This is a genomic window from Myxococcus sp. AS-1-15, from assembly GCF_020037055.1.
In the GTDB taxonomy this organism is placed as follows: domain Bacteria; phylum Myxococcota; class Myxococcia; order Myxococcales; family Myxococcaceae; genus Myxococcus; species Myxococcus fulvus.
The window spans coordinates 227392-342734 of sequence record NZ_JAIQDF010000006.1 but is presented as its reverse complement, the minus strand read 5'-3'; the positions used below and the strand labels follow the sequence as shown (position 1 = coordinate 342734).

At 70.6% G+C, this 115343-nt stretch carries 80 protein-coding genes and 1 riboswitch (1 of these 81 running past the window's edge); of the genes, 43 read left to right on the top strand and 37 right to left on the bottom strand.

Annotation, left to right across the window (positions count from 1 at the left end):
* Nucleotides 1-522: 522 nt before the first annotated feature.
* Nucleotides 523-738: a hypothetical protein gene (locus K8625_RS19275; RefSeq protein ID WP_223746054.1), complete on the bottom strand. Its 216-nt coding sequence runs from the start codon at nucleotides 736-738 to the stop codon at nucleotides 523-525.
* A 210-nt stretch (nucleotides 739-948) separates the two neighbouring features.
* On the opposite strand from K8625_RS19275, the gene K8625_RS19270 reads away from it, so the two are divergent.
* Both K8625_RS19270 and K8625_RS19265 read left to right on the top strand, forming a co-directional pair.
* A complete protein-coding gene (locus tag K8625_RS19270; protein ID WP_223783525.1) occupies nucleotides 949-2409 on the top strand; it encodes an ATP-binding protein in 1461 nt (486 codons plus the stop codon).
* Complete coding sequence (locus K8625_RS19265; RefSeq protein WP_223783524.1) at nucleotides 2406-3824, top strand: sigma-54 dependent transcriptional regulator; 1419 nt, start codon at nucleotides 2406-2408, stop codon at nucleotides 3822-3824. Before K8625_RS19270 ends, K8625_RS19265 begins: the two co-directional genes overlap by 4 nt.
* Before the next feature lie 13 nt (nucleotides 3825-3837).
* Here K8625_RS19265 and K8625_RS19260 read toward each other — a convergent pair whose 3' ends face one another.
* The 7 genes from K8625_RS19260 to thrA all read right to left on the bottom strand — a co-directional run bounded on the left by K8625_RS19260 (nucleotide 3838) and on the right by thrA (nucleotide 12382).
* Nucleotides 3838-4686, bottom strand: a complete 849-nt coding sequence (locus K8625_RS19260) for a MetQ/NlpA family ABC transporter substrate-binding protein (protein WP_223783523.1) — start codon at nucleotides 4684-4686, stop codon at nucleotides 3838-3840.
* Nucleotides 4687-4753: 67 nt separating this feature from the next.
* Nucleotides 4754-5437 (bottom strand): methionine ABC transporter permease, encoded by a 684-nt coding sequence (locus K8625_RS19255; RefSeq protein WP_223783522.1) that lies wholly within the window; start codon nucleotides 5435-5437, stop codon nucleotides 4754-4756.
* Nucleotides 5427-6428, bottom strand: coding sequence for a methionine ABC transporter ATP-binding protein (locus tag K8625_RS19250; RefSeq protein ID WP_223783521.1), 1002 nt, complete (start codon nucleotides 6426-6428; stop codon nucleotides 5427-5429). The genes K8625_RS19255 and K8625_RS19250 overlap by 11 nt, the downstream gene beginning before the upstream one ends.
* Nucleotides 6425-7393 (bottom strand): cysteine synthase A, encoded by a 969-nt coding sequence (gene cysK / locus K8625_RS19245; protein WP_223783520.1) that lies wholly within the window; start codon nucleotides 7391-7393, stop codon nucleotides 6425-6427. The genes K8625_RS19250 and cysK overlap by 4 nt, the downstream gene beginning before the upstream one ends.
* A gap of 259 nt (nucleotides 7394-7652) precedes the next feature.
* Complete coding sequence (locus K8625_RS19240; RefSeq protein ID WP_223783519.1) at nucleotides 7653-8810, bottom strand: PLP-dependent aspartate aminotransferase family protein; 1158 nt, start codon at nucleotides 8808-8810, stop codon at nucleotides 7653-7655.
* Nucleotides 8722-9849 carry an aminotransferase class I/II-fold pyridoxal phosphate-dependent enzyme gene (locus tag K8625_RS19235; RefSeq protein WP_223783518.1) on the bottom strand — a complete coding sequence of 376 codons (1128 nt, stop codon included), beginning with the start codon at nucleotides 9847-9849 and terminating at the stop codon, nucleotides 8722-8724. The genes K8625_RS19240 and K8625_RS19235 overlap by 89 nt, the downstream gene beginning before the upstream one ends.
* A gap of 31 nt (nucleotides 9850-9880) precedes the next feature.
* Nucleotides 9881-12382: a bifunctional aspartate kinase/homoserine dehydrogenase I gene (gene thrA, locus K8625_RS19230; RefSeq protein WP_223783517.1), complete on the bottom strand. Its 2502-nt coding sequence runs from the start codon at nucleotides 12380-12382 to the stop codon at nucleotides 9881-9883.
* A gap of 307 nt (nucleotides 12383-12689) precedes the next feature.
* A riboswitch (SAM-I-IV-variant riboswitch) is annotated at nucleotides 12690-12810 on the bottom strand.
* 209 nt (nucleotides 12811-13019) lie between these two features.
* Here thrA and K8625_RS19225 point away from each other — a divergent pair.
* The 11 genes from K8625_RS19225 (at nucleotide 13020) to K8625_RS19175 (ending at nucleotide 28196) form a co-directional block, all read left to right on the top strand.
* On the top strand, nucleotides 13020-14312 hold the full coding sequence (locus tag K8625_RS19225; protein WP_223783516.1) for an AHH domain-containing protein: 1293 nt from the start codon (nucleotides 13020-13022) through the stop codon (nucleotides 14310-14312).
* A gap of 8 nt (nucleotides 14313-14320) precedes the next feature.
* Nucleotides 14321-14908, top strand: a complete 588-nt coding sequence (locus tag K8625_RS19220; RefSeq protein WP_223783515.1) for an imm11 family protein — start codon at nucleotides 14321-14323, stop codon at nucleotides 14906-14908.
* 301 nt (nucleotides 14909-15209) lie between these two features.
* Nucleotides 15210-16454, top strand: a complete 1245-nt coding sequence (locus K8625_RS19215) for a TolC family protein (protein WP_223783514.1) — start codon at nucleotides 15210-15212, stop codon at nucleotides 16452-16454.
* On the top strand, nucleotides 16451-17005 hold the full coding sequence (locus K8625_RS19210) for a hypothetical protein (RefSeq protein ID WP_223783513.1): 555 nt from the start codon (nucleotides 16451-16453) through the stop codon (nucleotides 17003-17005). Before K8625_RS19215 ends, K8625_RS19210 begins: the two co-directional genes overlap by 4 nt.
* An 8-nt stretch (nucleotides 17006-17013) precedes the next feature.
* Complete coding sequence (locus K8625_RS19205; RefSeq protein ID WP_223783512.1) at nucleotides 17014-18168, top strand: efflux RND transporter periplasmic adaptor subunit; 1155 nt, start codon at nucleotides 17014-17016, stop codon at nucleotides 18166-18168.
* Nucleotides 18168-21341, top strand: coding sequence for an efflux RND transporter permease subunit (locus K8625_RS19200; protein ID WP_223783511.1), 3174 nt, complete (start codon nucleotides 18168-18170; stop codon nucleotides 21339-21341). The genes K8625_RS19205 and K8625_RS19200 overlap by 1 nt, the downstream gene beginning before the upstream one ends.
* Before the next feature lie 36 nt (nucleotides 21342-21377).
* Complete coding sequence (locus K8625_RS19195; RefSeq protein WP_223783510.1) at nucleotides 21378-22688, top strand: cupredoxin domain-containing protein; 1311 nt, start codon at nucleotides 21378-21380, stop codon at nucleotides 22686-22688.
* Between the two features lie 23 nt (nucleotides 22689-22711).
* The gene (locus K8625_RS19190; protein WP_223783617.1) at nucleotides 22712-23260 is read left to right on the top strand and encodes an RNA polymerase sigma factor; all 549 of its coding nucleotides are present in this window, start codon (nucleotides 22712-22714) and stop codon (nucleotides 23258-23260) included.
* A 203-nt stretch (nucleotides 23261-23463) separates the two neighbouring features.
* Nucleotides 23464-24438: a GIY-YIG nuclease family protein gene (locus K8625_RS19185; protein ID WP_223783509.1), complete on the top strand. Its 975-nt coding sequence runs from the start codon at nucleotides 23464-23466 to the stop codon at nucleotides 24436-24438.
* A 96-nt stretch (nucleotides 24439-24534) separates the two neighbouring features.
* Nucleotides 24535-27027, top strand: coding sequence for a heavy metal translocating P-type ATPase (locus tag K8625_RS19180; protein ID WP_223783508.1), 2493 nt, complete (start codon nucleotides 24535-24537; stop codon nucleotides 27025-27027).
* Between the two features lie 104 nt (nucleotides 27028-27131).
* Nucleotides 27132-28196: an aromatic ring-hydroxylating dioxygenase subunit alpha gene (locus K8625_RS19175; RefSeq protein ID WP_223783507.1), complete on the top strand. Its 1065-nt coding sequence runs from the start codon at nucleotides 27132-27134 to the stop codon at nucleotides 28194-28196.
* Nucleotides 28197-29875: 1679 nt separating this feature from the next.
* Here the strand turns inward: K8625_RS19175 and K8625_RS19170 are convergent.
* The 4 genes from K8625_RS19170 to K8625_RS19155 form a co-directional block, all read right to left on the bottom strand.
* Nucleotides 29876-31033 carry an IS4 family transposase gene (locus tag K8625_RS19170; RefSeq protein WP_223783506.1) on the bottom strand — a complete coding sequence of 386 codons (1158 nt, stop codon included), beginning with the start codon at nucleotides 31031-31033 and terminating at the stop codon, nucleotides 29876-29878.
* Nucleotides 31034-31447: 414 nt separating this feature from the next.
* Nucleotides 31448-32137, bottom strand: a complete 690-nt coding sequence (locus tag K8625_RS19165; protein ID WP_223783505.1) for a YafY family protein — start codon at nucleotides 32135-32137, stop codon at nucleotides 31448-31450.
* A 12-nt stretch (nucleotides 32138-32149) separates the two neighbouring features.
* Complete coding sequence (locus tag K8625_RS19160; RefSeq protein ID WP_223783504.1) at nucleotides 32150-32560, bottom strand: DUF1761 domain-containing protein; 411 nt, start codon at nucleotides 32558-32560, stop codon at nucleotides 32150-32152.
* Nucleotides 32561-32644: 84 nt separating this feature from the next.
* The gene (locus K8625_RS19155) at nucleotides 32645-33502 is read right to left on the bottom strand and encodes a class I SAM-dependent methyltransferase (protein WP_223783503.1); all 858 of its coding nucleotides are present in this window, start codon (nucleotides 33500-33502) and stop codon (nucleotides 32645-32647) included.
* 74 nt (nucleotides 33503-33576) lie between these two features.
* Here K8625_RS19155 and K8625_RS19150 point away from each other — a divergent pair, with 74 nt between their 5' ends.
* The 4 genes from K8625_RS19150 to K8625_RS19135 all read left to right on the top strand — a co-directional run bounded on the left by K8625_RS19150 (nucleotide 33577) and on the right by K8625_RS19135 (nucleotide 40069).
* A complete protein-coding gene (locus K8625_RS19150) occupies nucleotides 33577-34047 on the top strand; it encodes a helix-turn-helix domain-containing protein (RefSeq protein ID WP_223783502.1) in 471 nt (156 codons plus the stop codon).
* A gap of 260 nt (nucleotides 34048-34307) precedes the next feature.
* Nucleotides 34308-35630, top strand: a complete 1323-nt coding sequence (locus tag K8625_RS19145) for a hypothetical protein (RefSeq protein ID WP_223783501.1) — start codon at nucleotides 34308-34310, stop codon at nucleotides 35628-35630.
* Nucleotides 35627-39682 (top strand): RHS repeat-associated core domain-containing protein, encoded by a 4056-nt coding sequence (locus tag K8625_RS44185; protein ID WP_223783500.1) that lies wholly within the window; start codon nucleotides 35627-35629, stop codon nucleotides 39680-39682. Before K8625_RS19145 ends, K8625_RS44185 begins: the two co-directional genes overlap by 4 nt.
* A gap of 33 nt (nucleotides 39683-39715) precedes the next feature.
* Nucleotides 39716-40069, top strand: coding sequence for a hypothetical protein (locus K8625_RS19135; protein ID WP_223746078.1), 354 nt, complete (start codon nucleotides 39716-39718; stop codon nucleotides 40067-40069).
* 13 nt (nucleotides 40070-40082) lie between these two features.
* On the opposite strand, the gene K8625_RS19130 is transcribed toward K8625_RS19135, so the two are convergent.
* The 9 genes from K8625_RS19130 to K8625_RS19090 form a co-directional block, all read right to left on the bottom strand.
* Entirely contained in the window at nucleotides 40083-41432 is a 1350-nt protein-coding gene (locus K8625_RS19130) for a multicopper oxidase family protein (RefSeq protein WP_223783616.1), read from the bottom strand.
* A 155-nt stretch (nucleotides 41433-41587) separates the two neighbouring features.
* Nucleotides 41588-43051, bottom strand: coding sequence for a TolC family protein (locus K8625_RS19125; RefSeq protein ID WP_223783499.1), 1464 nt, complete (start codon nucleotides 43049-43051; stop codon nucleotides 41588-41590).
* Nucleotides 43048-43392: a heavy metal-binding domain-containing protein gene (locus tag K8625_RS19120; protein ID WP_223783498.1), complete on the bottom strand. Its 345-nt coding sequence runs from the start codon at nucleotides 43390-43392 to the stop codon at nucleotides 43048-43050. The genes K8625_RS19125 and K8625_RS19120 overlap by 4 nt, the downstream gene beginning before the upstream one ends.
* 289 nt (nucleotides 43393-43681) lie before the next feature.
* Nucleotides 43682-44506: an N-acetylmuramoyl-L-alanine amidase gene (locus K8625_RS19115; protein ID WP_046711153.1), complete on the bottom strand. Its 825-nt coding sequence runs from the start codon at nucleotides 44504-44506 to the stop codon at nucleotides 43682-43684.
* Nucleotides 44507-44602: 96 nt separating this feature from the next.
* Entirely contained in the window at nucleotides 44603-47734 is a 3132-nt protein-coding gene (locus tag K8625_RS19110; RefSeq protein WP_223783497.1) for an efflux RND transporter permease subunit, read from the bottom strand.
* The gene (locus K8625_RS19105) at nucleotides 47724-48911 is read right to left on the bottom strand and encodes an efflux RND transporter periplasmic adaptor subunit (protein WP_223783496.1); all 1188 of its coding nucleotides are present in this window, start codon (nucleotides 48909-48911) and stop codon (nucleotides 47724-47726) included. The genes K8625_RS19110 and K8625_RS19105 overlap by 11 nt, the downstream gene beginning before the upstream one ends.
* Entirely contained in the window at nucleotides 48908-50134 is a 1227-nt protein-coding gene (locus K8625_RS19100) for a TolC family protein (protein WP_223746083.1), read from the bottom strand. The genes K8625_RS19105 and K8625_RS19100 overlap by 4 nt, the downstream gene beginning before the upstream one ends.
* Before the next feature lie 113 nt (nucleotides 50135-50247).
* The gene (locus K8625_RS19095; protein WP_223746084.1) at nucleotides 50248-50568 is read right to left on the bottom strand and encodes a hypothetical protein; all 321 of its coding nucleotides are present in this window, start codon (nucleotides 50566-50568) and stop codon (nucleotides 50248-50250) included.
* A gap of 330 nt (nucleotides 50569-50898) precedes the next feature.
* Nucleotides 50899-51864 carry a PLP-dependent cysteine synthase family protein gene (locus tag K8625_RS19090; RefSeq protein ID WP_223746085.1) on the bottom strand — a complete coding sequence of 322 codons (966 nt, stop codon included), beginning with the start codon at nucleotides 51862-51864 and terminating at the stop codon, nucleotides 50899-50901.
* Between the two features lie 169 nt (nucleotides 51865-52033).
* Here K8625_RS19090 and K8625_RS19085 point away from each other — a divergent pair, with 169 nt between their 5' ends.
* The 3 genes from K8625_RS19085 (at nucleotide 52034) to K8625_RS19075 (ending at nucleotide 55991) form a co-directional block, all read left to right on the top strand.
* The gene (locus K8625_RS19085) at nucleotides 52034-53500 is read left to right on the top strand and encodes an ATP-binding protein (protein ID WP_223746086.1); all 1467 of its coding nucleotides are present in this window, start codon (nucleotides 52034-52036) and stop codon (nucleotides 53498-53500) included.
* A 66-nt stretch (nucleotides 53501-53566) separates the two neighbouring features.
* Nucleotides 53567-54163: a DUF2378 family protein gene (locus tag K8625_RS19080; protein WP_223746087.1), complete on the top strand. Its 597-nt coding sequence runs from the start codon at nucleotides 53567-53569 to the stop codon at nucleotides 54161-54163.
* Nucleotides 54164-54755: 592 nt separating this feature from the next.
* A complete protein-coding gene (locus K8625_RS19075; protein ID WP_223746088.1) occupies nucleotides 54756-55991 on the top strand; it encodes a hypothetical protein in 1236 nt (411 codons plus the stop codon).
* Nucleotides 55992-55994: 3 nt separating this feature from the next.
* Here K8625_RS19075 and K8625_RS19070 read toward each other — a convergent pair whose 3' ends face one another.
* Nucleotides 55995-57875 carry a serine protease gene (locus K8625_RS19070; RefSeq protein WP_223783495.1) on the bottom strand — a complete coding sequence of 627 codons (1881 nt, stop codon included), beginning with the start codon at nucleotides 57873-57875 and terminating at the stop codon, nucleotides 55995-55997.
* 349 nt (nucleotides 57876-58224) lie between these two features.
* Here K8625_RS19070 and K8625_RS19065 point away from each other — a divergent pair, with 349 nt between their 5' ends.
* Nucleotides 58225-62568, top strand: a complete 4344-nt coding sequence (locus K8625_RS19065) for a DEAD/DEAH box helicase (RefSeq protein WP_223783494.1) — start codon at nucleotides 58225-58227, stop codon at nucleotides 62566-62568.
* A gap of 69 nt (nucleotides 62569-62637) precedes the next feature.
* A complete protein-coding gene (locus K8625_RS19060; RefSeq protein WP_223746091.1) occupies nucleotides 62638-65220 on the top strand; it encodes a S8 family peptidase in 2583 nt (860 codons plus the stop codon).
* A 27-nt stretch (nucleotides 65221-65247) separates the two neighbouring features.
* On the opposite strand, the gene K8625_RS19055 is transcribed toward K8625_RS19060, so the two are convergent.
* Nucleotides 65248-65988, bottom strand: coding sequence for a metallophosphoesterase (locus K8625_RS19055; RefSeq protein ID WP_223783493.1), 741 nt, complete (start codon nucleotides 65986-65988; stop codon nucleotides 65248-65250).
* 205 nt (nucleotides 65989-66193) lie between these two features.
* On the opposite strand from K8625_RS19055, the gene K8625_RS19050 reads away from it, so the two are divergent.
* On the top strand, nucleotides 66194-66784 hold the full coding sequence (locus K8625_RS19050) for a biliverdin-producing heme oxygenase (protein WP_223746093.1): 591 nt from the start codon (nucleotides 66194-66196) through the stop codon (nucleotides 66782-66784).
* Nucleotides 66785-66791: 7 nt separating this feature from the next.
* Here K8625_RS19050 and K8625_RS19045 read toward each other — a convergent pair whose 3' ends face one another.
* On the bottom strand, nucleotides 66792-67355 hold the full coding sequence (locus K8625_RS19045) for a DUF420 domain-containing protein (RefSeq protein WP_074949357.1): 564 nt from the start codon (nucleotides 67353-67355) through the stop codon (nucleotides 66792-66794).
* Between the two features lie 171 nt (nucleotides 67356-67526).
* Between K8625_RS19045 and K8625_RS19040 the strand changes: the two genes are divergently transcribed.
* The 6 genes from K8625_RS19040 to K8625_RS19015 all read left to right on the top strand — a co-directional run bounded on the left by K8625_RS19040 (nucleotide 67527) and on the right by K8625_RS19015 (nucleotide 77460).
* Complete coding sequence (locus tag K8625_RS19040; RefSeq protein ID WP_223746094.1) at nucleotides 67527-69566, top strand: DUF1585 domain-containing protein; 2040 nt, start codon at nucleotides 67527-67529, stop codon at nucleotides 69564-69566.
* Nucleotides 69566-70243: a hypothetical protein gene (locus K8625_RS19035; RefSeq protein WP_141323349.1), complete on the top strand. Its 678-nt coding sequence runs from the start codon at nucleotides 69566-69568 to the stop codon at nucleotides 70241-70243. The genes K8625_RS19040 and K8625_RS19035 overlap by 1 nt, the downstream gene beginning before the upstream one ends.
* A 17-nt stretch (nucleotides 70244-70260) precedes the next feature.
* Nucleotides 70261-71658 carry a DUF1501 domain-containing protein gene (locus K8625_RS19030; protein WP_141323350.1) on the top strand — a complete coding sequence of 466 codons (1398 nt, stop codon included), beginning with the start codon at nucleotides 70261-70263 and terminating at the stop codon, nucleotides 71656-71658.
* Nucleotides 71659-71665: 7 nt separating this feature from the next.
* Nucleotides 71666-73231, top strand: a complete 1566-nt coding sequence (locus K8625_RS19025; protein WP_223746096.1) for a hypothetical protein — start codon at nucleotides 71666-71668, stop codon at nucleotides 73229-73231.
* A gap of 29 nt (nucleotides 73232-73260) precedes the next feature.
* The gene (locus K8625_RS19020) at nucleotides 73261-76980 is read left to right on the top strand and encodes a VCBS repeat-containing protein (protein ID WP_223783492.1); all 3720 of its coding nucleotides are present in this window, start codon (nucleotides 73261-73263) and stop codon (nucleotides 76978-76980) included.
* Between the two features lie 66 nt (nucleotides 76981-77046).
* Nucleotides 77047-77460: a hypothetical protein gene (locus tag K8625_RS19015; protein WP_046711169.1), complete on the top strand. Its 414-nt coding sequence runs from the start codon at nucleotides 77047-77049 to the stop codon at nucleotides 77458-77460.
* A 10-nt stretch (nucleotides 77461-77470) separates the two neighbouring features.
* On the opposite strand, the gene K8625_RS19010 is transcribed toward K8625_RS19015, so the two are convergent.
* Nucleotides 77471-78415, bottom strand: coding sequence for a DMT family transporter (locus K8625_RS19010; RefSeq protein WP_223746098.1), 945 nt, complete (start codon nucleotides 78413-78415; stop codon nucleotides 77471-77473).
* A gap of 78 nt (nucleotides 78416-78493) precedes the next feature.
* Entirely contained in the window at nucleotides 78494-81157 is a 2664-nt protein-coding gene (gene ligD / locus K8625_RS19005) for a DNA ligase D (RefSeq protein WP_223783491.1), read from the bottom strand.
* Nucleotides 81158-81359: 202 nt separating this feature from the next.
* Here ligD and K8625_RS19000 point away from each other — a divergent pair, with 202 nt between their 5' ends.
* The 8 genes from K8625_RS19000 to K8625_RS18965 all read left to right on the top strand — a co-directional run bounded on the left by K8625_RS19000 (nucleotide 81360) and on the right by K8625_RS18965 (nucleotide 89818).
* A complete protein-coding gene (locus K8625_RS19000) occupies nucleotides 81360-81677 on the top strand; it encodes a PQ-loop domain-containing transporter (protein ID WP_141323359.1) in 318 nt (105 codons plus the stop codon).
* 122 nt (nucleotides 81678-81799) lie between these two features.
* The gene (locus K8625_RS18995; RefSeq protein ID WP_223783490.1) at nucleotides 81800-82285 is read left to right on the top strand and encodes a ferritin-like domain-containing protein; all 486 of its coding nucleotides are present in this window, start codon (nucleotides 81800-81802) and stop codon (nucleotides 82283-82285) included.
* Between the two features lie 98 nt (nucleotides 82286-82383).
* Complete coding sequence (locus K8625_RS18990) at nucleotides 82384-83853, top strand: hypothetical protein (protein WP_223746471.1); 1470 nt, start codon at nucleotides 82384-82386, stop codon at nucleotides 83851-83853.
* A 66-nt stretch (nucleotides 83854-83919) separates the two neighbouring features.
* The gene (locus K8625_RS18985; RefSeq protein ID WP_223783489.1) at nucleotides 83920-85428 is read left to right on the top strand and encodes a hypothetical protein; all 1509 of its coding nucleotides are present in this window, start codon (nucleotides 83920-83922) and stop codon (nucleotides 85426-85428) included.
* Between the two features lie 66 nt (nucleotides 85429-85494).
* Nucleotides 85495-86877, top strand: a complete 1383-nt coding sequence (hutF, locus tag K8625_RS18980) for a formimidoylglutamate deiminase (RefSeq protein WP_223783488.1) — start codon at nucleotides 85495-85497, stop codon at nucleotides 86875-86877.
* A gap of 57 nt (nucleotides 86878-86934) precedes the next feature.
* A complete protein-coding gene (argE, locus tag K8625_RS18975; protein WP_223746102.1) occupies nucleotides 86935-88068 on the top strand; it encodes an acetylornithine deacetylase in 1134 nt (377 codons plus the stop codon).
* A 72-nt stretch (nucleotides 88069-88140) separates the two neighbouring features.
* Nucleotides 88141-88728 (top strand): flavodoxin family protein, encoded by a 588-nt coding sequence (locus K8625_RS18970; protein ID WP_223783487.1) that lies wholly within the window; start codon nucleotides 88141-88143, stop codon nucleotides 88726-88728.
* 181 nt (nucleotides 88729-88909) lie between these two features.
* Complete coding sequence (locus K8625_RS18965; RefSeq protein ID WP_223783486.1) at nucleotides 88910-89818, top strand: DUF2167 domain-containing protein; 909 nt, start codon at nucleotides 88910-88912, stop codon at nucleotides 89816-89818.
* A gap of 58 nt (nucleotides 89819-89876) precedes the next feature.
* On the opposite strand, the gene mfd is transcribed toward K8625_RS18965, so the two are convergent.
* Nucleotides 89877-93470 (bottom strand): transcription-repair coupling factor, encoded by a 3594-nt coding sequence (gene mfd, locus K8625_RS18960; RefSeq protein WP_223783485.1) that lies wholly within the window; start codon nucleotides 93468-93470, stop codon nucleotides 89877-89879.
* A 235-nt stretch (nucleotides 93471-93705) separates the two neighbouring features.
* On the opposite strand from mfd, the gene K8625_RS18955 reads away from it, so the two are divergent.
* Complete coding sequence (locus K8625_RS18955; RefSeq protein WP_223746106.1) at nucleotides 93706-95178, top strand: PAS domain-containing sensor histidine kinase; 1473 nt, start codon at nucleotides 93706-93708, stop codon at nucleotides 95176-95178.
* Between the two features lie 31 nt (nucleotides 95179-95209).
* Here K8625_RS18955 and K8625_RS18950 read toward each other — a convergent pair whose 3' ends face one another.
* The 9 genes from K8625_RS18950 to K8625_RS18910 all read right to left on the bottom strand — a co-directional run bounded on the left by K8625_RS18950 (nucleotide 95210) and on the right by K8625_RS18910 (nucleotide 106867).
* Nucleotides 95210-95521 carry a hypothetical protein gene (locus K8625_RS18950; protein ID WP_141323377.1) on the bottom strand — a complete coding sequence of 104 codons (312 nt, stop codon included), beginning with the start codon at nucleotides 95519-95521 and terminating at the stop codon, nucleotides 95210-95212.
* Between the two features lie 68 nt (nucleotides 95522-95589).
* Nucleotides 95590-95913 (bottom strand): c-type cytochrome, encoded by a 324-nt coding sequence (locus tag K8625_RS18945; RefSeq protein ID WP_046711179.1) that lies wholly within the window; start codon nucleotides 95911-95913, stop codon nucleotides 95590-95592.
* A 48-nt stretch (nucleotides 95914-95961) separates the two neighbouring features.
* Nucleotides 95962-96600, bottom strand: a complete 639-nt coding sequence (locus K8625_RS18940; RefSeq protein ID WP_255665754.1) for a prepilin-type N-terminal cleavage/methylation domain-containing protein — start codon at nucleotides 96598-96600, stop codon at nucleotides 95962-95964.
* A gap of 7 nt (nucleotides 96601-96607) precedes the next feature.
* Entirely contained in the window at nucleotides 96608-97825 is a 1218-nt protein-coding gene (locus tag K8625_RS18935) for a PilW family protein (protein WP_223783483.1), read from the bottom strand.
* Nucleotides 97822-98337 (bottom strand): hypothetical protein, encoded by a 516-nt coding sequence (locus K8625_RS18930; protein WP_223783482.1) that lies wholly within the window; start codon nucleotides 98335-98337, stop codon nucleotides 97822-97824. Before K8625_RS18930 ends, K8625_RS18935 begins: the two co-directional genes overlap by 4 nt.
* Complete coding sequence (locus K8625_RS18925) at nucleotides 98334-102731, bottom strand: pilus assembly protein PilY (protein WP_223783481.1); 4398 nt, start codon at nucleotides 102729-102731, stop codon at nucleotides 98334-98336. The genes K8625_RS18930 and K8625_RS18925 overlap by 4 nt, the downstream gene beginning before the upstream one ends.
* A gap of 42 nt (nucleotides 102732-102773) precedes the next feature.
* A complete protein-coding gene (locus tag K8625_RS18920; protein WP_223783480.1) occupies nucleotides 102774-103451 on the bottom strand; it encodes a hypothetical protein in 678 nt (225 codons plus the stop codon).
* 298 nt (nucleotides 103452-103749) lie between these two features.
* Nucleotides 103750-105396 carry a hypothetical protein gene (locus K8625_RS18915; RefSeq protein ID WP_223783615.1) on the bottom strand — a complete coding sequence of 549 codons (1647 nt, stop codon included), beginning with the start codon at nucleotides 105394-105396 and terminating at the stop codon, nucleotides 103750-103752.
* A 121-nt stretch (nucleotides 105397-105517) separates the two neighbouring features.
* Nucleotides 105518-106867 carry a bifunctional glycosyltransferase/class I SAM-dependent methyltransferase gene (locus tag K8625_RS18910; protein ID WP_223783479.1) on the bottom strand — a complete coding sequence of 450 codons (1350 nt, stop codon included), beginning with the start codon at nucleotides 106865-106867 and terminating at the stop codon, nucleotides 105518-105520.
* Nucleotides 106868-107084: 217 nt separating this feature from the next.
* On the opposite strand from K8625_RS18910, the gene K8625_RS18905 reads away from it, so the two are divergent.
* Genes K8625_RS18905 through K8625_RS18885 form a run of 5 tightly spaced genes read left to right on the top strand, consistent with a single transcriptional unit; the run spans nucleotide 107085 to nucleotide 114256 of the window.
* On the top strand, nucleotides 107085-109277 hold the full coding sequence (locus K8625_RS18905) for a polysaccharide biosynthesis tyrosine autokinase (RefSeq protein ID WP_223783478.1): 2193 nt from the start codon (nucleotides 107085-107087) through the stop codon (nucleotides 109275-109277).
* Nucleotides 109274-110533 (top strand): glycosyltransferase, encoded by a 1260-nt coding sequence (locus K8625_RS18900; protein WP_223783477.1) that lies wholly within the window; start codon nucleotides 109274-109276, stop codon nucleotides 110531-110533. The genes K8625_RS18905 and K8625_RS18900 overlap by 4 nt, the downstream gene beginning before the upstream one ends.
* Nucleotides 110534-110542: 9 nt before the next feature.
* Complete coding sequence (locus tag K8625_RS18895; RefSeq protein ID WP_223783476.1) at nucleotides 110543-111667, top strand: glycosyltransferase; 1125 nt, start codon at nucleotides 110543-110545, stop codon at nucleotides 111665-111667.
* Complete coding sequence (locus K8625_RS18890) at nucleotides 111664-113145, top strand: O-antigen ligase (RefSeq protein ID WP_223746116.1); 1482 nt, start codon at nucleotides 111664-111666, stop codon at nucleotides 113143-113145. The genes K8625_RS18895 and K8625_RS18890 overlap by 4 nt, the downstream gene beginning before the upstream one ends.
* Nucleotides 113114-114256 (top strand): glycosyltransferase family 4 protein, encoded by a 1143-nt coding sequence (locus tag K8625_RS18885; RefSeq protein WP_223783475.1) that lies wholly within the window; start codon nucleotides 113114-113116, stop codon nucleotides 114254-114256. Before K8625_RS18890 ends, K8625_RS18885 begins: the two co-directional genes overlap by 32 nt.
* Before the next feature lie 5 nt (nucleotides 114257-114261).
* Here K8625_RS18885 and K8625_RS18880 read toward each other — a convergent pair whose 3' ends face one another.
* A protein-coding gene (locus K8625_RS18880) for a glycosyltransferase family 4 protein (protein WP_223783474.1) crosses the window boundary here: on the bottom strand, nucleotides 114262-115343 show its 3' portion. 67 nt of this gene lie beyond the right edge of the window; 1082 of the gene's 1149 nt are visible here — the last part of the coding sequence; its start codon lies off the right edge, out of view — the gene reads right to left on this strand; its stop codon occupies nucleotides 114262-114264.

Below are 115343 nucleotides of genomic sequence, written 5' to 3'. Positions count from 1 at the left end.
CGGGGACAGGGGGCGTGTCCGCGCAGAAGAAGCCCGAGCCGCAGTCGTTGGGAGAGGTGGGCGCGCAGGGACGTCCGCAGAAGCCGGTTCGGCCGCCGCAGGTCAGGCCACGGGCACAGGCCTCTTCGAGCGTGGCTGGGACTTTGACGCAGGGTTCGCCTTCGCCGCGGAGGCCGATAGGGAGACAGTGCCGGACGAAGGGCCCATCGCCCTCCGTTGCGAGGAGCTGGCAGATCTGTCCGTCTGGACATTGCGAATCCGCGAGGCACTGGCTGTCGGCGCAGTACTGGGCATGCGCGCGCGCATCCATGAGGCAGCCGAGGGGGGGCACGCAGCCGGAGCTGTCCCGGCAGTTGCGGTGGTAGGTCCTGAGCTGACCGCGAACCTCCTCGGAGAGGATTGGGCTGACCTGACGACCGTGAATCGATTCCGTGCGCTCGGTGCGCAGTGCGCTCGCGAAGAGAAGGACGAGCGGCAGGGGAAGCAGCAGCGCGGCTATCAGGCCTGCGAAAGAGCGCCAGTTCATTCGGGCTCACCACAGTGCTGGATGCACTCGGGGTCGTCCGGTGCCTTGCCGCCGCAATACAGCTCACGTTCCTTGCTGGTGCACCGCGTGGGGATGTTCTCCAGCGAGTCCCTGTGCGCGGCCCGGTCCACGAGCCCGTCACGCCGATGCACCTCGGGACAGCCCAGCAGGGCGCAGGACAGCGCACAGACCCGGATGGTCGGCCACGTCATCGCTGTGCCCCCCCGGCGCAGGAAACGACCACGTGGATTCTACCCCAGGTGGTCCGTCCGGGAGCTGACCTCAAGGGTGGGATGCTTCAGACTGTGCACGCGCCGACAGGGAGAATCTCTCCGCGAGAGCGCCCGCATGCTCGACGCCCCTCCTCGAGCCGCGACATCCATCCCGCCCACACGACCCCGCTCTCCCTTATATAGAGCGCGATGCTTCCGACCTCCGGCTCCACGACTCGCAAGCTGCTGCTCGCCTTCGGTGCGTTGGTGGCGCTGTTCACCGCGGCCTCGGGCTTCGCGCTCGCCCGGCTGGCGGACATCCACGATGGCTCCCACGAGCTGCGCGAGGCCGGAGGCCGTGTCCGCGAAGCCCTCGAACTCGCCACCGCCGTCCGTGACCAGTACGCCCACCTGGCCCACACCATCATCCTCGGCAACGCCAGCCACGTTCACTTCCACGAGGAGTCGCGCGCCCGCGTCGAGGAGCTCACCCGCAAGCTCCGCGAGCAGGCTCAGGACGCCGAGGAGCGCGCCTGGGTGGCGGACATCCAGGAGAACGGTGACGCGCTGGACCGCCTCTATCGGGAAACCCTCCTCCCCGCTGTCCTCGCTAAGGACCACGCCACCGTCACCTCTGCCCACGGCCGTGCGCTCGAGCGCGTCTCCCTCATCCAGGCCCGCGCCGAGGCCCTCGCGCGCCGCTTCGACACCTCCATCGGCTCGTTCGAGGAGCACGTCGCCGCCGTCGAGCACACCAGCTTCCGCTGGGCCCTGCTCCTGCTCGGCGGCGCCACCCTCTTCGCCGTCGGCGTCGGCATCTACATCGGCAACTCCGTCGCCCGCCCCGTCGCCCGCCTCTCCGAGGGCGCAGCTCGGCTCGCCGAAGGCAACCTCGACACCCGCATCCCCGAGGACGACCCCGGAGAGCTCGGCCGACTCGCCGCGCAGTTCAACCGCATGACCGAAGCCCTCCGCACCCATCAGGCCCAGCTCGTCCAACACGAGAAGCTCGCCAGCGTGGGCCGGCTCGCCGCGGGCGTCGCCCACGAAATCAACAACCCGCTCGGCGTCATCCTCGGCTATGTGCGCATCCTCCAACGCAAGGCGGAGGGCGCCCTCGCGGAGGACCTGAAAGTGGTGGAGGAGGAGGCGGTGCGCTGTCAGCAGATTGTCGAGGGACTCCTCGACCTGTCCCGTCCGGGCCAGGGCCCCGTGGAGCAGCTCCCCCTGCGGGAGACGTGTGAGGACGTCGTGGCCCGCCTCCGTGAAGCCGAGCGACTCGGCCAGGTCCAGGTGCGCGTGGAGGGCGCGGCGAATGTCTGGGCGCAGCCCTCGCGACTGCGTCAGGTGCTCCTCAACCTCGTGAAGAACGCCGCCGAGGCCGCTGGAAACGGCGGCACCGTCGAGGTCCAAATCGCGCCCTCCCAGGATGGCGGCGCCACCGTGGCCGTCTCCGACTCCGGCCCGGGCGTGAAGCCCGAGGACCGACGTCGCCTCTTCGAACCCTTCTTCACCACCAAGTCCACGGGCACCGGACTGGGCCTCGCCGTGAGCCAGGCCATCGCCGAGGCCCACGGCGGCCGCATCGAGGCCGACACCGGTCCCCTCGGCGGCGCACGTTTCACCCTCCGCCTGCCCCCCGTGTCCGCGGAGCGGGAGGCCATGTCATGAGCTCCTCCAACAAGCCCGCCGTCCTCGTCGTCGACGACAAGGAGAACATGCGCAAGCTGTTCTCGCGCATGCTCGGAGACGCCTACGCCGTGACGGAGGCCGCGGATGGAGAGCAGGCCCTCGCCTGTCTCGCCTCGCGCGACTTCGACGTGGTGGTCACCGACATCCAGATGCCGGGCGCGGATGGCTTCGCCGTGCTGCGCGAGGTGAAGCGCCGCGCTCCCGAGACAGAGGTCCTTCTCGTCACCGCCTTCGCGAGCATCCCGAAGGCCGTGGAGGCCATCAAGGAGGGCGCCTACGACTACCTCTCCAAGCCCTTCGACCCGGACGAGGTCGCGCTCGTCGTGGCCCGCGCGCTGGAGAAGCGTCGCCAGGGCCGTGAGGTCTCGTCCCTGAAGGCACGCCTCGCGGTGGCCCCCGGCCTCCACGGCATGCTCGGTGAGAGCCCCGCGATGCGCGCGCTGCACGGCCTCTTGTCCCAGGTGGCCGCCAGGGACCTCACCGTGCTCCTCACCGGAGAGACCGGCACGGGCAAGGAACTCGCCGCGCGCGCCGTGCATCGCGAGAGCCCCCGCGCCTCGAAGCCCTTCGTCGCGGTGAACTGCGGCGCGCTGCCTGCGGAGCTCGTGGAGAGCGAACTCTTCGGCCACGCCAAGGGCGCCTTCACCGGCGCCACCGTGGCCAAGCCCGGTCTCTTCGAGGAGGCCCACGGCGGCACGCTCTTCCTCGACGAGATTGGAGACCTGCCGCTGCCGGTGCAGGTGAAGCTCAACCGCGCGCTCCAGGAGCGGGAGGTCCGCCGCGTGGGCACCACCACGCCGGTGAAGGTGGACGTGCGCGTCGTCGCCGCCACGCATCGAGACCTGTCCGCCGAGGTGTCCGCGGGCCGCTTCCGCGAGGACCTCTACTACCGCCTCAACGTGGTGACGGTGCGCCTGCCCTCGCTGCGAGAGCGACGCGAGGACATCCCGCTGCTCGCGATGCACTTCCTCGCCCGCGCCGGGCGTCCCGAGGTGGACAGCTTCACGCCCGAGGCGCTGCGCGCGCTCTCCACCTACGAGTGGCCCGGGAACGTGCGTCAGCTCGAGAATGCCGTGGCGCGCGCGGTGGCCGTGGCGCAAGGCACGCGAATCACTCCCGAGGAGCTTCCACCGGAAGTGCTGACCACGCCCCGCGCGGCCAACACCGCCCCGGGTGTCCGCGCGACGACCGAGTCCCTCGCGAAGCTGCCCTACCGCGAGGCCGTGGACGGCGCGCGCGACACCGTGTCACGCGAGTACCTCACCGCGCTGATGCAGGAGTTCGGAGGCAACGTCACCCACGCCGCCGAACGCGCCGGCATGGAGCGCGAAAGTCTCCACCGGTTGCTCAAGCGCTACGGCGTACGCTCCGACGACTTCAAGCGCACGGAGTAGCTCGCTCGTCCCATCAGAACGCCGGCACCACCGCGCCGCCGTAGTTCGACTCGATGAACCGCCGCACCTCCTGGGACTGCAAGGCCTTGAGCAGCGTGCGGACCTCGGGGCGGCCCTCGTCACCCTTCCGCACGACGAGCACGTTGGCGTACGGGTTGCGCGTGGCGGACTCGCGGGCCAGCACCTTCGCGTCCAGGTTCAGGTGCTTCTGCGCCTCCAGGAAGTAGTTGCCGTTGATGACGGCGGCGGCCACGTCCTGCAGCGTGCGCGGCTGCTGCTCCGCGTCGATCTCCCTCAGCTCCAGCTTGCGAGGATTGCCCACCACGTCCTGCAACGTCGCGCCGGCGCCCGCTCCCTCGCGCAGCCGCAACAGCCCCTGGTCCGCGAGCAGGTGCAGCGCGCGGGACGCGTTGCTCGGGTCGGCGGGAATCGTCACCTGCGCGCCCTCGGGCAGCTCCGCGAGCTGACGGAACTTCGTCGAGTACAGCGCCAGCGGCTCCAGGTGCACCGAGCCCGCGCTGCGCAAGGACAGCTTCCGGTCCTCGGCGAAGCGCTCCAGGTAGGGCACGTGCTGGAAGTAGTTCGCGTCGAGCTGCTGGTCCGCCAGCGCGATGTTGGGCTGCACGTAGTCGGTGAACTCCACCACCTCCACGCGCACGCCGTCGCGCAGGGCCACGGGCACCGCCGCGCGGAGAATCTCCCCATGGGGCACCGGGTTGACGCCGACCTTCAAGGTGGGAATGCCAGGCGCCTCGCCGGTGGCGGGGGCTTCCGACTTCTTGCAGCCCGTCCCCACCAGCAACGCGGCGGAGACGGCCGCGAAGGCCAGGGGGATGAGCAGGAATGACGCGGGTGGCTTCATGGGCTGGGGGTTCCGCATGTCCGAAGGGGAGAGGGGCGCGGGCCAACAGCAGACCCGCGCGGAAATTTCACTCGAGTGCGCGGCTGGGACGCTGCGTGGTGTGGTCGAAGCGGGACGCCAGGCCGTCACCGAGCCACTGGACGAGCTGCACCAGCGCCAGCAACACGGCGAGGCAGCCCAACATGACGTCGGTGCGGAAGCGCATGTAGCCGTACTTCACCGCCAGGTCTCCCAGCCCACCTCCGCCCACGGCGCCCGCCATGGCGCTGTAGCCGAGCAGGCTGATAACCACGAGCGCGATGCCGCGCACGAGAGACGGCAGGGCCTCCGGCAACAGCACCCGGAAGATGACCCGCCGGTGCGTGGAGCCCATCGCGATGGCGGCCTCCACCAGCCCTCCGTCCACCTCGCGCAGCCCCTGCTCCACCACCCGACCCATGAAGGGAATCGCCGCGACCACCAGCGGGACGATGGCCGCCGTGGTGCCGATGGTCGTCCCCACCAGCAACCGCGTCAGCGGGACGATGGCCACCATCAAGATGATGAACGGCACCGAGCGCCCCACGTTGACCAACGTGCCCAGCACGCGGTTCAGCGCCGGCCGTTCCCACAGTCCGCCCCGGTCCGTGAGCACCAGCAGCACACCCAGCGGCAGCCCCAGCACCACTACCAGCACCGTGGCCACCGACGTCATGTAGAGCGTCTCGAGGGTCGCCACCCACAGCGCCCGCGCCAGCTGCTCACCAGGCATGGGCCGCCTCCTCGGACGTCAGGCCCTGCTCACGCAGGAACGCCAGCGCCTGGCTCACCGCGTCCGGCGCGCCGGTGAGCTCGAACAACAGCCGGCCCACGCGCGCTTCCCCCACGCGCTCCAGCGAGCCCTCCAACAGGTGCGCGTCCACGTCGAACCGCCGCGCCAGCGTGGACAGGATGGGCCGCGTCGAGTGCTCACCCGACAAGGACAGCGACACCCGCTGTCCCCCTCGCAGCACCGAGCCCTCGCCCGTGGCGAACGGCGGATAGCACAGCTCATGCAGATGCGTGCCCGGCCGCGACAGGAGCTCCACCACCTTGCCCTGCTCCACCAGCCGGCCCTGCTCCAGCACCGCCACCGAGTCGCAGATGGCCTTCACCACCTCCATCTGGTGCGTGATGAGCAGGATGGTGAGCCCCAGCTGGCGATTCAGGTCCTTCAGCAGCGACAGCACCGAGCGCGTCGTCTCCGGGTCCAGCGACGACGTCGCCTCGTCCGACAGCAGGATGCGCGGCCGCGGCGCCAGCGCCCGCGCGATTCCCACCCGCTGCTTCTGCCCGCCCGACAGCCGCGAGGGATACACGTCCGTCTTGTCCGACAACCCCACCAGCGAGAGCAGCTCCGCGACCCGCTCGCGAATCTGCTCGCGCGGCAGGCCCGCCACCTCCAGCGGGTAGGCGACGTTCTGCGCCACCGTCTGCGAGGAGAACAGGTTGAAGTGCTGAAAAATCATGCCGATGCCCTGCCGCGCCTGGCGCAGCTCATCGGGACTCAACGACAGCATCTCCTTCCCGTTCACCCGCACGCGCCCCTGGGTGGGGCGCTCCAGCAGGTTGACGCAGCGGATGAGCGTGGACTTGCCGGCGCCGCTCTGTCCGAGCACGCCGAACACCTCGCCCGGGTCCACCCGCAGCGTCACGTCCTGGAGCGCCGACACCTCGCGCCCGCCCTGCCTGTACACCTTGCTGATACCGCGCAACTCAATCATCCAGCGACTCCCTGCGGTGTCTTCGCCAGCTCCTCGGCGAAGGCCGCGAACAAGCTCCAGTAACGCTCACCGGTGTCCGGCAGCACCGTGAGCACCGTCTTGCCGGGCCCCAGACGGCGCGCCACCTGACGGGCCGCGTGCAGCGCCGCGCCACTGGAGATGCCGACGAGCAGTCCCTCCTTGCGCGCCAGGTCCTTCGCGGCCACGTACGCATCCACGTCGGACACGTCGATGACCTCGTCGTACACGGCGCGGTCCAGCACCTCCGGGACGAAGTTGGCGCCGATGCCCTGGATGCGGTGCGGCCCCGCCTTGCCCTCGGTGAGCAGCGGCGAGCGCAACGGCTCCACCGCGATGACCTGGAGCCGCGGGTTGGCCTTCTTCAACACGCCGCCCGCGCCGGTGATGGTGCCGCCCGTGCCGATGCCCGCCACGAAGGCGTCCAGCTTCGTCACGTCCAAATCGCCCAGAATCTCCTTCGCCGTGGTGCGGCGGTGGATCTCCGGGTTGGACGGGTTGCGGAACTGCTGCGGCATGAAGCCCTTGTCGCCCAACTGCTTGAGCAGCTCGTCAGCCGCCTCGACGGCGCCGTTCATGCCCTTGGCCGCGGGCGTGAGCACCAGCTCCGCGCCATACGCCTCCAGGATGCGCCGGCGCTCCACGCTCATGCTCTCCGGCATGGTGAGGATGATGCGGTAGCCCTTCACCGCGGCGACCATCGCGAGCGCCACGCCGGTGTTGCCGCTGGTGGGCTCGACTATCGTCATGCCCGGACGCAGCCGGCCGTGGTTCTCCGCGTCCTCGAGCATGGCCAGGCCGATGCGGTCCTTCACGCTGCCGCCCGGGTTGAAGAACTCGACCTTCGCCAGCAGCGTGGCCTCCTCCGGCGTGCCGATGCGCGACAGGCGGACGATGGGCGTGCGGCCGATGAGCTGCGTCACGTCGGGGTAGATGTTGTGGGGCATCCGGTCTCTCGGTGGGAAGGGCCGGGACCTCGATGCAGCGCCCCGGCGTGTGGGGAAAAAAGAGAACGGCCCGTCTCCAGGTGCTGGGGACGGGCCGGACACGCCTGTGCGCGAAGGACGCTCAGTACGCTCGAACGGACGGACCCGTCGTGACGCGACAACACATGCCGCGACAACAGGTTCCGGACGTGGCGACGAAGACGAGCATCGGCCTCCAGACGTAATCAATCCGTCCCGCACTGTCAATCCGACCGCCTCTTCAAGCGGCCTCCCGGAAGGCTCGACCCAGCGCGTTCGCCAGGTCCGCCTGGAGGTCTTCCACGTCCTCCAGACCCACGGAGAAGCGGATGAGCGCGTCGGTGATTCCCCGACGCTCGCGCTCGGCGGCGGGCACGGAGGCATGCGAGTGCCTCGCCGGCACCGTGAGGATGCTCTCCACCGCGCCCAGAGACACGCCGAGCAGCGGCAGCTTGAGCGCCTCCACGAAGCTCGACGTCATCGCGTCGCTCGCCAGCCGGAACGACACCACCGCGCCGATGCCCGGGTAGTAGACCTTCTCGATTTCATGACGGCCGGCGAGCCAGCGAGCCAGCGCCGCGGCCGTCCGCACCTGTCGCTCCATGCGGACCTGGAGCGTCTTGATGCCGCGCTGGAGCAGGAAGCAGTCCTGGGGGCCGAGCACCGCGCCCACCGCGTTCTGGAGGAAGTAGACCTCCTTCGCCAGCTCCGGCGTGCGCACCGCCACCGTGCCCGCGATGACGTCGCTGTGTCCGCTCAGGAACTTGGTGGCCGAGTGCACGACGATGTCCGCGCCCTCGGTGAGCGGCCGCGACAGGTAGGGCGACAGGAACGTGTTGTCCACGATGAGCAGCGCGCCGTACGTGCGCGCGAGCGCGGACATGGCCTTGACGTCGGTGCGCTTGAGGAACGGGTTGCTCACCGTCTCCACCAAGAGGCCCTTCGTCTCGGGCCGGAACGCGGCGCGCACGGCCTCCGGGTCGCTCGTGTCCACGAACGTGGCCTTCAGCCCGAAGCGACTGAACACCCGGGTGAGCACCCGATAGGTGCCGCCGTAACAGTCATCGGTGACGACCAGGTGGTCGCCCGCGCTGAAGAGCATCAGCACGGTGGACAGCGCGGCCATGCCGGAGCCGAAGGCGAACGCCCCCGCGCCCTCGTCGAGCGTCGCGAGCACGCCCTCCAGCGCCTTGCGCGTCGGGTTTCCCGAGCGCGCGTAGTCGAACTCGCCGGGCGTCTCCAGGCCCGGCTGGTCGAACATGGACACCTGGTAGATGGGCACCGCCGCGGCGCCCGTCACCGGGTCCACTTCATGGCCGGTGTGCAGCAGGCGCGTGGCGAACGTCTTCGGAGCGGGAGTGCCCGTCGAGCGCCTGGGCCAGGTCGGAGATGATGTCATGGCAGTCCTCGATACCCACGGAGAGGCGAAGCAGTCGGTCAGTGATGCCAAGCTGTTCCCGGCGCGCGACGGGGATGTCCGCGTGGGTCTGCGTGGCGGGGAAGGTGATGAGCGTCTCGACGCCGCCGAGCGACTCGGCGAAGAGGCACAGGCGCACGCCGGCGAGCACCTGGGGAACGAGGGCCGCGTCCTTCACGCTGAAGGACAACATGCCGCCCTGGCCCGCGTAGTGGACGCGCTCCACCTTGGGCTGGCTGGAGAGGAACGCAGCCACCTCGCGCGCGTTGGACTGGTGGCGCTCCATGCGCAGCGCGAGCGTCTTGAGGCCGCGGATGACCAGGTACGAGTCCTGTGGCCCCAGGATGGCGCCGATGCCGTTCTGGATGTACGCGAGCTTCTCGCCCAGCGCCGCGTCGCGGACCACGAGCGCTCCGGCCACGACGTCGTTGTGACCGGCCAGGTACTTGGTGGCCGAGTGCACGACGAGGTCCGCGCCCAGCTCCAGCGGACGCTGGAGGTACGGCGTGAGGAAGGTGTTGTCGACGATGAGCAGCACGCCCGCCTCGCGCGTGAGCGCCACCAGCGCGGGCAGGTCCGCGGACTTCATCAGCGGGTTGGTGGGCGTCTCCACCACCACGGCCCGGGTGTTGGGGCGCAGCGCCGCGCGCACGGCCTCTGGCTTCGTCGTGTCCACGAAGGTGTGGGGCAGGTGGAGCAGCCGGTCCACGAGGCGGAACGTGCCGCCGTAGAGGTCCTCGGTGAGGACCACGTGGTCCTCGGGGCCGAAGAGGCTGAGCGCGGCGTGCAGCGCGGCCATGCCGGACGCGAAGGCGAGTCCTCGGGCGCCACCTTCGAGCTGCGCGAGCGCGTCCTCCAGCGCGGCGCGGGTGGGGTTCTTCGTGCGCGAGTAGTCGTAGCCGGTGGACTGGCCGAGCGCGGGGTGCTGGTAGGTGGCGGAGTGATAGACGGGGACGGCGATGGCGCCGGTGGCCGGGTCGCGGCGGGTGCCGGCGTGGACGAGGGCGGTGGCGAGCTTCATGGTCGTGATTCCTTTCGGAGCCGAGGGTGCTTCATCGACCGCGCAGCGTCTGGGAGACGCGGAGGATGTCGGCCAGGACACCGGAGGCCGTCACGGCGCCCCCCGCGCCCGCGCCGCGCACGGTGAGCGGGAACTCGCTGTGCCGCGTGGTGGTGAAGGACACGAAGGACTCGGAGCCGCGCAGGTCCGCGGCGGGCTGGCCCGCCTCCACGGGCGCGAGCCCCACGCGGATGACAGAGGTGTCGGTGCCCAGCCGCGTCGGGTCGATGCGGGCCAGGTAGCGCAGCACGGTGCCGCCCTGGCGGGCGTGCTCCACCTTTCGGGTGTACTCGGCGTCGAGCGCGCGGAGGCTTCGCAGGTAGGACTCGGCGGTGTCGCCCGCGTCGGCGGGCTCGGGGACGAAGGGCTCCAGCGCGACGTCGGAGAGGGACAGGGGCAGGCCCAGCTCGCGGGCGAGGATGAGCGCCTTGCGCGCGACGTCGGCGCCGGAGAGGTCCTCGCGCGGGTCGGGCTCGGTGAAGCCGCGCTCCTTGGCCGTGCGCACGGCGGTGGACAGCGGCACGCCCGCCATCAGCTCGTTGCAGATGAAGCCCAGCGTGCCGGAGAGGGACGCGGTGATGAGGCGCACGGTGTCGCCGGTGCGCACCAGGTTGGCGAGCGTGTCGATGACGGGGAGGCTGGAGGCCACCGTCGTCTCGTAGTGGTAGGCCACGTGGTGACGGCGGGCCTCGGCGAGCAGCGCCTCGCGCTCGTTCCACGGCAGGGCGAGCGGCTTCTTGTTCGCGGCGACCACGTGGATGCCCCGACGGAACGCCTCGATGTAGAGCGAGGCGACGTCACCGTTGGCGGTGCAGTCGACGAGGATGGGCACGGGCAGCCGGCGCAGCTCGTCGAGCAGCGGCGGCAGGGCGCGCGTGCCGGACTCACCGCGGACGACGCGCGCGAGCTGCTCCTCGAGTCCCTCCAACGGCAGGCCGGCCGGGTTGAACAGGCTGCGCCGGCTGTCGGCGATGCCCACCACGCGCAGGGCGATTCCATGTCGCTCGCGCAGCAGCGACTCCTGGCTGCGCAGCTGGGTGAGGAGCTGTCCTCCCACGGTGCCCTTGCCGAGGAGGAAGAGGCTGACCTGCTGGTGGGCGAGGTTGAAGGCCGCGTGCGTGGTGCGCACGGCGATGGCGGTGTCCGCCGCGTCGACCACGCAGGAGATGGAGCGGGAGCTGGCGCCCTGGGCGCTGGCGCGCACGCCGACGCCCACCGCGCCCAGCGCGCTGAAGAAGCGGCCGGCCACGTTGACGCCGTGGCCCATCGCCTCGGCGACGAGCGTGACGAGCGTCACCGGCTGACGGATGCCGAGCGGCTCGACCTCGCGGCGGGCGAGCTCCTGGGCCAGCTCCCTCTCCAGCGCGGTCCTGGCGCGCTCGGTGTCGGGGCGGGGGATGACCACGGCGATGGACTGGCCGTTGGCGGATTGGGCCGTCATCCACACGGTGACGCGGGCCGAGCGCAGCGCCGCGAGGACGCGCTCGCCCAGCTGGAACTGGTCGGAGAGCTTGCGCACCTCGATGCCGAGCAGGGCCAGGTCCTCGCGGGTGGCGATGCAGGTGGGGCGCTGGACGTCGCTCGAGCCGACGGCGTCGATGAGCGTGCCCGGGTGCTCCGGGTGCATGGTGTTGCGGATGCGCAGGGAGATGCCGGACTCGATGAGCGGAATCATCGTGCGCGGGTGCAGCATGCGCACGCCGACGGCGGCCAGCTCCAGGCCCTCGCCGTGGGAGAGGTGCGGGACGGGGTAGGCGTCGCTCACCAGGTCCGGGTCCGCGGTGTGCAGTCCGAGCACGTCGGTCCACACGGTGACCTCTGTGGCGCCCAGGCCCTGGGCGACGAGGGCGGCGGTGTAGTCGGAGCCGTTGCGGCCGAGCGTGGTGGTGCGGCCGTCGGGCGTCGACGCGATGAAGCCGGGGATGACGGGCACGGTGGTGCCCCACTCGGCGCTGCTCGACTGGAGCCGCTCGCGAGTGCGAGGCACGTCCACGCGCGCGGTGCCGAAGGCGTCGTCGGTGACGAGCAGGTGACGTGCGTCGCGGAAGCGGGCCTGGGTGCCGGAGGCCTCGAGCAGCTCGGCGAGGAGCGTGGCGGAGACCAGCTCACCGAAGGAGAGCACCTTGTCCTTGGACGCGAGGGAACACTCGCGGGTGAGCGAGAGTCCATGGAGGAGCCGTTGCAGGGGCGCGAGGAGTTGGTCGACGCGCGCGGCGAGGGTGGCGGACTGCGCGGGGTGGAGCGCGGCGGCGTTCGTCTTGGCGAGGTGGGCGATGCGGCCCACCACGGTGAGCGCGCCCTCCAGCTCGCCCCGGGTGGCGAGGTCCGCGGCCTCGAGCAGCCAGTCGGTGGTGTCGCCCATGGCGGACACGACGACGGCGAGCGGGCCCGTGCGAGCGTGTTGTCCAATCAACTCGATGACCTGACGCAGTCGGCGCGGGGAGCCCACGGAGGAGCCGCCGAACTTCATCACCCGATAGGAATTGCTGCTCATCTGCGAACCTCGAACGAGGGCCTGCGGCCCTGAAGACATGGAGGCGCACGTCCGCGACGCCGACGCACACGTCGAGCGAGCGCGGCGCTGGAGCGCCGACGGAAGAAATGAAAGGAAGGAGAGGTGGAAGCCCTAGCCGGCGTGCACCGGCCCGCGCATTCGCGCGAGCGTGCGTGGCAGGGCGTGGCGCATTCGGACGCTCTCGGGCGAGCGGAACGCGCGACGGACCTTCGCGGGGTACAGGGGGGCGATGCGAGCGGTGGGAACCACGAGGTCCTCTCTCACCGAAGCGGAGGGACTGCCTCGCCTCGGACACTTGGTTTGCCCGGGGAGCACCTGCTCTCCGGACCGCATCGTTTGGACACCTTGGAGGTCCGTCTCCAGGTTGTCGGGCCACCGCCGAAGCGGGACCGCTCTTGATGCTGCATGCGAAATAAACGGGATGCGGGGCCTTGTCAATCCCACGCAAGCCCGCATGGTTGGTCGTGTGAGAGCCGGAAGCGACGCCGCTGGCTGTGCTTGCGGGACTTCCTGGAAGGCGCCGCCGGGTGTGGCCCTCATGACCCCGTAGGATTGTCAGCCCCCGGAGTCACGATACCCCGCCTCCTTCCGCCAGGAGGCAGCTTCGGGGAGTTCCATGAGATCGATTGCGGTAGTGGCTTTACTGCTTCTGTCGATGGGCTGTACGAGCACTCGTGTTGTCCATATCGACGTCGGGCGTGGACAGCGGGTCGTCCATGAGTCGGTGGATGTCGAACCGGTCGAGGTGAGTGACGACGAGTTCAGGTCTGCGGTCGTGCGCCTCATCCTGGACACGCGGATGGCCGTTGCGTTCCGGGAGACTGAAGAGGTGGACGAGCGCGGGTGGTCTCGGTCCCAATCACTTCTGGCATCGTCCCATGGCCTCGTCGATTCGGGCTTGGGGAGCTCGCTGGAGACGCTGTACTCGCGCATCTGTCCCGATGCGGACGACTGCTTGACCCTGGTGGGCGGAACGGGGCTGACGTTCTCCCGAAAGGACCGGACGCTGATGGCCTTGTCCTTCGCGCTAGACACCGTATGGGACAGCGTCGAATCCGAGGTCGGCAAGATGCTGAACCCGGTCGTACTCAAGGCCATGGTGACGTCAGCGGCGTTGACGATGCTTCTCACGATGGCGCTACCCGAACCTGTCACCAAGGTCATCGCGGTGGCGTTGACGGCGGCGATGGTGGCCTACCTCGGGGTCGTACCGGTCTGGGAGATCGGGCGCGGATTCGTCCGCTTGTGGGATGATGCGGGCAAGGCGATGAGCGTCATCGAGCTACAGGACATCGGGCATCGGTTCGGGAACGTGCTGGGGGCGAACGGCACGCGCGTCCTGGTGCTCGTCGTCATGGCGGCGCTGGGTGGGAAGAGCGCGATGGCGGCTCAAGGGCCAAGGCTCCCGGGCTTCTCCCAGGCCGCGCTCAAGGCCCAGGCCGAGTCGGGATTCCAGCTCGGGGCCGCCATGCAGGGGGGCGTGACTTCCATTGCGATGCCCGCTGCTGGAGTGCTGAACGTCACGCTTGCACCTGGAGCAGCCGCTGCCCTGGTGATGTATGGAGAAGGGCGGTTCCCTGGAGACGAGACCGGGCCGGTTCACCACATCTGCACGAACAAGAACCCCAGCTCCAGTGCGGCGGGCGGCCCTTGGACGCCAGAGTGCGAGAGGATCTTCAAGAGAGCCGGGATGACGCTCGAGGATGCGGCGAACAAGGTCCGGCTCAACGGGCACGAAGGGCCTCACCCTGAGTTCTATCACAATCAAGTGCTGACCCGCCTCGAGCGCTCCGTCGCGCGGTGTAGAACGACGGAGAGCTGCAGGGCCAGTCTGCAGAAGGAACTCGCGAGGATTGCGGACGAGTTGCTGACTCCCGGCTCGGAGTTGCGCAGCTTCATCGTGAGATAGGAGGCCGGATGGAGCAGAACTTTTATTGGGTGGGGTTGGCGGACGTGCCTCGATGGCTCGTGGAGACGCCCACGCGGACATCCGGCGAGGCGTTCGAAGAGCCTTGGCTGTTCACGGATGGGCGTGTGCTTGAGGACCCTGGCTCCATCAGGTCCCAGGTGTCACACCCAGGGACGAAGCGCGCTTTCGTGTTTGGAGGAGTTGAGCGCACGCCGATCGTCAGTGAGGCGCTCGCGAACGTCTTCCGAAAGCTGGCTCCCGGTGACGTCCAACTGTTTCCGGTGACGGTGGAGGGAGCGCCGGAGCGATTCTTCGTCGTGAATGCAACCAAGGTGGTCGATGCCATCGACGAGGCACGATGCCGGGAGGTGCACCATGATGACGGGGATGCGCCAGCCCCTGGCTATGAAGGGGAGTACAGCTGGATCTATGGCCTGCGAATCGACCCCGCGAAGACTGAAGGCGCCCAGGTCTTCCGGCTGAAGCGGTTCAAGGTCGCGTTCGTTGTTTCGGAGGACATCAAGACTGCGCTCGAAGGAGTGGGGAACCTTGGAGTGTCGTTCGAGCGTGTGACCGGGCCGCACGAGCCTCGATGATGAATGATTGGCGTCACATTGCTTCCTTGGAGGGATGAGGGCGTCGGCCGGAGGCGGCCAGCGTTCTCTTGAATGCAGTACGGGCCGTGGCTCGCCGGCTGGCTGCTCATCCGGGTGACTTCCATCGCGGCCCATGAGCCCGGCAGGCGGTGATGTGCGCCGTGAGGCCACAAGGCCGTGCTCCGCTCGGGGCCATCACAGTGTGATGGTTTCGGTCACACCTGTGGCCTTGGTGCTGGCTCGCAACCTGTTGGAATCGCTGTGGGTCGGCGTGGGTACGGGGCTTGCGATGGAGCGGAGCATGTCGCTCGTGTCCGTCGCCTTGTCGCTCGTGCTGGCCGCCTCGCCCTCGGAGGCGTGGTCGCTGGAGCGCGTGGTGTCGGAGGCGCTGGCGCGCAGTCCGGAGGTCGCGGCCGCGCAAGCCGAGGAGCAGGGCGCCGAGGGCGTGCGCGCGACGGATGGACGCTGGCCCCGCGCGAACCCCTCCATCGAGCTGGCCCTGGTCACGGATGCGCTCACGGGGAACTCGGGTGAGCAGCGCACGGAGCTCGTGTTGAGTCAGTCCCTGGAGGTCGCCGGACAGTCGGGGCTGCGCGTGGAGCGCGCGAGCGCGGCCCTGGCCGCTGCCCGTGCACGACGTCACGCGGTGATGCTGAGTGCCTCTGTGGGCGCCGTGGAGTCGGCCGTGGAGCTGGAGCGTCGTGAGGCGCGCGCGACGCTGGCGCGTGAGTCGCTCGAGCTGACGCGTCAGATGGAGGCGGCCACGGTGCGTCGCTTCGCCGCGGGCGATGTGTCGGAGCTGGACCGCAACGCCGCTGCCTTGGAGCGCGCGCGTGCGGAGGCCCGCGCGGCGCAGGCGGTGGCGGAGGTGGTGGCGGCTCGGGCCGAGCTGAATCGTCGCCTGGGTCGCTCGATGGACGCGGCCTTGCGTGTCTCGCTCGTGGACACCGCGACCCAGCCGCTGCCCTCGTCGCTGGAGGGTGAGCCCCCGAGCCTGGTCGCGGCGCGCGCCGAGGTGGCCGCGGCGGGCTCGGAGGTGGACCTGCTGCGTCGGGAGCGCATCCCGAGTCCGACGGTGTCCCTCGGCTACGAGCGTGAGCGACGGCCGGAGTCCCACGGCGCCTTCTCGGATGTGCACACCGAGCACCTGCTCATCGCGCGGCTCTCGGTGCCGCTGCCGCTGTGGGACCGGAATCAGCCCGAGCTCACGCAGGCGCGGGCCCGACGCAAGGTGCGTGAATCGGAGCAGGTGGCGAGGGAGCGAGATGTGTCCGCGGAACAAGCCGTGGCGCGAGCGACGTTCGATGCGGCGCGCTCGGCGCATGAGTCACTGATGTCGGTGCGCCCCTCGGTGGACCGCAACCTGGAGCTGGTGCGTCGCGCGTACGAGGCCGGAGAGCTGGGGCTCGATGCCTTGTTCCTCGCGCGAGACAGGGCGTTCGCGGCGGCGGCGGAAGGTGTGGACGCGGCGGCCGCGCTCGTCCGGGCCCGTGTGGCCCTGCTGCGCTCGGTGGGGCGGCTCCCGACGGGACAGGTGCCGGAATGAGCACGTCGTCGAAGCATGCGGTGTGGATGTGCGCGCTCCTGGCGCTCCCCGCCCTGGCGCACGAGGGCGAGTCGCACGGTGGACCGGTCGTGTCCTCCGGGGTCCGTGATGCGCAGCACGTGCTCGCGGCGACAGGTGACGTGTTCGAGGTCGTGCTCAAGCATCCCGAGCACTCCGAGACGCCGAAGACCCAGGTCCGCATCTGGGTCGCCGAGACAGAGACGAACGCCCCGGTGAGCGGCGCGCAGGTGGAGCTCACGCTCACGGGCAGCACCGTGCAGAAGCTGCCCGCGCGAATGCTGTCGGCAGGCGCCTACGAGACAGAGGCCCTGCTCGAACCCGAGACGGAGTGGGCCGCCGTGGTCACGGTGACGCGCGGCAACGACGTCGACGTGCTGGCGCTCGGCACGGTGCATCTCGAGGACGACCACGACACGTCGGGCGCCACCGGAGCCACGGAAGGCTGGCGTTGGGGCGCGGTGGGCGGCGCATCGCTGCTGGCGGTCGTCGGGGCGTGGTGGACGTCCCGCCGCAAGAAGGTGCGGACATGAGGTCGGTGATGCGGTCCACGTTCTCGCTGTTCCTCTGTCTCTCCCTGAGCGGCTCCGTCGCCCTGGCGCACACGGGCGAGTCCCACGCCGCCGCCCAGCCCGTCGTCACCGGCCCGTCCTTCTCCGCCCCCAAGGAGACGCAGTTCCTCCTGGAGGTCCGCACGCGCCGCGCGGCGGTGCGCTCGGTGGAGTCCCGACTGGTGACGCCCGGGAAGGTGGTTCCTCGCACCGACCGCATCGCCCAGGTGTCCGCGCCCGTCGCGGGGCGGGTGCTCGCGGCGAACGGCGCCGTGCCGCTCGTCGGCCAGCGCGTGAAGCGCGGCGAGGTGCTGGCGCTGGTGCAGCAGAGCCTCTCCACCTCCGAGTCCACCGGCCTGTCGACGAGCCACTTCCAGGCGGAGGCCGAGGTCTCCCGCGCCCAGGCCGCGCTGGAGCAGGCTCGACGGGACCTCACGCGCCTCGAGTCCCTCCAGGGCGTGGTGGCGGAGAAGGAGGTCCAACAGGCACGGCTCGCGGTGAGCACCGCCGAGCAGGAGTGGAGCCGGGCGAAGTCCGCGCGCGAGGTCCTCGCGGGCGCACGCCAGGGGCAGGGCACCGCGCGCGTCTCACTGGTCGCGCCCATCGACGGCGTGCTCGTGGAGGCCCGAGCCTCCGTGGGTGAGCAGGTGGACCCGTCGCGTCCACTCTTCACCGTGCTGGACGCCTCCATCGTCTGGGTGGAGGCGCACGTCTACGAGGCCGAGGTCGCCCGGGCCGAGGGCACCACGGGTGCGCTCATCTCCACCGCGGCCTATCCCGGCCAGCACTTCCCCGCGAAGCCCTATCACGTGGGCCAGATGGTGGGCGAGGCGACGCGCAGCGTGCGCGTGCTCTTCGAGGTCGACAATCGCGAGGGCCGACTGCGCCCCGGCATGTTCGTGGACGTGGCGCTCGGAGAAGGTGGACGCAAGGACGAGCTCGCCGTGCCGACGGATGCAGTCGTGGAGGACGAGGGCCGCGCCTTCGTCTTCATCCACACCGGGCCGGAGACGTTCGAGCTGCGCCCCGTGGTGCTCGGCGGCACGGATGGCGCGTGGAGGGCGGTGCGCCAGGGCTTGAAGACAGGAGAGCGGGTGGTGGTCTCCGGCGTGGCGGCGCTGAGGCTGGCGCGAGGAGGCCGCTAGTGTTGGACCACGTCATCCTCTTCTCGCTGCGCCATCGCCTGTTCGTCGTGCTCGCGGCGGTGGCGGTGCTGCTCTATGGCGGCTGGGCCGTCACGCGGCTCCCCGTGGACGTGTTCCCCGACCTCAACCGTCCCACCGTCACGGTGATGACCGAGGCGGGCGGCCTGTCCCCCGAGGAGGTGGAGACCCTCGTCACCACGCCCATCGAGACGTCGATGAACGGCGCGCCCGGCGTGCAGCGGGTGCGCTCGTCCTCGGGCGTGGGCCTGTCCATCGTCCACGTGGAGTTCGACTGGGGCACGGACATCTACCTGGACCGGCAGCTCGTCTCCGAGCGGCTCCAGGTGGCGCGTGAGCGCCTGCCGCGCGACGTGGCGCCCCATCTGACGCCCGTGTCCTCCATCATGGGGGAGATCCTCCTGCTCGGCGTGCAGAGCGAGGAGGGGCGCACGTCGCCGCTGGAGCTGCGCTCGCTGGCGGACTGGGTGCTGCGCCAGCGCCTGCTCACGATTCCCGGCATCGCCCAGGTGACGGTGCTCGGCGGCGGCGTGAAGCAGTTCCAGGTCCGCGTGGCGCCCGAGAAGCTCCTGGCCTTCGGGCTCACCTTCGAGGACGTGGAGCGCGCGGCGGGGCTGTCCCAGGGCAACACCACGGGCGGCTTCGTGGACAAGGGCGGGCGCGAGTACCTGGTCCGCAACCTCGCGCGCAGCGCCTCCGTGGAGGACCTTCGCTCCACGGTGGTCGCGATGCGGGACGGTGTCCCGGTGCGCCTCTCCCAGGTCGCCGAGGTGGACGTGGGCCCGGCGGTGAAGCGCGGTGATGGCGGCATGAACGGTCGCCCCGCGGTCATCCTCGCGGTGCAGAAGCAGCCCGGCGCGAGCACCCTCGCGCTGACGGAGCAGGTGGACGTCGCGGTGAAGGAGCTGCGCTCCACGCTGCCCTCGGACGTGCGCGTGGAGACGCTCTTCCGTCAGGCGGACTTCATCCAGGCCGCCATCGGCAACGTGGTGGAGGCGCTGCGGGACGGCGCGCTGCTCGTGGTGGTGGTGCTGTTCCTCTTCCTCGTCAACCTGCGCACCACCGCCATCACCCTCACCGCGATTCCGCTCTCCTTCGTCATCACCGCGCTGGTGATGAAGGCGTTCGGTCTGTCCATCAACACCCTCACGCTCGGGGGCCTCGCGGTGGCCGTGGGCGAGCTGGTGGACGACGCCATCGTCGACGTGGAGAACGTCTACCGGCGCCTCCGGGAGAATCGGGCGAAGGAGCAGCCCGAGCCCGTGCTCCGCGTCATCTACCTCGCCTCCTCGGAGGTGCGTGGGTCCATCGTCTTCGCCACGCTCATCGTGGTGCTGGTGTTCCTGCCCCTGTTCGCGCTCGGTGGAATCGAGGGCCGCCTGTTCGCGCCGCTCGGCGTGGCCTACGTGGTGTCCATCCTCGCCTCCCTGCTCGTGTCCCTCACCGTGACGCCCGCGCTGTGTGCGTTCCTGCTCCCCAAGGGGCGCTTGCTGGAGCACGGCGATGGCGCCGTGGTGCGCTGGCTGAAGGCTCGGGCGCGGCATGTGCTCGACTTCTCGTTGGCCCACTCGAGCGCGGTGATGGTGGGGGCGACGGTGCTGGTGCTCGGCGCGGTGGCGGTGGTGCCGTTCCTCGGGCGCTCCTTCCTGCCGCCGTTCAACGAGGGCACCGCCACCGTCAACGTGCTGGCACCTCCGGGCACGTCGCTGGAGGAGTCCAATCGCTTCGGGCTGCTGGCCGAGCGGCTCATCGCCTCCGTCCCCGAGGTGAAGACCGTGGGGCGCCGCACCGGCCGCGCCGAGCAGGACGAGCACGCGGAGGGCGTGCACTACTCGGAGCTGGACGTGGACTTCAAGGAGGGCGGGCGTCCTCGGGACGTGGTGCTCGCGGACCTGCGCGAGCGGCTGTCCGTGCTGCCCGGCCTGTCCGTGTCCGTGGGACAGCCCATCTCGCATCGACTGGACCACCTGCTGTCCGGCATCCGCGCGCAGGTGGCGGTGAAGCTCTTCGGGCAGGACCTGGAGGCGCTGCGAGGCAAGGCGGAGGAGGTGCGCGCCGTCATGGCGCAGGTGCCCGGAGTGGTGGACCTCCAGGTGGAGCAGCAGACGCTGATTCCCCAGCTCCAGGTGCGCCTGAAGCGCGAGGAGGCGGCGCGGCTGGGCGTCCAGCCGGGCGCGATGGCGGAGCAGCTCGAGAAGGCCTTCAACGGCGTGGTGGTGGGGCAGGTGCTGGAAGGTCAGCGGACCTTCGACGTGCTGGTGCGCTACGAGGAGCGCGCGCGGGTGGACGCGGAGGCCTTCCGTCGGGCGCTGGTGGACACGCCGTCGGGCGCGCGGGTGCCCGTGGCCGCGGTGGCCGAGGTGGTGGAGTCGCGCGGCCCCAACGTCATCCACCACGACCACCTCCAGCGGCGCGTGGTGGTGATGGCCAACGTGGCGGGCAGGGACCTTGGCAGCGCGGTGGAGGAGGTCCGCGAGCGCGTGGCCGCGAGCGTGGTGCTGCCGACGGGGACGTTCCTCTCGTACGAGGGGCAGTTCGAGAGCCAAGAGGCCGCGACGCGGCTCATCGCGCTGCTGTCCCTGGTGTCGCTCGTGGGCATGTTCCTGGTGTTGTACGCGCACTTCCGCTCGGCGCGCCTCGTGGCGCAGGTGATGCTCAACATCCCGCTCGCGCTGGTGGGCAGCGTGACGGCGGTGGTGCTCACCGGGCAGCCGTTGTCGGTGGCGACGCTCGTGGGCTTCGTCACGCTGTGCGGCATCGCCAGCCGGAACACCATCATGCTCATCTCGCACTACCTCCACCTGGTGGAGCACGAGGGCGCGGTGTTCGGCCGGGAGATGGTGGTGCGCGGCTCGCTGGAGCGACTGGTGCCCGTGCTGATGACGGCGCTCACGGCGGGGCTGGCGCTGGTGCCGCTGGCACTCGCCTCGGGCGCTCCCGGCAAGGAGATATTGCACCCGGTGGCCACCGTGATTCTGGGCGGGCTCATCAGCTCCACGCTGCTGGACCTGCTCGTCACGCCGGCCGTGTTCCACCGCTTCGGGCGTCCCGCGCTGGAGCGCTACCTGGCGCGCAAGGCGGCGGCGCGGACCGAGGATGACCTGACGCTCCCGGGGCCCCGGCCCGAGGGAGAGCGACTCGCGGGCTCGTATTGAGGCCCTCGCGGGCCCGCATTGGGATTGAGGAGAGAGATGAGACACGGATTCATCGCGGTGGTGGTGGCGGCGGGGATGGTGGCCGCATGCAGCAAGAAGGAGTCACCGGCGCCCGCGCCCGTCGCCGCCGCCGCGCGCTCGCATGTCGAGGAAGCGCCGCATGTGCACGCCGCGCCCCACGGTGGGCTGGTGGAGTCGACGCCTCGGGGGCATCTGGAGTTGGTGACGACGCGGGCCGGCGGTTATCGCGTGTACCTGCTCGATGCGTCGCTCGCGCCGCGTCCGGTGGACGGGGCCACGGGCTCGGTGAAGGTGGCCAAGGGCGGCTATCCGGACGTCACGCTGACGCCCGCGGGAGACCACCTGGCGGGACAGGGACCCGAGCACGGCGATGACCACCTGGCCATGGTGGTGACGGTGGTGAAGGACGGGAAGCCGGAGGTCGCTCGCTTCGCCGCGCACCTGGAGGCGAACGGACACGGCAACGGGCTCGTGGGGACGCTGCGCGTGGCGCCCTGTCCCGCGACCCCTCCGGAGGGCCTGAGCGCCGCGGACTGCGCGAAGCAGGGCGGCGTGTACTCGCTGGTCCGGGACGGTGGCGCCACCACGCTGGTGCTCGCGGCGCCGGGACAGGACGCGAAGGGCCTGCTGAGCACCCGCGTGGGGCAGCGCGTGCATGTGAAGGGCACGGAGGCCGAGGGGCGCGTGGTGGCCGAGGCGGTGGCGTTGGAGCACGACCACACGCCCTTCCATGGTGGCGTCGTGGCGATGAGCGGCGACACGCATCTGGAGGTGCTGTCCCTGCGCTCCGGCGAGGTGCGGGTCTGGGTGACGGATGCCTTCCGGCAGCCGCTGCCGCTCGCGGGGCGCAAGGGCGTGGTGGAGGTGACGGGCGCCTCCGCGCCGCTGGTGCCCGAGGCGGGCGGCGCGTACCTGAGCGGCACGTTGCCTGCCTCGGACGTGGAGCGGGAGGTGACGGTGCGCCTGCCGATGCCCGAGGACGCGGAGTACTTCATCGGCTTCCTGCTGACGCCCACGGACGCGCCGAAGTCCGCCGCGAAGCCCGAGGCGACGGGCGGCGAGGCGGTGCAGGAGGTGACGATTACAGTTCAGGGCGGCTATCAGCCGAGCGAGGTGACGCTGAAGCAGGGGGTGCCCGCGCGGCTGCGCTTCGTGCGCAAGGACTCGGGGGGCTGTGGCGACGAGTTGCTCATCCCCGACTTCGGCATCCAGCGCCCGCTGCCTGGCCTGACGGAGACCGTGGTGTCCTTCGTGCCGGACAAGGTCGGCACGTTCGAGTTCACCTGCGGCATGCAGATGATGAAGGGCCAGCTGGTGGTCAAGTGAGCGCGTCCGAGAACACCGAGGCGATGCGCGAGGAGGGCGACGCGGTGACGCGGGCGCTGGTGGAGAACCATCGCCAGTTCCTCGCCTTCGTGGAGCGGCGCGTGGGCAACCGCGCGACGGCGGAGGAGATCCTCCAGTCCGCCTTCGTGAAGTCGCTGGAGAGCCAGAGTGTCCTCGACGACGAGGAGGGCGCGGTGACGTGGTTCTACCGGCTGCTGCGCAACGCGCTGGTGGACCACTACCGCCGTCAGCAGGTGGAGGGCCGTGCGCTGGCGCGCGAGGCGCTCGGAGCCGAGGAGCCCTCCGAGGACCCCGAGCTCAGGCAGGCCGTCTGCGCGTGCGTGGGCGAGCTGTTGCCCACCCTCAAGCCCGAGTACGCCCAGATGGTCCGCGAGGTGGACCTGGAGGAGCGCTCCGTGCTGGACGTGGCGTGGGAGGCGGGCATCACCCCCAACAACGCGGGCGTGCGCCTGCACCGCGCGCGGCAGGCCCTCAAGAAGCAGCTGGAGCGCAGCTGCGGCACCTGTGCGTCCCACGGCTGCCTGGACTGCTCGTGCAAGGCGCGCTCCTGAGCAGGCGGCGAGCGGGGCGCTCGGGTCCGGCGAGAAAGCCCTTGCCGAAGTCCCGGGCGCGCCGTTAACTCTTCCGCAGGTGCCGAGGGGCGCCTGCCCGAAAAGACGACGTCACCCTCGCTTCATCCGGCAGGTCCGACAGTTTCCGATGAGTTCCTTCCACGGCCCATGACACGGGTGGGGCCGCCGTTCAGGGACTTCTCATGGGAACCGTTGCAGACACCTCCGAGCCCCCCTCCCTCCAAGAGTGCAAGGTCCGCGCGTCGCTCCTGCTCAAGGCGCTCGCCGCGGGCGACTCCGCGAAGGCCTCGCGCGCGGCGGAGCGGCTGCGCGTGCTGCCCGGCTTCGCCAGCCTGTCGCTGGGCGAGGTGCTCGCGCGCCGTGACTCCATCCAGCGCAAGCACGCGCTCGCCGTCATCGCGAGGGAGCAGGGGCACGCCACCTGGAGCGACTTGAAGCAGGCGCTGGAGGCGCGCGATGCGCCCCGGGTCGACTTCGAGCGGCTGCTCTCCCGCACCGGCGGCACGTACCTCAATCGCTGGTTCACCTCCTACGAGGAGGCCGCCGCGTCGCTGCGCGAGTTCGGGGGCTACCTCTTCCCGTTCCGTGAGCAGTTCTTCATCTGCGAGCCCGGCCTGCTGGGCCTGCTCGGTCTGGACCCCGCGGACCCTGACTGGGCGAAGGCTGGTCCAGATTGGCTCGCGCCTCGCGATGCCCAGGCCCACGCGCGGCTCGAGCAGCGCCTGCTCCAACGCTGCCGCGAAATCCCCACCCACCCCACGAGGAAGTCGCCCATGTCGTCCCCTGATGCCAACGCAAGCCGGGCCCGTCGCTCGGACCTCAAGCGCGAGTACAAGGAGAACCCTCCCGAGATGGGCGTGTTCGCCGTGCGCAACCACGCCAACGGCAAGGTGCTGGTGGGCTCGGCGCTCAACGTCCCGGGCATGCTCAACCGCATCCGCTTCGAGCTGACCATGAACATGCCCCGCATCCCCGCGCTGCTCGAGGACTGGAAGCGCCACGGCGCGGAGCAGTTCACCTTCGAGGTGCTCGACGTGCTCGAGCCGCCCAAGGAGCCCGGCGTGGACCTCAACGAGGAGCTGCGCGTGCTGGAGAACCTGTGGCTCGACCGCCTGAAGCCCTACGGCGACGCGGGCTACAACGCGCCACCCAAGTAGGCGGGCACGCCGCCGGTGCGGGTGCGCACCCTTACGGAAAATCGACTGTAAGAGTCCGCCGGGTGTCTCGTTGACCCGGGGGAAAGGAGACGCACCATGCATCGCCACTCCCACCCGGGCTCCCACTCCCACCCGCACCCCTCGGCTCCCCCTCCTCCGAGCGAGGGGGCGCACGCCATCGACCCGGTCTGCGGGATGAAGGTGGACCCGAGCGCCCCCAAGGGCGGCAGCCTGGAGCACGAGGGGCGGACCTTCCACTTCTGCAACCCGAAGTGCCGTGAGCGCTTCGCCGCGGACCCGGCGCGCTACCTCGCGCCGCCCCCGGAGTCGCCCGAGCCGCCGCCTCCCGCCGCGCCGGGGACGATGTACGTGTGCCCCATGGACCCGGAGGTGCGTCAGGACCATCCCGGGGCCTGCCCGAAGTGCGGCATGGCGCTGGAGCCGGAGACGCTCTCGGTCCCCGAGACGCGCGTCGAGTACGTGTGCCCCATGCACCCGGAGGTGGTGCGCGAGGGGCCGGGGAGCTGCCCCATTTGCGGCATGGCGCTGGAGCCGCGCACGGTGCTGCCCGAGGACACGCCGGACCCGGAGCTGACGTCCATGTGGCGGCGCTTCCGGGTGGGCATGGGGCTCACGGTGCCGCTCCTGGTGCTGGCGATGTCGGACATGATTCCGGGGCAGCCCGTGCAGCACGCGGTGCCCGCGTCGGTGCTGGCCTGGGCGCAGCTGCTGCTGGCGACGCCCGTGGTGCTGTGGGGCGGCTGGCCCTTCTTCCAGCGCGGCTGGGCGTCGGTGAAGAACCGGCACCTCAACATGTTCACGCTCATCGCCCTGGGCACGGGCGCGGCGTACGTCTTCAGCGTCTTCGCCACGCTCTTCCCGGACCTGCTGCCCCACGGGCTGCGCACCGGACACGGAGGCACCGCGCCGCTGTACTTCGAGGCCGCCGCCGTCATCGTCACCCTGGTGGCGCTGGGGCAGGTGCTGGAGCTGCGGGCGCGGCACGCGACGTCCGGGGCGCTGCGCTCGCTGTTGAGCCTGGCGCCCCCGGTGGCGCGGCGGATTCGCGAGGACGGGCACGAGGAGGATGTGCCGCTCGCGCACGTGCACCCCGGTGACCGCCTGCGGGTGCGGCCCGGTGAGAAGGTGCCGGTGGACGGCGAGGTGCTGGAGGGCGCGAGCGCCGTGGACGAGTCGATGGTGACGGGCGAGTCCTTGCCGGTGGAGAAATCGCGCGGGGAGAAGGTGACGGGCGGCACGGTGAATGGGACGGGCTCGCTGGTGATGAAGGCCGAGCGCGTGGGCAAGGACACGCTGCTGTCGCGCATCGTCCAGCGGGTGAGCGAGGCGCAGCGCACGCGCGCGCCCATCCAGCGGCTGGCGGACAAGGTGGCAGCGGTCTTCGTGCCGGTGGTCATCGCGGTGGCGGTGGTGACGGCGGTGGTGTGGGGAGTGTGGGGGCCGGAGCCTCGGCTGGCGCACGCGCTGGTGAACGCGGTGGCGGTGCTCATCATCGCGTGCCCGTGCGCGCTGGGCCTGGCCACGCCCATGTCCATCATGGTGGGGACGGGGCGGGGCGCGCAGGCGGGTGTCCTCATCCGCGACGCGGCGGCGCTGGAGCGGCTGGAGGCGGTGGACACGCTGGTGGTGGACAAGACGGGCACGCTCACCGAGGGCAAGCCGAGGCTGGTGTCGGTGGTGGCCTCGGAGGGCATCGACGAGGCGACGCTGCTGCGGCTGGCCGCGAGCCTGGAGCGGGGCAGCGAGCATCCGTTGGCGGAGGCGATTGTCTCCGGCGCGAAGGAGCGCGGGGCGGTGCTGACGGCGGTGGAGGACTTCCGCTCGGAGACGGGCAAGGGCGTGGTGGGGCGGGTGGACGGCGTGGAGGTGGCGCTGGGCAACGCCGCGCTGATGTCGGCGCGCGGCGTGGAGGCCACGGCGCTGACGGCGCGGGCCGAGTCGCTGCGTCAGGAGGGGCAGACGGTGGTGCTGGTGGCGGTGTCGGGCCGCGCGGCGGGGCTCCTGGGCGTCGAGGACCCGGTGAAGGAGTCGACGCCGGAGGCGCTGTCGCTGCTACGCCAGGAGGGGCTGCGCGTGGTGATGCTGACGGGGGACAGCCGGACCACGGCGGAGGCGGTGGCGCGCAGGCTGGGCATCTCCGAGGTCATCGCGGGGGTGTTGCCGGAGGGGAAGGGGGACGTGGTGAAGCGGCTGCAGCAGGAGGGCCGCGTGGTGGCGATGGCGGGGGATGGGGTCAACGACGCGCCGGCGCTGGCGCAGGCGGATGTGGGCATCGCGATGGGGACGGGGACGGACATCGCGATGGAGAGCGCGGGTGTCACCCTGGTGAAGGGGGACCTGAGGGGTATCGTCCGGGCGCGGCGGCTGAGTCAGGGGGCCTTGCGCAACATCCGGCAGAACCTCTTCTTCGCCTTCATCTACAACCTCCTGGGCGTCCCCCTGGCGGCGGGGGTGCTGTACCCCTTCTTCGGCCTGCTCCTGAGCCCCATCTTCGCCAGCGCGGCGATGAGCCTGTCCTCGGTGTCGGTCATCGCCAACGCGCTGAGGCTGCGGCGGCTGAAGCTGTAGGTCCGGGGAGCGCCGGGGGAGGGTGACTGCTCGCCCCCCGACGGGCGGCGCGGGCCTGCGAGGGAAGACGTGCACCGGCCGTGCGGGCCATTAGACTGCGTCGTATGAGCCCGCCCGCCGGTCACGTCTCCGTCGTCAACCTGCCGAATGCGTGGTTCATCCTCTGTTCCTCGCGTGAGCTGAAGGACAAGCCGCTGGCGCGCACGCTCCAGGGCACGCCGCTGGTGCTCTTCCGGGGTGAGGGCGGCACGCCTGGCGCGCTGGTGGACCGCTGCCCGCACCGCAACGTCCCGCTGTCGCTGGGGCGCGTGAAGGGCGGACAGCTCCAGTGCGGCTACCACGGCTGGAAGTTCGACACGGGTGGGCAGTGCCGCGCCATCCCGGGGTTCATGGGCGAGCCGGAGGCCCGCTCGCGCTGCGCGACGTCGTATGCGACGCGGGAGCAGGATGGGTTCATCTGGGTGTACTCGACGCCCGGCGCGGTGCCCACGACGGAGCCGTTCCGCTTCCCGCTGCTGGAGGCGGGGGACTACACCACGGTGCGCCGCATCCTGCGCGCGCCGGGCTCGCTGCACGCGACGCTGGAGAACACGCTCGACGTGCCGCACACGGCGTACCTGCACGGGGGCTTGTTCCGCACGGAGGAGAAGCGCAACGAGATTGACGTGGTGGTGCGGCGCAGCGCGGACCGGGTGGAGGCGGAGTACATCGGCGAGCCGCGTCCCAGCGGCGTCGTGGGGAGGCTCCTGGCTCCGGGCGGTGGCGTGGTGCAGCACTTCGACCGCTTCCTGATGCCGTCGATCGCGCAGGTGGAGTACCGCATCGGCGAGGGGAGCCACATCATCGTGACCTCGGCGATGACGCCCGTGTCGGAGTGGGACACGATGGTGTACGCGGTGGTGACGTTCCGGCTGCCGCTGCCGCGCTGGCTCCTGCGCGCCGTGCTGCCCGTGGCCATGCCGGTGGCGCTCCACATCTTCAACCAGGACGTGCGCATCCTGAAGACGCAGACGGAGACCATCCGGCGCTTCGGCACGGAGACGTATGCGTCCACGGAGATTGATGTGCTCGGCCCCGGAATCCTCCGCCTGCTGCGCGCCGCCGAGCAGGGCAAGACTGGCGCCGTGGGCGATGCCGTGCACGAGACGCGGCTGAAGATGCGGACGTGAGTCCCCACACCACCACTATGTTCAGGTGGTGGGTGAGGTCATTGGTGTCCACACCGCAAGGTCAATCGCAGGTGTCCTGTCGGGGGCGACCTAGCGTTTTCTCGGGGAGGAGCTTCTCGGTGACGGGAGAGGTGACTTCCCTCTTGCTGGTGTTTCCGCCCGCCAGTGTGCCTAGCAGCTTCATGCAATGGAGTTGGTAGGGGGGCTCCCTGACGGCATCAGGATTGCCCGCGTGCCGGAAGTCCCGCTGATAAGCGCGGTTGGACTTCCGGTAGTACTCCACTGCATCCCGGAGTTGCCCAGCCTGTTCCGAGAGCTGGCCGCGTGCACCCCAGCACATGGCGCTCGCGGTCGCGGCATTCTTGCCCAGGAACTCATCCAGAACGATGGCTGCACGCTGCGGGTTTCCCCTCGCCACCTGATAGTCTGCTTGGGCTCGCACGGCATCGCATGCCAGCGAGGCGGTCAGCTCAGCCGGTGCCGCTTGCACGGTGAGCTGGGCGCTATAGGGAACCGTTACCCTCCAGCCTTCCCCTCCACCCTCCACGCTTTGCGGAGCCAGCTCAGCCTCGAGTTGATAGACCCCGGGTTGCAGCCTTGCTGTTTCTTCTGGAGCGAGTACGAAGTGAACTGTCTGTCTGCGGGTTGGAGTCGCTCGACGGCTCACGACCAGTCGCTCGGAAGAATTCGTCGTGGGATTGAACGGCCAGTTCAGTAGCGGAGGGCGGGGCTTGCCTCGGAGGTTCCCCCTCGGTCGCAGCCATGCATCCAGGTGGAGATGTTGGTGCCAGCCCGGTGCGAGCACGGTGTCCCTCGAGCCGTCGGCATCACCGCGCTCCGCATGGACGATCTCCACGTCCACTACGAGTGGCCACCCTGGGACCAGGGTGGCTGGGCGGGGTGTCACGTAGAGTCGTGGCTGTTCGGGATGTGCTTGTGCCGAGAGTTGGGCGGCAGCCAAGCCCCCTTTGAGGCATATCAATACCCCCAAAGGATAAACTAAGCGCTTCATCATGGCGCACCCTCTAAGGATGATAAAAGTCATTGACGCATGTCCGATGTACGCAGTTGCCGCGGCCAGCCGCAGCGTTTCCATGGCGGGATGGTTGAGGGCTGCCATTTGGATAGGTCCGGTTCGAGTTGAAGGTTTTCCCTACTCCATCTAAGCATAGGGACACTCCGAAAGGCTCGGGAGGATTGATGAAGTAGCGTGCGCCTGGCTCCGTCGCGTACTTAATAGCATTTGCGACTGGGTAGCGCATGAAGCATGTTTCGTCGCCGCTGAATAGTCCATGTAGTTGCGTGGAAAGGGTGACACTGGTGGACATGGTTGACGAAATCACCTGCCCCGTCGCTTCCAGTTTTAGGATAATGGGCACTCCTGGTGGCGTTTGATTCACGAATTCAAGGAATGAGCCATTGGGTTGAAGCGCCCAGTGCGCATCCTGAATTCCTCCTTCCCCATGATGCGGGATATTCACTGAATGCCCTAGTTCGTGCGCGACAGTCCATACGAGCTTGTCTCCAGTAGCCAAGTGCGAGAGTTCGATCTGGGAGATTTTCTTCGGGGTGTTGGGGCCACCGTAGGTTTGTGAAACCGGGTTTTGTGTATTGGTTGCGAGTCGCATTACAACAGCATGCTGCTTTTCTCTGTGTCGACGCCCCTCTGAGCCATCCCCTCATATGAAGCCAAGCGCTTCTTGGAAAACCCGCTGGCCGTGAAGGAGCTCGGAGAGGCGCTCGACGAGAGGCCGCAGGCGCTCCTCCTTCATCATGGGAATGGCCTGGTAATACATGCAGCCCTGACGGAAGAGCGAGTAGGTGCGCGTCTTGACGGTGTTGGCCTTCAAGCCCTTTTCCATGCCGAGGCTCTCCCCGGCGGCGCCCAGCAGCGTCAGCAGCACCTGGGCCAGGGCGCTCACCAGCAGCAGCCTGTCTCGGCGCTCGGGGCTCTTCACCCGCACGGCGGACAGCCCCATCCCGAATCTCAAATCCTTGACGTCCCGGAACGTCTCCTCGCACGAGAAGCGCCGCGAGTAGAGGTCCACCACCTGGCGCGCGCTGGCCGTGCCCAGGCTGGTGGCCAGACACCACGGCTCCTTCATGCCCTTCTGGTGCACCAGCACCACCGCGGGCACCGACGTGCGGTCCGCCGTCACGTGCACCTGCGTCAGCTTCTTGGCGTGCCCACTGGCCGGTATCCACTCAGCCGCCGGCCGCTGGTGCCCGCCTTCCACCTGCACCCGCACGTCCTTGCGAAAGCGCACCACGTATTCGAAGCCCGCCTGCTCCAGCAGGGCGTACAGCCGCTGGTCCGCGAAGCCCCGGTCCGCCAGCACCGTCACCTTCACTCCGTCGGGCACGCACTCCTTCAACCGCAGCAGCAGCTCGTCCTCCGCCTGGGCCCGGTTGCCCGCCAGCGCGCTCTTCTGCAGCGTCATCCACAGCAGGGGCGTGGTGCGTCCATGCGAGGTGACAAGGCTGGCCACCAGCGTGGTGTGGTCGTCGGCCTCGAAGTCCGTCCAGTCCAGCGCCACCAGCGCCTCGGGGCGTTCGGCCAGCACGTACGGCACCCACGCGCCCGCCAGCTTCCACACCTCGACTCCCTCATTGGACAGCAGCCGGTCCACCTGCTTGATGCCGTGCTTCTCCATTCCGCCTCGGGCCCACGCCAGCGCCTGACCTATGGCGTGCACCGACAACGACGCGGCGTGCACCACGCCCAGCGTCGCATGCGACAGCGACAGCACCCTCTTGGCGTGCAGGTCCTCCTCGAACAAACTCTCCAGGAACGCCCGCACCTGCTCTTCGTTGATGGCCACCTTGCGTACCAGCATGGCCTCTCTTCCTGCACTCCACCACTCAGCCTCGCACGGGGCTATCAGGTAGGCGGCTGGCGATCCGCTCGCTCAAATGCGGGGATCGCTCAGGGTTGCAGCCTGAGCCGGAGCACGAGGCGGCTCAAGGCTGCCCGGAGGGCGCCGCCGCTAAGTAGATCGCCAAATGTTCCTGAGCGAATCCGAGGCGGAGCGGGAACGGGCAAGGTCCCTGCATTTGTCTCGGAACTTGTGGCGACCTACTTAGGCAGCCGGAGGGCCTTGCACGGACTCAGGATTCCGGCGTCCATCCTCCATCCGGCTCACCCGTCCATCAACAAGGCGGTGCGGCGCTGCTCATTGAGCGATGACGGCGCTCTCTTTCCGGGGCCAGGGCAGCCGGCGTGATGCGCTCTCGGAGTCGTGGGGATTGCTCTACTTCGCGAGCTTCAGCTGGGCCTCCCAGCGTCTGCGCAAGGTCGCGCGTCGCTCGGGGTAGGGTGTGTCGAGGAAGTCCACGCTGAGCAGGCGCTCGGTCCTGAAGTAGCGGAAGTCGCGCCTCAGTTCACACCATGCAATCAATACGCGGACGCCCGTCACGTAGCCCACGAGGATGGGCCACACCGTGCGCTGGCTCGTGAGGCCCTCCGCATCGGCGTAGTGGAGATGGAGCTTCAGCTGCTTCCGTGACCACTCCCGCAGCCGACCCAGGTCGACCGTGCCGTCCGGGTGCTTGTGCCTCGCCGGTGGAGTGCCCACCACCGGGTCGTCGACCAGCTCGCGCAGGTGCTCCGGGACGATGGCGGCGACCTTGGCCAGAACGCCTTCCGCCGCCGTCGACAACGTCTTGTCCGCGTTGGCCGCCACCCACTGCGCTCCGAGTACCACCGCCTCGATTTCGCTGGGTGTCAGCATCAACGGCGGCAGGTCGAAGCCGCGCTCCAGCACGTAGCCGACCCCCGCTTCGCCCCGAATCGGCACCCGGCGCGCCATCAACGCCGCGAGGTCCCGGTACACGGTGCGCTGACTGGTCTCGAGCTTCTCGGCGATGGCGCTGGCCGTCAGTGGACCCTTGGCCCGTCGCAACACCTGAAGAATCTCGAACAGCCGGTCCGCGCGTCGCATGCGTCCTCTGCGCTATGCCATCGCGGTGAGGATAGCGCAGCTCACGAGGTTGCTGACCAGGAAGTAGGGCGCGTTGATGACCCCGTACAACAGCGGCCTGGGCATGTTCGGGTTGATGGCCACGTTGAACACCGTGGCGACGAGATAACCGAGTCCGCTGATGACGCCGAACGCGAGCGCGTTCGACATCGTGTCGATGTGGAACGAGCGCAGCAGGACCGCGCTCGTCATCGTCACCACGAGTCCGCAGAGCAGGGGACCCGCGATGAAGAGGGGCTCCGGCTTGCGGCCCGCCAGGTCGGTGCGCGCGAGCGCCAGCGCATATGGCTTCGGGATGACCCCCATGTACCACGCGGCGCCGAGCACCTGCAGCGCCACCGTCGAGAGGAGAACCGCGAGCCAGTTGATTGAAAGCGTGAACATCGTGTGCGTCCCGGTTGAGGTGAGACGCACGGAGTACCGCCACCCTGTTGCCACCGTGGTGGCAGCAGTGAATGGGACACCGTCCTACGTGGCGACGGACGGAGCGCGGGCCTCGATGCGCCAGCAGGCCGCCGTGAGCCGCACCTCGTCGCCGTGGACGAAGGGGCTGAAGGCCGTGAGGAGGGTGTCGACGAGCCGGGCGCGTGCCTGTTCATCGAGCTCCTGAATCACCCGACCCACGGGGCCGAGCCGGGTGACGTACTGAGCCAGGCTCCGCGCGGGCATGGTGCACGGAACGTCGATGGCGCGCAGGGTGATGTCCGTCCAGCCGCTCTGCTCCAGGATGCGCTGGACGCGGTCCGGGTCCGCGAAGGCGAACTGTCCCGGTGCGTCCGGGATGCGGGGAGGGATGTTCGTCAGGTAGGGCGCCGCGGCCTTCTCCGCGGTCGTCATGAACGGGTTCTCCTCCGGGCTCCTCCAGGCGATGCAACACAGCCGGGCGTCACCGGTGGCCGCGCGTCGGAGGTTCGTGAAGGCCCGGACCGGGTCGTCGAAGAACATGACGCCGAACCGGGACATCACCAGGTCGAACGACGCGGGCTCGAAGGCATGGGTCTCCGCGTTCGCTTCGATGAAGCGGGCGGCCACGTGCTGTGCCTCGGCTTGTTCCCGCGCCACGGCGAGCATCGGCGTGGAGACGTCGAGTCCGACACACTGTCCCGTCGTGCCGAGATGCCGGGCGACGGCGAGCGTCGTGCTCCCCGTTCCGCAGCCCACGTCGAGCACCCGGTGGGCGCCCGCGGCCCGCACGGCTTCGATGAGCAGGGTCTCGAAGGGCTTGAACAACTGCTCGAGCACCTCCCGGGTGTCCACCCAGGCGTGTCCCGCGGGGCCCTTCCATAGGGCCTCCTGCTCCAGGGGGGATGAGGTTCCGGCGGTCATCGCGTGTCTCCTTTACCGATGAGATGTGCTGTGGACGCTAGAGTGCCAGTTCAAGTCGACTTGAGGTCAAGTGGATGAAAGACCTGGACATCACCGAGGTGGCGCGTCGCTCGGGCGTACCCGCCTCGACGCTGCGCTTCTACGAGGAGAAGGGGCTGCTCGCCTCGACGGGCAGACGGGGCCTGCGCCGCCTGTTCGGTCCGGAGGTGCTGGAGCGGCTCGCGCTCATCGCGCTGGGACGGGAGGCAGGGTTCTCGCTGGAGGAGATTGCCCGGATGTTCGCGCCGGATGGGCGCCTGGCCATCGACCGGAAGCTGCTGGTGGAGAAGGCGGAGGAGCTCGACAGCTCCATCCGGCGACTGAGCGCCATGCGCGACGGCTTGAGGCACGCCGCGAGCTGTCCCGCGCCGAGCCACCTGGAGTGTCCCCGCTTCCGCCGACTGCTGTCGGCCGCCGTGTCCTCCCGCCGCGGGAGCGCCGCGCCGAAGGGCCGGGAACGAGCGCCGCGGAAACGGACGCCTCCCAGGCGTCGTCCGAGACTGTGAAGCACTCCAGGCCACCGCCCTCCATCGACGTGCGGGAGCGCATCGAGCACCCGTGCGGGGTCGAGGGCTCGTCGGACCTCCCGGGCCTTGTCGGCCGTGGACCGGACATGGGGCGTCGGGCGTCTGACAATCCGTCGCGGATGTGAGGGCTTTCAAACCCTCCGAGCCCACCTGGCTTTGTCATGAGGCGATGAGGTCCGCCAAGGTCTGCGCGCTCCGGTTCCCTGCTGCGTGTCCAGGGGCCATGCGCGGGGTGGGCCATGGGACTGAACACGAGCCTGGACAGCCTCCGTGCGCCCATCGTCCGCCGCGTCGAACGACTCCAGGCGCAGTGGGCGGCCTTCGCGGAGGACGAGGACGCGCGCCTGCTTCGTTGGGTCCTCGCGCCGGACGAGCGCAAGCTCATGGACACCTTCTTCGTCGTCGAAGAGCACGACGGCGGCGTGTCGCCGGACCTGTTCCTGCGGTTGGAGGTGCCCTTCGCCGCGCCATCCCACCATGGCCTGGAGCTCGTGGAGGCGATGGCCTCGCAGTACCACGCCATCCGGCACGACCTGGCGCAGGCGGGTGTGGATGCGTCCTGGGTGCCACCTCGTCGCGAGCCGGGCCAGGACGACTCGCGCGTCTTCCTGCAGGCGGCGCAGTCCTTTCACGAGCATCACCAGCCCTTGTTCCGCCACCTCGTGCTCGTGCTCCTCTCGGAGGAGGTCTCCTCGAGCGCGGACTGGACGGCGTGGGTCGAGCGAACGGTGCTCCAGGCGCACGCGGCCCAGGTGCGGCTGGTGTGCTTCGATGACCCAGCCTCGCCCACGTTGGCGGAGGTGGCGCGGGCCCAGGCCCGCCGGGTCCGCACCTGCGTGGCGGGACTCGACATGGGCGCGGCGATGGAGGAGGTGTCCTCGGCGGCCGGGCACCTGGACACGCCACAAGGCCACTTCCGGCATCTGTACGTGAAGCTGGGCCGCGCCCTGGAGGCGCGGGACCTGGGGGCGGCGCGAAGCCTGGCGACCGAAGCGGTGGCGGTGGCGAAGGCCCAGGAGTGGAGCCATCTCGTCGTCGCGACCCACGTGGCGCTGGCCACGGGGTGCATGACGAAGGAGGACTTCCCGGCGGCCGTCGCCTGCTACCGCTCCGCGGAGGCCGAGGCCCTGGCCGCGCATCAGCGAGGTGAGGCGCAGGGCCTCCCCTTGCAACTCAAGGTGCGCATGGCCCTGGGGGGCGCGCTCATCTGCGCTCGCACCTATTCGCGAAGCGGAGACCTGTATCGCGACACGGCGCCGCTGGCCGAGCAACTGAAGGATGACCGCATGCTGCTGGAGTGCTGGCGTATGGCGGCCTACGGCTACGAGCTGGCCCGGGACCATGACGCCTCCTGGGCCTGCGGGGTGCGCGCCTTCCCCGTGGCGCACCGGATGGACGAGGAGACGCGCCGCACGTCCACGTTGGGCTACCTGGGCGACGGGCTGATGCGCCTGACGCGGACGTGGAAGTACCGGGCGCATCGAAGCGTCGTCGAGGAGCAGATGTCGCGGCTGTTGGGCCCGGCGTGGCGCCCCCCGGACTCACGGAGGCCATCGTCATGATGCCGGCCGCGAAGCACTTCGACCTGCTGCTGGGCATCGACATCCACCTCATCCAGCCGCCGGGCCCCGTGCCCCCGGTCCCCATCCCTCATCCGCACCTGGGGCTGGTGTTCGACCCCGTCGACTACGTGCCCGTCCTGGGGGCCACGGTGCTGGTGGGCGGACTGCCGCGCGCGCAGGCGGGCTCGTCCGGCATCGCGCTGCCACCGCACATCCCCCTGGGCGGCGTGTTCGTGAAGCCTCCGGCCAACGAGTCGGAGCTCTTCATGGGCAGCAGCACGGTGTCCGTGGATGGAGACGCCTTCAGCTACCTGGGCCTCCCGGTCCTGAGCTGTCAGGACATCGGCATCCCGCCCATCCCCCGGCTCAAGAAGAAGAAGTCCACGAAGTCGCTGGTGCTCCCCACGACGGCGGTGCTGTCCATCCCGCTGCCGGTCCTGGTGGGCGGCGCGCCGACCGTCTCCTTGATGGCCCTGGCCATGCGCGCGGGCTTCGCGCTGCTGGGGGCGTTGCTGCGCAAGGTGAAGGCGCTGCGCAAGACGCGCAAGGCGCAGAACGGGGTCCACTGCACGGGTGGACATCCGGTGGACATCATCACCGGGGCCAACTTCGACGAGTTCACGGACGCGGTGTCTCCGCCGCCCGGCCTCTTTCGCTGGCGGCGGCACTACACCACGGCGCGCGCGACCGAGCAGGGTCCGCTGGGGTGGGGCTTCCGACACGAGTACCAGCACACCCTGCGCTTGATGCGACAGGCCTGGCGCTACGAGAACGGCCAGGGACGCGTCATCGACTTCACGCCGATGGGGCCCGGGGAGGTGGAGACGCTCCAGCAGGGCGTGGTGCTCCGGAGGTTGGACGCCCGGCGCTTCGAGGTGTGCGAGGCGGATGCGCCGCGCTTCGAGCTGGAGCTGGCGGGCGCAGAGCCGCTGGCGCGCCTGCGCTTCGTCCGCGGTCCGGACGTGGAGCTGGAGCTGCGCTATCGGGGCGCGCGGCTCGTCCTGCTCATCGAGCGGACGCGGCACGGACGTCAGCGCTACGCCTGCGCCTACGACGCACGGGGCCGGATGACGTCGCTCCTGCGGCTGCGCGATGGCGGTCCCCCTGAGTGCCTGGCCTCGTACGGATACGACAAGCGGGGACGGCTGGTGACGTCGTGTGACGCGGAGGGCGGCCGTCATGCGCTGGTCCATGACGAAGCGCACCGCTGGACGGAGATGACCACGCCCGGCGGCTACCGCTTCTGGTGGAAGTACGACGACCAGGGGCGCTGCGTGGAGACGTCCGGAGAGGACGGGCTCTGGTGGGCCCGCTTCGAATACGACGCCGAGCGTCGCGAGACGCGCGTCACGGAGCGCCAGGGCGGAGTCTCCGTCTTCAAGTACGACGCGAACGACACGTTGCTGGAGCGGGTGGACCCCTACGGCGGGGTGCTCCGGCGGGAGGTGGATGCGGACGGCGGCATCGTGCGTGAGGTGGACTCAGGGGGCCGGGTCACCTGCTGGCTCTACGATGCACAGGGCGCCCACACGGGGCTGCTGGACCCCTTCGGGCAGCGCCTGCCTCCGGCGGAGACGCAGGCCGACCCTCCGGGCCCCGACCTCTTCAGTCATCCCGTCACGCCCCTGGGCCACCTGCTGGGCCTCCGCATGGAGGAGCTTGCGTCCGTGGCGACGCGGGACCTCCCGACGCTGCTCGAGCGTGTCCCCGCGGAGCTGTCCACCGTCCTGGCCACGCTGGTGAGGGCCCACCCCTCGGCGGAGGAGGCGACCGCCCCGGTTCGCGAGTACGACCGACTGGGCCGCTGCATCAAGGAGGTGGACGCAGCGGGCCGGGTCCAGGCGTGGAGATACGACACCGGCGGCAACCGGGTGTGGCACCAGGACGCGGACGGCTCCATCACCCGGTGGGGGATAGGCCGGTGGAACCTCGTCGTGTCCGAGACGGACGCGCTCGGACACACCCTGCACGTCGCCCACTCCTCCACGGAGGAGGTGGTCCGTGTCGAGGACGCGGGAGGCGCCGTCAGCGAGTACGCGCGGGATGAGAAGGACCGGCTCGTCCGGGTGACGCGCCACGGGGTGGCGCGGGACGAATACGTCTGGGACGTGGGCGACCGCCTGGTGGAGAAGCGGGACGGGCAGGGCAGGTGGCTGCTGAGGCTGGACTACGAACAGGAGGGGCACCTGGTGACGTGCGCCCTCGCCTCGGGGGCAACGCACTTGCTGGCCTTCGACCTGGAGGACCAGGTCATCCGCGCCTCCACGGACGCGCACACGGTGGCGCTCGAGCGCGACGCGCGAGGACGCATGCGAAGCGACCTGCGCGATGGCCTGGGCGTCGTGCACACCATGTGGGGCCGTGAGCGGCGCACCGAGGTGCTGGGCTTCACCTCCACCGTGGTGGACGAGCAGGGGTCGCTCGTCCAGGTGGTCGACCCGACCGGCGGAGCGCACGCCATCTGGAAGCACTCGGCGGGGTGGGTGCTGCGGGAGCACGCCCAGGGCACCCGCGAGCTTCGCCAGCATGACGACCGGGGCTGGCCGCTTTCGACACTGCGGTGGCGCTGGACCGACGACGGGCAGCTCCAGCACCACGGGGTCCGCTACGAGCGCACCCCGGAGGGCGACTGCATCGGCGTCCACGACAGCGTGGACGGCGAGACGCTGTACACGGTGGATGCCGCGCACCGGCTGGTGGAGGAGGACGGCCCCGGCGGGCGACACCTGTACCACCTGGACGCCGCGGGCAACCTGCTGGCGAAGCCGGGGCTGCGAGGCGTGGTGCTCCAGGAGGGCAACCGGTTGGTCGAGGCCAACGGGGAGCGCTTCGTCTACGACGACCGCAATCACATCGCGGAGCGACACCGCGAGGACGGCTCCCGGGTCCGCTACACCTACGACAGCGCGGACATGCTCATCCGCGTCGAGGATGGCCACGCGGAGCCGTGGACGGCGGACTACGACGCCATCGGTCGGCGCATCCGGTGTGGACGCGGGGCGCGGCAGACCTGGTTCTACTGGGATGGCGAGCGACTGGCGGCGGAGCACGCTTCCGACGGCAGGCTGCGCATCCACGTGTATGGGGCCCACGACGCCCTGGTGCCGCTGCTGTTCGTGGACTACGAGCACGTGGAGGCGCACCCTTCGACGGGGCGCGTCTACACGCTCTTCACGAGCCCCAACGGCACGCCGACCCGCATCGAGGACGCGCGAGGTCAGCCGGTCTGGCGCGCCACGCGCATCGAGCCGTATGGGCACGTGGAGGTCGACGCCGCGTCCACGGTGGACTGCCCGCTGCGGATGGTGGGGCACTATCACGACGCGGAGACGGGGCTCTTCTACAACCGCTTCCGCTACTACGAGCCTCGCCTGGGGCGGTATCTCCAGAGCGACCCGCTGGGCACGGGGGGCGGCAGCAACCTGTATGCCTATGCGCCCCATCCGCTCGACCAGGTCGATGTCCTGGGGCTGGTCCACTCGAAGAAGGGGAAGGCCAGCGCCAAGGGGGGCAAGTCCGCCAAGGGCGTCACGCGGGTCGAGACGCTGCTGACCCTCCCCATCAAGAGCCGCATCCACAAGAAGAAGAAGCTCCAGGCGCAGAAGAAGATTGTCTACACCGACCCCCAGGGCCGGAAGTCGACGTACTTCCTGGACGGCAAGGGGCGGACGGTGCTCAGCGAGGTCCCGTTGGATCCACCCAAGAAGTACAAGAAGGAGGGTGTCAGCCACATCAAGCCGGATGGGTACCAATCCGGAATCGACCACCGGGGGCATCTGGGGCCGGAGCGCGGCGTGGCGAACCAGGACCTGGTGAACGTGCCCGAGAACGTCATCGCGGAGCACGGCACCAAGTCGAACCTCAGCGTCAAGAAGCGGCTGGAGAACAAATCCATCGCCACCGCGAAGACCACGCCGAACACCCTGTTCGTCAGCGAGCCGAAGTACTCAGGTTCATCGGGCCGGCCCACCGAGGTCGCTCACTCGCTGCTCGATGGCTCGGGTAAACCCATCACGGGTCACTCACAAGTCATTCCCAATCCCAAGACCTAGGTCGTCCTCTTTCCTGAATGGTAAGGGTGCTGCATGGCCACGGAGCTTTCAGAAGAACAGTTGCCCGTCGACCGCGAGCTGGGCGCGGCGGTCCTCTCCCTCCTGCCCGATGAGTGGACGGGTGCGCTCCTCCGGGTCGAGCGGGTCCCCGGTGAGGAGGATGTGGAGCGCTACCGCATCCAGATCACCCCCACGGGGAAGGGACAGGGGAGCGTCACCCCGGACGAGGAGGTCGAGGTCGCCGTGCAGAAGCTCTTCCTCCTGCACCAGCGCTTCAAGACGGGCCTCCAGTCGATTTCGTACACCTATCGCCAGAAGAAGGACGGGAGCTGGGGACAGGTCGGCGAGTACGAATACGACGACTCCGACGAAGAGGCCGTGGGCTGAGCGAGCACCCGGCTCAGCCGTGCGCCAGCCCACCCGGAGACGCGGGCTCCGCCTTCGGCGGCGCGTCCACGTCGATGCCGTCCTGGCTCAGCTCGGACGTGCTGGCCGCCATCGCCAGCGTGCCGGGCGGGTTCTCGTACCAGCCCGGGTCCGCGTTACCCGTCAGCCGCTCGCGCACCTTGAGCACCGTGAACATGCCGCCCATGGTGATGACGTCGTGCTTGCCGCGCGCTCCGCTCATGGGGATGGAGTTGGTCGGCACGGGCATGCCCATCTCCACCATGTCGCCCATGCCCGTCTGCCCCATCGTCATGTAACCCGGCAGGAGCTTGCGCACCTTCGCGTCGAGCCCTCCCGGATTCACGCCGATGAGGTTCGGGATGTCATGCCCCATCTGGTTCATCAGATGGTGCGTCATGTGGCAGTGCATCGCCCAGTCACCGGGCGCGTCCGCGACGAACTCGATGCTGCGCGTGCTGCCCACCGGCACGAGCACCGTGGTCTCCGGCCACTGCGCGGACTCGGGGATGCGGCCCGCGTCCGTCTCCGTGATTCGGAAGTGGTAGCCGTGCAGGTGGATGGGGTGGTGGTCCATCGCGCTCAGGTTGCCCAGGCGGATTCGCACGCGCTCGCCCTGGCGCACCACCAGCGGCTCCGTCCCGGGGAACGCCTTCGCGTTGAACGTGAGCAGGTTGAAGTCCGTCATCTCGTTCGGGTCCGGTCGCCGCGTGCCCGGGTCCACGCGCCACTCGTGCAGCATCAGCGCGAAGTCCTTGTCCACGCGCGGACCCACCGGACGACGCGGGTGCATGATGAACAGCCCCACCATGCCGAGCGCCATCTGCGTCATCTCGTCGTGGTGCGAGTGGTACATGCCCGTGCCCGACTGGCGGATGGTGAACTCGTAACGGAACGTCTCTCCCGGTGCGATGGACTTCTGGTTGAGCCCCCCGACGCCGTCCATGCCGTTGGGCAACAGCAGCCCGTGCCAGTGCACCGTCGTGGGCGCGGGCAGCCGGTTGGTGACGTAGAAGCGGACGCGGTCCCCCTCCACCACCTCGATGGTGGGCCCGTGCACCTGGCCGTTGTAGCCCCAGCAGTGGACCTTCAGGCCCGGGGCGAGCTCGTGCTCCACCTCCTCGGCCACCATGTGGAAGACCTTCACGCCGTTGACCAGCTTCCACGGCAGCTTCGTCCCGTTGGGCACGATGACCGGGCGGTAGTCCCGGTTCGGCATCCCGGGGGACTGCCAGTCGCGCCGCGCCGGTGGGCTCGCGCGAGGCGCCGCCGTCTGCGCCTGCGCGGCGCCGCCCTGGAGCAGCAGCGCCCCGCCCGCGAGCGTGGCCCCCGCTGTCGCCAGCATGCTCCGTCGGCTGAGCTTGCCGGAGACCTCCGTGTCGTGGGTCGACGCGGCGTCGGACGTGGCGCTGGGCGCCCGCTCGTCCGTGGAGGTCCTCTTGCGCGCCGTCGGGTCCTCCGTGTCCGTCGTGCTGGAAGCGAAGGGAGAGAGGAGGGACTTCATGGTGTGACTCCGTGGCCAGGCTCGGGCGCGTGGCCGTGGCCGGAAGGCGTTTCGGTTTCAGTGGGCGTTGGGCGGGGATGCTCCGGCGCGGCGGCGGGCGTCGCGCGGCTCCCACCCGGGAGCCGACCTCCGACGAGCTGCTCCAGCTCCGCGTGCGCCATCCAGTAATCGCGGACCGTCTCGATGTACGCGCGGTACGCCTCGACCTGGGACTGCTTCGCGTCGAGCAGCGCGTACAATCCAATCTGCATCGCGTTGTATTGGAGCTGGGACTGCTCGACGACCTGCTCGCGCAGCGGCAGCACCACGCGCTGATACCGCTCGGCCACGCCTCGGAGCGTCAGCAGCCGGGCCCGCGCCGCGCGGACCTCCGAGCGCGCGTTGACCGACAGCTCCGTCTGCCTCCGTTCGCTCTGTCGATGCTGCGCCTCCAGCTTCGCGATGAGCGCCTGGCGCTGGTCGAAGATGGGCAGCTCCAGCGAGAGCGTGGGCCCGAGCAGTCGCGGACCATTCGCGTCCCGGTGCGTGTGCACGCCCACGTCCACCCGCCCGAAGAAGCGCGTGCTGCGCGCCAGCTCCAGCGCGTTCCACATCAGCTCCGTCTGCTTGCGCGCCGCATCGATGTCCAGCCGCTGCCGGATGGCGAGCGACTCCAGCCGCTCCAGCGTCGCCTCCTCCTCGGGCGGCGCGGGGAGCTTCTCCGCGATGGCCCACTGGGTCCTCGCACCCCACAAGCCCAGCAGCCGATTGAGCCGCTCGCGGTCCTCGACCAGCGTCAGCTCCTCGCGCGCCAGCTCCAGCCGGGCCTCCTCCGCCGCGGCCTTCTCCGTCGCCAGGTCCAGGTCCGTGAGGTTGCCTGCGGCGTGCTGGAGCGTCGCCAGCTCGGCGGCGGCCTCCGAGGCCTCGAGCACCATCCGACGCAGCTCCACCAGCTGCTGCCGCGCCTGCACCTCGCGGAACACCTTGCGCGCCTCCGCGGCCGTGGCGAGCGCCTCGTGCGCGACGCGCAGCGTGTCCGCGATGAACTGCTCCTGCGCCACGCGCTTGCGCAAGGGCAGGGTGAACAGCTCCACGAAGCCCTGCACCAGCGAGAACTCCGTCTCGCTCACGCCGTCACTCGTGAGCGGAAAGCCGATGCTCCCGTCGAACGTCGGGTTGCTCAACAGCCCCGCCTGCACCATGTCCGCCTGGGACACCCCCAGGTCCTCGTATGTCGCCTGGAGCGCGGGGTTGTTGAGCAGCGCCACCTCCACCGCGTGGTCCGAGGTCAGCGCTCCCGCGAGCAACGTGTCCAGATGCCGGGAGACCTCCGCGTCCTCCGGCGTCCCCTGATTCCAGCGCGTCTTGCGGCCGATGCGCTCCTCGACGAGCGTGGCGACATCCGCGTGGCCCTTCTCCTTCTGGATGGAGGCACAGCCGCCCGTGAACACCAGGGCGGCGGCGACGAGCGCGCGTCTCACCGGTGCTCTCCGTGTCCCTCATGGCCCGACGTGGGCTTCGCCGGCGTCAGCTTCATGTTGCACTTGGGGCACACGCCGGGCTTGTCCGACTGGACCTCGGGGTGCATCGGGCACGTGTAGAGCGGGGTGCCCGCATCGGGCGGCGCCGGTTTCTCGGCCTCCGGCACGCGCGGCGGCTTCGCGTCGGGAGGCGCCGCCGCGAGCGCGCTGGAGAGTGGGGCGGCCGGGGACTCGGGCGCCTCGGGGTTCGATGGGTCCAGGGACGGCGCGAGCCGCCTCGGCTCGGAGGCACAGGCGGCGAGCGTGGTGAGGCTCGCGAGGACGCTGAGGAAGGTACGCATGGATGACCTCGATGAGGCGCGCGGTGAAGCGGGCCGAAGACGCCGCGCGGTTGAGCAAGCCCCAGGCCATGCCGGCGCGAGCGCCAACCGTGCGAAGGGACGACGCTCTCGAGGTGCAGGGACGCGATGCCGCGCGGGCCCCGGTGTAACCGGGGTCATCACAGTGTGATGAGCGCCGTGAGGCCGGCTGTTCAGCCGCGCACTTCGCGTATGCCCGAAACACGAAGCGCGGGGAGCACCCTGTCAGGCACTCGACCCGCGCTTCACCTGCTTCACTTCACGGCGACGCTCAGGAGATGCCCTTGCGCAGCCGCGCCCAGTCGAAGTTGGGCGCCGGGTCGTTCTTGCGGCCCTTGGGCACCGCGACGTCCGCGTGACCGACGATGTTCTTCATCGGCACGTCGTACTTCTCCTTCAGGTGGCTCGTCAGCTCGGTCAGCGCCTTGTACTGCGCCTCCGTGAAGGGCGTCTTGCCGCTGCCGTCGTTGACGATTTCGATGCCGATGGAGCGCGCGTTGACGTCCGTGGGGACGCCGTGCAGCTCGCTCTTGCCCGCGTGCCACGCGCGCTTGTCGTCACCGACGAGCTGATAGATCTTGCCGTCGCGGTCCACCATGTAGTGCGCGGACACGCCGCTCTTCGGGTTGCGCATCCACGACAGGTCGGCCTTGCCGTCGTTCGACGCCGTGTGGTGCATCACGATGGTGTCGATGTCCGCCCCGTTGCGGCTGTCGGAGTTGGGCGAGGGCGCGCTGATGACCGCGGGCTTCGTGCCCGGCGTGGTGGGCGTCGTCGGCGTCGTCGGCGTGCCCGACAGCGCCTTCTTCAGCGCCGCCTGCGTCTGCTCGCCGTAGTACCCCGTCGTGGGAAGTTTCTTGTCGGCCTGGAACTTCTTCACCGCGGTCTCGGTCTGCGCGCCGAAGGTGCCGGGGCCCGTGGCCACCTGCTTCGCCGTCAGGTAGCCGAGCTTCACCAGCGCGTCCTGGAGCTGCTTCACCTTGGGGCCCGTGTCGCCCTTGCTCAGGCCCGCCGGAGGCACCGTGACGGTGTTGGTGGCGGCCGCCGCCCGGGTGGTGGTGCGGGTCGACGTGGAGGGGGGAAGTCGCAAGCTCATGAAGGGCCCCAGGTTTGGAAGTGTGAAAATCACGGGATTGTCGGTGCTCCGGGTCGAAAGTTGCGGACCCAAGACCCGGAGCACCTCTCGTGTTCTTCAGGACACAGTGGGGCCGCGAGCGGCCACACCCCGTCGACGCACCTTCTCCCTGACGCCGTGCACCCAGACGTAAAAAGTCGGCAACACCAACAGGGTGAACAGCGTGGAGGTGACGAGCCCGCCCACCATGACGACGGCCAGGGGGCGCTCAATCTCCGTTCCATGGAGAGGCAAAACCAACAGTGGCAGCAGACCGAGGATGGCCGTGGCCGCGGTCATCAACTTGGGACGTACGCGACCCAGGCTCGCTTCTCGCACCGCGTCATCGAAGGACCTGCCGCGTGAGAGCAGCTCCTTGGTTTGAGAGACGAGCACCAGGCCGTTCTGCACGGCGATTCCGAACAGGCCGATGAGGCCCACGAGGCTGGAGACGTTCCACGTCTCTCCCGCGATGAGCAGCGCGAGGATGCCGCCGACGAAGGCGTCGGGCAGCGTGGCGAGGATGACCAGCGCCTCCGCCACGGAGTCGAGCGCGAGGTACAGCAGTACGAACACCGCGAGGATGGCCACGGCGATGGCCATGGCCAGCGACTGCGCGGCGCGCTGCTGGCTCTCCACGCGGCCGCCCACGTCGACGAAGTAACCGGTCGGCAGCTTCAGCTCCGCCGCCAGTCGCTCGCGCACCTCGGCCGCGGTGCTGCCCAGGTCCCGCCCCGACACGCTCGCCTCCACCGCGAGCCTGCGGCTGCCCGCCTCGCGGCGCACGCTGCCCGCGCCGAAGGTCTCCTCGATGGTGGCCAGCTGGCTCAAGGGGATGCGCGTCCCGTCGTGCCCGTCCACCAGGAGGTTGCGCAGCGCCTGCAGGTCGCCGCGTCGGTGGTCCGCCAGTCTCAGCACCAGCTCGTGCCGTCGCTGGCCCTTCCAGACCTGGGAGGACTCCTCGCCCACCATGCCCACGCGCACCGCGCGGATGACGTCTCCGGGCGTCAGGCCCACGCGCGCCACGGCGGCGCGGTTCACGGTGATGCGCAGCTGGGGCAGGCCGCTGAGCTTCTCCACGCGCAAATCCTCCACGCCGTCCACCTTCGCGAGGATGGCGCGCGTGCGCTCCCCCAGCGTCGCGAGCGTCTCCAGCTCCGGCCCGAAGACGCGCACGGACAGGTCCGCGGGGCTGCCGCCCAGGCCCTCGTCGATGCGCATGCCCAGGGGCGTGGTGAACAGCGTGGTGACGCCGGGCACCCGCCCCACGGCGACGCGCAGGTCCTCCTCCAGCTTCTCCAGGCTCCTGCCGCGCTCCGGCTTGAGCACGACGAGCACGTCCGACACCGTGTGCGGCATCGGGTCCTCGGTGCGCTCGGCGCGGCCGGTGCGGCGCACCACGTCCTCCACCTCCGGAAAGCCGAGCAGCACGTCCTCCACCAGGTGGTTGAGCCGGTCCACCTCCTCCAGTGACGCCTCCGGAGGCAGCACCGTCTGGAGCAGGAACGCGCCCTCGTCCAGGCGGGGCATGAAGTCGCTGCCCACCGCGAACGCGAGCCCCAGCGCGGGCACGGTGATGGCCAGCGCCACCAGCCGCACCAGCCCCGCCCGCCGCATGCACGCGTCCAGCAGCGGCGAGTACACCGCCTTGACTCTGCGGATGAGCCACACGTCCTCGGGCGTGCCCTCGCGCGGACGCTTGAGCAGGAGCGAGGAGGCCACCGGCACCAGCGTGAGCGCCAGCGCCAGGGACGCGGCCAGGCACGCCACCACGGCGGCGGCGAGCGGCTGGTACATGCGCCCCTCGATGCCCGTCATCGCGAACAGCGGGATGAAGACGGACACGACGATGAGCGTGGCGAAGGCGATGGGGCGCCCCACCTCCATCGACGCTGACAGCGCCTCCTCGCGCACGGACCTGCGGCCCTGCCCCTCGCGCAGGTCGTGGATGATGTTCTCGGTGACGATGATGGCCGCGTCCACCAGCAGGCCCACGGCGATGGCCAGCCCGCCCAGCGTCATGGTGTTGATGCCGATGCCCGCGACCTTCAACAGGATGCCCGCGAGCGCCAGCGACAAGGGCAGGGTGAACGTGACGATGAGGGCCGCGCGCCAGTCCCCCAGCAGCACGAAGAGGACGAGCACCACCAGCAGCGCGCCCAGCAGGATGGCCCGGCTGACACCCCCCAGCGCCGAGTCCACAAGCTCCGACTGGTCGTAGACGACGCGCAGCTGCACGCCCGGAGGCATGGACTGCTTGAGCTCCTCGAGCGCCGCGCGCACGCCCTTGGCCACCGCCTGCGTGTCCGCGCCGAACTGCTTGATGACGCGGCAGCTGACCACCTCGCCCTTGAGCCGGTGGGCGATGCCGCGGCGCACCGCGGGCCCCTCGCGCACGTCGGCCACGTCCGCGAGCAGCACGGGCGTGCCGTCACGCAGCGCCACCACCGTGGTGTTCAGGTCCTCCACCGTCTGGGCGCGCCCCACCGCGCGCACCGTCCACTCCATGGGCCCCTGCACCACGAAGCCTCCGGAGGCGTTGAGGTTGGCGCCCTCCAGCGCGTGCTCCACCTCGTTCAGGCTGACGCCTCGGGCCACCATCTGGTCCGGGTCCAGCAGCACCTGGAACTGGCGCAGGTAGCCGCCCAGCCGCTCCACGCCGGCGACCCCGGGCACGGCGAGCAGCCGGTTCTTCACCTCGAACTCGGCCAAATCCCGGAGCGCCATCAGGTCCGCGGAGCCGGGCTCGGCCTCGAGCGTGAACTCGAACACCTCGTTGAGGCGGCCCGTGAGGCTGGAGACCAGCGGCGCGTCGGTGCCGGCGGGCAGCTCGCCCTGGGCCTGCGCCACGCGCTCGGCGACGTACTGGCGGCTGCGGAAGTAGTCCGCGTCCGGCTCGAACTCCACCGTCACCTGGGTGACGCCCAGCTGCGAGGTGGAGCGGATGCGCCGCACGTCGGGCAGGCCCGCGAGCGCCACCTCCATCGGGATGGCCACCGCCGTCTCCAGCTCCTCCGCGCCCATGGCGGCGTTCTGGACGATGACGTTGAAGATGGGCGCGGACAGGTCGGGGAACACGTCGCGCCGCAGGCCGTTCAGCGACACCGCGCCGAACGCGGACAGGGCCAGGGCGAGCAGCACGGTGAGCCCGGGCCGCGCGAACGACGCGCGCAGCACGCGGGCCACCCAGGATGAGGCGTCAGTGGCCATGGTGGTCCGCTCCTCCCGCCGACTTCTCCACCTCGGCCTTGAGCAGGAACGCGCCGTCCACCACCACCTGCTCGCCGACCTTCAGGCCGGAGAGCACCTCCACGTGGTCGCCCAGCGTGCGGCCCCGGCCCACCTGCCGCCGCTCGAAGGAGCCGCGCTCGCCGGTGGGCAGGAACACCACCCAGCCGTTCTCCAGCCGCTGGAGCGCGGCCGCGGGCACGGTGGTGATGGTGCCGTCGGGTCCGCCCAGCGGAATCGACGCGGTGGCGGACATGCCGGGCTTGAGGAGGCCCTCGGTGTTGTCCAGCACCAGCCGCACGGGGATGGTGCGGCTGGCCGCGTCCACGCGCTGGCCCACGTGGCCCACGCGGGCCAGGACCTCCTTGCCCGGGAAGGCGGCGAAGGTGATGCGCGCCTCGGTGTCCGGCCGCATGCGCACGGCGTCGCGCTCGAAGGCATGGACGATGAGCCACAGCGAGCCCAGGTCACCGACGCGGAAGAGCGTGTGCTCGGCGTCCGCCATCTGGCCCATGCGCGCGTCGCGCTCGATGACGGTGCCCTGGATGGGCGAGCGCAGGATGAAGCCGGCCACGCCCGCGGTGTCCTCGCTGGCGCCCAACGCCGTCAGCTCCGCGCGGGCCGCGGCGAGCTCCGCCTCGGCGCCGGCCGCGTCCACCTCCGCGGCCTGCACGTCCTTCTGCGCGACGATGCGCTCGGCGGCGAGCGCGCGCTTGCGCGCGGCGGCCTGTCGGGCGGCGGTGGCCCGGGCCTTCGCGGACTGGAGCGCGGCGCGCGCCTTGCCCAGCTCGGGGCTGCGCAGCTCCGCCAGCTTCTCGCCCTCCTTCACGTGCTGGCCCGTGGTGACGAACACCGTCCCCACGCGCGCGGAGATGGGCGAGGCCACCTCCGCGTAGGCGTCCTCGCTGAACGTCAGCTCGCCCAGCGCGTTGACGCTGTCGCCGCCGGGCCGCGCCGCCGCGGGGGCGGTGGTGACGCGCAGGTCTCGAAGCATCTCCGGGGCGATGTGGACGTGGGACTCGTCATGGCCCTCGTCGTTGCCACCGGAGGGCTGGGGGCCCTCCTCGTGGTCGTGCTCGTCCGCGTGCTCGGGCTTGGACTGCTTGCAGGCCGCGAGCGCGAGGACCAGGGAGGCGATGATGAACGCGAGGCGCTTCATGGCAGGACTCCCATCTCGACGGCGAGCTGCACCCGGGCGAGCGCCGCCTGCAGGTGGCTGTCGAGCAGCGCCACGCGCGTCTCGAGCGTTTCACGGCGCACGAGCAGCAACCCCGCGAGGTCCATCTCCCCGGCCTCGTAGGACCTCTTCGCCAGGGACTCGTTCTCATCGAGCAGCGGCAGCGCCTCGGTCTCCAGCACGGCCAGGGCCTGCTGACGCGAGGCATCGCGCACGCGCGCGGCCTCCACCTGCGCGTCCCGCGCGCGGCGAGCGGACTCCAGCGCGGTGCGGAGCCTGCGCACGCGCGCATCCCCCGTCACCTTCGCCTCCTGCCCTCGGGAGAACACGGGAAGGGGCACGCTGAGCGTCCCGACGAGCGCCGTCTCGTCGACCTCCTTCTCATAGCGCACGCCCACGCTGACATCGGGCCAGCCCTCGGCGCGGCCGAGCTTCAGGTCGGCCTCCGCCTGCGCGAGCTCCGACTCGATGGCCACCAGGTCCGGCCGCTCCTTCGTCCCGGAGGCCGCCGCCACGGGCAGCGAGGCCAGCTCCCGCAGCACGCCGCGCACCGCGAGCGCTTCCTGGAGCGGCAGGCCCAACAGGGCGCGCAGCTCGTCGAGCAGGGCCTGCTCTTCGCCTCGCGCCGTCACCACCGCGGCGCGGGCGCGGGCCAGCGCCACCTTCGCCACGTTGACGTCGACGACGGGCACGTCCCCCGCGTCGAAGCGCTTGCCGGTGGAGTCGGACAGGCTCCTCGCGGCCTCCTCCGTCTGGTGCATCAGCCGCGACAGCTCCCGGGCATACAGCGCGCGCAGGAAGGCCGCGCCCACCTCACCCAGCACGCGCCGCTCGGCGTCCTGCTGCTCGGCGTCCTGTCGCTGGAGCCCCGCGCGCGCGGCGTCCCGGCGTGCGCCCTGCTTGCCGCCGAGCTCGATGGGTTGGGAGATGCCGAGGGACAGCTGCGTCCCCCGGAGGTCGTCGTGCGTGCGGGGCCCCAGCTCGAAGCTGACGGTGGGGTTGTCACGCAGCCACGGCGACGCGCCGGCGACGGGGCCCTGGGCCTCGGCCACGCGCCCCGCGGCGTCCAGCAACGCGGGCGCGCGCTGACGGGCGAGGGAGAGGACTTCTTGAAAGGACAGCTCGGAAGGTGAAGCGGCGCTGGCGAAGGGCCAGACGAGGGCGGCGACGAGCCCGAGGGCCGCCGGCGCGGAAGGTTTGAACACGGGAAGAGACCTCGCGAAAGGGAGGCGCGCGTCAGGCCGACGGTGCCACGGCCACGCCATGGACACACGTCACCTCGGCACGGTTCGCGCGCGGAAGACGGACCACCACCACGTCAGGCGAGGTCGGCTCTGGGGACGTGCAGGATGTCGTCGAGGTCGGCGGAGGCGGGGGCGTCCTCGTCCACCCGCACCGGGCGCGGTCGAGGTGCAATCCACAGCAGGGCGGGCGACGCGACGGGCGCGGCGCTCACCGAGCGCACGTGGCCGCAGCAGGTGCAGTCCGCGCAGTCCGGCGCGCACTGTCCGCTGGAGTCATCGTCCGGGCAGCGCTGCGTGCACACGGTGTCCGTCGCGTCGGAGAAGGCCATCCACAGGCCTCCCTCCGTCGGGGCGAACAGCAACAGGCTGAGGCACAGCCAGATGCGCGGCAGCACGAAGTCGGCTTCTAGCACGCACCCCGACAACGCGCACGCGGATGCCCCCCGCGCGTGAAGTACCTGTCGGAAGGGCAGGCGCGCCCGCTCGGGGGCGGGGCGGGGTGACGCGGTGGGACATGGCGCGTCTGTCCCCGTGCGGACGCTCGACGTGCCCCGGGAGGCGAGGCGCGGGAGGCCCGAGCCGTCACGCGGTTGAAGCCCGGCGCGGGCCGCGCGCGCGGGGCCTCGAGGCATCGCGGATGCGCCGAAGCGCCCGCGCGACGCTCCCGGCGTCCGACCTGGCGCCGCTCGGGTGTTCGCTCCGAGCGGCGTACCCGCCGCGTCAGCTCACGCCACGCCGCGCGCGGCGACGGGGCGCTGCTGAATCAGCTCCGTGGAGAAGTAGCGCTCCATGCGGTCGGGGAACACGGTGACGACCTGCGCGCCCGGCCCCAGCCGCCGCGCCGCCTCCACCGCGGCCACGTAGTTGAGCCCCGACGACGGCCCCACCGGGAAGCCCCGGCGGATGAGCGCGCGCGCGGTGCACATGGCCTGCTCGTCCGACACGTCCAGCTCCACCCGCCCCGGCATGTCCGCGTCGCGGTACAGCTTGGACATGCCGTCCACCACGCCGGGCACGCGCGGGCTGAAGCTGCAACACTCGATGTCGCAGCCCAGGCCCGCGATGGGCCTCGCGATGAACGCCGTCACCGGACAGCCCGCCTCCGCGAACGCCTGATACAGGCCGACCACCGTGCCGCCCGTGCCCACGCCGCTCACCACGCCGTGCACCAGCCCGCCCGGAATCTGCGAGAGCACCTCCTGGCCCGTCCACACCCGGTGCGCCTCCGCGTTGTCCGGGTTCTCGAACTGGCGCGGCGCGAAGGCCTTGCGCTCGCGGGCCAGCTCCTCCGCCTTCTGGATGGCGCCACGCACGCCGCTCTCGCGGGGCACCAGCACCACGTCACCGCCGTAGGCGCGGATGGTGAGCACGCGCTCGTCGGTGACACCCTCGGGCATCACCGCCGTGAAGCGCACGCCCATCTGCGCGCTGGCCAGCGCCAGGGCGATGCTCGTCGAGCCGCTGGACGCCTCGACCACTTCGCCGCCCGGGCTCAGCTCGCCCATGCGCCAGGCCTTCTCCAGCATGTAGCGCGCGATGCGGTCCTTCGTGGACCCGCTGGGGTTGAGGAACTCCAGCTTGCACCAGATGGTGGGTCCCTCCGCGTCCAGTCGGACGGGGACGAGGGGGGTCGGAGCGATGGCCTGGAGGAAGCGGCCATCCGCGGGCAGCGGGCGACAAGGAGGACGCATGGGCCATCCCTATCGCGAAATTGTCCGCTCCGTCAGGGTCCTGGCGTGTCCGGGGGCACTCCGAGGCCCTCCGTCCGTCCGCCCGTCCTGTAAGGAAGCACCCGGGGTCGGAGATGGATGTGGCGCGCCCCCGGACTGACGGCTACGAAGGACTCCAGCTCCGTACATCATGAGTCCTCCTTCTCCGGTCATTCTGAACGTCAATGATGATGTCGCCAGCCGCTATGTGACGAGCCGCGTGCTGGGGCTCGCTGGCTACCAGGTGGTGGAGGCCGGCTCGGGCAGCCAGGCCCTGACCCTGGCGGACGAGCGCACCGACCTGGTCATCCTGGACGTCCGCCTGCCCGACATCAGCGGGCTGGAGGTCTGCCGCCGGTTGAAGTCGTCTGCCCGCACGCGCGACGCCCTGGTGCTGCACCTCTCCGCGCAGGCCGTGGGGCCCGGGGACCGGGCGCAGGGCCTGGAGCACGGCGCGGATGGCTACCTGGTGGCCCCCGTGGACCCGGAGGAGCTGGTGGCCCAGGTGCACGCGCTGCTCCGGCTGCGCCGCGCCGAGCGCAAGGTGCATGCGCTGTCCGAGGAGGTCGAGCACCAGCGCAGGCTGCTCGCCATGGCCATGGCCTCCGCGGCGGACCCGATGGCCCTCTATGACGCCACCGGCCGGCTGCTCTTCGCCAACCAGGCCGCCTACGAGGTGAGGGGCACGGCCTCCATGTTGTCGCCCGGCGTCTCCCTGGAGGAGTACGGGGCGAGGGACGCCTCCCTGGCGCCCTTCATCCGGACCATGCAGACCGCGCTCGCCACGGGGCAGGTGCAGCGGGGCTCCGTGACGCTGGCGGCGCTGCGCGGCCCCCGCCACTACGACTTCACGCTGTCGCCCGCCCTGGGCGCGGACGGCCGGGTGGCGGCGGTGATGGCCACCGCGCGCGACGTCACCGAGGAGCGCAGCGCGGAGGAGTTCCGCGAGCAGTTCATCGGCATGCTCGGCCACGATTTGCGCAACCCCCTCAACGCGCTGTCCATGTCCGCGCAGCAGCTCAAGCGCAAGGGCAACCTGGACGAGCGCCAGTCCGCCCTCACCGAGCGCATCCTCACCAGCGCCGAGCGCATGGACCGGATGATTCGTCAGCTGCTGGACTTCGCGCGCTCCCGGCTGGGCGGTGGGGTGCCGGTGGTGGCGTCCGACTGTGACGTGTTCGACGTGGCGCGGCGCACGCTCGAGGAGATGCGCGCCAGCCACCCGGGCCGGCTGCTCGTCCTGGAGGTGGTGGGGGACGGGCGGGGCTCGTGGGATCTGGACCGTCTGGAGCAGGCCTTCAGCAACCTGCTGGCGAACGCACTCAAGTACAGCCCCGGGGACAGCCCCGTGCGGATGTGGGGCGAGGCGAACGGGCAGGGCGTGGTCTTGCGGGTGCACAACGGCGGGCCGCCCATCCCCCCGGACGAGCTGCCCCATGTCTTCGCCGCGTGGCGTCGAGGCTCCCGGGCGGTGCAGCACGAGTCGAAGGCCGCGTCGGGCCTGGGCCTGGGGCTCTACATCACCCGGCAGATCCTGCTCGCCCACGGGGGCGAGGTGACGGTGGAGTCCAGTTCCGGAAACGGGACGACCTTCACGGTGCGGCTGCCGCGCGGATGATGACCAGTTGACGGTTGGAATGCGGAATGGCTCGCCGTTGCGGGGGGCCATTGCCACCTTTCCGTCATGTCGCCCGGGAAGCTCATCTTCGCGCAGTCCGTGGAAGCCCTCTTCGTGCGGGCCCTGGGGCCCTACCTGTCGAAGCAGGGGCGCCAGCGCCTGAAGGACGTGGGCCTGGATTTGTCGGAGTCGCTGCGGCCGCACTACTCACTGGAGCAGTGGCACGCGTTCCTGCGCGTGGCGGTCCAGGACGTCTTCCCGATGCTGCCTCCCAACGAGGCGTGGCTGATGCTGGGCGCGCGCTACCTGCAGGGCTTCCGCCAGACGTCGGTGGGGCGCGCCAGCCTGTCGCTCGTCACCCGGCTGGGGCCGATGCGCACGCTGGAGCGCGTCCCCTTCAACGTGAAGGCGGGCAACAACTTCAACGAGGTCCGCGTCGAGGAGTCCACCGAGGGCGCGGCCACGCTGTGGATGAAGGACGTGGTGGCGGACAACCCGTACTTCTCCGCGGGCTTCCTCTCCGAGTCGCTGCGGGTCGCGGGCGCGGGCAACGTCGTGGTGGAGCCCATCGCCTTCGACGGCACCGCCGCCACCTACCGCATCACCTGGGGCCGCGCGGCCGCCGCGCCCGTGGGCGAACTGGTTCCCGCTCCGGGCGTCTAGTCGAAGCGCCTCCCGCTCGACGCCGTGCATCCTGGCGACGGTGTCGCGGGCCTGGGTGTCCTTGAATGGCCTGGCCTCTCTGCTGCCCGCGAGCGCGCTGGCTCTGCGGGCCGGAATCGCGCGCGCCTACCACCCGGGAGGGAGTGACTTCCCTGGGCTCACGCGCAATCCTTGGCTCCATCAGTGGGGGGCCAGGATGCGTGATGAAACGATAGGTCAGCGTCATTCAGGGCACTTGTGCTGCCGTGGCCATCTGGATGCTACTCGGGGGGTGATGCCTCCGCCCGGGGCCGATGCCTATCTGATGGGTAGCATCATGCAAAACAAGATTTGCCCTGAATCGGCTTGCGTCAAGTGAGACAGGGTCGTGCCGGATGACGCGCACGGGGGGAAGCACATGGTGAAGTTGAATGCTCGACTGCGGCGGTGGGTGATGATTCTGGGAGCCGCGGTCACGCTGGGGGCGGGGACGGCGTACGCGCAAATCATCCGGGAGGGCGCTTGCTGTGTTCCCTGTTCGTGCAATCCGGATGGAAGCACCGGCAAGTGCTGTGCGCCCTGCTAAGGACATGCATTCCACGTGAGTCCGGACATGTCCAATGCGATGCGGATGGCGATGCGCCTGGGGCGAGGCTCCCTGGTCCTGGGGGTGTTCGCGGCGGTGGCGTGGGTGTCCTGGTTCGCCACGTCGTCCGTGTTGACCTCGCGGACCTCCGCCAATGCGTGTGTCGCGCCCGTGGTGGAGGAGGTGCCGGTGGTGGAGGCCTCGCTGCTGGCGGCGAGCACCGAGGCGTTCCAGGTCTCGCGGGGCGTGGCGCCTGAGCGCATCGAGGGCATGGGGGGCTCGGGGGGGCTCGCGCACGTCTTCCAGGGGCAGCGGCTGGCCCGTCCGGGGCTGAGTCTGATGACGGGCGCGGTCCGGGAGACCCGGCGGGTGGGGCGCGCGCAGGCTCCGTCCCCTCCGCACGAGCCGGAGCCGGTGCGCGAGGAGCTGCGCGTGCGTCCGGCGATGCAGCTCGACTGCTCCTTCGACAAGGGGAGCTTCCGCTGCGGCGAGTGCGCGACGGATGGGGACTGCCCTCAGGGGCAGGGCTGTGTCATCAACTATGACAAGCGTCGGTTCGAGTGTGCCGACAGCGAGTGCGAGGACGACTCGCATTGCTTCCCCGGGGATGTCTGTCGGGTGGCGGCGGGGGAGTTACCGGGGCCGGTGGTCCGTCGGTGTCTGAAGGCGGGCGTGCGTCAGGCGGGGGAGACCTGCAGCCGGTTGCCGACGACCGCGGACGAGGCCTGCGTGGAGGGGCTGCTCTGCATCAACCACCATTGCGGACCTCCGTGTGAGCCGGGGCAGCCGGGGACCTGTCCGGAAGGGGAGACGTGTGAGCAGAGCTCGATGGGAGCCGCGTGTCTGCCGGACTGTCGCAAGTCCGGGTGCATGGAGGGGCGGGCGTGCGCGGCGCTCAATGGGGGCTCGTTCCAGTGTCTGGAGTTGGTGGTGGATGAGTGCTCGGACGAGCAGCCGTGTGGGGGCGGGAAGAACTGCGTGGTGAGGGGCGGGCGTGGCGGGCGCGCGGGTCGGTTCTGCTCCGCGGCCTGTGAGTCCTGGCGGCCGGAGAGCTGTGGCAAGCAGAGTGTGTGCGGCGTGGGTGGGCCCACGGGCAGCACGTGCTACACGCAGTGCGATCCGGACAAGGTGGATTCGTGCCCGGAGCGGTGGATCTGCTCCACGGTGACGGAGGACCTGCAGTCGTGGGGCTGCATGCCGGACTTCCTGAGCGGCGCGAGCACGACGCGGCCGCGGCGCGGCGACGAGCCTCCTCCGTTCTGAGGACTACTGCGACTGGCTGCTGTCTCCGAGCGGCGTCACCATGGGGGGCGCGTCCTGGATGGTGCCGGGCTTGATGCGCTGGATGGCGAACTCCGGCAGGGTGGCGAGCAGGTCGGCCATGGAGAGGGCGAGGGCGAACTTGCCCTGGTTCTCCTTCCACTCACCGGCGAAGTGCAGGCCCACGACGACCTTGTCGTCGCGCAGGTCGACGAGCGGCGCGCCGGCGACGCCGACGGTGGTGCTGACATCGCTGCGCAGGGCGCGGACGACCGAGGGCCGGGGCTCCTGGCTCGGGGTGAGCGACACCACGCGGCCGGGCATCAACCGGCGGATGTCGTAGAGGTCGCCCAGCAACGGGCGCAGGAAGTTCTTGGGCAGGTTGCTGCCCTCGGAGGGATAGCCGATGACGTAGACGTACTGGTCCACGTGGGACTTCACCGACTCGGGGTTCCACTCGAGGGTGACGGGCGGGTGGCGCTGCGTGTCGTGCTCGGCCAGCTCGAGCAGGGCGATGGTGCGCGGCGCGGTGGATGACGTGTCGTGGCGGGCGAAGATGACGTGGGTGACCCGGTGGGTCTGCTTCGGGCTGTTGCCATCGTCGTCGAAGGTGAACCGCCAGGTCTCTCCGGTGAGTGGCTGGGGCTCGGGGTGGTCGAGCATCAAGGGGGGGACGTGGTCTCCGACGGTCATGATGACCCGTGGCGCCACGGCGAACGCCGTCAGGTAGGTGGTCTTCCCGTCGGGCTTGGTGATGAAGAGCGAGCCGGTCGCGCGGCTGACGGGGAAGCCGGAGTCCTGACCTGACTTCAGGTGCTGCTGCCAGTTCTCCGGGAGCGGGTCGGAGACGCGGTCGCCCTGCATGCGCAGCGCGGGGCGCACCTGGGCCAGGACCTCGTTCTTGTCCGGAGGCGCCGAGCGCGCGGTGAGCGCCACGCCGGCCTTCTCCGGCTCGGTGGGCTGGCGCGCCATCATCACGTACTGCAGACGGTCGTTCTGCGCCTGGATGAGGTCTTCTTGGGTCTTCTGCTCCGCGGGCAGCAGGTCCAGCAGGTCCGCGCGCAGCAGGTAGACCTCCGCCAGCCGCGTGGAGCCGGCGACCTGTCGGTCGAGGAACGCGCGGAGCTTCTTCACGCTCTCGAGGTTCTCCGCGCTCAGGCCGAGCAGCGTGGCGCTCCGGTCGCGCAGGTCCAGGTACTGGCTCCAGGCCTCGGCCCAGGCGCAGAACTCGGCGCGTGGCACCTTGGACAGCGCCTTGTCGCCGCCCGCGAGCTGGGCCCAGATGAGACCGCACGCGACATGGAACGCGGCCTTGTCCACGTCGGGCTGGCCGGCGATGTCCAGCACCTGTCCGTCGACGTGGCTGCCCTCGGAGCGCAGCGGGCCGCGCGTCCAGCTCGCCAGGGCGCGGATGCCGTTGGGGTGCTTCTCCACGACGCCGGTGAGCTCGTTGGGGGTGCTCACCCTGTCGCGCAGCCAGGAGAGCAGCTCCTTGATGTTGATGCCCTGGACGGTGAGCTCGACGGAGGAGAGGTCGTTCGCCGAGGAGAGCAGGGCGTCCAGGTTGCCGTTCCAGAACGTGGAGTCGGGCAGGGGCGCGATGGTGCCGGCCGGGGTCTCCGACTGGTTCGCGCTCTCACGCCGCTGGTGCTCCACATGGAGCAGGTGCTTGAACGACTGGTGGTGGTAGGCGATCTGCCGCGCGAAGGCCTTGGCCTCCGTGGCCTTGGCCTCACCTGTCTCGAAGAAGTCGAAGCGGCCGATGTACAGACGCTTGTCGACCCAGACCCGCTGCATCTCGGACACGAACAGGGTGACGAGGCCCAGACAGACCACCGTCAACACCGCGGTGTAGAGCAGCTTCGCCACGACATCCGAAATCGCCATGCCTGAAACCTCTGTCGACCGCGCGGCCTGGCGGCTGAAACCCATCCCGAGGAGCCTGAAATGCTAGCGAAGGCGAGGAATCGCTGACAAGGCAGCGCTCCGAGGGAACAGGGCTCCTGTGTCTGTCTTTCCTCGGGGGCTCGGGCCGGATGAGAGTCATTGGGTTGGATGAGGGTTGCAGGACGTGTCGGGTCGTCCGGTGCATGAGGCCTGACACGTCGGCGCGGGCAGCCTGTCCGCCCTCCTGGCGACTACCCGGGCGGAGGGTGTGGGCGTGGGTCCTCCCACGCGGTGCGCGCGTTGACGCCCGCCTGTACCTGTGTTCAGGCTGCCACCTGGAGAGGTGTGCATGGCCCCGCAAATCAGCCTCGACTTCGCCGCCGAGTGCGCGGCCCATCCGGCCCTCGCGAGCTTCCACCCCGTGGTGCGTCGTTGGTTCGCCGAGCGACTGGGCGAGCCCACGCGTCCTCAAATCGAGGGCTGGCCCCTCATCCAGGCTGGGCACGACGTGCTCATTGCCGCCCCCACCGGCTCCGGCAAGACGCTCACCGCGTTCCTCGCCGCGCTCGACTCCCTGTTCCGGCTCGCGCTGGAGGGAGGCCTGGAGGACCGCACCCAGGTGCTCTACGTGTCGCCGCTCAAGGCCCTGGGCAACGACGTGCAGAAGAACCTCCTCCAACCCCTGGAGGAGCTGCTCTCGCGCGCCCGCGGCGAGGGCTACACCCCGCGCGAGCTGCGCGTGCAGGTGCGCAGCGGCGACACGCCCGCGTCCGAGCGCGCGCAGATGGTGCGCCGTCCTCCGCACATCCTCATCACCACGCCGGAGTCGCTCTACCTCTACCTCACCGCCGAGCGCGCCCGCGCCACGCTCAAGGGCGTGCGCACCGTCATCGTGGACGAAATCCACGCGCTCGCCCGCGACAAGCGCGGCAGCCACTTCACGCTGTCCATGGAGCGGCTCAAGGCGCTCACCGAGGTGCGCCCGCAGCTCATCGGCCTGTCCGCCACCCAGAAGCCGCTGGACGCCATCGCCGGCTTCCTCACCGGCGCGAGCCACCGCCCGTGCCGCAAGGTCGAGGTGGGCCACCTGCGCCCGTGGGATTTGACGCTCGAGATTCCGGACGCCGAGCTGTCCTCGCTGGCGACCCACGAGATGTGGGGCCAGGTCTATGACCGGCTCATCGCGCTGACGGCCTCGCATCGCACGACGCTCATCTTCGTCAACACGCGCAAGATGGCCGAGCGCGTGGCGCATGATTTGGGCGAGCGGCTGGGTGAAGGGCTCGTCGCGGCCCACCACGGCAGCATGTCGCGCGAAATCCGGCTGGCCGCCGAGGAGAAGCTCAAGGACGGCCGCCTGCGGGTGATGGTGGCCACCGCGTCGCTGGAGCTCGGTATCGACGTGGGCAACGTGGACCTGGTCGTGCAACTGGGCACCACGAAGGCCATCTCCGTGCTGCTCCAGCGCGTGGGCCGCGCGGGCCACCACAAGGCCGCCATCTCCAAGGGCATCCTGTTCGCGATGACGCGCGACGAGCTGGTGGAGTGCGCCGCGCTGCTCAACGCCGTGCGCGAGGGCGACCTGGACCGGGTCATCATGCCGGAGAAGCCGCTCGACGTACTGGCCCAGCAGGTGGTGGCCGCGTGCGCGTGCGAGGAGTGGGACGAGCGCGCCCTCTTCAGCCTCTTCCAGCGCGCGTACCCGTACCGCGACCTCACCTGGGAGGAGTATCAGGGCGTGCTCGAGGTGCTGTCGGAGGGCATCAGCGACCGCCGCGGCCGCGCGGGCATCCACCTGCACCGCGACCGGGTGAACCAGCGCCTCAAGGGGCGCCGGGGCGTGCGCATCACCGCGCTCACCAACGGCGGCGCCATCCCGGACACCTTCACCTTCAGCGTCACCGCCCAGCCCGAGGGCAAGGTGGTGGGCACGCTGGACGAGGACTTCGCGGTGGAGTCCTCGCCCGGGGACGTGTTCCTGCTGGGCAGCACCGCGTGGCGCATCCAGCGCGTGATGGGCAGCACGGTGATGGTGGAGGACGCGCGAGGCGCCGCGCCCAACGTGCCCTTCTGGCGCGGCGAGGCGCCGGGGCGCACCGACGAGCTGTCGCTCCAGGTGGGGCGGCTGCGCGAGGACCTGCTCGCGCGCGAGGACGCGCAGGCCTTCCTGGAGAAGGAGCTGCGCATGTCCCCGCCCGCGGTGGACGCGCTGCTCGGCTACCTGCGGCTGGGGCGCAAGATGCTGGACGCGCTGCCCAGCCACAACCTCATCGTCGCCGAGCGCTTCTTCGACGAGGCGGGCGGCATGCAGCTCATCATCCACGCGCCCTTCGGCAGCCGCATCAACCGGGCCTGGGGCCTGGCGCTGCGCAAGCGCTTCTGCCGCTCGTTCGACTTCGAGCTCCAGGCGGCGGCGACGGAGGACGGCATCCTCCTGTCGCTGGGCGAGCAGCACTCGTTCCCGCTGTCGGACATCTTCGACTTCCTCCACCCCGAGCACGTGGAGGAGGTGCTGGTGCAGGCGGTGCTCCAGTCGCCGCTGTTCGGCACGCGCTTCCGCTGGGTGGCCACGCGGGCGCTCGCGCTCCACCGGATGATGGGCGGCAAGCGCGTGGCGCCCAACCTCCAGCGCGCGCGCAGCGAGGACCTGCTCGCCGCCGTGTTCCCCGCGCAGGTGGGCTGCCAGGACAACCACGGCGGCGCGGACGTCGAGCTGCCGAACCACCCGCTGGTGAAGCAGACGATGGACGACTGTCTGCACGAGGCCATGGACGTGGAGGGGCTGCGTGAGGTGCTCCGGCGCATGCGCGACGGCCGCATCCGCCTGGAGGCCCGCGACGTGCCGGAGCCGAGCGTCTTCGCGCACGCGATGATTCACAGCCAGCCCTACACGTTCCTGGACGACGCCCCGGCGGAGGAGCGCCGCGTGCGCAACGTGGCCCTGCGCCGCGCCATGCCAGCCGAGGACGCGGCCGCCTTCGGCGCGCTGGACGCCACCGCCATCGCCACGGTGGTGGAGGACGCCGCGCCGCCGATGCGCGACGAGGATGAGCTGCACGACCTGCTCCTCCAGTGGGTGCTGGTGCGGGACAGGGATGTGCCCCGGGGGCTCGCCGAGCCGCTCTTCCAGCAGGGGCGCGTGTCGTGGCTGACGCTCCCCGGCGGGCGCTTCCTGGTCGCGGCCGAGCGGGGCAGCGCGGTGCGCGCGCTGTTCCCGGACGCCATGACCCAGCCGCCGCTCCCGGTGCTGGAGCACGACCGTCCGGTGGAGCGCGAGGCCGCGGTGCTCCAGGTGGTGCGCGGGCGCATGGAGAACGTGGGCCCCGTCACGGTGGCGGAGCTGTCGCGCCTGTGTGAGCTGAGCGAGGACGAGGTCAACGCGGCCATGCATCAGCTGGAGATGCAGGGCACCGTGCTGCGAGGCCGCTTCCGTCCGCTGGAGCAGCCGCTGGCGCCGGGCGAGGCGCCGCCGCTGGAGTGGTGCGACCGGCGCCTGCTCCAGCGCATCCACCGGATGACGGTGGGCCGGCTGCGCCGCGAAATCGAGCCGCTGAGCGCGCGCGACTTCATGCGCTTCCTCTTCCGGTGGCATCACCTGGAGGACGTGGACTCGCTGCGCGGCTCCACGGGCCTGCTCAAGGCGGTGCGCCTGCTCCAGGGCTACGAGGCGCCGGCCTCCGCGTGGGAGCGCTTCCTGCTGCCCGCGCGCATGCGCGGCTACACGCCCGACCTGCTGGAGCGCGCGTGCTACGGCGGCGAGGTGGCCTGGGGCCGGCTGACGATGAAGGAGCCCAAGCCCGTGGCGGGGCCGCGTCGCGGCGCGCCCGTGACGCCGGAGCCGGAGCCCGCCCCCACGCGCTCCAGGGCCTCGCCCACGCGCAACGCGCCGCTCACCTTCGCCCTGCGCGAGGACCTGGAGTGGATGCTCGTCGCGGCCCGGCCCCACGCGGTGCTCGCGGACGGGGACGTGTGGACGCCTCCGGACCTCAGCGTCGCCGCGAAGGACGTGGTGTCGGTGCTGGAGCGCCGGGGCGCGTGCTTCTTCCAGGACCTGGTGTCGCGCGCGCGCCGGCTGCCGGCGGAAATCGAGGACGCGCTGTGGGAGTTGGTGGCTCGCGGCCTGGTGACGGCGGACGCGGTGCAGAACCTGCGCGTGCTCCAGAGCCCCGCGCACCGCAAGCGCCAGAAGCTGCTCCAGCGCGGAGGCCCGGGACGCTGGAGCCTCCTGGCGCCCGCGGAGCCGAAGACGTCGGACGAGGTGATGGACTCGCTGGCGCGCCTGTTCCTCCAGCGCTACGGCATCGTCTGGAGGGATTTGGTGATGCGCGAGGCGCTGGCGCCCACGTGGCGCGAGCTGCTCTTCGTGTACCGGCGCATGGAGGCGCGGGGCGAGGTGCGGGGCGGGCGCTTCGTGGCGGGCTTCGTCGGTGAACAGTTCGCGCTGCCGGAGGCGGTGGACACGGCGCGCGCGGTGCGCCGTCAGCCTCCGTCCGGGGTGCGAATCCAGATTTCGGGAGTGGACCCCCTGAACCTGACGGGTGTGGTGACGCCGGGGCCTCGCGTGCCCGCGCTGCCGGGGAACGTCGTGACGTACATCGACGGTGTCCCCGGAGATGTGAACGCCCTGGCGGATGAGGCCGATGCGAACGTTCGGGAGGACACGGACGACGACGAGGTCGCGCAGGCCAGCTGAGAATGCACGTCCGCGCGAAGGCGCGATGTTAGGGTGCCCCCTTCTGTCCGCGGTGAGGGGGCATCCTGAATGCGTCGTGCATGGCTCGTGGGGTTGTGGCTGCTGCTGTCCGTCAGTGGGTGTGACGAGAGCAAGGGGGGCGGAGGTGCCGACGGTGGCACGGACCCCAACAAGGGCACCGTCACGGGGACGTTGACGCCCTTTCGCAGCAACGAGCAGTCCACGGAGGGCGGCGTCTCGCGCGAGCTGAAGCTGCCCTTCGGCAGGTCGGTGGCGAACCGGCTGGCGGAGCAGATTCGCGAAGCCCGGGCGCAGTCCTCGCGCCGCGCCGCGCTGGAGCAGACGGACCCTGAGCTGCCCATCATCCCCGCGCCGCTGGGGCCGCCGCCGCTCTCGCGCGTCCCGGATGAGGACCCGACCATCCCCGGTGACGTCGTCGTGCGCTTCGAGGAGTCCTCCGTCTCCCCCGAGCGCGTGCTCGCCGCCGCGAAGGTCCCCGGCTATCGCGCCGTGCACAAGGGGCACGCCAGCGAGCACCTGCACCTGGTGGGCTTCGAGGCCGAGGATGGCCACGGGGTGACGGCGGACGAGACGCGGGAGCTGGTGTCGCGGCTCGCCGCGCTGCCCGGGGTGCGCTTCACGGACCGCAACCTGCGGATGCACAAGCTCGCGGTGCCGAACGACAAGGGCTACAGCCTCCAGTGGCACTACGCCGCGCTCAATCTGCCGGCGGCGTGGGACGTGGAGTCGGACGCCACGGGCGTGGTGGTGGCGGTCATCGACACCGGCATCGTCGCGCACCCCGACCTCGACGGCCACGTGGTGCCTGGCTACGACATGATTTCGGACCCGGCCAACGCGGGGGATGGCAACGGGCGTGACGCCAACCCCCAGGACGAGGGCGGCGACATGCCGTCCGGGGGCTCGTCGTGGCACGGCTCGCATGTGGCGGGCACGGTGGCCGCGATGACGAACAACGGCTTCGGCGTGGCGGGTGTGGCCTGGAACGCGCGCATCCTCCCGGTGCGCGTGCTGGGCCGGCAGGGAGGCAGCAGCTTCGACATCGCGGCGGCCATCACCTGGGCCACGGGGGGCGCGGTGCCCGGCATCTCCCAGTCGCCCGCGGTGGCCGCGAAGGTGGTGAACATGAGCCTGGGTGGCACCGCGCCACCGCAGCGGCTCTACCAGGACGCCATCGACGCCGCCGTCGCGCGGGGCGCCACCATCGTCGTGGCCGCGGGCAACGAGAACATGGCCGCCGCCGACAGCACGCCCTGCAACCAGCAGCAGGTCATCTGCGTGGGCGCCACGGGCCTGTCCGGCCGTCGCAGCAGCTACTCCAACTACGGCTCGGGCGTGGACGTGGTGGCCGCGGGCGGAGAGATGGTCGAGGACCTCAATGGCGACGGCTACGCGGACGGCGTGCTCTCCACCGTGCTGGATGACAACCGTCAGCCCGCGTACTCCTTCTCGCAGGGCACCAGCATGGCGTCGCCGCACGTGGCGGGCATCGTGGCGCTGCTGCACGCGCACTCGGGCGGGACGCTCTCGCCCGGACAGGCGGAGAGCATCCTGAAGAGCACCGCCACGCCCGTCGCCGGCTCGCAGTGTCCGGGAGGTTGCGGCGCGGGCCTGGTCAACGCGCAGGCGGCGCTCCGACAGGTCGCCAACACGGACCCGGGCACCGTGCCTCCGAAGCTGAGCGTGTCCACCTCCACGCTGTTCTTCCAGGGGACGGAGACGCAGCACCTCACCCTGAGCAACATCGGCGGGCGTCAGGGCGGCGAGCTGGTGGTGACGGCCTCCGTGGACGGCGCGGCCCGCGCGACGGTGTCGTTCCCCGGAGGCACCACGAAGACGGTGCCGGCGTTCGGCTCGACGTCGTTCGACGTGGCGGTGAACACGGCGGGGCTGGCGGATGGGGACTACCTGGCCACGCTGAACCTGGTGGGCTCGGGCGGAGCGGGCTCGGCCACGGTGGCGCTGAAAATCGCGGTGGGCGCCGCCGCGGGCCGCGACGCCATCATCGCGTTCCTCTGGCAGGACGACCTGACCGGCGAGTGGGAGACGGACCGCGACTCGCTCACCGGCGTCTCGGCCGCGCGGGGCTACGCGTACTCCATCTCGCTGGTGCCCCGGACGTACTACACGCTGGCGACCATCGACGAGGACGACGACGGCAACCTCTTCGAGGACGGGGAGCTCACCGGCTTCTGGCGCAACGTCGACTCGTTGGAGGCCATCGACGTGACGGCCCGCTCGACGACGCGCAACATCGACTTCGCGCTGCTCCCGCTGGCGCCCATCGACGATGACCCGTCGCTCCAGGTGGGCGCGCCGTGCTCGCTCGACTCGGAGTGCGGCGAGGGCCTCTGCAACACGAACTTCCCCGGCGGCTACTGCACGCTCCAGTGCAACTCGACGGCGTGCCCCGCGGGCTCGAAGTGCTACGTCGTGAGCTCGGTGACGGGCCTGAAGAGCTGCCTGGACAGCTGCTCGCGGGAGATTGGCACGGGGCAGGGTGACTGCCGCTCGCAGTACCGCTGCTACAGCGACGGCACCGGCATCGGCGCGTGTCAGCCGAGCTGCCTCGGGACGGGGCTCAGCTGCGCGGCTCCGGCGACCTGTCGCTCCGACGGCTTCTGCCGCTGAGGGCATGAGACGGCGGCGGAAGGGGCCTCAGCTCTTCGCCGCCGCGCGCTCCAGCAGCACCGCGCGGCTGTCCACGTTGAGGACCTGCGTGCCGCTCGGCAGCGTGGCGAGCGGCTCGTCCCAGTGGGCGTGGCCACAGATGACCAGCGAGCCCGGGGCCCTCTCCACGGCCTCGCGGATGACGGGGCTGCCGCGCAGTCGCGTGCCCTCGACGTCCGGCCCCTGATGCAGCACCAGGACGTCCGGCCCGGTGCGCAGCACGTCGACGAGATGGCCCAGGAACTGGGACTCCTCGCGGCGGCCCGGCTTGCCCGGGTGTCCGATGATGCCGCCCACGCCGCCCACCTTCAGCCCGTCGAGCTCCACCACCTCCCCGTCGAGCAGGCTGACGCCGGGGCGCTGCTGGAAGCGCGTCTGCTCCCGCGCGCCGCCGAAGGTGTCGTGGTTGCCGGCCACGCCCACCACCCAGCGGAAGTGGGACGCGAAGGCGAGCCACACCGAGCGCACGTCGCCGGAGGCTCCGCGCACGTTCGCGCCCGGCTCGGAGAAGAGGTCACCGGCCAGCACCACGCCGATGGCGCTCGGAGGCGGCAGCTCGCCCAGCTCCCCCAGGAGCGCCAGCTCGTCGGCGAGCACCTCGCCGAGCAGCGCCACCGCGCCGTCGTGCAGCGCATGGGGCGCGACGCCCTGGAGGTCGGAGAGCACGAGCAGCGCCGAGACGTCCTCGGGCAGCACGTCCACGGTGCCCCGCAGCAGCGGGAAGAACACCGTCTCGGAGCCTCCCCGGGGCGCGGCGGATTGATAAGGCCAGCTTTGACACGGCGTCGGATGAAGCGTCTGGATTCGCATGGCGCCCAGGTCGCCCGTCCCCACGTGTTCCTGACAGGCGCCCCCGGCCGCTGCCCGGGCGGGCGGGCCCACGCCGTGGATTTCGTCGTTCCTTCGGCGCGTCCGTGACGGCATCTTCCCCGCAGTGTCCCTGCCGCAGCGACTGAAGACGGAGACCCGCCCCCATCACGAGCGCGCCGAGTCCGCGGTGCGCCTCCTGGAGCCGGGGCTGACGCTCGATGGCTACCGCCGTCACCTGGAGGCGCTGTACGGCTTCCACCAGCCGGTGGAGGCGCGCCTTCACGAGGTGCTCGCGGAAGAGCTGCCCGCGCTGCACCTGCGCGAGCGCCTGAAGCTGCCGTGGCTGGAGGCGGACCTGCGCGCGCTCGGCCATGACGCGGCGTCGCTCGCGCGGCTGCCCCGCTGTCCCGAGCCGCCGCCGCTCCGCTCGCTGCCCGAGGCGCTCGGGGGCTGCTACGTGCTGGAGGGAGCCACGCTCGGCGGCCAGCTCATCCTGCGTCACCTGCGCCGCCACTTCGAGGGGACCCAGGCGGGCGACTTCGTCTTCTTCCGAGCCTACGGCGACGACGTGGGCCCGAAGTGGCGCGGCTTCACGGAGGTGCTCGCGCGCGCGGCCGACAACACGTCGGAGCTGGACTTCGGGGACCGCGTGGTGAGGGGCGCCCAGGACACCTTCGACGCCTTCGAGCGCTGGCTCCGGCGTGCCCTGGGCTGACCGTGCCTCAGGGCATGGACGGCACGCTGCCGCGCAGCATGAAGAACACCACCACGCCCGTCACCGACACGTACACCCAGATGGGCGCCAGCCACCGTGTCACCTTGCGGTGCCGCGTGAAGTCCTTGCGCCACACGAAGTAGAAGGCCGCGAGCGCCATCGGCACCACGCCCATGGACAGGAGCACGTGGCTGGCCAGGATGCACAGGTACAGCCCGCGGAAGTCGCCCACGTAGCGCGTGTCGCCGTGCACGTAGTGGTACGCGAGGTAGCACACCAGGAACAGCGCGGACGCCGCGAAGGCCGACACCATGAGGTACTGGTGCACCCGCCGCGCGCCCTGCTTGATGGCCACCCACCCGGCGATGAGCAGCGCCGCCGCCGTCGCGTTGAGGCTCGCGTTGACCGCTGGCAGGAAGCGCAGATCCACGCCCTCCACCGTGGCCCCGCGTCGGCCCATCAGAATCCAGCCGATGAACGCCAGGGCCGCCACGGACACGACACCGGTGAAGACATAGAAGGCCCGGTCACTCACCCGGGGCGGAAGCGGAGCGGAGCTGACGTTCGACATGCGCCCTATGTCTCGCGCCCCGTCGAGAGATTCAACCGGCACCCGCGTCTGTCACAGGTTTGTGCCACCTTGTGGGATGAAGGAATCTGCTAGGTCGACTGGATCTCTTATCTGTAATTCTTGCATACTAGGAGACAGTCGCCCCCGACTCCCCCTCCACGGAGGTTCCCCGTGCTCCGCGAGCGTTGCCTTGCCATCCTGGCCGGCGCCGCCTTGTTCCTGGCCCTGCCAGCCTCCGCCGATGAGGCCGCTGTCTGCGCGCCCGTCGCGAAGGTGCGCCCCGAAAGACACCTGCGGCAACTGACGCTCGACCTGCTTGGCCGCCCTCCCACCTGGGACGAATACAAGGCCGTGCAGGAGAAGGGCGCCGTCACGCAGGAGGACATCCGGAAGATGATGGACAGCGAGGGCTTCTACACTCGCATCCGCAACTTCCACCGCGCGTTGATCCGCTCGAACATCAGCGGCAGCGTCAACAACAACGGCAACTCGCGCCTGGGCGGCAACGGCACCACCACTGCCTTCGGCTTCGCGAACAACCCGTCCACGGCGCTGCGCGGTGTGAACGGGCAGTCGTGCAACTCCGACATCGAGCAGAGCGCGTGTCTGACCCAGACGCAGGACCCGCACGCCGCCCCGCTGACGGCCGCGACGCGCACCTCCTGCAATGACGCCATGGGCGTGCCCATGCCGGTCAGCTTCGACTACGACACCAACTTCTACCGCTGCACGGACCTGGCGGCCGCGACCACCAACGCGGTGACGGACTGCTCGCAGCTGACGGCCTCGCCCTCCAGCAACACCTGGGCGAAGTACCGCTACTTCTGTGACAACCGCGGCTCCGGCACGGGCATCAAGCCGTTCCTCTGCCTGCCGGATCCGGCCAAGAACACCACCTCCGCGCTGACGGTGGAGACGAAGGACGCCAACGGCTACGTCATCTCCTTCGACCACCCGAACCCCGACTCCAAGCCCAGCCTGACGACGCTCAAGCGCTGCACGCTGGACCTGAACCTCAACAACAACATCAAGGGCGCGTACGCCCCGGTGCGTGGCTGCATCCAGCGCGAGGGCTTCGTGAACCGGCCCGCCGGCTACTGGGCCCCGGAGGGCGCGCCCGCGACGGTGAAGGTGTGCGCCATCGAGGCGCAGGAGCGCGTGGAGAACCCCTGGACGCGCGAGTCCTGCGAGGCGGCCCGCTTCGCCAATGACCGCAGCTGCGGGTGCGGCGTGGGCATGCGCCGCTGCGAGGTGCCGGCCATCGGCAACACGACGGACCCCCTGTACGTGCGCAACGTCTACGACTCGCGCGTGGCCGCCTTCAACGAGGAGCCGCTGCGCATCGCCGACTCGGTCATCCGCAACGACGAGCCCTACTACAACATCCTCACCACCCGCCGCTCGTTCGTGAACGGCCCCATGTCGGAGCTGTACCGCCAGCGCCAGGGCGTGGGCGTGTTCAACGTCACCGCGCCCGCGCCGCTGGAGGCCATCCCCGCCGTCGCCTACACGGACTCGGCCACGTGGCAGCCCTACACGCGCGATGCGTCGCACTCCGGCATCCTGACGACGCCCGCGTTCCTGTACCGCTTCCCCACGCACCGCGCCCGCGTGTCGGAGTTCTACGAGGCCTTCCTCTGCAAGACCTTCGTGCCCGCCTCGGACGGCAACCTGCCGGCGCCCGAGGACGCGTGCAACCGCGAGAACAACCTGGCCAAGCGCTGCGGCTGCAACTACTGCCACGCCACCATCGAGCCCACCGGCGCCCACTGGGGCCGCTACGGCGAGCGCACCGCGCAGTTCCTCTCCCCGGACCAGTTCCCGCGGCTGGACCCGAAGTGCCGCGACTGCGCCATCGCCGGCGACACCAACTGCGGCGGCGAGTGCTCGCAGTACGTGATGCAGGCCTACGACGGCGATGGCGCCAGCAGCCTGGGCATGCTCAAGACGTACCTGTACCGCACCGCGGACGAGGAGCAGAACATCGAGGCGGGCCCGCGCCTGCTGGTGGAGCGGATGTTCCAGTCGGGTGAGCTGGAGCGCTGCACGGTGAAGCGCGTGTGGAACGAGTTCCTGGGCCGGCCGATGTCGGCGGAGGAGCAGCGGATGTACCTGGCGCCGCTGGCCAGCGAGTTCGCGAAGAATGGCCACCGCTTCAAGGCGCTCATCGAGCGCGTGGTGACGACCGACGCCTACCGGAGGATCGACTGATGCGCCGCTGGCTCCTGACCGCCGCGCTGCTCGCGCTGAGCGCGGGCTGCACCAAGTCCCCCGACGAGAAGTCCGGTCCCACCGAGGACGGGACGCTCGAGCCCATCGCCAACCCCCACCAGCCCGGGGACTTCGACCCGCTGCCGGACCCGGAGGCCCAGGGCGGCAGCGTGGGCCGCGCCCCGCGCCGGCTCACCGTCGCCCAGCTGGACGCCGCCATCCTGGAGGCCGTGGGCCGCCGCTGGGTGAACGGCGGAGACGGCATCGACGCGCGCGCCTCGTCGCTGGGCCGCGCCGACTACGCGCTCGTCAACAGCGAGAACACCGAGCCCAACCTGGTGTTCGCCAAGTTCCTGGAGGACGGCGCGCGCTTCGTGTGCATCGGCCAGGCGAACGACGAGCTGAAGCTGGCGGACGCCTCCAAGCGCACGCTGTCGCGCACGCTGCCCGACGTCTGGGGGGATTTGCGCAAGCTGACGGACGCCCAGGTGCGTGAGTTCCTCGTCTACAACTCCCTGCGCTTCTGGGGCGCGCCCCTGGAGGGCGAGGAGCTGGACAAGTGGGCCACGTTCTTCACCCAGGCCGCGGCCCGGGCGGAGACGGCCAAGCGGCGCTCGGACGTGCTGGCGGTGATGTGCATCGCCATGCTGACCGACACGCGGTTCATCACCTACTGAAGCGCGGAGTGACTTCGATGAAGAAGAATCGCCTCGACGAGAACCACCGTCCCGAGCGCCGCACCTTCCTCAAGGCCGCCGCCGGCTTCATGGGCTCCACCCTGCTGGGCGGACTGCCCTTCCGCTCCTTCGCCCAGGCCGCCGCGCTGGCCCCGGCGGACCGCTGCTTCGTCTTCGTGTACTTCAACGGCGGCTGGGACCAGCTGCTCGCCTTCGACCCGAAGGACCCGGAGGAGTTCACCGCGGACCGCGCCGCGGAGACGCGCATCCTCCCCGGCTACAACCTCATCAACGACTCGCGCTTCTCCTCCATCCCCCTGCGCCCGGACATCGCCGGCAAGGGCCGCTCGAACATCGACTTCGGGCCGGCGGTGGGGCGGCTGGCGGACCACTACGATTTGATGACGGTGGTGCGCGGCATCAACATGAACACGCTGGGTCACGAGGTGGGTTACCGCTACTTCCTCACCGGGAAGATGCCCATCGGCAGCGCGGCGCGCGGCTCCTCCACCGCGACGGAAATCGTGGGGCAGATGAAGCCCCGCGTGCCCATCTCCAACATCGCGTTCAACGTGGAGTCGTACAACGACCGCTACCCCGGCTACGCCAACGCGCTGCGCGTCAGCCGCAAGGACGACCTGCTGCTCACGCTCAAGCCCAGCTCGCAGCTGCTGGACAGCGAAATCGAGAAGCAGCTGGTGGACTTCCGGGGCCAGCCCATCAACTGCGAGCAGGCCGCCTACGGCGCGCGCGGCGTGGGCACCACGTACCAGAACAGCCGCGACCAGATGCAGCAGGTGATGACGCAGCAGCTGGAGTCGTCGTTCCGCTTCGAGCTGAACAACGACGACATGGCCGCGGTGCGCCAGCGCTACGGCCTGGACCAGAGCGGCCGCTACGACAACGAGGCGGGCCGCGCCGCCATGGTGGGCACCGCGCTCAAGAAGGGCATCGCCCAGTGCGTCACCATCAACCTCACCGGCGGCCTGGACACGCACTTCGGCACCCAGCTCACCCACGCGAACAACCAGCGCCGCGGCTTCGACGCGCTGGCCAGCCTGGTGGATGACCTGCGCGCGTCCCAGCACCCCTCGGGCGGGACGTTCATGGACCACACCACCATCATGGTGTTCTCCGAGTTCTCCCGCACGCCGCTCATCAACAGCTCCGGCGGCCGCGACCACCACATCTCGAACTCGTGCATGGTCATGGGCGCCGGCGTGAAGCACAACTACGTCTTCGGCAAGAGCGGCGACATCGGCATGGCCCCGGGCACGTTCGACTTGCGCACCGGCGCCGCCAACCCCAACGGCGAGAACATCCTGCCCGAGCACGTCATCGCCACGGTGCTGGCCTCGGCGGGCCTGGACTACAGCATCACCCGTGTGGAGCCCCTCCGTCCCATCCTCGCCTGAAAGCCGCATGCGCACCCATCCCCGAGCCCCCCGGGACCTGGCCCAGGGGCGGTCCTCCGCCCCCGGCCTCCTTCGCCTCCTCCCTCTCTGCGCCGCCGTCCTCGTCGCCGCGTGCGGCGAGGACTCACTCCCGCTGGACAGGCCCCGGCCCGTCTCGTTCCGGCCCACCGAGGTCCGGGCGAAGACGGCGTTGGCGTCCGCCCCGGGCTTCGCGGACCAGTCCGGTGGCGGCATCTTCGCCAACACCAGCGGCAAGGTGGTGCGCCTGCGGCTGGACGGCTCGCTCGGCGCGCTGGAGCCCCACCCGGGCAACAGCGCCCAGCCGGGCACGGTGAACGCCGTGTTCCGGATGGGGCCGCACAGCGCGCTCGTCGAGGCGCAGAACGGCCTGTTCCTCGCCGAGTCCGGCTGGCTCATCTCCCCGCCGTGGCGTGACGCGCTGGGGCTGGGCATCAGCGCGACGACGCAGGCCGCCGACGGCGCGGTGTGGCTGGCGCATCCCACCGGCCTGTTCCAGCTGCGCGACGGCACGCTGTCCGCCCTGAAGGTGAAGGGCGAGGCGCTCACCGGCATCACCGCGCTGGCGGCGGCGCCGACGGCGGAGGGCTCGGCGGGCGTGTGGTTCCTGCGCGGCGGCAAGCTGTACGTCGCCGTGGCCACCAGCCTGGTGCACTTCGACGTGCGCGAGGAGGGGGCGCCGCTGGCGGAGGGTGAAGAGGTGCAGTCGCTCGCCGGCCTGGGGCCGGGGCTGGGCACGGCGGGTGAGCTGTGGCTGCTCACCAGCCAGGGCCTCCTGCGCCGCCCGAAGGAGGGCTGGCGTCGGGTGACGCTGCCGCAGCGGCCCGCGCAGCTGCTCGCGTCGGGGCGCTTCTTGTGGGTGAAGTCGAGCGACGCGCTGCTGCTGTACGACGCGGACGCGAACGAGTGGGGCCTGGCGCAGGGCATCGACACGCGCGAGTTCCGCTTCCTGTCCGCGGACGAGAGCGGCTGCGCGTGGGTGCAGCTGGGCGGCGAGACGGTGGCGGTGAGCAGGTCCCCCGCGCCGCGCGTGACGGGGCTGCACCAGGGCATGCAGGTGGTGGAGGACGGCCTGGTGGTGCGCGCGGTGATGCCCGCGGGCGTGGACCCGGAGGAGGTCGTCTTCCAGCTCGGCGGCGCGGAGTTCCGCGCGCAGGGCGAGGGCCCCGTGTACAGCCTGGGGGGCACCGAGGACGACGGCACGCCCAAGGCGTACTCGTTCGCGGGCCTGCCCGCCGGCCGTCTGGCCCTGGGCGTGGTGGCGCGCTTCCTGGATGGCACCGAGGCGAAGCGGCTGGTGCCCTTCGACTACCAGCCGGTGAGCACCGCGGTGCTGAGCTGGGCGACGGACATCCAGCCCATCCACGTGTCGCGCTGCGAGAAGTGCCACATCACCGGCCCCGGCCGGGCGCTCAACACGTACGAGCTGTGGAAGGAGAACGCGGCGCTGATCACCGCCGCGGTGAGAGACCAGCGCATGCCCGCCGACGGGCCGCTGGACCCGCAGCTCATCTCCCTCATCCAGCGCTGGGCCGCGTCCGGCGCGAAGCCCTAGTCGTCCCGCCTTACCCCCGAGGCACCCCCATGATTCGATTTCCTCGCGCGGCTCCCCTGCTCGCGCTCCTCGTGACGGCCTGCTCCGACGACCTGGACCCCGCACGTGAGAACGAGCCGCCTCCGGAGGTGGACCGGTGCACGGGGCTGTCGCCCGTGAGCCTCCGCGCCGAGCCCTCGCGGGTGCGCGTGGGGGCCCCCGTGGCGCTGGTGGCCACCGGCGGCAGCGGCCAGTACCGCTACACGCTGCAGGACGGAGGCTCGTCGGGTGAGCTGCGCGGCAACCGCTTCATCGCGGGGCACACGCCGGGCAGCGACACGCTGGTGGTGGAGGACGCGCGCTGTCCCGGTGACGCGCGCGCCACGGTGGACGTCATCGCCGCGTTCGACATCGCGCCCGGGCGCGCGGACGTGCGCCCGGGCGTGTCCTTCCAGGTGGCGACGCAGGGCCTGCTGGGCACGGCCACCTACAGCCTGAAGCAGAACCGCTCTGGCGCCACGCTGACGCCGGAGGGCCGCTACACCGCGGGCGCGAACGAGGGCCTGGACCTGGTCTCCGTGCGCGACTCGCAGACGGGCGACGAGGTGGAGCTGCAGTACACCGTGAGCAGGACGGCGCGGCTGGCCGGCGCGCCCGCGTACCTGGCGGTGCCCTCGGGCTCGTCCGTGCCGCTGTTCACGCGGGGCGGCAGTGACAGGGTGGTGTGGAGCAAGGTGTCCGGGCCGGGGACGCTCGCGGCCGGGCGCATCGGCTTCCTCTCGGGCGACACGGGCGCGGCGCTGCTGGAGGCCTCCGACCCGTTCACCGGTGACAAGGCGTCCGTCACGGTGGTGGTGCTGGACGAGCTGACGCGGCCGGGCCTGGCGCACGGACGGCTCACCGACGCGGCCACGATGGTGACGGCGGACTTCGACGGCGACGGCGTGCTGGACCTCGCCGTGGGCCAGCGTGAGAGTGACCTGGGCCGGCCCACCGGCGGCGCCGTCTTCATCTACAAGGGCGGCAACGGCGGGTTGGACCCGCAGCCCTTGTGGGTGCTGACGGGCGACACGGACACGGCGCAGTTTGGTGACGCGCTGGCCGCGGGTGATTTGGACGGCGACGGGCGCGCGGAGCTGGTGGTGTCCTCGCCGGGCGCGGACGTGGCGGTGAGCAACGCGGGCGCGGTGTACCTCTACACCTTCAAGGGCGGGGCCCCGGCGCCGCTGCGCCTGCAACTGGCGGGGCTGCTGCGCGACGCGGCCTTCGGCGCGGGCATGGCCGTGGCGGACATGGATGGGGACGGCAAGGTGGACCTGGTGGTGGGCTCGCCCGTCGGAGACCTGGCGCCCACCAACGCCATCCGCGCGCGTGGCACCGTGGACATCTACCTCTCCTCGGCGAGCGCCCCGGTGCCGGACCTGCCCTCGATTCGCCTGGGGGGCTCGGACCTGACGAAGGACGGAGCGCCCATGGCGCGCACGGGCTCGGACATGGGCCGCGCGCTGGTGACGGCGGACTTCAACAAGGACGGGCGGCTGGACCTCGCCGCGCTGAGCAAGGTGTCTCGCTACAACGCGGAGGGCGCGGTCTCCGGCACGCAGGTGGCCATCTCCGTCTTCTTCGCGCGCTCGGAGGGCATCCGCTTCCGGGCGACCCCGGACGTGTACGTGCTGCCCGCCAACCTCGCGGACTCGAACGAGGGCACGTGGCGGCTGGGCGCCATCCCCGGTGATGACACGCGCCCGCCGCTGCTGATGGCGGTGGCGGACCGCGCGGACTCGCCGGACCTGAGCGCCAGCGGCGGCAACCGCGCGGCCAGCGACGCGGGTGGCGCGCTGCTGTTCGACCTGAGCACCCACGCGCCCACGGGTGACCCCGCGGCCACGCCGCCGCAGGTGAAGCGCGAGGAGGCCTTCGCGCGCATCTACGGCGAGTCGGGCGGCATCGTCGCGGGGCGCAGCTTCGCGGTGCTCGACGTGGACGGCGTGCCGGGGCCGGAGCTGCTCCTGGGCGCCCCCTACGCACAGCCCGGCACGGGCGCCACCGCGCTGCGCTTCGGTGGCAAGGTGCTGGCGTACCCGCTGGCCACGCTGACGAAGGGCGCGGTCATCAACAAGCCGCTGCTGTCGCTCAACGGCACGGCCCGGTCCGACACGCTGGGCGCGGGCCTGGCGGTGTGGAAGCTGCCGGAGGGGGACTCGCTGGCGGCCTTCGCAGGACGCGCGTCGTCGGAGGCGGGCGCGTACACCGGCCGCGTGGAGCTGTTCCGCCGGGGTGGCGCGTCGCTGACGGAGTGGGCGCGCACGCATTCCTATGTCCCCGCGCGGCCCAGCGTGGAGCGCGTGGGTGAGCAGGTGGCGGTGACGACGGGCGCCTCGGGCGCGCTGGCGCTCCTGGGCGCGCCGGGGTGGTCCGGCGCGGGCGCCAATGGAGATGGTGACGCGCTCTCCATCGGCCGCGCGTATGTGCGGCCGGTGGCGCGTACGGGGGATGCGACGGTGGCCGCGGAGGGCGCGCCGTCCCCGCATACGGCGGGCCGCTCGGTGGGCGCGGACGTGGCCTTCACCGACTTCAACAAGGATGGCCGCCCGGACCTGGTGGTGGGCGCCACGGGCCTCATCGTCCCGGCGAGCACCAGCGCGGAGCACGCGGCGCAGTACCACACGACGCGCGCCGAGTGCCTCACCACGGGCAGCCAGTCCGTGGGCGGCGTGCTGGTGTCGCTCGGGCAGGCGGACGGCAGCTACAAGCCCGCGTACCGCATGTGGGCGCCGCTGCAGATTGCCGGCTGCACGCCGGAGACGGACGCGAAGTGCAAGCGCTCGGCGCTGGGGCGTGGGCTGGTGGGCGGCTTCGACTTCAACAACGACGGGTTCGAGGACGTGGGCGTGCTGCGAGACCGCGGCATGGAGGTGTTCCTGGGCCGCGCGCCGGACGACGCCGGGCTGAGCAAGCTCACCATGGTCTGCGACCCCGTCTACACCTGGCCCTCCATGGCGCTGCAGACCAGCGCGCTCACGTCGCTGGGCGACATCGACGGCGACACGTGTGACGACCTGGCGTGGCGCTACGCGGAGGGCACCCGCTCGGGCGTGGCCATCCTCCTGGGCTACGGCGCGAAGTGCTCGCGCACCACGGCCACGGTGTGGCGCATCGCCGCGGACAGCGAGGTGCAGCTCAACAACCAGGGCCTGGGGCTCGCCATCGCTCGCGCGGGCAAGGTCCTGGGCAACGCGGGCGGTGGTGGAGACGCGCGCGACTTCCTGGCCATCAGCGCCACGTCCGTGCCCTTCAACGGCACCACCCAGCCGGTGGTGCTGCTCGTCGACATCGCCACGCTCCGGGCGGAGATGGCCAAGCCCGAGCACGTGGCCTCGGGCGTGGTGGGCCTCTTCGGTGACGGGCTCAGCCCCATCGTCCTGGTGCACAAGTCGCGCGCGGTGGGCTTCGGCACGTCGCTGGCGGGCAACGTGGACCTGTCGGGCGACAAGGTGCCGGACCTCGTCGTGGGCGCGCCGGGCGCCTCCGAGGCCTCGGATGGCGGCGGCGCCGTGTTCATCTACGCGGGCGGCCCCGGCATGCAGGGCGCGCTGTCGCCCTTCCTCCTCGTCGCCGGGGATGGCTCCGAGCGAAGCCAGATTGGTCAGGATGTCGCGCTGACGCCGGGTAACCAGACTACGCCGCCCACGCTGGTCATCGGCGCGCCGCGCAGCTTCCGGACGGGCACGCAGAACGGGACGGCGTTCTCGCTGCCGCTGCGCTTCTAGCGGCGGGCCAGTGGGAAGCGGAGGCCGTCGGTCCTATCCTGGGCCCGGCCTCTTCGCGGGAGTCGCATGGCAAGGGATTGGGAGCAGGAGTGGAGCCACGGCGCGCAGCGTGCGTGGTTGGAAGCGCCGGACATCCTGTGGGCGCGCTTCCGGGGCGCCATCACCGAGGACACGTCGCGCTGGTCCTGTGGCCTGTACCAGTCGCTGTCCGCCGAGGGGCGCTTCTACCTGGCGGCGGACATCGCCGACTCGCAGCTGAGCCCGGAGTCGCGCCGCTACCTGGTGGAGCACGCGAAGGCGGACTGGTTCCTGGGCATCGTCTACGTGGGCGCGGCGCTGGAGCAGAAGGCCACCACCAAGAGCCTGATGGTGGGCTCCATGCTCACCGGTGGGCGTCCGCTGGACGTGCGCTACGTGGACACGCTCGACGAGGCGCGCGCGTGGATTCAGGAGCACCGTGCGCTGAACGCGTCGCGGTGAGCGAGTGCCCTCAGCCCCGGGCCTGTTCGTCGGGCCGGGGCGGGGACTGCTGGGGCAGCGCGTTGGCCAGGGCCGCGCTCCCGAGGATGAGCGAGCCGCCCACGACGAGCGACAGCGTGAGCGGCTCGCCGAGGAACGCGACGCCCAGCACCACCGCCACCAGCGTGTCGAGCAGCGCCATGATGCCCAGCGCGGTGAGGGAGATGCGCGGCAGGAGCCAGTAGAGGCACAGGTAGGTGAACGCGGTGCCGAAGATGGCCAGGTAGAGCACCGCTCCCACGGCGCGCGGCGTCCACGTCACGGCGGCGTTCGACTCCAGCAGGAACGAGAGCGCGAGCAGGGGCGCGGCGCTGCTGAGCGCCTGTCCGAAGACGAGCACGCGCGGAGGCACGTGCGCCATGTGGCGACGGACGAGCACGTTGGCCACGGCGATGAGGACCACGGAGAAGAGCGTCATCCCCACGCCCAGCAGCATCTTGCCGGACAGCGCCATCCCCTGGATGTCGGAGGACTGGAGCAGCACCACGCCCGCCACGCCCAGGCCCGCGGCCAGGAGCTTGCCGGGGGTGAGGGGTTGGTCCGGCAGGAGGAGGCGGCCGACGAACAGCAGCCACACGGGGAAGGTGGAGAACAGCAGCGCGGCCCAGCTGGACGGAATCCACTGCTGCGCGAAGAAGAGCAGGGTGAAGGGCGCCGCGAGCTGGAGCAGGCCCAGCGCGGCGATGCGTCCGCCGGTGCGCAGATCCACCTGTCCCGCGGCGCGGGCGAAGGGCAGCAGGACGAGCCCCGCCACCAGCATGCGCGTGCCGAGGAAGCGCAAGGGGGGCAGGTCCTCCAGGCCCACCTTCACCACGGACCAGGTGGAGCCCCAGAGCAGGAAGCAGGTGCAGTAGGCGAGGGCGACCTTCAGACGGCTCGCGGGCTTCACGGGGCCGGAGGCGACAGCGGAGTCCATGGTGGCGTCGCCCCATAACACCGGCCCCGACGTCATGCACGGTGTGTCGCGAAGGGGAGCGGCGAGCGGCCGGGCGTGTCAGTCCGGCAGCCGCTGCGGATGCTTCAACGCGGGGGCGAACAGGTCCCCCACCTGGTCCAGGCGCTTCTTGAGCGTGCGGAGGTTGAAGCGCGCGGGGTCGAGGCGTCGGGTGACCTCGCTCCACTTCAGGGGCGCGGAGAAGGGGGCGCCCTCCTTGGCCCGGAGGGAGTAGGGCGCGACGACCGTCTTGCCGCGCGCGTTCTGTCCCGCGTCCAGGTACAGCCGGCCCTTGCGCGCGCGGATGCCACGCACCGTGGTGGCCAGCTCACCCAGTCGCGCCTCCAGCGCATGGGCCAGCGCGTCCGCGTGGGCCTGGACCTTCGCGTACGTGTGTCCGGGGGCCAGGGGAATCATGACGTGCAGGCCGCGCTTGCCGGAGGTCTTGGGATAGCTGTCGAGGCCCTGCTCCTCGAGCAGTCCGCGCAGCGCGAGCGCCACCGTCACCACGTCGGACCAGCCGCCCTTGCCCGGGTCCAGGTCCATGGCCAGGAAGTCGGGCTGCGAGAGCCTGGGCGCGCGGCTCAGCCACATGTGGAGCGTGAGCGCGGATTGGTTGGCGAGCCACAGCAGGGGCTCCTCGCCGTTCACGTTCACGTGGCGCAGCGTCTTGTCCAGGTGTCGCACGCGCTGGGTGGGCACCCACTCGGGGATGCCCGACAGCTCGTGTCGGAAGAAGCCCGGCGCCTGGATTCCCGCGGGCCACTGCTGCACGGAGATGGGGCGGTCCTCGAGGACGGGGACCATCAAGGGCGCGACCTCTCGGTAGTACTCGAAGACATCCGCCTTCGTCAGGCCGGCCTCCGGGAAGAGCACGCGGTCCCCGTGCGTCAGCGTGGCGTGCCCGTCGCGCGATGTGGGCGGGGAGGTGCGCGCGGCCTGGGCGCGCGGTGCGCTGAGCGAGCCCGTCGAGTGACGTTGTCGTGAGCCGCCAGCGGAGGCCGTGCGCCGCGAAGCGCCACGCACGGGCGCGGCGGCGCGACGCTGTCTTGTGCCAGCCGCCGTGGAGGTCTCATCCGAGGTCTTCCGTGCCCCTCGCGAGGCAGGCGCGGGACGCTCACGGACCACCTCCGTCGGAGCCTTGTCGATGCGCAGCCCCTGGTACACGGGTTGGCGCAGCCGGCCGTCCTCGGTCCACTCGCTGAAGTTCACCTGCGCCACGTGCCGGGGCTTCACCCACACCGCGCCCTTGCGCGGCTTCGCGTCCACGGCCGCGGGCTTGCGCACCACGTCCTCGTCGAGCAGCCGCCGCAGCTCGCGCCGGTCCTTCGACGTGAAGCCCGTGCCGACCTTGCCCACGTCGTGGAAGCCGTCCTCGCGATGCACCCCGACGAGCAGCGCGCCGAGCTCCGTCCTGGAGCGCTCGTTCTGGATGGGCAGGTACCCGAGGATGACCACCTCCTGTCCCGCCACCACCTTGAGCTTGAGCCAGTCGCCCGAGCGCGTGTCCACGTACGTGGAGCCTCGCCGCTTCGCGATGAGCCCCTCCCAGTCCTTCCTGCGCGCCTGGTCCAGCGCGCGCTTCATCGGAAGCTCGATGCGCTCCGAGAGCTGAAGCGGGAGCCGCGCGTGCTTCATCACCCGCTCCAGCCGCGCCCGTCGCTCCTCCAACGGCAGGCCGCGCAGGTCCTCACCGTCGAGCCACGGGATGTCGAACACCACGAAGCGCTGCTCCACGCCCTCCAAGCCCTGCTGGAGCAGTTGGAAGCGCGAGCGGCCCTTCGCATCCAGCGCGACGATTTCGCCGTCCAGCACCACGTCCTTCACGCGCAGCCCGCGCAGGGCCTCGGCGAGCGCGGGGAAGCGCTTCGACAGGTCATTGCCCCGCCTGCTCCGCAGCGCGAGCTTGCCGCCCACGAGCGCCGCCAGCGCGCGGAAGCCGTCGTACTTCACCTCGTAGACGTGCGTCGCGTCGGTGACCTCCTCCGGCACCGACAGTCGCGCCAGCATGGGCGCGCCCAATCGCTCCAGCAGCTTCGCCGGCGTGCGAGGTGTCGCCAGCGCACGAGGCTTGCGCTGCTTCGTGGACGTGGTCGTGACCTCCCGCGCGCGCGACGCGGGCCGCTTCCTCGCGCCCCGCTTCACCGGGCCCCGCGTCTGGACCTGTCCGCTCTTCACCGACTCGGGCCGCTCCGTGGTGATGTCGAGCGAGGGGTCCGCCGTCTCGTCGTTCGCCTTGAAGAGCAGCCACTGCGGCTTCTTCGCGCTCCCCCGGAGCCGGGTGCGGATGAGGTGCCAGCGCCCCCGCAGCTTCTCGCCCTGCAGCTCGACGTGGAGCCGCCCGTGCTCGCGCTGCGCGTGGGCCTGTCCCGGAGGGACCGTGTCGAACGTGCCCCGGTCCCAGAGCAGGGAGTCCCCACCGCCGTAGGCATCGTCGGGGATGTGTCCCTCGAAGTCGGCGTACGCGAGGGGATGGTCCTCGGTCTCCACCGCGAGCCGCTTGTCACCCGGGTCGTAGCTGGGCCCCTTGGGCACGGCCCAGCTCGCCAGCGCGCCATCGACCTGCAGACGCAAGTCGTAGTGGAGGCTGGTGGCATCGTGCTTGTGCACCACGAAGACAGGCGCGCCGTCCGAGGAGGCCGGCGCCTCCGGAGCGGGCTCCGGGGTGCGGCGGAAGTCCCGCTTGCGGCGGTAGGTCTGGAGTCGTGTGCGTGCGCGGTTCACGACTCAACGGTCGGCATCCAGGAAGCCCATCGCAATGTCGACCGCGCCGTCCCGCGTCGAGCGCCCGCGTCACCTGCATCCGAGCGGGCGACCCGACAAGCCCCGGCCACGTCGCCTGGACAGCGGGGTCTCCATGAGCCTCCGAGGAATGCGCAGCTGTCGCCGTGCCCGCACATGCGCATCTGTACGCGGGAGGCGCTGCATGGGCATCGAGGCGGTGGGGTGGTTCAGTTCCTTCATCTTGTTGCTGACGTTGGGGACGCAGATCCACAAGCAGTGGAAGACCGGCTCCAGTGAGGGCGTCTCGCAGTGGCTCTTCCTGGGGCAGATCACCGCCTCCGTGGGCTTCACCACCTACAGCGTGCTGGTGGGCAACTGGGTCTTCGTGGTGACCAACGCGCTGATTCTGCTGAGCGCCCTGGTCGGCGAGCTCATCGTGCTCAAGCACCGCCGCGCCGAGCGTCGGGGCGCCCGCGGCGAGGGCTCGCTGCCGCTGCGCCCCGCGCATCCCCGCTCCTGAACCCACCTCCAGGCCGCCTGCCCGGTGTCGGAGCGGCCGGGCCGAGGCACTGGGGGACGGGTTGGCTCGTGGGAAGAGGCTTCTCACATTGCCTGCGGTCCCTAGGCTTGGAGGATGTCGACATGGCCGAGAAGTCCGAGGTGGCACGCCTGCGCAGCCTTGCGCAGCTCGACGCGGACGCGGTGGGCGCCTATGACGCGGCGCTCGCGCGCATCCCGGAGCCGCTGGTGCGTGAGCGGCTCGCCGAGTTCCGTGCCGACCACGTGCGCCATGTCCGGGAGCTCAACGGCTTCATCCACCACTTCGGAGGCGCGCCGCTGGACCTGAAGCCCGACTTGAAGGGCGCGGCGATGAAGGGCCTGACGGCGATGTCCAGCCTGATGGGCACCGAGGCCGCGCTGGTGGCGATGCTCGGCAACGAGGAGTACTCGAACCGCTCCTACGACGTGGCCCTGCGCTTCGACTGGAGCCCCGATGTGCGCCTGCTCATCGAGCGACACCGCGAGGACGAGCGCCGTCACATCCTGTGGATCCGCGAGGCCGTCCGGACCCGCCCCTGGGAGAAGGAGCGCGCCCCGCTGCACGAGGGCTCCGAGGTCCAGGCCTGACCCGGGGCCCGCACCTGGGGCGGACTTCCCCCGGGCGATATGCCAGACGTGTGCCGCCGTTCTAGGCTCCCGGACAAGGACTTCCGGGAGGCAGCATGGTGCGGTCCGCCGTCGTCGCGGTGCTGGCAGGTTTGTTCGTCATGGGCTGCGCGGCCCATCGCAGTGACTTGGACTACCCGGACCGGGAGGCCATCTACGACCGGCCGCTCGAGGAGATGTGGCCGGAGGTCCAGGGATTCTTCACCCGCAACCAGCTGCCCTTCCGCGAGGACAAGGGCAGCCGGGTGCTGGAGACGGAGTGGCGGCAGGAGTTCGGAGGCTCGAAGATCTCCGGCTTCTTCCACCGCTACCTGGTGGTGGGCCGGCGCGAGACGCCCACGACGAGCAAGCTTCAAATCTTCCGCATCACCAAGAGCCGGAACAAGACGCTGCAGAACCCGGCCGTGCAGATCGACTGGGGGGTCAGCCGCAACCTGAACGGCGGGGCCGACTCGGAGACGCCCGGCCTGAGCTCGGAGGACTTCGAGGACCGGCTGGCGGAGCCTCGTGGGGAGAACGCCTTCTTCGCCGAGTCCGCGCAGGGCCAGCGCGACATGGTGATGGAGTGGCGGGTGTTCCGCGAGGTGGCGCCGCTCCTGTCGAAGGAAGAGAACGCGCCCAAGCAGGTGCAGGTGGCCAAGGCCCCCAACGCGAAGGAGGCGCCGTCGCAGATGGCGGTGGAGTGCGGCCTGCCCATCATCGGCCTGGGCAAGAAGGCGAAGCCCGGCACGGTGATGCTGCTGGGCGAGATGCACGGCACGCAGGAGGTGCCGCGCTTCGTGGCGCAGATGGCGTGTCAGGCGGTGGTCGCGGGGCTGCCGGTGACGGTGGGACTGGAGCTGCCGCTGGAGAACCAGGGCCGCGTGGACACGTTCCTGGACAGCCCGGGCGGCGAGGACGACTGGCTCAAGCTGATGGAGGCGCCGTTCTGGCGCAGCCCGTACCCGGATGGGCGCGGCAGCGCGGCCGTGGCGAACATGCTGGAGCACCTGCGCCAGCTGCGCTCGCAGGGCCTGGACGTGGATGTCTTCGTGTTCGACCACCCGAAGGCGAACGGGCAGCAGCGCGAGGACGCGATGGCGGCCACGGTGGCGCTCCAGGTGGAGGCGGGACCCAAGCGCTTCCATGTGGTGCTGTCGGGCAACATCCACTCGCGCACGAAGAAGGGCCTGCCGTGGAACAAGGACCACCGGCCGATGGGCTATCTCTTGAAGGAGAAGCTGGACGACGTGGTGGCGCTGGACATGGCGTACGACAGCGGCACGGCGTGGATCTGCTCGGTGGACAGCAAGGGCGTGCGAGACCGGCTGGACTGCGGCGTGCGCGACGCGAAGGGCAAGAACAACGGCGAGCGCTACTTCGTGCACACGTGGGACTCGGCGAACGCGGAGGGCTACCACGGGGTGTTCTACGTGGGCGCGGTGAATGCCTCCGCGCCGGCCATCCGCGTGGGTGACAGCGGCCCTGGCAAGGAGGGCAGCAAGAACCCCTTCACGCCCGAGGCGGGGAAGGTCGCGTCGTCGAGGTAGTGCCGGGCGATATGTCCGCCCTCCCGCTCGCGTTTCCCGCTCTGGAACGTGATGTCGGGAGGGTGGATGCGCTCGGTTCTTTACGCGGTGTTGTTGCTGTCGACGTGGGTGGGGCTGGGGTGCGCGGCCCACCGCAGTGACCTGGAGATTCCGGACCGGGAGGCCATCTACGACCGTCCACTGGACGAGATGTGGCCGGAGGTCCGGGAGTTCTTCACCCGCAACGAGCTGCCCTTCCGCGAGGACAAGGGCAGCCGGGTGCTGGAGACGGAGTGGCGGCAGGAATTCGGAGGCTCGAAGGTCGCGGGCTTCTTCCACCGCTACATGGTCGTCGGCCGGCGCGAGACGCCCACGACGAGCAAGCTTCAAATCTTCCGCATCACCAAGAGCCGGAACAAGGCGCTGCAGAACCCGGCGGTGCAGCTCGACTGGGGCGTCGGGCGTGGCGTGGGGCTCAAGGGCGGGGACGGTGACATGGGGGCCACGGACGGAGAGAGCTCGGTGCTGACCAGCACCGAGGACTGGGAGGAGGTCATCGCGGAGCCGCGTGGTGAGAACGCCTTCTTCGCCGAGTCAGGGCAGGCGCAGCGTGACCTCCTGATGGAGTGGCGGGTGTTCCGCGAGGTGGCGCCGAAGCTGGCGAAGGAAGAGAACGCGCCCAAGCCGGTGCAGGTGGCCAAGGCGCCCAAGGCGAAGGAAGCGCCGTCGCAGGTGGCCATCGAGTGCGGCCTGCCCATCATCGGCCTGGGCAAGCAGGCCAGGCCCGGCACGGTGATGATGCTGGGGGAGCTGCACGGCACGCAGGAGGTGCCGCGCTTCGTGGCCCAGACGTCCTGCCAGGTGACGGTGGCGGGAACGCCGGTGACGGTGGGATTGGAGCTGCCGCTGGAGAACCAGGGGCGCGTGGATGCGTTCCTCGACAGCCAGGGCGAGGAGGGTGACTGGCTCAAGCTGATGGAGGCGCCGTTCTGGCGCAGCCCGTATCCGGACGGGCGCGGCAGTGAGGCGATGGCGAACATGCTGGAGCAACTGCGTCAGCTGCGCTCGCAGGGACTGGACGTGGACGTCGTCGTGTTCGACCACCCGAAGGCGAACGGGCAGCAGCGCGAGGACGCGATGGCGGCTACTCTCATCCACCAGGTGGAGTCGGCGCCGAAGCGCTTCTATGTGGTGCTGTCGGGCAACATCCATTCGCGCACGAAGAAGGGTCTGCCGTGGAACAAGGACCACCGGCCGATGGGCTTGCTCCTGAAGGAGAAGCTGGACGACGTGGTGGCGCTGGACATGGCGTACGACAGCGGCACGGCGTGGATCTGCTCGGTGGACAGCCAGGGCAAGAGGGACCGGCTGGACTGCGGCGTGCGTGAGACGAAGGGCAAGAACAACGGCGAGCGCTACTTCGTGCACACGTGGGACTCGGTGAACTCGGAGGGCTACCACGGCGTGTTCTATGTGGGCTCGGTGAACGCCTCCGCGCCCGCCGTGCACCGGGGGCTGGGGCGTCCGGGCGCGGATGACAACTCGAATCATCCGGCTCCCGACGAAGGCTGGAAGCTGGCGGAGTTCGGGCGCTGACAGCGACGCGGGCGGACCGCGTCACGGCTGCTGCGTGGCCCGGTCCGCTGACGTACGCTCGGCGGGGTGAGCGACATCACTGTCTACCAGCCGGACTTCCTGTACGTGGGAGGCCGGCTCATCGAAGGGGGCGCCCTGGCCGTGGGCGCTGATGGCCGTATCCTCGATTCGACCGCCGTGCCCGCCGGGGCGAGCGTCGTGCGGCTGCGAGGCCGCGCGTTGTTGCCGGGGCTCGTCAATGGCCACTCCCACGCGTTCCAGCGGCTCATCCGCGGGCGCACCGAGTACGTGGTCGCCGGGCACGAGGCGGATGACTTCTGGAGCTGGCGCGAGGCCATGTATCGCGCCGCCGAGTCCCTGGGGCCCGACGACGTCTACGTGGCCTCCCGTCAGGTCTTCGTGGAGATGGCGCTCGCCGGCATCACCACCGTGGGCGAGTTCCACTACATCCACCACCAGCAGGACGGCACCCCGTACGCGGACCGGAACGTGCTGGCCAAGGCCGTCATCCGCGCCGCGCGGGACGCGGGCCTGCGCATCTGTCTGCTCCGCGTGGGCTATGCGCGCGCGGGCTTCCAGGTGGCACCCAATCCCCGGCAGCGGCGCTTCATCGACCCGGACGTGGACACGTTCCTCGCGTCGGCGGAGTCGCTCGCGAGCGAGGTGAAGGGGGACGCGGCGGTGAGCGTGGGGCTCGCGCCCCACAGCGTGCGCGCGGTGCCGAAGGGCTGGCTGTCCGCCGTCGCCAAGGCGCGAGGCTTCCCCGTGCACATGCACGTCGCCGAGCAGCCCAAGGAGATTGAAGCGAGCCTCGCGGAGTACGGCCGCCGGCCCGTGGAGCTGCTGTCGGACCTGGGGCTGTTGGGGGCGGGCTTCACCGCCGTGCACGGCGTGCACCTGACGGACGAAGAGGTGTCCATGCTGGGCGCCGCTGGCGCGACGGTGTGCGCGTGTCCCTCCACGGAGCGCAACCTGGGGGACGGCATCGTCCCCGCGGACGCGCTGGTGAAGGCGGGAGCGCACATCAGCCTGGGCTCCGACAGCCAGGCGCACGTGGACCTGCTGGACGAGGCCCGTCAGCTCGAGGGGCACCTGCGACTCTCCCGGCTGCGGCGCTCGGTCCTGGACCCGGGAGGTGGACAGGTCTCCGGCCTGGGCGCGCGGCTGCTGGACATGGCCACCTTGGAGGGCGCGCGCTGTCTGGGGCTGTCCACGGGGGCGCTGACGCCGGGTGCGCTGGCGGACTTCTTCACGGTGGACCTGGGCCATCCGTCGCTCGTGGGCGCGGGGCCGGAGTCGCTGCTCGTCTCCATCGTCCTGGGCGCGGAGAAGGCGGCGGTGCGCGAGGTGGCGGTGGCCGGGCGGCTGGTGGTCCGGGACGGCGTGCATCCGCTGGCGGAGGAGAGTGGACGCGCCTTCCAGACGCTCGCGCATTCGCTGTATCGCTGACGGGGGCTGGCGCCTGATGCCGGGCGATGGCATGACGCCACGACGGAGGAAGTCTTCATGAGCGACACGCTGCCCGCGCTGCGGGCCACCCTGGCGGAGCTGGTGGCGATGGACACCACGTCCGCGCGCCCCAACGCCCCGCTCATCGACTACGCGCAGGCGCGGCTGGAGAAGGCCGGGTTCAGCGCGGAGCGTCAGCGCTACACGGACGACGCGGGCGTGGAGAAGGTGAACCTGGTCGCGGTGAAGGGCGGCACGGGCCGGGCGGCGCTCGCGCTGGTGGGGCACTCCGACTGCGTGCCGTATGACGCGGCGTGGACGGACGCGCTGAAGCTGACGGAGAAGGACGGCAAGCTCTACGCGCGCGGCGCCTGTGACACGAAGGGCTTCATCGCGTGCGCGCTGCACGCCGCCGAGCGGGCCGAGAAGCTCTCCGCGCCGCTGATGGTGGTGCTCACCGCGGACGAGGAGATTGGCCTCATCGGCGCGAAGAAGCTGGTGGCCGCGGGGCTGGGCCGCGCGCGGCACGCCATCGTCGGTGAGCCCACCAAGCTCACGCCAGTGCGCGCGAACAAGGGCTACTGCCTGGCGGAGGTGGAGGTGCTCGGCAAGGAAGGGCACAGCGCGTATCCGGACACGGGCGCGTCGGCCATCTTCCGCGCGGGCCGCTTCCTCAACCGACTGGAGCAACTGGCCACCACGGTGTTGCGCGAGGAGCTCGACGAGGGCTTCCAGCCGCCCTTCACCACGGTGAACGTGGGTGTCATCCAGGGTGGCAAGGCGAAGAACATCCTGCCGGGCTCGTGCCGCTTCACGGTGGAGTGGCGGCCGATTCCAGGGCAGCCCACCGAGCGCGTGTCCGAGCTGCTGGAGTCCATCCGCCAGGAGCTGGTGCGCGACGAGCCCGCGTACGAGGCGCGCATCCGCGTGCTGCGCACGGACCGGGGTGTGAACACGCGAGCGGACGCGGAGGTGGTGCGCTTCCTGGCCGAGGCCAGCGGCAATGCGTCCACCACGGTGCCCTTCGGCACGGAGGCGCCGCAGATGACGGAGCTGGGCGCGGAGGCAGTGGTGTTCGGCCCCGGCGACATCCGCGTGGCCCACCAGACGGGCGAGCATGTCCCCATCGAGGACCTGATTCGCTGCGAGGCCGTGCTGGCCCGCGCCGTCGCGCACTTCTGCGGCAAGTGAGCCTGGGGCCCGTGCGAGGAGCGACCGCCTTCGTTATGAAGGCCCGGTCGCTCCTTCTCCCGGACCTCCGTCATGCACTCCCGTCGACTCCTCTTCCTGCTCTCCAGTGCCCGTGAGAACGGCAACGCGGAGCAACTCGCCCGCAAGGCCGCGGAGTCCCTGCCGGACGGCACGGTGGCGGAGTGGGTGAACCTGGAGCGCTACCGGGGAGCGGTCTTCAAGGACCTGCGTCACTCGCCCGGCGGCTACACGCAGCCCCTGAGCCCCGAGCTGCGGGACCTCGCCCAGCGCACGGTGTCCGCCGACGAGCTCGTCTTCGTGGCGCCGGTCTACTGGTATGGCCTGCCCGCCAACGCGGTGTCCTATCTGGAGCACTGGTCCCACTGGCTGAGAATCACCGAGCTGTGCTTTCGCGAGTGCATGCGCGGCAAGGTGCTCTCGCTGGTGACCTCGCACTCCTCCGAGGAGGACGACGCCGTCGCCCAGCCCCTGCTCAAGAGCCTCCAGCTCAGCGCGGACTACATGGAGATGCACTGGCGCGGCGCGCTCATCGGCCACGGCAACACGCCCGGTCAGGTGCTCCAGGACACACGCGCCGTCACGACCGCGCGCGACTTTCTCGTGCGTCCCGTGGTTGTCGCGAAAACCGAAGCTGCCTGAGTCTGTCCCCCGCACCGGCGCTGATTTGACGCGTGCTCCGACGCGCCGCTAGGTTGCCGCGCCTTTCGGCCCGGGAGGCCCGCCGCGCCTGTGCGTCGAGCCGCGCGCGGCATCGTCAGCCTCGCTGAGGCTTCACGTCCCTCCGGCCGATTGTGTCTGGAATCCCTGGAGGGGGAGCTCAATGCAGTGTCGACGTGGGTTGTTCGCGGTGGTGTTGCTGGTGGGAGTGAGCGCGTGGGCCCGGGCCCCCGAGCAGCAGGAGGCCGCCGAGGCGGCGGAGGTGGCGGCCCCGGCATTGCCCGAGCTGCACCCGCGCACCGGCGTGGTGGTGCTGGGCAACGGCCTGGCGAAGATGAACGTCCCCTCCAACTTCGGCTACCTGTCGCCCGAGGACGCGGAGAAGGTGCTCGTGGAGGTGTGGGGCAATCCTCCGGGCACGAAGACGCTGGGCATGCTGGTCCCCTCGGACGTGAGCGTGGACGCGCCGGAGGGCTGGGGCGTCGTCATCCAGTACGACGATGACGGCCACGTGGAGGACAAGGACGCGGCCAGCATCGACTACGCGGAGCTGCTCGAGGAGATGCAGGAGGGCACGCGCGAGGAGAACAAGGAGCGCACCCGCGCGGGCTTCGAGGCCGTGGACCTGGTCGGCTGGGCCGCCACCCCGCACTACGACGCCAGCACGCGCAAGCTGTATTGGGCGCAGGAGCTGGCCTTCGGTGGCTCCAAGGAGCACACGCTGAACTACGCCGTCCGCGTGCTGGGCAAGGAGGGCGTGCTGGTCCTCAACGCCGTCTCCAGCATGGTGGCGCTGCCCCAGGTGGAGAAGGACATGAAGCAGGTGCTGGCCTTCACCGAGTTCCAGCAGGGCCACCGCTACGAGGACTTCGACCCCAGCACCGGCCGCGTCGCCGCGTATGGTGTCGCGGGTCTGGTGGCGGGCAAGGTCGCCGCCAAGGCGGGGCTCTTCAAGGGCCTGCTCGCGGTGCTGCTGGCCGGCAAGAAGGTCGTCATCGCCGGTGTGGTGATGCTGTTCGTCGCGCTGGGCAAGCTGTTCAAGCGCGGCGGCAACAGCGACGGCACGCCGTAGTCAGCTCCGCGTGTGAATCCAGGAGGCTCGGGACTTCGTGTCCCGAGCCTCTTCGCGTTCAGTTCCTCGGCAGCGAGCAGTGGTCCAAGTCGCGGAGCACCTTGCGCGCCTCGGCGATGAGGTCGTGTCCCTGGGTGCCCTGCGCCACGCGGGCGATGAGCTTCATGTCCGGCGTGAGGCGGTAGTAGCCCTTCGAGCGCTGCACCAGCCCCGCGACCTTCGGTCCGTCGAGCAACGCGTCCGCGCCCAGCGTCACCACCAGCCGCTGCGGCCCCACCTCCAGGCCGCGCAGCCGGAGGTCGCGCATGTCGATCTTCAGCAGCGTCAGCTCGGACAGGTGGTCCACCTCGTCCGGGGCCTCGCCGTAGCGGTCCACCAGCTCCGCGCGCAGGTCCGTCACCTCGTCCGGGTGGCTGGCCTGGCTGAAGCGCTTGTAGAAGACGAGCCGCTGGTGCACGTCCGCCACGTAGTCGTCCGGGATGAGCGCGGGCATGGGCAGCGTGACGTCCGGCTCAATCTGCACCTTGGGCGGCTGGCCCTGCAGCTCCGCGACGGCCTCCTCCAGGAGCTGCGCGTACATGTCGAAGCCAATCTCGGCGATGGCGCCAGACTGCTTCTCGCCCAGCAGGTTGCCCGCGCCGCGAATCTCCAGGTCGTGACTGGCGATGGAGAAGCCCGCGCCCAGCTCGGTGAAGTTCTGGAGCACCTCCAGCCGGCGCTGCGCGTCGCGCGTCACCGCCCGGCGCGTGGGCACCAGCAGGTACGCGTACGCGCGCTCCTTGGAGCGGCCCACGCGACCTCGCAGCTGGTAGAGCTGCGCCAGGCCGAACTGGTCCGCCCGATTGACAATCATCGTGTTGGCGCTGGAGATGTCGATGCCGCTCTCGATGATGGCCGTGCACAGCAGCACCTGGTGCTTGCGCTCGGTGAACTCCAGCATGACCTTCTCGAGCTGCCCCTCGCCCATCTGGCCGTGCGCCACGCCGATGGACAGCTGCGGCACCAGCTCGCGCAGCTGCTGCTCCATGGAGGGCAGCGACTCGACGCGGTTGTGCACGAAGAACACCTGACCGCCGCGGGCAATCTCGCGCTCAATCGCCTCCTTCACCACCTGCGGGTCGTACTTCATCACGAAGGTGCGGATGGCGCGCCGGTCCTGCGGCGGCGTGGCGATGATGCTCATGTCGCGCACGCCCGACATGCTCATGTGCAGCGTGCGGGGGATGGGCGTCGCCGTCAGCGTCAGCACGTCGATCTGGGAGCGCCACTTCTTCAGCGACTCCTTCTGCTTCACGCCGAAGCGCTGCTCCTCGTCGACGATCATCAGCCCCAAATCCTTGAAGGCCACCTCGCCGCCCAACAGCTTGTGCGTGCCGATGAGGATGTCGACCTTGCCCTCCTTGGCGCGCTTGAGGATTTCGCGCACCTCCGGCGGCTTCTTCAGGCCGGAGATGACCTCCACCGTGACGGGGTAGTCCTTGAAGCGCTTCTTGAAGGAGAGGAAGTGCTGCTGCGCCAGCACGGTGGTGGGCACCAGCACCGCCACCTGCTTGCGGTCCAGCGTCGCCTTGAAGGCCGCGCGCATGGCGACCTCCGTCTTGCCGTAGCCCACGTCGCCGCAGACCAGCCGGTCCATGGGCTCCGGCTTCTGCATGTCGGAGAGCACGTCCTCAATCGCCTTGGCCTGGTCCGGCGTCTCCTCGAACTCGAAGTCCGCCTCGAACTGGGCGAAGTAGCGGTCCGGCGCGCTGAAGGCGTGTCCCGGGTGCGCGCGGCGCGAGGCGGCGATTTGCAGGAGCTCCGCCGCCATCTTGAGCAGCTGCTCCTTGACGCGCTTCTTCGTCTTCTCCCAGCTCGTCGTGCCCAGCTTGTCGAGCTGGACCGTCTCCGGGTTGCCGCCGGTGAACTTCTGGATGAGCCGCATGCGGCCCACCGGCAGGTAGATTTTGTCCCGGCCCGCGTACTCCAGGACGAGGAAGTCCCCGGGCACGCCGTTCACCTGCATCTTCGTCAGGCCCGAGTAGCGGCCGATGCCGAAGTCGGTGTGGACGATGAGGTCGCCTTCCTTCAGGTCCTTGAAGCCCGCGGCGAACGCGTCCAGCTTCTTGCCGCGCTTGACGCGCCGACGCGCGCGGACGCCGAAGATCTCCTCGTCCGACAGGAGCGCCAGCCCGCCCCCGCCGTCCACGAAGCCCTGGCTCACCTCGCCGGTGAAGAGGTGCGCCCAGACGGACGGCTCGTACAGCGCCGACGCGTCCTTCATGGGCTCGGTGTGCACCTTCACCATGACGTTGCGGTCGAGCAAGAGCCGCTTGAGCCGGTCCGCCTGGCTCAGCGTGCCGCACGCCACCGCGCACGCCACGCGCGAGTCGCGCCAGCGCTGCAGCCGCTCGACCAGGGGTTGCAGCGCGCCCTCCTCGCCATGGTGCGCGAGGATGGCCTCCCGCAGGTCCTGCGTGCCGCCGAACTGGAACAACACCGGCGGCTTCTCCGACTGCGTCAGCGACAGCCCACCGCCCTCGACGACGCGATAGGCGGACAGCTGCTGCTCCACCGCGTCGCGCGACAGGAAGTGCTCGGCCGGCGGGCACACCAGGTCCTTGCGCTCCTCGGCCTGGGCGAAGGTGCGCTCCAGCTCCTCCCACAGCGCGTCCGCCGCGCGCGACAGCTCCAGCGGGTCGTCCAGGTAGAAGACGGGCCCCTCGGGGCTCCACGCGCGCAGGAAGTCGAACACCGTGGCCAGCCCGCCCTCGAACAGCCCGGGGAGCAGCCCCTCCAGCCCGAAGCCGGGCAGGCCCTCGCGCAGCGCGTCCAGCCGCTCGCGCAGCTGGATGGTGGGCAGGTTGATGCGGTCGGCGACGGCGCGCGCGGCGGCCTCCGCGCGGGGGCGGGTGTCCTCGGTGAGCAGGAGCTCCCGCGCGGGCACCAGGTCCACTTCCTTCAGCGCGTCCACCGTGCGCTGCGACTCCGGGTCGAAGGCGCGGATGGAGTCGATGGTGTCACCGAAGAACTCCAGGCGCACCGGCTTGTCGTAGAGCGGGCTGAAGACGTCGAGCAGCCCTCCGCGCACGGAGAACGTCCCCACGTCCTCCACCATGGGGCTGTTCTGGTAGCCCATGCGCGAGAGCTTCCGCGCCAGCGCGTCGCGGTCGTACTCCTGGCCCACCGTCACCCGGTCCGTGAGCCGGGCCATGACGTCCGGGCGCAGCATGCGGCGGTACAGCGCGCGCAGGGACAGCACCAGCACCGGGAAGCGCGTGCCCCGCGCCAGGTGGTACAGCGCGCCGATGCGCTCGGTGACGACGGCCGCGTCCGGGGACAGCTCGTCGTAGGGGAGCACCTCGTCCGCGGGCAGCCGCAGCACCCCCGGCGCTCGCAGCGTGCCCGTTCCGCCCAGGAAGAAGGCCAGGTCGGAGGCCAGGCTGTCGGCCGCCTCCTCGTCCGCCGCCACGCACACCAGCGGCGCCTTCGCCTCGCGATGCAGCCGGGCGAGCACGTGGCCCCGGGCCGCGCCCTTCAGGCCCTGGGTGCGTGTGCGCTGGCCTGCGCGCAGCTCCCCGAGCAGCCGGGAGAAGGTGTCCGCCGCCACGAGAGGCACGCCACCGTCCCGCGCCGCCTCGCCATCCAACCTCTGTGTGTAAGGACTGTCCATGAGTGGACCCCTGAGGGCCCCGGGGTAATTAGGGGCGCGCCCCTGACAGGTCAACGACAGAGCGCGTCGCCTGTCGTGTGTCGGAGCCGACGCGGCCCGGAGTGCTGTGTCCGCCACGAATCAGCCGTACCGGGGCTGGGTTGGCCGCATGCCTGGGGCAGGGCCTACTCTTCCTCAAGGCATCGCTGGGGGGTGCCACACGCCAGCCATGCAATCCGGCCGTTGGAACAGGGTGATGAGCGGGGCGGGCGCGCCCCCCTCCGAAGCCGTGGTGGTGCTGCGCAGCGTCCGTTCCGCTGAGCAGGGCATCCTGGACTTCGAATGCGTCTCCGCGAACGTGCACGCGGAGCGCTGGTTGGGGCGCGAGGAGCGCTCCCTGGTGCGCCAGCGCCTGCTCGAGGAGGCCGCGTGGGTGGGCGAATGTGGCCTCTTCGCCGCGTGTGTCCGGGTGGCCGTGCGGCGCGAGCCGGAAATCATCCGCGTCTCGCGCCAGTCCTCCGTGGGGCCGGTGTGGCTGCTCGCCCGCGTGTCCCCGTGGGAGGACGGCGTCGTCGTCTTCCTGGAGGATTTGACGGAGCGGATGGCCGCCGAGGAGACGCTGCGAAGAGACCATGACCTGCTGCACGCGGTCATCGAGAGCGCCACCGACGCCATCTACGTGAAGGACGTGGACGCGCGCTACGTGCTCATCAACCCGGCCACTGCGCGCGCCTTCAACCGGGCGCCGCAGGACATCCTGGGGCGCACGGACCTGGAGCTCCTGGGCCAGGACATCGCCGGGCCCACGCTGGCGCACGACCGCGCGGTGATGGAGTCGGGCGTCACCGCCACGTACGAGGACTCCGAGGGCGGCCCGGGCAGCGACCGCATCTGGCAGACGACCAAGGGCGTGCTGCGCCGGGGCGACGGCACCGTCTACGGCCTGTTCGGCATCAGCCGGGACGTCACCGCGCGGCGCCGCCAGGAGCTGGAGCGGGACGAGGAGGCGCGCTTCCAGGAGCGCTTCATCGGCGTGCTGGGACACGATCTGGGCAACCCGCTGGCGGCGGTGCGGCTGTCCGCGGCGGCGCTGCTCGCCCAGCCGACGCTGACGCCGGAGGTGCGACGGGTGGCGACGCGCATCGACGGGAGCGCCGAGCGCATGGCGCGGCTGGTGAAACAGCTGCTCGACTTCACCCGCGCGCGCATGGCGGGTGGCATCCCCTTGCGTCCGCGCGAGGTGTGCATGGAGTCGGTGTGCCGGCGCATCATCTCCGAGCTGGAGCCGGCCCATCCGGACCAGCGCGTGGACCTGGAGGTGGTGGGGGACTCGCGCGGCGTCTGGGACGAGGAGCGGCTGGGGCAGGTGCTCTCCAACCTGGTGGGCAACGCCCTGCAGCACAGCCCCGCGGGCACGTCCGTGCGCGTGCGGCTGGCGGCGAGCGAGCCGCTCTTCCAGCGGGTGGAGGTGCACAACGTGGGGCCGCCGATTCCGGAGTCGCTGCGCCCGCGCCTGTTCGCGCCCTTCCACCGCGGCACGCCCGAGCCGGGCATGCCCAGGCCACATCGCCACGGGCTGGGGCTGGGGCTCTACATCGTGTCGCAAATCGTCACCGCCCACGGCGGGTGGGTGGACGTCGCGTCCTCGCAGGAGGCGGGCACGTGCTTCGCGGTGACGCTGCCCCGGGTGGCCCAGTCCCAGGACGAGGCCCAGACGCGCTGGGCCTGAGGGACGAGGCCCAGACGCGCGGTGGTGTCGGTCAGTACCGGGCGTAGCGGGCCGCGGCGCGCAGGCGCAGCATGTCGTTGAGCGCGCCCGGGTCCACCAGCTCCAGCGCCGCCGCCCCGCGGAGGCCGCGGTAGCGGTAGTCCTCCTCGTCCTCTTCGCCCTTGTCCTTGTCCTTGTCCTTCCCGTCGCCCTTGTCCTTGCCGTCATCGGGGCGCAGGGACAGAGGCTCGGGCCGGGAGAGTCCCGGCTCGATGCGCGGGGTGCTCAGCGCGTGGGCCTGCACGGAGGTGAAGACGCCCGCGAGAGCCAGGCAGAAAACGAGGAGGGTCGAGAGGGTCTTCATGAGGGGCTCCGTTTCTCTTCCCGGCAAGACGCGAGCCCGAAACGGTTATTCAGCCCCGAGGCCCGTCCCTATTTGGCCTTCATGGTGCGGATGTATCCCACCAGCGCGTCGATCTGCGCGGCGGTGAGCTTGTCCTTGAAGGCCTTCATCTTCGTGTTGCGCGGCGAGCCGTCGGCGATGGCCACGCGGATGTCCGCGTCGGACTGGGCCGCCTGCCAGGCAGGCTGGCTCATGTCGGTGATGGACTCCTTCTTGCCCATCTTCGTGTCCGCCTTGCCGGTGTCGCCGTGACAGGACTTGCACTTGGCCTTCCACACCTCGACGACGTCGTCGGCCGCGTGGGCGGCGGGGGCCAGACACAGGCTCATCATCAGGGCGAACCGCTTCATCATCGTCACTGCCTCCTTGGGAGGCCCTGACTGTGACATGGAACGCTGGCTTCAGGGAGTGCACCCGGCGGCGGTGGGCTGAAGCTCGCAGTCCATCAAGGTCGGGTTCCCGGTGAGTGCGTCCACCTGGAGCACGCGGTCCGGCACGGCCGGGTCCTGTGGCCCGCGCTTGCGGAGGATGCGCAGCGAGCCCGTCACCGGCGCCGCCCCCTCCGGGTCGCACATGGTGGAGCCCCGGGGGGCGACAGGGCGCGCGGTCTCTCCGAGCCAGCACAGGCCGTGCAGGCTGGAGACGTCCAGCTCGGGGGACACCGCGAACGCGTCCCCCACCTGCGCGCAGGTGCAGCCGGACGTGCCGCACGCGGCGGTGAGGCACTCGGTCCGGGGGCACTGGGAGCCCCAGGTGTCCCCGGGCGCGCAGTCGGGCTTCTCCCAGCGCAGGGCGGGCTGGCTGACGCCGTTCTCCACCGTGGTGGTGCGCATGAGCCGCACCGCCTGCCGCGTGCTCCGGGCCTGCTGCCGGGCCTCCTGCGCGGCCAGGAGGATGGAGCGCGAGGCGGCGCCGGCGCGTTGGTTGCGCGTGAGCGCCTGGTAGCCCGTGGTGGCCAGGGCCGTGAGCAAGCCGAGGATACCGAGCGCGACCATCAGCTCGATCAACGTCATGCCGTGTCGTCGTCGTGTGACTTGCATGGTGGTGTCAGCCCCCGGCGTAGCCGAAGTTGCGCGGCGTCACGCGGATGAGGAAGTGGCGTCGCTTGTAGCCGTCGTCGGGGTTGCCCTCGTCGTCGTCGGGGAGCGTCCCCGCGTCGGGCGACCCGCGCGCGGCCTCCCGGTCCGGCCGCGCGGAGCGCGCGGTGATGAGCAGCTCCACCACGCGCACGCGTCGCATCAGCTCGTCCCGCGCGCTGCCCGGTCCGTGGTCCAGCGCGCCCATGGTGCCCGCGTCGCCGGGGATGAGGCCCCAGCACCGGGTGTTGGTGCACTGGTCGATGGGCGGACGCTCGGTGTCCGGGTCCGGGAAGTAGCGCAGCGGGTCGCTCGGGTTCTCCAGCGTGGCGACCCCCAGGCGGACACGGAGCTGTTCAATCTCCTCCGACAGCACCCGGAACTCCTCGGGGCCCAGCGAGCCGTCCGGGTCCAGCTCCAGGGCGGGCCGCCCCTGGCGCCAGTTGACGCGGTAGATGCGCGAGGTCACCGGCATGAGCATCGCGTCGTCGTCGTTGCCGACCAGCCACAGCGGCGCGCTGTTCCCCGCCGTGGCGGTGCAGTAGCTGTTGACGTCGAACGCCGTGGCCCCAGGGGCTCCAGGGAGCCAGGCGATGTTCTTGGCCTCGGTGTCGGGAAGGACGAGGAGGTTGCGCTGGGCCTGTGCCACTCCCACGCATGCGCCTCGGGCAGACGGATCCGCCGCGACGAGCGCGCTCCCCGTGGGGATGCCCGCGTCGGTGCCGGGGGGCGCGGCCACCACCAGGCACACCTGCGTGGTGGCCGTCAGGCGGGCGTCCGTATTGCCGCCGGCGCAGCCCCTCATCCTCAAGGAGCGCGCGCTGTCCGCCTCGAAGATCTCCAGAACATCCGAGCGGAGGGTCGCGTAGGCGCCACTGGGCGGCACGTATCCGGCGGAGGCGCCCGCCGCGCTGGTCACGTTGATGGCGTAGCGCAGCTCCCCGGGGGCTCCGCCCAGGTAGAGCGGTGAGCTGCCGAAGCCCTCTCCAGCGCGCTGGAGCGAGGGGGTGAACAAGTCCCGCGCCGCGCGGGCGGCGTTCTGCGTCTCCATGGTGCGCTCCTCAAGGAAGCCGCGCCGCTGGAGATAGGTGCCCGCGGACACCGCGCCGGCGATGACCACCAGCGCGATGGTGCTGGCCATCATCAGCTCGATGAGGCTGAAGCCACGAGTGTGGGGCGCGCGGCTCATGGCGTCATCCGGGTCTGCAGGGCCACCGCGCGCAGGACCTTGTCCGGGTCCTGCCAACTCACGGTGACACGCACGTTGACGACGTTGGGCAGCCTGACGCCAGGGATGAGGTCGCGGGCCAGCACGGGCGTCCCCGCCTCTTCGCCCTCCATGGGCGGGTCCACGTCCACCGCGACGTCGTACTTCATCCGCACGGGCTCGCCCGCGGCGGGCGCCAGGTAGCGCGGCGTGCCGTTGGCGCTCCACCACACCTCATGCCGGTCCCGGTCCAGCGCCTCGATGTTCTGGCAGGGGCGGCCGGGCGCGGGGGTGACACACCTCATCGCGGTGATGCGCTCCAGCTCCTGCTCCGCGATGAGGCCCGCCTGGGCCTGGATGAGGTTGCGGCGGTTCTGCTTCGCGGCGGCGAGCACCGCGAGCGCGATGCCGAGGATGCCGAACACCACCACCACCATGGTGGCCATTGCCTCCAGCAGCGTGGCCCCCCGGTGAGCGCGACGAAGGGCCCTCATGGGACCACCCCCTGGATGTTGCCGGTGGTCTTCACGTCCCAGATGAGCGTGCGCGCCGTGCTCCCCTGGCCGTTGCCTGTCTCGTTGTTGAAGACATCCGAGCCGTTGTTCATGAGCTTGAAGCCGTTGTTGGTCTGGATGACGACCTTCTTGTCGAAGATGAGCGGCTGGGTGAGGCTGTGTCCCTCCAGGCTGGCGTCGCTCGAGGGCTGGGGCGCGCCGTTGCTCCCGTTGAAGGCGTAGACCCGGCCGCTCTCGTCGGCGTCGAGGCTGCACTGGTTGGCGGAGGTGCCCACGGCGGTGGCCGTGTGGACGACGCCGTCCTCGTCCACGGAGACGCCGCCCCAGACCACCTGCCTGGGTCCGAGCTTCTGCACCCAGGCGACGCTCCGCCCCGAGCACCCGGAGGCCAGCGGGTTTGCGTCGACGAAGGCCATCACGTGGTAGCGGGGACGCGGGTCTCGGTCCACGTCCTCGTTGTCCAGGTCCGGGTTGTTGCCGGTGCCCATGTAGATGCGCACGGAGGTGCCGGAGCCGGAGCGCTCCTGGCTCACCGCTATCTGCGAATAGAGGCCCTGCTTCGCCGCGTCGTCGATCACCTGATTGGTCGCGGGGTCCCGGTCGTTGCGTGCGTCGGCGATGATGCACGATGGGACGACCGACCCCATGGGGCGGGTCGCGTCGACGTCACGCAGGTTGACGCGGAACACGCGGGCCTTCGTCGTGGGGACGTAGACGACGTCGTAGTTGCTGTCGCCGTCCACGTCGATGGCCACGGGCGCGCCACCGACGCCCTCGCCCTCGTCACCCAGCACCACCACGCCCGCCAGCTTCCGCTTGAGCGCGGTCTGCCCGGCATGGGCCACCTGGATGGGCAGCCCCGTCTTCACGTCGATGAGATACAGCGTGGCGCGGCCGCCCGCGTTCCTGGGTGAGTAGTCGGACGCGAACGCCGCCACCCACTTCTTGCCTCCGCGCGTGCCGAAGTCCATGCGCACCAGGAGCGGGTTGTGCCGCGAGCCGCTGGTGTCGGGGCGCAGGGAGAAGTGCTCCTCCAGGAGCTTGCAGGTGCTGCTGGTGCTGGTGCACGGGTCTCCCGAGGTGTTGAAGCGATCTCTCTGGACGTCCAGCTCCCAGAGGACGCCGGGGTAGTTGGCCGCGGTCTCCGTGGGACGCGTGACGTCCAGCGCGAAGAAGACGCTCTGCTGGGGGCCGGTGGGGCTGACGAGCACCGTCTTCGCGTCGGTGCGCTCGTTGGGCTGGGTGCTCAAGCGCCACTGGGTGCCCGTGGCGGGGTTGTGGCCGGTGTCGGGCTGGTACTCGTTGCCCGAGCGCAGGTCCACCACCGTCACGGCCGGAGACGCGTCCACGGAGGCGCGCTTCGCCTTGTCGTTGCCGCGCACGTAGTTCTCCGCGAAGAAACGCAGCAGCTTGCCGGGTATGTAGGCGTACAGTTCGCCGCCCGTGCCATACTCGCGGCCCGCGGAGCAGCCCGAGTCGTGGGCGAAGTACCCTCGGAAGTCCCGGAAGGACGTGCAGGAGTCATCTCCGGCGCGCAGCTCACCGAGCGACAGGGCGTGCAGGAAGCCCGAGGTGCTGCCGATGAAGGCCGCCGCGCCACGGGTCTTCATCACCGTGTTGCCGATGAAGCTGTTGCTGCGGTACGCCGCCTGCTCGCTGAGCGACGCCCGCTTCACCCAGGTGGGCTCGCTGGCGGGGCCGACGATGGCCGCCGTGGACAGGTTGATGCCGCCCATGGGCCAGGTGCGCCGAGTGACGGGGCCGGAGGCGAGGCTGTTGTCCTCCCACCCGTACAGCCAGTTGCGCAGGGCGTTTCGGTCCAGCTTGTCGCACAGGCCATCCTGGTTCAGGTCATACCGGCGGCCCAGGGTGGATGCGCAGTAGTTGCGAGCCTCGTCGTTGGTGTTGGCGACGGTGGGGAACAGGGGGCTGTTGTTGTCGTCCTGTCCGGCCTGGGAGGCCACCGTGACGCGCGAGGTGGGCGTCGTCGCGGGGGCGCTGGTGAAGAGCTGGCGGTCATTGGGCGAGGCCGTGCGAATCAGGCGGTTGAGCTGCTCGCCTCCGTCCCACTGGTTCCAGTCGTCCGCCTCCGTGTTGGCGCGGTTGGGCTGGTCCGGTTCGTACAGTCGCCGCAGGTAGACGTGGCCCCGCTCGGCCACGTCCAGTCGCTGGTCGTAGACGCGCTTGGAGGGATAGAGCGGGTTGCCGGAGGACTGCTCGTACCAGGGCTCGGGCGTGTACCAGGTCCGCCCCGGCGTCTCCGACACCCCGAGGATGACGGTGTTGGCCACGCCCAGGCTCGCGGCGCGGCCGTACTGGCCCGCCTTCTGCGCCTTGTAGGAGATGTTCACGTTGGCGATGGTGGGCTGGCACGACTCGCCGGGGCTCTCGAAGACCGCGCGCCAGCACAGCTGCGAGCCGGTGAAGCCCTGCTCCAGGAAGTCGTTCACCGTCCGGGTGATGTTCACCCGAGTCCCCGGATTGGCCGTGGCGTCCGGGAAGGGCATCGTCACCCAATGGGGCGCGGGGTTGAGCTGGAAGTCTGGGTCGGTCGTGTTGCACCGGTCCACGCACACCTTGCAGTCCAGCGACACCTGATAGGTGATTTGCGGCTTGGGCTGCACGTAGCCGTCGGGTATCGGGTTGGGCGCTGGCGGCTGGCAGTCACTGGTCTGGTTGTTGAACCGGTAGTAGGGCTGGTCGTCGATGGTCATCTCGACGGAGGTGATGGTGTAGTCCTGGGCGACATCGAGCGGGATGCTCGACACCAGGTCCGACTTGTAGATGCCGTTGTTCTGCTTGTTGATGAGGATGACGGTGTCGTCGTAGGTCCGGTTGCCGCCGGAGTTCTGGTCCTCCCACCCGAGAATCCAGACGCGGGGGTTGTCCACGGGCGCGCCCACCAGCGTGTGCGCGGCCCGCCGGAAGTAGGATTTGACCTCCTGGTTCTGGTTCGTGTTGAAGCGGACCTGGCCGTAGGTGGGGGAGCGCAGGCGGTCATAGGCGACGCCGTCGAGCCAGCCGTTGCGCAGCTCCTTCACGGTGACGATGTCGTCCTTCGTCTGATGCAGGTCCAGGTTGAGCAGTGTCTTGGTGAAGAAGACGTTGATGTCACCGTGGCCCCACAGGTCGCACTGCAGCCGCGCGCCGCCGCCCTGGGACGCGGGCCAGGTCGTCATCTTGGTGATGAAGCAGGTGTCGGTGCCGTCGTAGATCTGCTCCACGTACGTGACGAGGAAGAAGACGATCTCCCGCTGTCCCTGGATGACGCCCATCTTCTTGCGGCGGTCCTCCTCGTTGGGGGCATCGAGGGGATTCCTGCCGGGGATGAGCACGCCCCGGTCATCGAAGGCGCTGGCCTTGTAGTCGGGCAGACCATCCTGTCCCGTGGCCAGGCGGCTGTCCCAGACGGGCCCCACGGCGGTGCGCACGCCGTTGACCTCGCGCCATGCCGTGCGCGGCTGGAAGCACTCCGAGGTGGGTGAATCGCCGGAGATGTTGCCCGTGGGGCAGTGGTTGTCATCGTCGTCCGTGGCGAGGAAGACGAGGTGCCCGATGCCCCGGTTGCCGTTCTCCTGGGACCTGGGCTCGAGCAGGTTGGGGATGTGTGGGAAGAGCCCCCGGTCGCTGAAGTAGCTGTCGACGTTCGTGGGGTTGGTCTGCATGTTGTCTTCGCCGTTCAACACACCCGCGGGGTGGTCCATCACCCGGGCGCCCACCACGCCGCCGCTGGGCTTGGTGCCATAGGCGTCCTGCCAGCGGCGCGGTCCCGCCGTGGCGCTGTAGGTGCTGGCGGCGTTGCAGGGGCCGGTGAGCAGGTCCGGTTCGCGCAACGTCACCGTGGTGTTGTCGGCGCGCTTGTGTTGGAAGGTCTTCGCTTGGTTTCCGCAGCGGGGCCCGTCGCCGATATAGGTCTGCGGGTCGAGGTTGTAGAGATGCTCGTGGAAGTCCGGCACGCCGTTGCCGTTCTTGTCGAGCAGGACGTCGTCGTTGGGGTTGTCCACGTCCTTCGGGTCGATGTACCCGCCGGCGATGAGGTCGTCGTAATAGAACCAGCCCAGCGTGTTGGAGGCGCCGCCGCCGGCCTGGTCATGGACGAGGAGCGCCTCCAACTCCTGGTCGAAGGGCAGGATGATGCGTTCGGGGTCCAGGATGCTGCGGTTGGTGTTGAGGCGCAGCTTGTTGTCGGGCGTGAGGATGACAGCGGTGGGGTAGCCGGCATCGGCGGTGAAGGGCGGCTGCTTGTCCTTGCCCGTCTCGTCGATGCAGGGGTTGTAGGAGACGGAGGGGGTTCCTCCGTCCTGTTGGGCGAGCGCCGGGAGCGCGGTGACGAGCGCCAGCGCGGCGATGAGCAGAGGTCGTGCGTACGGCATGGGGAGTCCTGGGGTGGGGTGCGGGAAAGGACAGACAGGAGGTCAGCACTCGCCGTTGTTGGCGGCGCCGTTGGTGTCTTCGGTGCTGCAGGCGCCGCCAGGGACCGCGCCGCTGGTGATGAGGGCCCGGATGATGACGCGCTGGGGTTGGGTGCCGTCGCGGCCCCGGACCTCACCCACGGAGACGAGCCAGACGCGGTTGTTGGAGTCCACGGTCCGGTCGTCGGTGTCGTTGTCGTCGACGAGGAAGACCCGGTAGAGGACGCGCTCCTGGGCGGGGAAGTCCAGGATGCGGCGGCCGGCCGCGCCGTTCATCTCCAGGAAGGCGGTGGTGACGTCCGAGTCGACGGCCGTCCCAGAGGACGCCGCCGCGAGGGTATAGGGCGTCCAGGGGATGGCCTCGTACCAGGGGAACACGTTCCCATTGGGAGGACCGCTGGGCAGTCCTGGCTCACCCTGGACGTAGCCATTGGCAGGAGCCTGCCCGTTGTACTGCTTGCTCAACTTCTCGATGACCTTGTTGAAGTTGGTGTTTCCTTCCTCACGCAGCACCCGCGTGAGCTCGCGCGCCTCCGCCAGCCCCGCCTCCGCGGCGAAGTGGGCCTCGCGCTTCCTGCGCTCCTGCGCCTGCAGCGCGCTCTCCGCGGCCACCTTGCGCAGGGACACGACGACGGCCGCGGCGATGAACGCGATGATGCCGATGGCCATCAACAGCGCCATGCCCCGCGGGGCAGGTGGGCGGATTCCAGACGGACGACGGGTGCATGAGGGACGCGACACCAGCGGCTCCTTGCCGATGAACGGAGGAACGAGAGCAGCCGGAGTGATGAGCAATCCCCGGACCCGCCGCTGCGGGCTTCCGGACTTCAATGCTTCCAGGGTCTTGGGTCGCACCCTGGGTGAAGTCCGACACTGACAAGCTTTTGCGAGCCTCGCAAAACTTGCGAGGTGTCAGGCGTGTCTTGGAATGTGTTTGTGATTCATCGAATTCGCGATGAATCCGAAAATGTATGAAGTCTCAGCGACCCGGGAGGGGCCAGAAGGACACGCGACTTTGGGGAGGTGCGAGCCACACTGACTCCAGGAAGCGCGTGGCGTTCTGGTCCGCGGTGTCGTGCTCGGTGGAGGCGTGGTGCAGGGTGGCCAGCACGAGCAGCGTGGCCACCCCGGCGCCGCAGGCCCCCACGCCCGGCGCGCGCCGCCCCGGAGGCGTGGCCAGGGACAGGAAGACCCAGCACGTCACGGCGATGAGCACGGCGAGCAACACCCCGCCGGCCGCGGGCTGGGGGAGCCCCAGGAAGGAGAGCACCGAGGGCGGGAAGTAGCCGTCGGACAACAGCGGGAGCGTCAGCCCTCCCAGCACGTTGGAGACATCGTCTGGGATGTAATTGACGAAGGTGGCCAGCCCCGTGGTGAGGATGGCCGCCCCGCACAGCATGGCGGCGAGCCCCAGGGCCACCGGACGGGGCGCGGCGCGCAGTCGCGCAAGCCAGAGCCCCGCGGGCAGCAGCAGGAAGGGCACCAGCCCGGTCAGGTGACGAGGGCCCGTCGTCCATCCCCAGGAGTCGTAGGAGAACGACGACGTGAAGTAGAGGTAGCCGGCGACGAGCGCCGCCGTCATCCACGCGGTGGCGCGGGCCTCGGCGCTCGCGCCGCGCCGGAACGTCAGCCGCGACACGCCAGGGATGGCCAGGAGCAGGAAGGGCGCCAGGGTGAACAACCCCCGCAGCGGCGAGACGAGCGACAGGGTGAAGGCGCGCGGGTCCGGCGTGCGGATGCCCAGGAAGCCGCCCAGGTGCCACGGCTGATAGCCCGCGTCGTTGAGGTGCTTGTAGCCGCTCGTCAGCGGGTGGCCGAAGGCGGCCTGGTGATACAGCATCAGCGCCACCACGAAGGGCAGCGCCCCCAGCGTGGCGAGCCCCGCGGCGCGCCCCAGGCCCTTCCAGCGCTCGCGCGCGGGGGCCTCCTGGAGCAGGAAGGTGAGCACGCCGTACAGCACCAGCCCCAGCATGCCGAGCGCGCCGGTGTACTCCGCCGCCACGGTGGCGCCCGCGCACACGCCCGCGAGCACGTAGCCCCGCTCCCGCCAGTCGCCGCGAGCGCAGCGCCACAGCGCATAGAAGCCCGCGAAGAGGAGCACCGCCACCGTCTGGTGGCTCATGAACAGCAACGAATAGCTGAACGCCAGCGAGCCCAGGCCATACGTCACCGTGAGCGCGTCCGAGACGAGCGGTGACAGGTGCTCGCGCAGATACCGTCGCACCAGCCACAGCATCCACAGCGTGGGCAGCACCGTGAGGAACAGGCGCGAGAAGAAGACCAGTGGCACTTCCGGCACCGGGCCCGGGCGGGCCACCGCGCGCAGCGCCGCGTAGAGGGGCGTGGCGGCGAACGACAGCAGCGGGGCCTTGCTGGGGTAGTACTTCCCGTCCTTCACGGACAGGTCACCCACGTAGCCGCGCTCGCGCAGCACCTCGTTGATGACGAGCGTGCCGTGGTCCACCAGCGAGATGGTCTGCCACAGCCGGCACAGCTCGTTGGGCGAGCGCAGCTTCGGGTGGTAGGGGAACAGCAGGAGGTACAGCGCCGCGAGGCTGGCCCAGACCCAGCGCGGAGCACCCCGCGAGGCCGCGATGGGGGCGGGGGGCGTCGCGGTCGCTGACACCTCGGCGCCGGGGCTCGTCGCCGTCGCGCCAGAGACCGTCTCGTCGCGCTGCGCTCCCGCGGTGCCGGGGTCGGCCGGGCTCACGGCGCCGGGTCCTCCGGGCGCGGGCGGCACGGCCCGCTCACGCCTCGCCACCGGTGACGCGGGCCACGGCGAAGAGGCTCATGCCCACCGGCAGCTTCACGTGGGCCTCGGCGCGGGCGAACAGCGGGGCCAGCGTGTCGTAGAGCTTGAGCTGGAGCTTGGGCACCGAGCGGCGGCGGAACAGGCGGCTGTTGACGAACCAGCCGGGCATGCCCACCAGGTTCATCCACTCCAGCTTCTCCACCTCGAACCCGTTCTCTTCCAGCACCGCGCGCAGCGTGGCGGGCGTGTAGCGACGGTAGTGCCCCACCGCCTCGTCGATGCTGCCGAAGAGCTGCTCCAGCGCCGGCACCAGGATGAGCACGCGGCCCCCGGGCGCCAGGATCTGCCGGAAGCGGCGCACCGCCGAGCCGTCATCCGGGATGTGCTCGAGCACGTTGGACAGCACGATGGTGTCCAGCTGCTCCTTCTTCAGTGACTCCCAATCCGCCAGCGCCACGTCCGACAGATACGGGCGCACGTGCGGACGGCCGCGGAAGAGGTTCTTGAGCCGGTCCACGTAGAAGCGGTCCACCTCCAGCGCGATGAGCAGCTCCGCGCCGGACTCCAGCTCGCGGGTAATCGTGCCGATGCCCGCGCCGATCTCCAGCACGCGGCGGCCCAGGTGCTCACGGAAGCGGCGGCCCAGCCACTGGTTGTAGTGCGTGGCCCCGTCCATGCGCTCCAGCGTGGTGTAGCCCTCGTGCTGGTTGTCCGCGTCGTCGCGCACGGTGGCGTAGCGCATCAGGGTGCGCAGCTGGGACAGGCGCGCGGCGCGCGGACGGCGCGGCACCGCCTGCAGCGGAGGCAGGGAGACCTCGGTGAGCCGGTACAGCTGCGCGGCCAGCTTCACCACCAGCTCCGCGTCCACCGCGTCGTCGTCGCTGGTGAGGGTGACGGAGCGCAGCGCCTCCGTGCGGAACGCGCGCACGCCGCTGAGCGGGTCCGTCACCGCCACGTCCGTGACGAAGCGGGTGACCTGTCCCATCGCGCGCTCGGCCCACAGCTCGGGCGACAGCCCCGTCGTGGCGCGGTGGCCGAACACGGCGTCCGCGGTGTCGTCGCGCAGGGGGCCCATCAGGGCCTCGTAGGCGTCCGCGGCGTAGGCGGCGTCCGGGTCCTGGAGCACCGTCACGGGGCTCGTCACATGCGCGAGCGCCGCCCGGATGGCCGCGCCCTTGCCTCCCTGCACGTCCAGCACCCGCAGGCCGGGGCTCGACGCCACGTCGGGCCGTCCGGCGCCGGCCAGGACGACCTCGGCGCGGCCCGACAGCTCGCGGGCGAAGTGGGCGGCGGCATCCGCGGTGGAGGGGTCGAAGGGGATGATGACCGAATGCTGGAAGCTCACGTCGGGCTCACTAGCACAGGCGCCCCGGATGCGCGCGGCCCCGCCTCGAAGAAGGGTGGGATGGGGGGCTTCCAGGCGGCGGCGGAACGATGGACAACCCCGGGCGGACACGGCACGCTCGACGGTGATTTCCATGGGTGTGGGTGAAGGTCGGGGCCGGCGGGTGCCGGGCGCCGCCGCACCGCGCGGCGCCCCAGGGCTCCAGGAGAGACGAGACGTGGATGGAACGGTGTTCGACCCGGCCGGTGGCACCGGCGGCCCGACGTCCGCGGGGTTGATGCTCCGCGCGCGGGCGCTGTGGCGGCGCAAGTGGGTCGTGCTCGGCGTGGCGGTGGTGGTGGCGGCGCTGTCGGCTGTCTACACGCTGCGCCAGCCCAAGGTCTTCTCCGCCAGCACCTCCCTCATCATCGACGTGACGGCGCCGCGCTTCCTCGACGGCGAGGTCAAGGAGGTGATGGGCGAGGAGCGCAGCAACTACTGGTTCAACAAGGAGTACTACGCCACCCAGAGCGAGATCATCACCTCGCGCGCGGTGGCCAGCCGCGTGGTGGACAAGCTGGGCCTGTCCACGGACGCCAGCTACCTGGGCGTCGCGCACATCTCGGATGAGAAGACGCGCGTGCAGGCGATGCAGGGCGCGGACGCGGTGGGGCTGCTCCAGTCGCGCATCCGGGTGCTGCCCGCCAAGGACTCGCGGGTGATGAACATCGCGGTGGATGACCTGGACGCGGCGCGCGCGGCGCTGCTCGCCAACGAGGTGGCCAACGCGTACATGGCGGAGAACCTGGCGCTCAAGCTGCGCATGACGGACGACGCGCGCAGCTGGCTGGAGAGCCGGCTGGAGGACCTGGAGAACACGTCCAAGGCGAGCGAGCTGGCCGTCTACGACTTCAAGAAGGACGCGGACATGTTGTCCACGTCGCTCGAGTCGCGGATGAGCATCGTCAGCGACCGCATCAACAGCTACAACCTGAACCTCACCCAGGTGAGCACGCGCATCGCCGCGCTGCAGGCGCGCGTGGAGGCCATCCAGAAGCTGCGCAAGGCGTCCCCCGACGACGAGACGTGGGCGGAGGCGCTGCCGGGCGCGAAGGACGGGCCCATCCAGGACTTGCGCAAGAGCTACACCGACGCGCGCGTCGCGTGCGCGGAGCTGGCCGAGCGCTACCTGCCCGAGCACCCGAAGCTCCTGGAGTGCCAGGGCAAGCTCGCGGTGATTCAAGCCGACTTCCTCAAGAGCCTGCGCAACGTGGTGCGCCTGGCGGAGACGGAGCTGTCGGAGGCGGAGGCGCAGCGCAAGAACCTGGTGAAGCTGCTCGACGAGGCCAAGGCCGAGGCCTTCCAGGTGAACAAGAAGTCCATCGAGTACGACCGGCTCAAGCGCGAGTCGGACAACAACCAGCGCCTGTACGAGCTGGTGCTCAAGCGGCTCAAGGACATCGAGCTGTCGGGCCTGTTGCGCACCAGCAACGTGCGCGTGCTGGACCCGGCGCGTCCGCAGTTCGTGCCGGTCAAGCCCCACGTGAAGCGCAACCTGATGGTGGGCCTGGTGCTCGGCCTGTTGACGGGGCTGGGCGCGGCGCTGCTCTTGGACCTGCTCGCGAACACGGTGGCCTCGCAGGAGGACGTGGAGGGGCGGCTGGGGCTGGCGTTCCTGGGCGTGATGCCGCGCATCGAGGGCAACCGTCCGCCCAAGGACCGCGACCTCTTCGTGCACCGCGAGCCCAAGTCGTCGGTGGCCGAGTGCTGCCGGGCCATCCGCACCAACCTGCTCTTCATGTCGCCGGACACGCCCTTCAAGACGCTGGTCGTCACGTCCAGCGGGCCGCAGGAGGGCAAGTCCACCACGACCATCAGCCTGGGCGTGGCCATGGCCCAGAGCGGCAACCGGGTGTTGCTGCTGGACACGGACATGCGCAGGCCCCGGCTGCACCGGGCCTTCGGCGTGCCGAACGACCTGGGCATCTCCTCGCTGGTGGTGGGCGAGGGGACGCTGGAGGCCGCGGTGAAGAGCACCGAGGTCCCCGGGCTCTTCCTGCTCCCGTGTGGCCCCTTGCCGCCGAACCCGGCGGAGCTGCTGCACACGCGCGCGTTCGCGGACCTGCTCAAGCTGGTGGCGGGGAAGTTCGACCGCGTCCTGTTGGACAGCCCGCCGCTCAACGCGGTGGCGGACGCGGCGGTGCTGGCCACGCAGTGTGACGGCGTGGTGCTGGTGCTCAAGGCGGGCAAGACGAACCGGGACTCGGCGCAGCGCGCGCTGCGCTCGCTGGCGGACGTGCAGGCGCGCATGTACGGCGCCGTCCTCAACGACGTGGACCTCAAGGCCCCGGGCTATGGCGGCACGTACATCGCCTACCAGGGCTACGGGCAGTACGCCGAGGACCCCAAGGACCGGGTGGCGCAGTCGTGAGCGGCACGCTGACGGGAGCGGGCCTCCGGGTGTTGCACCTGGGCAAGTTCTATCCGCCGGCGTCCGGCGGCATCGAGAGCCATGTCCAGACGCTGGCGCGCGCGCAGGCGGCGCAGGGTGCGCGGGTGGAGGTGCTGTGCGCCAACCACTCGCGCGACTCGGGGAACACCAGCCACGAGTTCCACGGGAAGAGCCCCACTCTCGAGGAGTGGGACGGGCTGGTGCGGGTGGTGAGGCTGGGGCGGCGCGCGTCGGTGGCGCGCATGGACGTGCTGCCGGAGCTGCCCGGGACGCTGCGGCGGATGCTCGCCCAGGGCGTGGATGTGGTGCACCTGCACGCGCCGAACCCGACGATGCTGCTGGCGCTGGACATGATGCCCCGGCTGCCGGCCGTGTTCGTCACGCACCACAGCGACGTCATCCGGCAGAAGGTCGCGGGCGCGCTGTTCCGGCCGCTGGAGCTCTTGCTCTACACGCGCGCGCTGCGAATCTTCTCGGACAGCGAGGCGTACATCGAGGGCTCCTCGCTGCTGAAGCTGTTCCGGAGCAAGGTGCGGGCGTTGCCGCTCGGCATCGACGTGGAGCCGTACCTGCGGCCGTCCGCGGAGGTGCTCGCCGCCGAGGCGCGCTGGCGTCAGGACTTCGCGGGGACGCCGCTGTGGCTGATGGTGGGGCGGCTCGTCTACTACAAGGGACTGTTCACCGCGCTGGAGGCCCTGGCGAAGGCGCCGGGGCGGCTGGTGGTGGTGGGCGTGGGGCCGCTGGAGGCGGAGGGCCGCGCCCGGGCGAAGGCGCTCGGCGTGGAGTCCCGCGTGACGTGGGCGGGCTATCTGCCGCCGGCCTCGCTGATGGGGGCCTATCGCGCCGCCACCGCGCTCTGGTTCCCGAGCAACGCGCGCAGCGAGGCCTATGGCCTGTCGCAGGCGGAGGCGATGGCCAGCGGCCTGCCGGTGTTGAACACGGCGATTCCGCACTCGGGCGTCGCGTGGGTGAGCCGCCACGAGGAGACGGGCCTGACGGTGCCGGTGGGGGACGCGGACGCGCTGGCGCGTGCGGCGAGGCGGCTCGTGGAGGAGCCGGGGCTGGCGGAGCGGCTGGGCCGTGGGGCCAGGGAGCGCGCGGAGGCGGAGCTGCGGCACGACGTGATGGCGACGCGCAGCCTGAAGCTCTACGCGGAGGCGCTCGGTCGTCCCGTGCCGGAGATGACGGAGGCCCCGAGCGAGGTCCCCGCGCTCACGGGTACGGGGAGGGCCTGAGACGCCCGCATGCGCGCGCTGCACGTCTACAGCGGCAACCTCTACGGAGGCATCGAGTCCTTCCTCGTCGCGCTGGCGCGGGCGTCCTCGCGCCACGCGGAGGGCACGGCGCATGAGTATGCGCTGTGCTTCGAGGGGCGGCTGTCGACGGAGCTGCGCGAGGCGGGCGCCGCGGTCCACCTCTTGGGGAGCGTGCGGGTGGCGCGGCCCTGGACGGTGTGGCGCGCACGGCGGGCGCTGGGCGCGTTGCTGAGGACCGGCGGGTACGCGGTGGTCGTCTGCCACGCGGCGTGGCCGCAGGCGGTGTTCGGTCCCGTGGCGCGCGCGGCCGGTGTGCCGTTGGTCTTCTACCAGCACGATGCCTTGACGGGTGCGCACTGGGTGGAGCGCTGGGCCGGTGTCACCTCGCCGGACCTGGTGCTCGCCAACAGCGCGTACTCCGCCCGTTCACTTGGCAGCGTGTATCCCCGGGCTCCGCATCGGGTGCGCCATCCCCTGGTGCAGGCACCAGCGCGGGTTCCGGAGCCCTCGGAGCGCGCGGCGCTGCGAGCCGAACTCGGCGCCAGTGACGATGACGTGGTCATCCTCCAGGCCTGCCGGATGGAGGCGTGGAAGGGACACCGGCTGCTGCTCGAGGCCCTGGGCCGCATGCGCGAGGCGCGTGGCTGGCGACTGTGGGTGGCGGGGGGCGCTCAGCGCGAGGAGGAGTCGCGCTACCTGGAGGGATTGGTCGCGCAGACGCGAGCGCTCGGCTTGGAGGGACGGGTGCGCTTCCTGGGGCAGCGTGCGGACGTGCCCCGGTTGATGCGCGCGGCGGACGTGCACTGCCAGCCCAACACGTCGCCGGAGCCCTTCGGCCTGGCCTTCGTGGAGGCGCTCCAGGCGGGGCTGCCCGTGGTGACGACGGCGCAGGGCGGGCCGCTGGAAATCGTGGACGAGACGTGTGGTCGGCTCGTCGCGCCCGAGGCCGGCGCGCTGTCCTCCGCGCTCCTGCGACTGGTGGTGGACGCGGAGGCGCGGCGCAAGCTGGGCGCGGGTGGGCCCGCTCGCGCGGCGGCGCTCTGTGCGCCGGAGGTCTTCTTGCGCGGCCTGGACGAGGACCTGCGCGTGGCCGTGTCGGGAGTCGGGGCGTGAGCGCGCCACGTCCGTCCTCCCGGCCTCAGCTCCAGGGGCCTGGTGTGCTCGGGCGCAGGTACGTGCGCCGCGCGCCGGGCGCGCCCCTGGAGGTGGCGACGCCACGGCAAGCACAGGCGCCAACGAAGGAGGCCCCGCCCGCGGCGCCTCGCACGGGCTTCTTGTCCTCGAGCCGGCTGGTGCCGCTGTTCATCGGCGTGCTCGTCGCGTGTCAGCTCGCGCTGCTGGTGGAGGCCATCGCGCCGCTGCGGGTGCTGGTGCGCATCCTGGCGTTCGGGTTGAGCCTGGCGCTGCTGGTGCTCGTCCCCGGACGCGGGGCGAGACATCCGGCGGTGCCCTTCGTGGTGGGCTCGCTGGCCATCACCACGCTCAACTTCTTCCACCCGGGCACCGTCAGCCCGATGGCCGGCGTGGTGCAACTGGGCATCCAGTTGTCCATCATCGCGCCGCTGTTCTGGGTGACGCGGCTGTCCATCGACTCGCGCGTCTTCCGGCTCACCCTCACGCTGTTGTTCCTCTTCAACACGGCCAGCGCCTCGGTGGGGGTGCTCCAGGTCTACTTCCCGGGCCGCTTCCAGCCGGCGATGTCGGCCGCGGTGCAGGCGCAGGGCGATTCCTACCTGCGCAGCCTGGAGTTCGAGACCGCCAGCGGCGCGCGCGTCTTCCGCCCCATGGGCCTGACGGACATGCCGGGCGGCGCGGCGACGGGAGGCTTCTACGCGGTGCTGCTCGGCAGCGGCTTCCTCCTGTCCTCGCGCAAGGGCCTGTCGCGCGCGCTGAGCGTCGTGGGCATCCTGGTGGGGCTGCTCTGTCTCTACCTGTGCCAGGTGCGCGCGATTGCGCTGACGCTGGGCGTCTGTCTGGCGGCGATGGCGGGCATGCTCGTGCTCACCGGCCGCGTGGCGCGGCTGGCGAAGCTGATGGCGGTGGTGGGAATGGCGAGCGTGTTCGCCTTCGGCTGGGCCGTGGCCGTGGGTGGCGACGCGGTGCAGAAGCGCTGGGACAGCCTGTTCGAGGCGAAGCCGGAGGAGGTCTATCACAGCAACCGGGGCCGCTTCCTCGAGGGCACCTTCGAGTACTTCCTCCCGGAGTATCCGCTGGGCGCGGGCCTGGGGCGCTACGGCATGGCCAACGCGTACTTCGGGGACAACTCCGACCCGGCGCAGCCGCCCCTGTGGGCCGAAATCCAGTGGACGGCGTGGGTCTACGACGGCGGCATCGTGGTGGTGGTGCTCTACCCCCTGGCGCTCCTGGCGACGATGGCGTGGGTGCTCCAGATGGCCCGGCGGCGCCAGGACTCCGGCGACGAGTTCTGGCTGTGGGGAAGCGTCATCTTCGCCTACAACCTGGGCGCGCTGGCCCTGACCTTCAGCTATCCGTTCTTCATGAGCCAGGTGGGCATGGAGTTCTGGTTGCTCAACGCGGCGCTCTTCGGCGCCTGGACGCATGCGAAGACCCTACACGCTCATCGCCGGTGATTTCGTCGCCACGGGTGGAATGGACCGCGCCAACCTGGCGCTCGCGCACTGGCTGGCGAAGCAGGGCGGTCCCGTGCGGCTGGTGGCCCACCGCGTGGCGGACGAGCTGCTCGGCTTCCCCAACGTGCGCTTCGTGAAGGTGCCCAAGCCCGCGAACTCCTATCTGCTCGGCGAGCCGCTGCTGGCCGCGATGGGCAAGGCGTGGGCGCTGCGCACGCGCGCCGAGGGCGGTCGGGTGCTGGCCAACGGCGGCAACTGCGTCGTGCCTGGCGCCAACTGGGTGCACTACGTGCATGGGGCCTATGTCTCGGAGCACGTCGGCGGCGTGCTGCGTCAGGTGAAGGGCCGGGTGGGGCACGCGCGCTTCGTGAGCGAGGAGCGCAAGGCGCTGTGGCGCTCGAACGTCATCCTGGCCAACTCGAAGCGGACACGCGCGGACCTGGTGGCGGCCACGGGGGTTCCCGAGGCGCGGGTGCACGTCGTCTATTACGGCAACGACTCGGAGCGCTTCCATCCGGTGTCGCCCGAGGCCCGACGCGCGGCGCGCGCGGAGCTGGGCTGGCCGGAGGAGCGGCGCGTGGCGCTCTTCGTGGGCGCGCTGGGAGACCGTCGCAAGGGCTTCGACTCCCTGTTCCACGCGTGGGCGCGGCTGCACGCGCACGGTGACTGGGGCGTGGACCTGAAGGTGGTGGGCGTGGGCGCGCAGCGCGAGGCCTGGGAGCAGGAGGCGCGCACGCGAGGGCTGGAGCGGCGCATCGAGTTCCTCGGCTTCCGACGGGATGTGCCCGCGCTGCTGTCCGCGGCGGACCTGCTGGTGTCCCCGACGCGGTACGAGGCCTACGGGCTGGGCGTCCACGAGGCGCTGTGCTCGGGACTGCCCGCGCTGGTGAGCCGCTCGGCGGGCGTGGCCGAGCGCTATCCGGCGGAGCTCGACGGCCTGCTCCTGGATGACCCTGATGACGTGGACGGGCTGGTGCGCGCGCTGGAGTCATGGCGCGAGCACGAGGCGGCGTGGGCGCCCCACGTGGCGGCCTTCTCGGAGCGGCTGCGCGCGTGGACGTGGGATGACATGGCCGCCGGCATCGTCCAGGTGATGGAGCGCGAGGGCTGAACGCCTCAGCGTCGCTCGAGCAGCGCCTCGAAGAAGTCCAGGTGCGCGCGAGCGACGACGGGCCAGGAGAAGCGCCGCACGGCCCACTCGCGGCCGCGTGAGGACAGCTCGCGTCGGAGCTCGGGGCTCTCCAGCACGTCCGAGAGCGCGCGAGCCCACGCGGAGTCATCCGCCTCCGGCAGCAGCCGTCCCGCGTCGCCCACGGTGTGGGGGATTTCGCCGGAGGTGCTCGCGAGCACGGGCACGCCGCACGCGAAGGCCTCCGCGAGCATGCGGCCGAACTGCTCCTTCCACCGAGGCATGGTCTGGCTCGGGCCGCAGAGCACATCCATGGCGTTGAGCACGCGCGGCACGCCCTCGTGGGGCACGCCGGTGAGGACGCGCACGCGGTCCTCGTGACGCGCGGCCCAGGCGCGCAGCTCCGCCTCCATGGGGCCGCCTCCGGCGAACAGCGCGCGCCAGGGTGTGCGGAGCTGCTCCAGCACGCGCATCAGCAGCGACACGCCCTTCTCGGGGACGAAGCGCCCCAGGTAGCCGATGACGGGAGGACCGTCCGCGCTCCACCCGAGTTCGCGTCGCACGGCCTCGCCCGAGGCGCGGTCCGGTCGGAACAGCTCCGTGTCCACGCCCATGGGGATGATGCAGGAGCGGCGCGCGGCATAGCCCGGTCGGCCGAGCAGGTTGTCCTTCACCGTCTGGCCGCCCGCGACCCACCCGGTGCTGCGCCCGACGACGAAGCGCTCCGTCTGTGCGAAGGGCGGCGGGTAGCGCTTGGAGAGGTTCTGGAAGGTGCTGAAGACGAGGGGCACGCGGCGCGGGGTGAGCAGGGCCACCTCGAGCCCCGCGAGGACGAAGGGCTCCTCCCAGGCATGGACCAGGTCCACGCCGCGCCGCAGGTGCTCGCGCAGCTCGGGGCCGTAGACGAATGCGTGGGGTGAGCGGCTGAGGAAGGCTCGCACTCCCTCCACCTTCGCGGGCTCGTCGGAGTCCGGCTGGAGGTGGATGGGGCGCAGGTCACCGTGGAAGAAGCGAGGCGCGACGGCGGTGACGTCCCAAGCGCCGCCTCCGACGCGGGCCATCTCATTGG

Bases quoted from the DNA above. Each gene is read 5' to 3' on its own strand.
- K8625_RS19150 (WP_223783502.1), top strand. From the start codon at position 33,577: ATGAAAGACCTGGACATCACCGAGGTGGCGCGTCGCTCGGGCGTACCC.
- K8625_RS19155 (WP_223783503.1), bottom strand. From the start codon at position 33,502: ATGACCGCCGGAACCTCATCCCCCCTGGAGCAGGAGGCCCTATGGAAG.
- K8625_RS19195 (WP_223783510.1), top strand. From the start codon at position 21,378: ATGAGACACGGATTCATCGCGGTGGTGGTGGCGGCGGGGATGGTGGCC.
- mfd (WP_223783485.1), bottom strand. From the start codon at position 93,470: ATGGACAGTCCTTACACACAGAGGTTGGATGGCGAGGCGGCGCGGGAC.
- K8625_RS19060 (WP_223746091.1), top strand. From the start codon at position 62,638: ATGCGTCGTGCATGGCTCGTGGGGTTGTGGCTGCTGCTGTCCGTCAGT.
- K8625_RS18885 (WP_223783475.1), top strand. From the start codon at position 113,114: ATGCGAAGACCCTACACGCTCATCGCCGGTGATTTCGTCGCCACGGGT.
- K8625_RS19070 (WP_223783495.1), bottom strand. From the start codon at position 57,875: ATGGCGATTTCGGATGTCGTGGCGAAGCTGCTCTACACCGCGGTGTTG.
- K8625_RS19235 (WP_223783518.1), bottom strand. From the start codon at position 9,849: ATGAAGCTCGCCACCGCCCTCGTCCACGCCGGCACCCGCCGCGACCCG.
- K8625_RS18995 (WP_223783490.1), top strand. From the start codon at position 81,800: ATGGCCGAGAAGTCCGAGGTGGCACGCCTGCGCAGCCTTGCGCAGCTC.
- K8625_RS19255 (WP_223783522.1), bottom strand. From the start codon at position 5,437: ATGCCTGGTGAGCAGCTGGCGCGGGCGCTGTGGGTGGCGACCCTCGAG.
- K8625_RS18895 (WP_223783476.1), top strand. From the start codon at position 110,543: ATGCGCGCGCTGCACGTCTACAGCGGCAACCTCTACGGAGGCATCGAG.
- K8625_RS19240 (WP_223783519.1), bottom strand. From the start codon at position 8,810: ATGACATCATCTCCGACCTGGCCCAGGCGCTCGACGGGCACTCCCGCT.
- K8625_RS18920 (WP_223783480.1), bottom strand. From the start codon at position 103,451: ATGGCGCTGTTGATGGCCATCGGCATCATCGCGTTCATCGCCGCGGCC.
- K8625_RS18940 (WP_255665754.1), bottom strand. From the start codon at position 96,600: ATGCAAGTCACACGACGACGACACGGCATGACGTTGATCGAGCTGATG.
- K8625_RS19110 (WP_223783497.1), bottom strand. From the start codon at position 47,734: ATGGCCACTGACGCCTCATCCTGGGTGGCCCGCGTGCTGCGCGCGTCG.
- K8625_RS19210 (WP_223783513.1), top strand. From the start codon at position 16,451: ATGAGCACGTCGTCGAAGCATGCGGTGTGGATGTGCGCGCTCCTGGCG.
- K8625_RS18985 (WP_223783489.1), top strand. From the start codon at position 83,920: ATGCGCTCGGTTCTTTACGCGGTGTTGTTGCTGTCGACGTGGGTGGGG.
- K8625_RS18970 (WP_223783487.1), top strand. From the start codon at position 88,141: ATGCACTCCCGTCGACTCCTCTTCCTGCTCTCCAGTGCCCGTGAGAAC.
- K8625_RS19205 (WP_223783512.1), top strand. From the start codon at position 17,014: ATGCGGTCCACGTTCTCGCTGTTCCTCTGTCTCTCCCTGAGCGGCTCC.
- K8625_RS18925 (WP_223783481.1), bottom strand. From the start codon at position 102,731: ATGCCGTACGCACGACCTCTGCTCATCGCCGCGCTGGCGCTCGTCACC.
- K8625_RS19185 (WP_223783509.1), top strand. From the start codon at position 23,464: ATGGGAACCGTTGCAGACACCTCCGAGCCCCCCTCCCTCCAAGAGTGC.
- K8625_RS19275 (WP_223746054.1), bottom strand. From the start codon at position 738: ATGACGTGGCCGACCATCCGGGTCTGTGCGCTGTCCTGCGCCCTGCTG.
- K8625_RS19025 (WP_223746096.1), top strand. From the start codon at position 71,666: ATGCGCACCCATCCCCGAGCCCCCCGGGACCTGGCCCAGGGGCGGTCC.
- K8625_RS19220 (WP_223783515.1), top strand. From the start codon at position 14,321: ATGGAGCAGAACTTTTATTGGGTGGGGTTGGCGGACGTGCCTCGATGG.
- K8625_RS19180 (WP_223783508.1), top strand. From the start codon at position 24,535: ATGCATCGCCACTCCCACCCGGGCTCCCACTCCCACCCGCACCCCTCG.
- K8625_RS19170 (WP_223783506.1), bottom strand. From the start codon at position 31,033: ATGCTGGTACGCAAGGTGGCCATCAACGAAGAGCAGGTGCGGGCGTTC.
- K8625_RS19215 (WP_223783514.1), top strand. From the start codon at position 15,210: ATGTCGCTCGTGTCCGTCGCCTTGTCGCTCGTGCTGGCCGCCTCGCCC.
- K8625_RS19120 (WP_223783498.1), bottom strand. From the start codon at position 43,392: ATGCGTACCTTCCTCAGCGTCCTCGCGAGCCTCACCACGCTCGCCGCC.
- K8625_RS19045 (WP_074949357.1), bottom strand. From the start codon at position 67,355: ATGTCGAACGTCAGCTCCGCTCCGCTTCCGCCCCGGGTGAGTGACCGG.
- cysK (WP_223783520.1), bottom strand. From the start codon at position 7,393: ATGCCCCACAACATCTACCCCGACGTGACGCAGCTCATCGGCCGCACG.
- K8625_RS19080 (WP_223746087.1), top strand. From the start codon at position 53,567: ATGTCGCCCGGGAAGCTCATCTTCGCGCAGTCCGTGGAAGCCCTCTTC.
- K8625_RS18955 (WP_223746106.1), top strand. From the start codon at position 93,706: ATGAGCGGGGCGGGCGCGCCCCCCTCCGAAGCCGTGGTGGTGCTGCGC.
- K8625_RS19000 (WP_141323359.1), top strand. From the start codon at position 81,360: ATGGGCATCGAGGCGGTGGGGTGGTTCAGTTCCTTCATCTTGTTGCTG.
- K8625_RS19145 (WP_223783501.1), top strand. From the start codon at position 34,308: ATGGGACTGAACACGAGCCTGGACAGCCTCCGTGCGCCCATCGTCCGC.
- K8625_RS19065 (WP_223783494.1), top strand. From the start codon at position 58,225: ATGGCCCCGCAAATCAGCCTCGACTTCGCCGCCGAGTGCGCGGCCCAT.
- K8625_RS19115 (WP_046711153.1), bottom strand. From the start codon at position 44,506: ATGAGCTTGCGACTTCCCCCCTCCACGTCGACCCGCACCACCACCCGG.
- K8625_RS19130 (WP_223783616.1), bottom strand. From the start codon at position 41,432: ATGCTGGCGACAGCGGGGGCCACGCTCGCGGGCGGGGCGCTGCTGCTC.
- thrA (WP_223783517.1), bottom strand. From the start codon at position 12,382: ATGAGCAGCAATTCCTATCGGGTGATGAAGTTCGGCGGCTCCTCCGTG.
- K8625_RS19160 (WP_223783504.1), bottom strand. From the start codon at position 32,560: ATGTTCACGCTTTCAATCAACTGGCTCGCGGTTCTCCTCTCGACGGTG.
- K8625_RS19175 (WP_223783507.1), top strand. From the start codon at position 27,132: ATGAGCCCGCCCGCCGGTCACGTCTCCGTCGTCAACCTGCCGAATGCG.
- argE (WP_223746102.1), top strand. From the start codon at position 86,935: ATGAGCGACACGCTGCCCGCGCTGCGGGCCACCCTGGCGGAGCTGGTG.
- K8625_RS19075 (WP_223746088.1), top strand. From the start codon at position 54,756: ATGTCCAATGCGATGCGGATGGCGATGCGCCTGGGGCGAGGCTCCCTG.
- K8625_RS18965 (WP_223783486.1), top strand. From the start codon at position 88,910: ATGCAGTGTCGACGTGGGTTGTTCGCGGTGGTGTTGCTGGTGGGAGTG.
- K8625_RS19165 (WP_223783505.1), bottom strand. From the start codon at position 32,137: ATGCGACGCGCGGACCGGCTGTTCGAGATTCTTCAGGTGTTGCGACGG.
- K8625_RS19105 (WP_223783496.1), bottom strand. From the start codon at position 48,911: ATGAAGCGCCTCGCGTTCATCATCGCCTCCCTGGTCCTCGCGCTCGCG.
- K8625_RS18935 (WP_223783483.1), bottom strand. From the start codon at position 97,825: ATGAGCCGCGCGCCCCACACTCGTGGCTTCAGCCTCATCGAGCTGATG.
- K8625_RS19030 (WP_141323350.1), top strand. From the start codon at position 70,261: ATGAAGAAGAATCGCCTCGACGAGAACCACCGTCCCGAGCGCCGCACC.
- K8625_RS19085 (WP_223746086.1), top strand. From the start codon at position 52,034: ATGAGTCCTCCTTCTCCGGTCATTCTGAACGTCAATGATGATGTCGCC.
- K8625_RS18945 (WP_046711179.1), bottom strand. From the start codon at position 95,913: ATGATGAAGCGGTTCGCCCTGATGATGAGCCTGTGTCTGGCCCCCGCC.
- K8625_RS19135 (WP_223746078.1), top strand. From the start codon at position 39,716: ATGGCCACGGAGCTTTCAGAAGAACAGTTGCCCGTCGACCGCGAGCTG.
- K8625_RS19090 (WP_223746085.1), bottom strand. From the start codon at position 51,864: ATGCGTCCTCCTTGTCGCCCGCTGCCCGCGGATGGCCGCTTCCTCCAG.
- K8625_RS19010 (WP_223746098.1), bottom strand. From the start codon at position 78,415: ATGGACTCCGCTGTCGCCTCCGGCCCCGTGAAGCCCGCGAGCCGTCTG.
- K8625_RS44185 (WP_223783500.1), top strand. From the start codon at position 35,627: ATGATGCCGGCCGCGAAGCACTTCGACCTGCTGCTGGGCATCGACATC.
- K8625_RS19270 (WP_223783525.1), top strand. From the start codon at position 949: ATGCTTCCGACCTCCGGCTCCACGACTCGCAAGCTGCTGCTCGCCTTC.
- K8625_RS18930 (WP_223783482.1), bottom strand. From the start codon at position 98,337: ATGAGGGCCCTTCGTCGCGCTCACCGGGGGGCCACGCTGCTGGAGGCA.
- K8625_RS19225 (WP_223783516.1), top strand. From the start codon at position 13,020: ATGAGATCGATTGCGGTAGTGGCTTTACTGCTTCTGTCGATGGGCTGT.
- K8625_RS19260 (WP_223783523.1), bottom strand. From the start codon at position 4,686: ATGAAGCCACCCGCGTCATTCCTGCTCATCCCCCTGGCCTTCGCGGCC.
- K8625_RS19250 (WP_223783521.1), bottom strand. From the start codon at position 6,428: ATGATTGAGTTGCGCGGTATCAGCAAGGTGTACAGGCAGGGCGGGCGC.
- K8625_RS19020 (WP_223783492.1), top strand. From the start codon at position 73,261: ATGATTCGATTTCCTCGCGCGGCTCCCCTGCTCGCGCTCCTCGTGACG.
- K8625_RS19015 (WP_046711169.1), top strand. From the start codon at position 77,047: ATGGCAAGGGATTGGGAGCAGGAGTGGAGCCACGGCGCGCAGCGTGCG.
- K8625_RS18950 (WP_141323377.1), bottom strand. From the start codon at position 95,521: ATGAAGACCCTCTCGACCCTCCTCGTTTTCTGCCTGGCTCTCGCGGGC.
- K8625_RS19190 (WP_223783617.1), top strand. From the start codon at position 22,712: ATGCGCGAGGAGGGCGACGCGGTGACGCGGGCGCTGGTGGAGAACCAT.
- K8625_RS19035 (WP_141323349.1), top strand. From the start codon at position 69,566: ATGCGCCGCTGGCTCCTGACCGCCGCGCTGCTCGCGCTGAGCGCGGGC.
- K8625_RS19265 (WP_223783524.1), top strand. From the start codon at position 2,406: ATGAGCTCCTCCAACAAGCCCGCCGTCCTCGTCGTCGACGACAAGGAG.